Here is a 105,083-nt window from a genome sequence, read left to right as displayed (position 1 = left end):
TATCGCTATGACGATGTTGGGCGACAGGTTGCGCGTGAGGATGAGCATGGGGCGCTGACCCAGTATCAGTGGGACAGCGTCGGCCGGTTGATTCTTGTCGTACTTCCTGGCGGCGCAACGCGGGAATTCAGCCACAACCCCTACGGAAAAATCACCTCTGAACGTAATGAACTGGGCCACGTCACCCGCTACGAATACGCCGACGGCCTACACCTCATCAGCCGCCGCATTAATTCTGACGGCACCCAGGTCAACTACCGCTACGACAACACCCGGTTGCTGCTGACCGAGATCGAAAACGAAGTCGGTGAAACCTACCAACTCGACTACCACCCCAACGGATTGATCAAGCAGGAAACCGGTTTTGATGGTCAGCGTACGGCTTACGTCTACGACCTCAACGGCAACCTGCTGGAAAAGACCGAACACGGTGACGATGGTAGTCAGCTAGTCACCCGCTACGAGCGAGACCCTTCCGGCCGCCTCGTACGAAAAACCCTGCCCGACGGCGAAGTTGTTAATTACGCCTACGACCGCCAAGGCAACCTCCTCAGCGTCGACGACGGCCATTGGGCGTTAGCCTACGAATACGATGCCCAAAACCGCCTCACCGCCGACCACCAAGGCTGGGGCACCTTACGCTACGGCTACGACGCCTGTGGCCAACTGAAAAACCTGCGGCTGCCGGATAACAACCGCCTCACCTTCAACCACGACAAAAGCGGCCACCTCGCCACCGTCGAGCTGAACGGCAAAACCCTCACCTCTCACCTGTTCAAAACCGGAAAAGAACGCCAACGCCAACAAGGCCAGCTCCTCAGCCACTACGACTATGACGACCAAAACCGCCTGCACGCCCACGCAGTCACTCAACAGGAGCACAAGCTCTACCGCCGCCACTACGACTACGACAAATCCGGCAACCTCACCCGCCTGCTCGATACGCGCAAAGGTGAACACCACTACCACTACGATCCCCTCGCCCGCCTGACTCGAGCGGATCACTCGCAAGACGTGCAAGAGCGCTTCGGCCACGACCCGGCCGGCAACCTGCTGATGCAGGACCGACCCGGTCCGGACATCGTGGCGGGAAATCGGTTGGTGATTCAGGGCGATCATCATTATGACTATGACGCGTTCGGCAATCTGATCCGCCAACGGCGCGGTAAAGGCCATCAACTTGTCACCGAATATCGCTACGACTGTCAGCACCGCCTGATTGGTATCACCCAGCCAAACGGGCAAACGGCTAGCTATCGTTATGACCCGTTTGGTCGGCGTATCAGCAAAACCGTCGACGACCTAATCACGGAGTTTTTCTGGCAAGGCGACAAGCTGGTTGCGGAGCATCACGCGGACAGGCATCGCAGCTATATCTACGAGCCGGACAGCTTTCGGCCCTTAGCACTGCTGGAAGGTTTTGGCCCGAAAGACACCCAGCCCTTCCACTACCAGCTCGACCACCTCGGCACCCCGCAGGAACTCACCGCCCCCGACGGCGAAATCGTCTGGTCAGCGCATTACCGCGCCTACGGTGAAATAGCCCGTCTAGACGTCGGGAAAATAGACAACCCGCTGCGCTTCCAAGGCCAATACTTCGACCCAGAAAGCGGACTGCACTACAACCGACATCGCTATTACAATCCGGATATCGGTCGCTACCTGACACCCGACCCTGTGAAGCTGGCAGGTGGGATCAACGCGTACCGGTACGCGCCCAATCCTACAGGGTGGGTTGACCCACTAGGACTAAGTTGCAAGCTTGGAGACTGCCCCGATTCAACGGGCAATCAGAAAAAAATTGCGTCTGCTGGGATATTAACGACACACGAGAAGGCAGGGGGGCACCTAATTAGAAAGCATGTCGAAAGGACAGATGAACAGCTACTGGCAAGATTCGAGTCAGAACCTAATATTCCAGCGTCATCTACGTTCAAAACTCTCGAGGAGGCTGAAGCTATAGTTTCTAGAAGCTTGGCGAACCACCAACAAAAAATAATAAACTTTATAAACGGAAACAAGAGCAAACTCATAATTAAAGACAGCTCAAGCCAACCCGTAGGAGTTAGCATATTAAAAGACACTGAAAAATCCATACCCGTCTATAGTTTTTTATTGGTTTTAAAACGCGCTCCAAAGATGCCAGATGGCTATTTATTGCTAACCGGATACCCAGAAAAATGAATGATCAAATCACAGAGCTCCAACAGTTTCTTGGAGCCTATTTCAACCAGGACTGGGCGGAAGAACACTCATCCGCTGATGAGGTTATCGAGTCATTTCTACTGGACTCATCTTGGGATGTAATCATCACAGTAAAACAGGAAATCTTAGAGCTGATAAGCTCTTATAAAAATGAGTTAGGTCTTCAAGAAAAATTATTGTATGAATATAGCTGCTACTACTACTATCCGAACCAATGGGCATCCGGACCGCTATGGCTGAATCATATAGTCAACAAATTCGATGAACACTTACTTAAAACAGTCAAATAAAAAATGGTAGTTTTTGGGCTGCTCCGCAGCCCAGCGGAAGCAAGCTAGCTCACCACCAGAGAAAGATGCTTCTCTGAAGAACAGCCTAAAACCTGCGGCGAGCAACCTCTCTCACCACAGGATCACAAGGCCAAATCAAATCCCCGCCAACGCCAAATCCATCGCAAAGTAAGTAAAAATCAAATCCGCACCCGCACGCTTGATCGACCCCAACGTTTCGCGCACCACCCGCGCCTCATCAATCGCCCCTGCCTGGGCACCAAACTTGATCATCGCGTACTCACCACTCACCTGATACGCCGCCACCGGCAAACGCGAGGCTTCGCGGATGTCGCGGATGATGTCGAGGTAGGCACCGGCTGGCTTGACCATCAGCGCGTCTGCGCCTTCCTGCTCATCGAGCAGCGATTCGCGCACGGCTTCGCGACGGTTCATGGGGTTCATCTGGTAGCTTTTGCGGTCGCCTTTGAGCGCGCTGCCGCCGGCTTCGCGGAACGGGCCATAGAGGGCCGAAGCGAATTTGGTGGAGTAGGCCATGATCGGAATATGCGTGAAGCCCGCATCGTCCAGGGCGCGGCGGATCGCTTGGACTTGACCGTCCATGGCGGCGGACGGTGCGATCACATCAGCACCGGCGCGGGCGGCGGCCACGGCTTGCTTGCCGAGGTTGACCAAGGTCGCGTCGTTGTCGACGTGGGCGCCGTGCATCACGCCGCAATGGCCGTGGTCGGTGTATTCGCAGAAGCAGGTGTCGGACATCACGATCATTTCCGGCACGGCGTCCTTGATGATCGAGGACATGCGCGAGACCAGGCCGCGTTCTTTCCAGGTGTCACTGCCGTTGGCGTCCAGGTGGTGGGACACGCCGAACGTCATTACTGACTTGATCCCGGCGCGGGCATAGCGCTCGATCTCAGCGGCCAATTTCTTTTCAGGAATACGCTGCACACCCGGCATGCTGGTGATCGGCGCAAAGTCGTCGATTTCTTCTTCGACGAAAATCGGCAGTACCAAATCGTTGAGGGTGAATTCGGTTTCCTGGAACAAGCCACGCAGCTCCGCAGAGCGGCGCAGGCGGCGTGGACGGGCTTGGGGGAACTGGCTGGTCATGGCTGTCCTGAATAGCGGCAGAAATAGTTGGGGCGAAAGCTTATGCCCCTTGGCCCCGGCAGCACAAACGCCAAGGGGCCAACAGTGTATTGCGCAGCTCGTAACAATTCATTGATCTAGAGCTGTACTCGCCCTTCGATGCACACCGCAACCGCACCACCGACCCAGATTTCATCGCCATGGCGCTCCACCCGTATACGCCCGGCGCGCCCCATGGCCGTGCCTTGGCTGACCACGTAACAATCGGGCGCCAGCCCCTCGCTCAACAACCATTGGGCGATACCGGCATTCAGGCTGCCAGTGGCGGGGTCTTCCTGAGCGCCGTCGCCGGCGATAAAGCCGCGGACTTCGAAGTGCGTGTCCACGGCGTCGCGCGCCGGGTCACAAGCTGCAATGACGCCAATCGCCAGACCGTGCAGTTGCGAGTAGTCCGGGCGCAAAGCAAGCACTTGGTCACGATCGGCCAACATCACCGCCAGCCAGCCCGCGCCATTGTCGACCCATCGACTGCTCACGATGGCTTCGGGCGCCAGGCCCAAACCCAGGCGCACGCGCTCAAGCAGCGGTGCATCCACCGGGCCGGTGCGCAACAACGGCGGCGCAATGAACGCCAACTCGCCGCCTTCACGACGGACACGCACCAGGCCGATTTCGCACTCCTGGATAATCTCATCGCCCTTCGGCACGCCGCCCGCCTGCAACCAGGCATGGCAACTGCCCAGCGTCGGGTGCCCGGCGAACGGCAGCTCTGTGAGCGTGGTAAAAATTCTTACCCGATAGTCAGCCCGAGGATCACGCGGCGTCAGCAAAAACGTGGTCTCGCTCAGGTTGGTCCAGTTAGCAAAATCGGCCATCTGCTGGTCAGTGAGGCTGTCGGCGCCCAGCACCACTGCCAGTGGGTTGCCCTTGAGCGAAACGCTGCTGAATACATCCAGTTGCTTGAAATCAAAAGTCGGCATGCTTCAACGCTCTCGGGTCACGCAGGTATGTTCAAACCACGAATTACCGCCGGACGTGCGACAAAGCCGTCCAGCGCGCGCAGCACATTAGGAAAGTCGGCGATGCCAACCAGATCGCCGGACTCATAAAAGCCGATCAGGTTGCGAATCCACGGAAAGGTGGCGATGTCGGCGATGCTGTACTCGTCACCCATGATCCAGGTGCGGCCCAGCAGGCGTTTTTCCAGCACTTCCAGTAATCGCCGGGACTCGGCGACATAGCGATCACGCGGTCGTTTATCTTCGTACGCCTTGCCGGCAAATTTGTTGAAGAACCCGACCTGGCCGAACATCGGGCCGATACCGGCCATCTGGAACATCAGCCATTGAAGGGTTTCATAGCGGGTGGCCGGGTCTTCGGAAAGCAGCTGGCTGGTTTTTTCCGCCAGGTAAATCAGGATCGCACCGGATTCGAACAACGCCAGCGGCTGACCGCTCGGGCCGTTGGGGTCGATGATCGCGGGAATCTTGTTGTTGGGGTTCAGGGACAGAAACTCCGGGGACAACTGGTCCTGGGTCTCGAAATTGACCTTGTGCGCCTCGTAGGGCAGGCCCAGCTCTTCAAGCATGATCGACACTTTGACGCCGTTGGGCGTGGGCAGCGAATACAGCTGCAAACGCTCCGGATGCTGGGCGGGCCATTTGCTGTTTATCGGGAAAGCGGCGAGTGCATTCATCGGGAAATCCCCAGGCGGAAAGCCCCCATGATAGCCACCCCACCGCCGTCCTGCATGGGTCATCATTGCGCAACATAACCACGCTATCGTGCGCGCAGGCGAACCAAAATGCCGATATGCACTCTTAAGTGCGCCATTACGGTGAAAGGAGACACCCTGTTACAACGACACGGAATAACCGCAGGACGCCGGATGCGTCGCTGGGTCCCGGCTTGTCCGCCTTAATCCGATGCACTGAAGACTCGAACCTAATGACAATCAAGCCTCTGTGCCTTGCGCAACGCCTTAAACGTTATTCATACATCATGTTGCCGCTGCTTTTGGCAGGCGGCGCCATCGGCCTGAGCCTGGAGTCGCGCATCAGCAGCGCTGGCCCGGTGGATGGCGTGCAAACCCTGGTATTTCTGCGCCACGGCGAAAAACCCGTCGGCGGCCTCGGCCAGCTCAATTGCCAGGGCCTGAACCGCGCGATGAACCTGGCCACCGTGCTGCCGGAGAAATTCGGCAAAGCCAATTTCGTGTTTGCGCCCAACCCGACGCGGAATGTCGAGGAAGGCGAGCACGATAATTCCTACAGCTACATTCGACCACTGATGACCATCAGCCCCAGCGCGATCAAGCTGGGCCTGCCGGTGAACATCAAATTCTCGGCCAACGACACCAGCGCCCTCGCCGACGAACTGGTGGAAGACAAGTATCACAACGCGATCATCTACACCGCCTGGTCCCACGGCTACCTGCCGGAATTGATCAACAAAGTCGCCAGTGAGGCTTCGGGTGAAAAACACACCATCACCGACGATTGGTCGGGCAGTGACTTCGACACGCTGTATGTGCTGACGCTGACCTGGCACAACGGCAAGGCGTCGCTGCTGAGCCGCAACTACAAGCAAGGCCTGGATAACGGCCAGCAGACATGCCCGGATGCAACTCAGGTCAGCGCAGATATCTGAAGCCGGCGCGGCACAAGCGTATGATGCGTCGCTATTGAATCATCTGCGGATCAGCACCATGCCCAACCTCCTCTCCACCCAGCCCAACCGGGGCTGGTCGTTCTGGTGGAAACCAGCGCTGTTCCTGCTGGTGGCCTGCATCGGCCTCTACTACGTGAAATGGTCGCCCTACTACCTCAAGGCATTCGTCGCGGCGGATAACCACAGCATCGGTGCCTCGATTCTCAATGACCAGCAAACCGCGCCCCTGACCGCCGCGCTGGCCTACGCCCAGGTGTATTTCCTGGCGATCTGGAAAGCTGCCGTGCTGGCGGTGATTCTGGGTTCGCTGCTGCAAGTGTTGATTCCCCGCGACTGGCTGCTGCGCCTGTTTGGCCGTGCCGGGCTGGGTTCGACCCTGCGCGGTGGGCTGTTCGCCCTGCCGGGGATGATGTGCAGTTGCTGCGCGGCACCTGTGGCGGCGGGCATGCGCCGTCAAAACGTGTCGGTGGGTGCGGCGTTGGCGTTCTGGATCGCTAACCCGGTGTTGAATCCGGCGACGCTGGTGTTCATGGGCTTTGTATTGGGCTGGGGCTTTACCGCATTGCGGCTGGTGGCGGGGATTGTGCTGGTGGTCGGGGTGTCGTTGGTGGCACAGCGCATTGCCCGGCCCGATCAGGTGCCCGAAGCCGCATTGAACGCGGTCGCCGACGCCAGCCTCAGCGAATCGCAACCGTTCCTGAGCCGCTGGTTGCGCACCTTGTGGCAGCTGTTCTGGAGCACGATCCCGATCTACATCATTGCCGTGCTGGTACTGGGCGCCGCGCGGGTCTGGCTGTTTCCCCATGTCGATGGGGCCATGGCCAACAGCCTGATGTGGCTGGTGCCACTGGCAATCGTCGGCACGCTGTTCGTGATTCCTACAGCCGCCGAAATCCCTATCGTACAAACCATGATGACCCTGGGCATGGGCACCGGCCCGGCCGTGGCCTTACTGATGACCCTACCGAGCGTGAGCCTGCCGTCACTGTTGATGCTGCGCAAGGATTTCGATGCGCGAGTGCTGGTGACGGTGGCCGTGCTGACCATGGTAGTGGGCGTGGTGTGCGGGTTGATCGGGGCGGTCATCCTGTAGATTTCGGGTGAGGTTAAAGGCGCTTTCGCGAGCAAGCCCGCTCCCACATTTGACCGCGTTTATCCGATAGGAACGTGGTCGAAATGCCGGGGCGGGCTTGCTCGCAAAAGAGGCCCTTAACCACCGCTGATTATTCTGCCTTGCCACTGCGCTCGCGCAAGTACTCCACCACGGCGCCCTGCTCGCCCGCAAACTCGATCCGCGCACCTTTGCGTTCTCGCTGAAAGGCATACATCGGGTCGTAGTACTCACGCAGCAAACCTTCGATCCACACCCGGTGCAGGTCCACGGCACCACTGCGGGCCTGCTCCGCCAGGGCATCTTGCAAGATCGCCTGCAGCCGCTGGAAGCGCTCGCCACCCAGGCGTTTATGGATATTGGCCAGGCTCTGGGTCAAGCGCTCGGCGAACAGTGCCTGACCGTTTTCGCCAAACACCTGAATGAACTCGGCGCAGAGGTCGACCACATAATCCCGCAGGATTCGTTCTACGCGGCCTTCAACGCTGTCTTCCAACCACACCATCGAAAACATCTGCATGCTCTGGTGCAAGGGTAACGGCAGCGCACAGCTGCCGATCATGCGGCTTTCGTCCTCGACCACGAATTGCTCGATACCACCCGCGCGTTTTTTTAGCAGGTCCACAGCCAAACGGTTTTCGAAGTCGATGTTGGACGGCTGCGCGGTGGCGCGCTTGCCAAAGCTGGAGCCGCGATGGTTGGCGTGGCCTTCCAGGTCCAATGCGTTGCGCAATTGGCCGAGCACTTCGGTCTTGCCGGTGCCGGTCATGCCGCCAAGCAGCACAAAATCACACTGCGCAGTGGCCTGCTCCAGCGTTTCCAGCAGGAAAGTACGCATGGCCTTGTAGCCACCGCCGACTCGCGGGTACTCGATACCGGCTTCGGTCTTCAACCATTGCTGCACGATCTGCGAACGCAGCCCACCGCGGAAGCAGTACAAGTAGCCGTCAGGGTGGGCCTCGGCAAACTGCGCCCACTGTTCAATACGCTCGGCCTTGATCGCGCCGGACACCAGTTCATGCCCCAGCACGATAGCGGCTTGCTGGCCTTGCTGTTTGTAACAGGTACCGACCCGCTGGCGCTCGTCGTCGGTCATCAGCGGCAGGTTGACCACACCGGGGAATGCGCCTTTGGTGAACTCGATCGGCGCGCGGGTATCCATCATTGACCGGTCGTTGAGGAAGATGTCGCGGTAGTCGGTGATGTCAGTCGCCATCAAAACACCTCTACCGCGTGAGTCTGTCGCTCAACCAGTTCGCCGATGGGCTCAAGGCTCAGGCCCAGTTCGGCGGCCACGGTGTGGAATTCGGCGTCGCCTTCGGGGGTAACGGCGATCAGCAGGCCGCCGCTGGTTTGCGGGTCACAGAGCACGCGCTTGTGCAGTTCTTGCAGGCGCCCGAGCTTGCTCGAATAACTGTCGAAGTTGCGCAAGGTGCCACCGGGCATGCAGCCCTGATCGAGGTAGTCCTCGATCCCGGCCAGGCGTGGGACCTTTTGGTATTCGATGCGCGCCGTGAGACTACTGCCGTCAGCCATTTCCACCAGGTGACCCAACAGACCGAAACCAGTGACATCGGTCATGGCGGTTACGCCGGCCAACTTGCCGAAACGACTACCAGGTTTGTTGAGCGTGCACATCCAGTCACGGGCCAGGCCGATATCCGCTTCGCGCAGTTTGCCCTTCTTCTCGGCAGTGGTAAGGATACCGATGCCCAGAGGCTTGGTCAGGTACAGCTTGCAGCCGGCAGTGGCGGTGTCGTTACGCTTCATGTGGCGTTTTTGCACGATGCCGGTGACGGCCAGACCAAAGATCGGCTCTGGCGCATCAATGGAGTGCCCACCGGCCAACGGAATACCGGCGGCGTCGCACACCGAACGGCCGCCACGGATGACTTCGCGGGCAACTTCCGGCGCCAGTACATTCACCGGCCACCCCAGAATGGCGATGGCCATCAACGGGTCGCCGCCCATGGCGTAGATGTCGCTGATTGCGTTGGTGGCGGCAATACGGCCGAAGTCGAAGGGATCATCGACAATCGGCATGAAAAAATCGGTGGTGGAGACCACGCCGCGCTCGTCATCGATGGCGTACACCGCCGCGTCGTCGCGTGAGGCGTTGCCGACCCACAGGTTGGGGTCGAGGTTCTGTGCGCCGCTGCCGGCAAGAATCACTTCCAGCACTTGCGGTGAAATCTTGCAGCCGCAACCCGCGCCGTGGCTGTACTGGGTGAGGCGAATCGGCTCGTTCATGGTGGACCTCAAGGTAACAAGTGCGCAGATTCTATCAGACAGCAAAAAGCCGGCTGGGCGCTTGTGAGCTCAGCCGGCTTTTTGTGTTTCTGGCGTTACTGCCTCGCGGCGAGCAAACGCTGGTGGCGATTGCGTCGTGCAATGTTCAAGCACTCAATCGCTGCCGAGAACGCCATGGCCGCATACACGTAGCCTTTTGGCACATGGGCGCCGAAGCCTTCGGCGATCAGCGTCATGCCGATCATGATCAAAAAGCCCAGGGCCAGCATGACCACGGTCGGGTTGTCGTTGATGAACTTGGCCAGCGGTTCAGCCGCCACCAGCATCACGATCACCGAAACCACCACAGCAATGATCATGATCGGCAAGTGCTCGGTCATGCCCACGGCGGTGATGATGCTGTCGATGGAGAACACCAGGTCGAGCAGCAGGATCTGGCCGATGGCCGCGGCGAAGCCAATGGTCACGGCATTGCTGACGGTTTCTTTCGCCTCTGGCTCGGGGTCCATGCTGTGATGGATTTCGGTGGTCGCCTTCCACACCAGGAACAGGCCACCGGCGATCAGGATCATGTCCTTCCACGAAAACGCCTGGCCGAAGATTTCGAACACCGGCGCCGTCAACTGCACGATAAACGCGATGGTACTCAACAAGCCCAGGCGCAATACCAACGCCATGCTGATACCAATGCGGCGTGCCTTGGCCCGATGCTTCTCGGGTAATTTGTTGGTGAGAATCGAGATAAAGATCAGGTTGTCGATGCCCAGCACGATTTCCATCACGATCAAGGTGGCCAGTGCGATCCAGGCGGTGGGGCTGGCGGCCAGTTGTAAAAGGTAATCCATAGGTCAGTCCTGACGTTGTGCTGGGAAGTTAGGCTTCTTTGCTGTTCGATTCGGGTTCTTTTTCTTCCTGATCATCCTTTTTTTGCGGGCTGATCAAGCCTTGTGTCGCTTCACTCAATGCCTGCTCGGCGGCCTTATGGGTGTCATCGATGGCTTGCTTGGCGGAATCAGTGGCCTTGCCGAGCACTTGCTGGGCGCTTTTTTCCACCTGATCACAGCCGCTGACCATTACCAATGAAAGCGCAAGCAAGGACGCGGCGCCCAGGGAATTGAGTTTCATGATGTATTCCTCGTTAGAACCAGCGGGTCCAAATAGTGGCCCCTCGATAGCGAGGCATTCTATGCAGGCGAACAGTTCAGGAAAATTCGTATTTTTCTGACGTATACTTCGTTTTTTACGAAGTGTAGACCGTGATGCTCAATTACCGACAACTGCATTACTTTTGGGTGGTGGCCAAGACCGGCAGCATCGTGCGCGCCTGTGAGCAATTGAACCTCACGCCGCAGACCATCAGCGGTCAGATCAGTCTGCTTGAGCAAACCTTTGGCATCGCGCTGTTTCAACGCGTCGGGCGCCAGTTGGAACTGACTGAGGCCGGGCGCCGCGCCCTGCCCTACGCCGAGCAGATGTTCCAGACCGGTAATGAGCTGGAGGCGTTGCTGCGCGCAGAGCCAAACGAACAGCAGATCCTGTTCCGGGTCGGCGTCGCGGACGTGGTGCCTAAATCCATCGTGTACCGGCTGATCGCGCCGACCATGGAGCTGAGCGAACCGATCCGCATCACCTGCCGCGAAGATAAACTCGACCGCCTGCTGGCCGACCTGGCGATCCAGCGCCTGGACTTGGTGATTTCCGACAGCCCCATGCCCACACATCTGGACATCAAGGGCTACAGCCAGAAGCTGGGCGAATGCGGTATCAGTTTTTTCGCCACCCAGGCATTGGCTGACAGGTATGGCGGCGACTTCCCACAATGCTTGCAGGGCGCACCGCTGTTGATTCCGGGAGCCGAGACGGTGGTGCGCAGCCGCTTGCAGCGCTGGTTTGCCGAGCAGAAGATCCAACCGAAGATCATCGGCGAGTTCGACGACAGCGCCTTGATGCAGGCATTCGGGCAATCCGGCAGCGGCATTTTTATTGCCCCCAGCGTGATTGCCGATGAGGTGGTGCGCCAGTATGGCGTGGCACTGATGGGCCAGACCGATGCGGTCACCGAGTCGTTTTACGCGATCTCGGTGGAACGCAAAATCAAGCACCCCGGCATTGTGGCGATTACCGAAGGGGCAAGGCGCGAGCTGTTTACCGCCCTGCCCTGAGGGTTCAAGCGTGGGATACGACCGGTTGCTTGGCGGTCATCAGCCACAGCGCCAGCAAGATCGACACCAGGATAAAACCGGACGCCGCAAAACCCAGGCTGCCAAGGCCGAGGGTGTCGATCACATGCCCGCCGACCATTGCGCCCAAGCCGATCCCAAGGTTAGCGCCAGCAATATTCAACGACGCGGCAAACGCCGGGGCATGGGGCGCGGCCTTCATCAACCGCACATGGCTGACCAGGAACATCGCCGCCTGGGTCACGCCCCACACGGCCATCGCCGCCGCCAGGCCAATCGTTGAATGAATTGCCGGAACCAAGGCCACCATGCCTGCGATCATGAACCCGCAGAACACCATGGAGGCGATCAAGGGGTGGCGATCCACTGCGCGCCCGCCCAGGGAGTTGCCGAGCAGGCCGACCGCGCCAAAGCCCATCAGGCACCAGCCCACCAGGGTGCCGTCGAACCCGGCCAGGCGCTCGAGGATGTCGGCCAGGTAGGTGTAAGCGGTGAACATGCCGCTGAACACCAGGATCGACAGCAGAATATGGCCTTGCATCACCGGGTTGCGCAGGATCTTGAACTGCGAGCGCAGGGTGACTTGATCGTTCTTCGGCTTAGTCACCGGCAGGTAGATAAACAGCAGCAACGCCTTGGCCAACGCCACCACGGCGAGGATCGCGAACGCGGTGCGCCAGCCGAACATGTCCGAAATCAATGTGCCCACTGGAATGCCGAACACGGTAGCGCAGACGATGCCAAAGCCAATCTTTTCGATGGCGCGCCCGGCGTATTCAGGGCCAACGATATCCACTGCGGTTTCACTGGCCAAGGCCCAGAACACCGGCAGCCCCAACGCGGGGATCAACCGTGCCACTGCCATCACCCAAATATTCGGCGCCAGCGCGGCCACCGTATTGGCCACGCCAAACATGATCAGAATGCTGATGAACAAACGCTTGCGCCCGAAGCGCGCGAAGTACGCCGTGAGAAACGGGCCAAACGCCGCCACGGTAAAGGCAAACAAGGTCACCAGCAGCCCGGCCTGGGACACGGTGACATCCAAGTCCCGGGCAATGGACGGCAACAGGCCGACGATGATGAATTCTGTGGTCAGCACGGTGAAGCCGGCGGCCGACAGCAGCAGGATGGGAAACAGCATGAAAACTCCAGAAACGACGACATCAACGACAGCCCGAGGGGCTCGCTGACGGATAGGAAAGGTGAGAGGCGAGAATGTTAACAGAGTATGTCGGGATTTGGCCAAGGCCCGCAGGCGCGGGTGACCGAATGCCGCATCACACGGAACACTTTGTACAGCGTGCTAGACTCCGCGCCCCGCGTCCTACAGCCCGTTATGCCTGCGCCGCTGTGCCTTCAAAAAAATAGAGACATGTGTTTATGACTGCTGCCCCTTCCCTCCTGCAACGACTGGCTCGCGTCAGCCTGGTCACGCAAATCATCCTCGGCCTGGTCGCCGGCATCCTTCTCGCGTTGTTCGCGCCAGAGGCGGCCAAGGCCACCGGTTTTATCGGCAAGGTGTTTGTCGCCGCGCTCAAGGCCGTGGCGCCGATTCTGGTCTTCGTGTTGGTGATGGCATCGATTGCCAGTCATAAACACGGCCAGGAAACCCATATCAAGCCGATCCTGTTTCTGTACCTGCTGGGCACGTTCGCTGCCGCCGTGGTCGCAGTGATTGCCAGCACGTTGTTCCCCTCGATGCTGGTGCTCGCCACCCACGATGCCAGCGTCAGTGCGCCCGGCGGCATCGGCGAGGTGCTGCAAAGCCTGTTGCTCAGTGTGGTGGATAACCCGGTCAGCGCACTGATGAACGCCAACTTCATCGGCATTTTGGCCTGGGCCATCGGCATGGGCATCGCGATTCGTCATGCGGGTGAAACCACCCGCACCGTGCTGGAGGATTTGTCCAACGGCGTGACATTGATCGTGCGCATGGTGATTCGCTTCGCACCGCTTGGCATCTTTGGCCTGGTGGCCTCAACCCTGGCCACTTCCGGCTTCGGCGCCCTGCTCGGCTACGTTCACCTGCTGATGGTGCTGATCGGCTGCATGCTGTTCGTGGCGCTGGTGGTCAACCCGGCCATCGTGTTCTGGAAACTGCGCCGCAATCCGTACCCGCTGGTGCTGATGTGCCTGCGTGAGAGCGGCATCACCGCTTTCTTCACCCGCAGTTCGGCGGCGAATATTCCGGTGAACCTTGCGCTGAGCAAACGCCTGGGCCTGCATGAAGACACCTACTCGGTGTCGATTCCGCTGGGCGCCACCATCAATATGGCCGGTGCGGCAATCACCATCACCGTGCTGACACTCGCAGCGGTTCACACCCTCGGCATTGCCGTCGACCTGCCGACCGCCGTGCTGCTCAGCGTAGTCGCGGCGATCTGTGCGTGTGGGGCGTCGGGTGTGGCCGGTGGCTCGCTGCTGTTGATTCCACTGGCGTGCAGCCTGTTTGGTATTCCCAGCGAAGTCGCCATGCAGGTGGTGGCCGTCGGGTTCATCATCGGCGTGCTGCAGGATTCGGCAGAAACCGCGCTCAACTCGTCCACCGATGTGCTGTTTACTGCTGCGGCGTGCCTGGGCAAGGATGAGCAATTGGCTTAACCGTCAGGCATGAAAAAGCCCGGGGCGTTCGATCAAGAACAACCCCGGGCTTTTTTTATGGGCTTAGAAAGCGCCCATGTAATCACGCTTGCCCACTTCCACACCGTTGTGACGCAGCAGAGCGTAAGCGGTAGTGACGTGGAAGAAGAACTGCGGCAGGCCGTAGGTCAGCAGGTAGGACTGGCCGCTGAAGCGCTTTTCTTTCGGCGTGCCTGGGCGGGTGATGATCTCGATGCCTTCCTTGCCGTCGATTTGCTCAGGCTTGATGGTGTCGACAAATGCCAGCACCTTGGCGATCAGTGCTTGCAGGTCGGCGAAGGTCACTTCGCTGTCTTCGTACTTCGGCACTTCGATCTCGGCCAGACGCGCGGAAACGCCTTTGGCGAAGTCGACAGCGATCTGGACCTGGCGCACCAGCTGGAACATGTCCGGAAACAGACGCGCCTGCAGCAAGGCGTTTGGCTCGATGTTCTTGGCGGTGGCGTGGGCTTCGGCTTTGTTCAGCACATCGCTCAGGGCGTTGAGCATTTGCTTGAAGACCGGGATGGAGGCGGCGTACAGGGAAATAGTCATGAGAGTCTCACGGTAATGGCAGGGTTTGGAACCAGCGGCGATTATAGACATGCCAGCCGCGCGTGCCGCTTGTCTTTTATTTTTTCAGGATTAGGCTAGTGGGTTCACTGCATAGGGAAAGCGCGATGACCGCCGAGCACGACACCGAGACCCCTGAGCCGCGCCTGAACAGCACGGAAATCCGCATCCTGGGCTGCCTGATCGAGAAACAGGCGACCAACCCGGAAACCTACCCGCTGACCCTTAACGCCCTGGTGCTGGCGTGCAACCAGAAGACCAGCCGCGAACCGGTGACGAACCTCAGCCAGGGCCAGGTCGGCCAAAGCCTGCGCGCGCTGGAAGGCCAAGGTTTTACCCGCCTGGTGATGGGGAGCCGCGCCGACCGCTGGGAACATCGCGTGGACAAGGCGCTGGAGCTGGTGCCGGCCCAGGTGATCCTGATCGGGCTGCTGTTTCTGCGCGGGCCACAGACGGTCAATGAACTGCTGACTCGCAGCGGGCGCATGCATGATTTTGAAGACGCCGAGCAAGTTGTACACCAGCTGGAGCGTTTGATTGCGCGCGGGCTGGCGGTGCTGGTGCCGCGTCAGGCCGGGCAGCGCGAAGACCGTTATACCCATGCGCTGGGGGACCCGGCGGATATCGAGGTGATTCTGGCGGCACGGGGGAATCCGGTGGAGCGGTCAACGGGGGCGGTTTCTCTGGATCGTATCGAAGAGCTTGAATCCCGAATCGCAGCGCTTGAAGAACGCCTGGCACACCTGGAACAGGCATAACTCGATCAACAATGTGGGAGCGGGCTTGCTCGCGAATACGGTGTGTCAGTCGACGAATGTGCCCACTGAACCACCGCCTTCGCGAGCAAGCCCGCTCCCACATTTGGATCTGCGCAGGCGTTAATTTCGGGCGAAGGCCACTGCGGCCTGAAACTGTTCATCCGTTGGCCGCACGCCGGTGTACAGCACAAATTGCTCCAACGCCTGGATCGCGATCACTTCGAGCCCGGTAATCACTCGCTTGCCTTTGGCCCGCCCGCGCACGATCAGCGGCGTTTCGGCGGGAATCGCCACGACATCGAAGACGGTATCGGCGGCATCCACAGCTTCTGCTTCAAACGCCAGTTGATCCGCCTCTGCCCCACCGGTCATGCCGATCGGTGTCACGTTGACCAACATCTGCGGGCGCAAGTCCCCCAGCTCTGCCTGCCATTCGTAGCCCAGGCTGTGCGCCAAGGCCCGACCGGCCGCTTCGTTACGCGCCACAATCACGCCATGGGCGTAACCACCGTCGCGCAAGGCACTGGCCACGGCCTTGGCCATTCCGCCGCTGCCACGCAGGGCAAAGGTGGATTGCTTCGGTACCGCGTGCTTTTTCAGCAGTTGCTCGACGGCGATGTAGTCGGTGTTGTAGGCCTTGAGATGGCCGTTGGTGTTGACGATGGTGTTGAGGGAGGCAATGGCCTTGACCGAGTCGTCCAGCTCATCGACCAACGCAATGCTGGCTTCCTTGAACGGCATGGAAACGCCGCAACCGCGAACGCCCAGTGCGCGTATACCGCCGATCGCGCCGGGTAAATCCTGGCTGCTGAAGGCTTTATAGTAGAAGTTCAGACCCAACTGTTCATACAGATGGTTATGGAAACGCAAGCCAAAATTCCCGGGGCGCGCCGACAATGACATACACAGCTGGGTGTCCTTGTTGGGGTGCATCTGCATGGAAAACTCCTTTGAGTAAGCAATTGGGTACAGACCTTACACAACCTTTACCTATCGGCTGTGCTGTTTTTCAGAAATACGTTGTCTTAAAAGTATCCCCGCGACAATCCTTGAGTCTATTGATTGCAGACCACAAGCGCAGGGGCTAACCGAGGAATGACCATGATTCGTAAAATCCCCAAAATCGCCTTGCTTATCGGCGCACTCGCTATGGCAGGCCAAGCCTCCGCCCACGGTGGTGGTTGGGGTGGCCCGGCCGTGTTGGGTGCTTTAGTCGGTGCAGCCGTTGTCGGCTCCGTGGTTGCCAGCCAATCCCAGCCGGTCTACGTGCAGCAACCGGTCTACGTTCAGCCGCAACCGGTATATGCCGCGCCTCCTCCGGTCTACTACGCGCCGCCACCACCGGTGTATGTGCAACAGCAGGTTTATTATCGCCCGGCGCCGGTTTATTACGGCCCACCACGTGGTTACTACGGCCCTCCCCATGGCTATTACGGCCGCGGCTGGTAACACGCAATTGACATCACAGGATCAGGCCCCGCTTACCCGCGGGGCCTTTTTTTTTGCCTCAAAGGTCCGGATTTACCCTGCAAAGGTCGCTGTGAGGACAATGCTCGAGGCGTAATCGCACATGATTATGGCTAATGTCTACTTGCTCGAACGAGGCTTGCGCTGTCATGTTTGTGTCACGAAACCCTCTCACTATTGATTCTGTCCAGCCAATAACAACTAAGGACAACTGACCATGCCCACGCAAAACCCGCACCGCACCGCCGGCCTGTGCACGTCCAGTAAGGTCTACAGTGCACTCACAGAGCTCAAGCACCTTGAAGGCCATCGCAGCGCGAAGTTCCTGGCGTTATTGGCGCAAAACCTGGTGCACAAGGGGCTGCTCAGTGAGCAGGAAGTGGTGATCATGCTTGATCAAGTGGTGGATTGACGTCTTGTGTTGATGACGACTATCGAGCCGGTTGATTTTTCCTTCGGCCCGCAGCGCCGTAAGGTGGCCTCCATAGCAATTGGAGGCCTCTATGCCCACTGTTCAGATCATGTCCGTTATCGGCAGCGCCGTTCCCGCCCCTCTTCGCAAGCTGGGGCTGCTGGCTTGCTGGTACCTGGTGCGCGATGGCGAGCCCATCAGCGGCCCACTCACGTCGTTATCGGCGGCCGAAAAGCAGCTTCAACAAGCGTCGAGCTTCAGACTGCACGCCTGAAGCTCGCCTTCTGTAACCGCTAAGGCAGCGGCAGCTTGACCCGTGGTTTGCTTTCGACAAACAGCGCCCAGCTCGACATAAACAACGCCGCCACCAGCGGCCCGATCACAAACCCGTTCAGGCCAAACACCGACAGCCCGCCCAGGGTCGAGATCAGGATCAGGTAATCCGGCATCTTGGTGTCCTTGCCCACCAGGATCGGGCGCAGTACGTTGTCCACCAAGCCGATCACGAATACGCCGAACACCGCCAGCACCACGCCCTGCCAGATCGAACCGCTCAACAGGAAATAGATGGCCACCGGGCCCCACACAATCCCCGCGCCCACGGCAGGCAGCAGCGACAGAAACGCCATCAACACCGCCCAGAGCAACGCGCTCGGGATATCCAGAAACCAGAAAATCAAACCGCCCAGCGCGCCTTGAGTGACAGCCACCAGCACGTTGCCTTTGACCGTGGCCCGCACCACACGATTGAACTTGAGCTGCAAACGGCGCTTTTGCGGCTCGGCCAACGGCACCGCCGTGCGCACTTTGCGCACCAGTTCCGGACCGTCGCGCAGCAGAAAAAACAGCAGATACAGCATGATGAAAAAGCTCACCAGGAAATCAAACGTGCCCTGGCCAAAGCTGAACGCCTGGGTCGCAAAGAACTGGCTGCCCTGCATTGCACTCTTGACGATCTTTTCCCGCAGGCCTTCCAGGTTGCCCATGCCAAAGCGGTCCAGCAGGTGCTGGAAGTACGGCGGCAGGACATTCTTGAATTGCTCGATATACCCCGCCACATCCAACTTGCCGCTTTCAATATTTTTGTACAGGGTCGCGCCCTCTTGCACCAGCAGCACACTGGTAATGATCACCGGCAAAATCGCAATGATCAGGCACACCGTCAGCGTCGCCAGGGACGTGAGGTTGCGGTTCCAGCCGAACCGCTGTTGCAGGCGCCGCTGCATCGGGGCAAAGATAATGCCGAGGATCACCGCCCAGAACACCGCGCCGTAAAACGGCAGCAATATCCAGATAAAGGCGATGGTCACCAGGGCCAGCAGCAACAGCAGGGTTTTGAATTGCAGGTTGGTTTGATTCATGTCCGGTCCATGTCAGAAAAGCCAAGGCCCTGTGCAGGCCCTGTTGCTTAGTCCGCTGCGAATGCTGGGAGTGCCATCGTTTATCGCACAAGCATAGACCGCATCACTTATTGCCCGGAAGCCTGCGCCTTTGCCTCGCTCAACAGCGTCTGAATCATCTGCTCCTGAGCGTCATAGCGGCCTTCGCCGAAGTGGCTGTAACGCACCTGCCCCTTTGCGTCGATCAGGTAATGGGCGGGCCAGTACTGGTTATCGAAACTGCGCCAGATCGCGTAGTTGTTGTCGACGGCCACCGGGTAAGTGATACCGAGTTTGCGCACCTGGTCCCTGACATTGCCGGTGATGTGCTCGTAGGCGTATTCCGGGGTGTGCACGCCGATAACCACCAGCCCGTCTTGTTCGTACTGCCTGGCCCAGGCTTGCACATAGGGAAGTGCGCGGCGGCAATTGACGCAATCGTAGGTCCAGAAATCAACCAGCACCACTTTGCCTTTGAGCGCGTCGGTGCTCAGCGGTGGCGAGTTGAGCCACTCGACCGCGCCCGCCAGTGAGGGCATCGCACCCTGGGTGGTTTGGGTCTCTTGGCTGGCCACCTGGTTGGACACCAGGGCAAAGGCTGACAGCAGGCCGGCGAACAGCACCGAGATAAGTCGCATGGCAATTACCTTGTGGCGAGGGGGATGCCCCATTGGAAACCGCCGACGTATCGCGCCTATGTCGAAACCCGCCTGCCGATACACCACGATACAAAATCAACAAAGGGCGATCTGGATCAATAAATCCGAGATCAAGCTCCACTACCCTCGCGACCTTTTGCGATGCGAACCCATGCCATCTGCCATTGCCCCCGAACTGCTCGCCCCCGCCGGCACCCTGAAAAACATGCGCTACGCCTTCGCTTACGGCGCCGATGCGGTCTACGCCGGCCAGCCGCGTTACAGCCTGCGTGTACGCAACAATGAATTTGACCACGCCAACCTGGCGCTCGGCATCCAGGAAGCCCACGCGCAGGGCAAACGTTTCTACGTGGTGGTGAACATCGCGCCGCACAACGCCAAGCTGAAAACCTTCCTCAAGGACCTGGCGCCAGTGATCGACATGGGCCCGGATGCGCTGATCATGTCCGATCCGGGGCTGATCATGCTGGTGCGCCGCCATTTTCCGCAGATGCCCATCCATCTGTCGGTGCAGGCCAACACGGTGAACTGGGCCAGCGTCGAGTTCTGGCAGCAACAAGGCATCAACCGGGTGATTCTGTCGCGCGAGCTGTCACTGGAAGAGATCGACGAAATCCGCCAACACGTGCCGACCATGGAACTGGAAGTGTTCGTGCACGGCGCCCTGTGCATGGCCTATTCCGGACGCTGCCTGCTGTCGGGCTACCTGAACAAGCGCGATGCCAACCAAGGCACCTGCACCAACGCGTGTCGCTGGAAGTATCAGGCCACGCCGGCGGTGGAAAACGCCATGGGCGACATCGTCCAAACGTGTCAGCCAACCCTGGGCATCGGCGCGCCGACCGATCAAGTGTTCCTGCTGCAGGAAGCCAATCGCCCGGATGAGCAAATGCCCGCGTTCGAGGATGAACACGGCACGTACATCATGAACGCCAAAGACCTGCGCGCGGTGCAGCACGTGGAGCGCCTGACCCACATGGGCGTGCATTCGCTGAAGATTGAAGGCCGCACCAAATCGCACTTCTACTGCGCACGCACCACCCAGGTGTATCGCCAGGCCATCGACGATGCGGTGGCCGGGCGCGCTTTCGACCGCAGGCTGATGAGCGATTTGGAATCACTCGCCCAGCGCGGCTACACCGAAGGTTTCCTGCGCCGCCACGTGCATGACGAGTACCAGAATTACCAGCACGGCAGCTCGGTGTCGCAACGTCAGCAGTTTGTCGGGGAGTTGACCGGCGAGCGCCGTGGGGAGCTGGCCGAGGTCAAGGTGAAGAACCGCTTTGCCGTGGGCAATCATCTGGAATTGATGACGCCCGCCGGGAATTTTCACTTCGACCTGGCCGTGCTGCACAACGCCAAGGGTGAAGCCATTGAGGTCGCGCCGGGCGACGGGCACACCGTGTATGTGCCGCTCCCGGCCACAATGGACCTGCGCTTCGGCCTGCTGATGCGCGACCTCTAACGCGTCGCCGCGCAGAACTGGCGGATGGCCTCGCACGCCTGCAGCAACGCGGCATCGTCCAGGGCGTAAGCGATGCGCAGGTACGGCGCCAGGCCGAATGCGCTGCCGTGCACGACGGCCACGTTGGCTTCATCGAGCAAGGCATGCGCCACGTCTTCGTCGGTTTGCAGCCGCTTGCCGGCAGGCGTGGTGCGCCCCAGCAAACCGGCGCAGGAGGCAAACGCGTAAAACGCGCCGCACGGGCGCGCGCATTCCAGGCCCAGCGTGTTGTTTAGAAAGGACACAACCAGGTCCCGCCGACGCTCAAACACGGCCCGCGACTGCTGGATAAACGCCTGCGGCCCGTTCAAGGCAGCAATCGCCGCGTGCTGTGAAATCGCGCTCGCGCCTGAGGTCTGTTGGCCCTGAAGCTTTTCCATCGCCGCCAACAACCAACGCGGCCCAGTGGCGAAACCAATGCGCCAACCGGTCATGGCGTAAGCCTTGGACACGCCGTTCATGGTCAAAACCCGCGGCGCCAACTCGGGTTCAACCTCAGCCAGGGTGTGGAAGGTTTGCCCGTCGAACAGCAAGTGTTCGTAGATATCGTCCGCCAGCACCAGCACATGCGGATGCGCCAACAGCACGTCGGCCAGGGCGCGCAGCTCCTGCTGGCTGTACACCGCGCCGGTGGGGTTGGAGGGCGAGTTGAGGATCAGCCAGCGCGTCGCGGGGTTGATCGCCGCGTCCAGCGCCGCTGGCGTCAACTTGAACCCGTCCTCGCCGCTGCACGGCACAATCCTGGCAGTGCCGCCGCATAGCTCGACCATTTCCGGGTAGCTGACCCAGTAAGGCGCGGGCACGATCACTTCATCCCCGTCGTTCAACGTGGCGGCGAGTGCGTTGTAGATCACGTGCTTGCCACCACTGCTGACGATCGTGTCCTGCCAGGTGACAGCCAGGCCATTTTCACGGCGGAATTTTTGCGCGACCGCTTCACGCAAGGCACGCACACCGGCCACTTGGGTGTAGCGCGTGTGGCCATTGCGGATCGCGTCGATACCGGCCTGGCGGATGTGTTCCGGGGTATCGAAATCCGGCTCGCCGGCGCACAGCGAAATGATCTTCGCCCCTTCGGCGCGGCGGGCGGCGACGCGGTCGATGATGCGGTAGGTGGCAGACGGCTGGGCGTGAGCCAGGCGCGTGTTCAGACGTTCGAGGGTCACGAGTCTTTCCTCTGCAACTGGTGATAACCCAGGGCTTCGCGCGCTTGCTTGAGGGTCTTGCCGGCCTCGAGCTGCGCCCGAATCTGCGACTCCGCGTGTTCAATCTGCCGCGCGGTGCGCGCCACGGCTTCGGCACGGTCGCGGGGCACCACGAACACGCCATTCGCACCGGCCACCACGATGTCCCGGGCACACACACGGGCACCGCCGATGGCCACCGGCTGGTTTACCGACGCCACTTGCACGCGGTCCTTACCGGTACGCATGTAGCGGCCTCTGGTGAACATCGGATAACCATCGCCCAACGCTTTGCTGACGTCCCGGCACACGCCATCGATCACCGTGGCGGCAACCCCGCGACTGCCGGCGTATTGGGTCATGATGTCGCCCCAGCACGAAACGCCGTCGATGCCTCCGGCGATGACCAGCACGCGGTCATCGCCGGTAATGGCGTCGATCACCGGGGAAATCAGGTGCACGCCGGGAGCGGCGTCGGTCTTGGGCGCCAGCTTGACCGTGCTGGCGCGGCCGACCACCGTGGGGCAGTCCCACAACGTACGGATGCCCACCACGGCGCCGGGCAGTTGCAGGACATCCAGTGCGTCGGAAACCGTGTTGGTGTCGAGTTCAGCCAAGCGCTGAAGCGGGTCGGGATGCGGCATTGAGGTGAGCCCCTGTTGTGGTTGGGGCTCAAGTCTTGCCGAGGGGCGGTGAGCGGTATATTCGTATGTACGTTAGTTAAACATAGGTTAAACCTATGAAAGATCAGATCCTGAACTGACCCACCAACTGCCCCAGGCGCTGGCCCAAATCCGCCAGGCTGCGAGAGGTCTGGGCGCCCAGTTGGGTTTCATCGGCCACACTGTCCACCGCCACGGCGATCTGATGCACGCTGCGATTGATCTCTTCGGCCACGGCGGTTTGCTCTTCGGCGGCGCTGGCAATCTGCGCGTTCATCGAGTTGATGGTGCCGATCAGTTGCGCCATGGTGTCCAGTGAGGCGCCGGCCTGGTTGGCCTGGGCCGAGGTGCCGTCGCCGGCATCGCTGGAACGGCGCATCGCGTCCACGGCGGCTTCGGTGCCTTTTTGCAGGCGGTCGATCATGCCCTGGATTTCCTGGGTGCTGGTTTGAGTGCGGCTGGCCAACGCTCGCACTTCATCGGCCACCACCGCAAAACCACGGCCGGCCTCGCCTGCTCGCGCGGCTTCGATGGCGGCGTTGAGCGCCAGCAGGTTGGTCTGTTCGGCGATCGATCGGATCACCCCCAGCACGCTGACAATCGACGACACGTCCTGTTGCAGGCTGTCGAGGGACACGCCACTGCTGCGGATGTCATTCACCAGCGCATGAATCTGCGCGATGCTGCCGTCCACCACGCGCTTGGCGGCCTGGCCCTCGGCGTCGGTCTGTTGCGCGGCGACGGCGGCGCCCTGGGCGCTGCGCGCGACTTCATGGGCGGCGGAGGACATCTGATTAATGGCGGTGGCCACTTGGTCCGTTTCGTGACGTTGGCGCTCCATCGCGGTTTCCGAGCGCTGGGCTTGCTCGGACACCTGCCCGACCAACCCGGTGAGTTGCGAGGTCATCTCGGTGATCTGCCGCACCAGGCCGTGGATCTTGTCGACAAAGCGGTTGAACGCACCCGCCAGATCGCCGAGTTCATCCTGGCTGGTGATGGCCAGGCGGCGGGTCAAGTCGCCCTCGCCCGCCGCGATATCGTCGAGGTTGGCTTTCATCAAGTTCAACGGCCGCAGGATGGTATTGGCGGTCACCATGCCCACGGCGGCAATCACCAGCAACACCACCACGGCCACACCGAGGATGCTCAGCAGCACGCCTTCCATGCGTTTCTCGACCTTGGCCTCAACCACCGCCACCTGGGCTTCGATGCCGTCGAGGTTGACCGAGGTGCCAATCACCATGTCCCACTTGGGCAGGTATTCGGTGTAGCCAAGCTTGGGCACCAACTCGGTCTGCCCAGGTTGGGTCGAGCTGTATTGCAGGTAGTGGGTGCCGTCCTTGCCGACCTTGACCAGGTCGCGGTTGACGTAGACGCCGTTGGGGTCGCGGTTGTCCTTGAAGCTCTTGCCCACGCCGTCGGGGCTGTTGCCCTTGAACAGGCGGATGGTCTCGGAGTCGTAGCCGAAGAAGTAGCCGTCCTTGCCGTAGTTGGTGTTGGACAGCAACTTGACCACCTCGGCCCGCGCGGCGGTGTCCCCAGGGGCGGCAGCGTCGTAGAGCGGTTTGATGGTGGTCATGGCCACCTCGACGTAACTTTGCAGGGTGGCCTTGGCGTCGTTGAGCAGGCGCTGGCGGGTTTCATCCACCTCGTTGCGTGCCTGGCCCTGGAGGATCCACACGGTGGTCAGGCTGATGACCACGGCGAACAGCAATACCGGCACTACGGCGAGGGACAGGACTTTGGCCTTCAGACTCAGACGCATGGCTTTTCTCTCTTATTAGTGGCGACTTGGAGAGGCTATCGGCCAACTGCAACGGATCTGTAGGCCACTCGTTACCCGTGGCGCGGGAGGTGTTTCACATCATTAAAGGGTCATCGCAGCGAGCCAGCCGAATGCCAGCAACGGGATGTTGTAGTGCAGGAAAGTCGGCACCACGGTGTCCCAGATATGGTGGTGCTGGCCGTCGATGTTCAGGCCGGAGGTCGGGCCGAGGGTCGAGTCCGACGCCGGTGAGCCGGCATCGCCCAGGGCGCCTGCGGTGCCGACGATGCACACAATCGCCAACGGGCTGAAACCCAGTTGCACACACAGCGGCACAAAAATCGCGGCGAGGATCGGCACCGTGGAAAACGACGAGCCAATGCCCATGGTCACCAGCAGCCCCACCAGCAACATCAGCAGCGCGCCCACGCCACGGCTATGGCCGATGAATGCCGCCGAGGTTTCTACCAACGAACGCACGTCACCCGTGGCCTTGAGCACTTCGGCAAACCCCGAGGAAGCGATCATGATGAAGCCGATCATCGCCATCATCTTCATGCCTTCGGTGAACAGGTCGTCGGTTTCGCGCCAGCGCACGATGCCCGACACCGAAAAGATCAGGAACCCGGCCAGGGCGCCAATGATCATCGAGTCCAGCCACAGTTGAATGATGAACGCCGAGGCAATCGCCAGCCCGGCCACCAGCAGGGTCAGCGGGTTGTACTGCACGGCCACTTGCTCGACGCGCTCGATTTTTTCCAGGTCGTACACGCGCTTTTTGCGATAACTGACAAACACTGCCACCAGCAGGCCAACCACCATGCCCAGCGCCGGCAAGCCCATGGCGTGGGTGACGTTGACCTGGCTGATGTCGACGCCGCTCTTGGCCACGTTGGCCAGCAGGATCTGGTTGAGGAAGATGTTGCCGAAGCCCACCGGCAGGAACATGTACGGCGTGATCAGGCCGAAGGTCATCACACAGGCGATCAGGCGACGGTCCAATTGCAGCTTGGTCAGCACATACAACAGCGGCGGCACCAGCAGCGGAATAAACGCGATGTGGATCGGCAGGATGTTCTGCGAGGCAATTGCCACGACCCACAGCAGACCGATCAGCAACCATTTGACGTGGCTGCCGCCCGTGGCTTCCTGGCGATCGACCAGGATCAGCGCCTTGTCTGCCAGGGCATGGGCCAGACCGGACTTGGCAATCGCCACCGCGAAAGCGCCGAGCAAGGCGTAGGACAACGCCACGGTCGCCCCGCCGCCCAAGCCGCCGTTGAAGGCTTTGAGCGTGGCCTCGATGCCCAGGCCACCGGTCAAGCCACCCACCAGGGCGCCGACAATGATGGCGATGACCACATGCACGCGGGACAAGCTGAGCACCAGCATGGTGCCGACCGCGGCGATGACTGCGTTAATCATGGTTACCTCAAGACAAAAACATAAAAACAGGCATGCCCGCGCCCGGGCGGCCATGGGGTTGGCTGCCGGCGTGCAGGCTTTAGGAGGTCTTATTAGAGGGCGCGCACTTTGCAGCAGGCGGGCGCGCATGTCAAAAAACGGCGTCGTTTTCAGCGTTCAATTGAACGTTTAAATAATAAAGAACGGCAAAACGCGGCCGATAGCCTGACTCTCTGTGTTTTCAGGTTAAGGATGCTCCTCGATGTTCCTCAGACAGCTCTCCATTCAATGGAAAATCACCCTGCTCGCCGGCCTGTGCCTGCTGGGGATCGTGACCCTGCTGGTGGGTCTGTCGCTGTATCGCATGGAGCACAGCTCGCAGCAGGTCAAAGCCTCGAGCATGCAGATGCTCGACGAGTCCGCCCAGGCACGCATCGAGGCCCAGGGTGAGGTGCAGGCGCTGGGCATTCGCCAGCAGTTCATGGACGCCTACCAGTACGGCCATGGTTTTGCCCGTCAGGTACTGTTTTTGCGCGAACAGGCGGAAAAACGCTTCCTCGACGCCTTCGACACCCGCGAAGACCTGACCCGCCAGGTCAAGGCCGCGCTCCAGGCCAACCCGGACCTGCTCGGGTTGTCGCTGGTGTTTGAAGCCAATGCGCTGGACGGCAAGGATGAGCTTTTCGCCAATCAGGCGGAACTGGGCAGTAACGACAAAGGCCGTTTTGCCCTGTACTGGTCGCAACCGACGCCCGGCAAATTGACCTCCATGTCACTGCCCGAAAGCGACATGTCCGACACCCGCATTGGGCCCAGCGGCGAGAAAGCCAACGCCTGGTTCACCTGCCCGCGCACAACCTTGAAACCCTGCGTGATCGAGCCGTACTTTTATGTGATCGACGGGCAAAACGTGCTGATGACCAGCATCGTGTTTCCGCTGATGGTCAACGGCAAAGTCATCGCCTCGCTGTCGGTGGACATCAACCTCAACAGCTTGCAGGCCGTGAGCCAACAGGCCAGCCAGAAGCTGTATGACGGCCAGACGCAAGTCAGCATCCTCAGCCCCACCGGTTTGCTCGCCGGCTACAGCCCGGATGCGAGCAAACTCAGCCAGCGCCTGGATAAAGTCGACACGGCCAGCGGCGCGCAATTGATCAACGCACTGGCGGCCAGCACGCAGATCCGCAGCGTGCGCACCGACCATCAACTCAAGGTACTGGCGCCGTTCGCACCGATTCCCGGCGGCAAGCCGTGGGGTGTGTTGCTGGATGTGCCGGAAAAAGTCCTGGTGGGCCCCGCCGAGGCGCTCAAGGCGCAACTGGATGCCGATAACACGCGCGGCACCCTGCTGGAACTGAGCCTGGGCCTGCTCGCGGCCGTGGTCGGCCTGGTACTGGTGTGGCTGATGGCTCGCAGCGTGACCCGGCCCATCCTTGGCGTGGCTCGCATGCTGGAAGACATCGCCAGCGGCGAAGGCGACCTGACCCGTCGCCTGGCCTACGACAAGCAGGACGAACTGGGCCAACTGGCCGGTTGGTTCAACCGCTTCCTCGACAAACTGCAACCGATCATTGCCCAGGTCAAACGCTCAGTGCAGGACGCCCGCGGCACGGCCGACCAATCCGCCGCAATTGCCACAGAGACCAGTGCCGGCATGGAGCAGCAGTACCGCCAGGTGGATCAGGTGGCCACCGCCTCCCACGAAATGAGCGCCACCGCCCAGGACGTCGCCCGCAGCGCCGCCCAAGCCGCACAAGCCGCGCGCGACGCCGACCAGGCCACCCGCGAGGGCTTGACCGTGATCGACCGCACCACCACCAACATCGGGCACTTGGCGGCGGACATGAGCACCGCCATGGCTCAGGTCGAAGGCCTGGCGGCCAATAGCGAGAAAATCGGTTCGGTGCTGGAAGTGATTCGAGGCATTGCCGAGCAAACCAACCTGCTGGCACTCAACGCCGCCATCGAAGCCGCCCGTGCGGGTGAGGCCGGCCGAGGATTTGCCGTGGTCGCCGACGAAGTACGCAACCTGGCACGGCGCACCCAGGAATCGGTGGAAGAAACCCGCGTGGTGATCGAACTGCTGCAAAACGGCACCACCGATGTGGTCGGCTCCATGGGCAACAGCTATCGCCAGGCCCAGGGCAGTGTCGAGCAGGTCGGCAAGGCGGTCACCGCCCTGCGCCAGATTGGCGAGGCGGTCACGGTGATCAGCGACATGAACCTGCAAATCGCCAGCGCCGCCGAAGAGCAAAGCGCGGTGGCCGAAGAGATCAACAGCAACGTGGCGACGATCCGCGATGTGACCGAGTCGCTGTCGGAGCAGGCGAATGAATCGGCGCGGGTGAGCCAAGCGCTGAACAGCCTGGCGAATCAGCAGCAGGGGTTAATGGATCAGTTTCGCGTGTGAGTGAGTTGCACAGATTCTGACCCTTGAGCAGGTCCAATGTGGGGGCGGGCTTGCTCGCGAATGCAGTGTGTCAGTTGCCGAATTTGCTGGCTGACACTCCGTCTTCGCGAGCAAGCCCGCTCCCACATTTTTATATTTTGTGGTGTATCAGGCCTGGCGCTTGGGCAATTCGATTAGCACCCTCAAGCCACCCAACTCACTCTCCTGCAACTGCAACACCCCGCCCCACACCTCGACGATATCGCGCACAATCCCCAGCCCCAGGCCATGGCCGTCGATCTGTTCATCCAGGCGCGTACCCCGGCTGAACACCTGGTCGCGCTGACTCTGCGGAATGCCCGGCCCGTCATCTTCAACGGCCAGTAAATAGCTGTGCGGCGTTTCGCTGATGCTCAAGCGTATTTCCGCATCTGCCCATTTGCAGGCGTTGTCCAGCAGGTTGCCCAACAGCTCCAGCAAGTCTTCACGGTCCCAGGGCAATTGCAGGCCGGGCGTGAGGTGGTAACTCAAATCCAGGTGTTCACCGTGGATCATGTTCAGCGTGGCCAGCAGGCCGGGCAGCTCTTTTTCGCAATCAAACAAGGCACCTGGCAGGGTTTCGCCGGCAAGGCGCGCGCGGTTGAGTTCGCGATTCAGGCGTTGCTGCACTTGCTCCAGCTGGTCGCGCAAAAGCTTGCCCAGTTCGGGATGGGCCTTGAGCTGCTCACTGGAGGCCACGCTCAAGAGCACGGCCAACGGCGTTTTCAGCGCATGCCCCAAGTTGCCCAACGCGTTGCGCGAGCGCTTGAGGCTGTCTTCGGTGTGAGCCAGCAGGTGGTTGATCTGCGCCACCAGTGGTTCCAGTTCCAGCGGCACTTGAGTGTCGAGTTGTGAGCGCTGGCCTTGTTGCAGTTGAGCGATCTGTTCGCGGGCGGTTTCCAACGGGCGCAAGGCGCGGCGCACCGTGACCCGTTGCAGGATCAGCACCAGCAGCAATGCCGCAACGCCCATCACCAGGCCGATCTGACGCATCAGACGGAAACTTTCCCGCACCGGCGTGTAGTCCTGGGCCACGCTGATGGAAATCGACTGGCCAAAACGCTTGTAGTCCGAGCGCAACACCAGCAGTTGCTGGCCTTCCGGGCCCAGTTGCAGGTTGCCCTTGAGCCCGGCTTCCGGCAGCCGGGGCAATTCCTGGTCCCACAACGAACGGGAACGCCAATGAATGTCGGCAAAATCAATACGGAAATAATGCCCGGAAAACGGCCGCTGATAGGCCGGCGACAAACGTTGTTCATCCAGTTGCACACCGTTCGGGCCGCGCACCAGCGCCACCAGCAGGTTTTCACTGTCGTTGCGCAAGCCCGCTTCCAGGTAGCGCTGCAATCCGGCCTCGAACAACCACAGGCTGGTTTGCGCCAATACCACGCAGACGATCACCATGACGCTGATCAGCCCCAGGCTCAGGCGCCGCTGAATCGACCTCATGCAGGGCTGGCGCCAAAGCGGTAACCCTGGCCGCGCCGAGTCTCAATCACGCTACGGCCCAGCTTGCGACGCAGGTGGTTGACGTGAACTTCCAGCACGTTGGAGTCGCGCTCGGTCTCGCCGTCATAAAGATGTTCGGCCAGGTGGCTTTTCGACAGGATCTGTTCCGGGTGCAGCATGAAGTAGCGCAGCAGCCGGAATTCGGCGGCGGTCAGCTGGATCTCTTCGCCGTCGCGCAGTACACACTGGCGGCCTTCATCCAGGTGCAACCCGGCAGCTTGCAAGGTGGGCTGGTTGGCGTGGCCATGGGAGCGGCGCAACAACGCCTGGACACGCAAGTGCAGTTCTTCGGGGTGAAAGGGTTTGCTCAGGTAATCGTCGGCACCGGCCTTGAGCCCTTCGATGCGCTCGGCCCAGGAGTCGCGCGCGGTGAGAACCAGCACAGGCGTGGCCAGGGCGGCTGCGCGCCATTGCGCCAACACGTCCAACCCCGGCAGGCCGGGCAAGCCGAGGTCGAGAATGATCAGGTCATAGGGTTCGCTGCGGCCCTGATAGGCGGCATCGCGCCCATCGGCCAGCCAGTCGACGGCATAGCCCTGGCGCTGCAGGCCGGCCAGCAGTTCATCGGCCAAGGGAACGTTGTCTTCCACCAGAAGCAGGCGCATCAGTCGTCTTCCTTATCTTTGAGCAGCACGCCGGTGGTCGCATCCAGCTTGATCTCGCGCACCACGCCTTCGGTGGTCACCAGCTCCACCTCATAAGCATATTGGCCGTGTTTTTTTTCAAGCTCGGCTTCCAACAACCGAGAGCCGGGGTAGCGCGCCATGGCCTGTTGCAACAGTTGCTCGAGCGGCAGGATCACGCCCTGCTGGCGCAGTGCCAAAGCTTCATCCTGGTTGAGGTCGCGGGCCGCCAGGCTGGAACAAAAAGCCAGGAGCACCAGCACCATCAAACCACTGGCGCGTCGATATACCTTCATTACGTTTCCTGATGATTCTTGAGCACGTGCCCGCTGAGCGCGTCCAATTCGACTTCCCACTCGATGCCGTCGGCATCTTCCAGTTCGACTTGGTACACGTACTTGCCGTAGGCCTCGTCGAGGTCGGTGTCCAGCAGGGTCGAACCTGGGTGAAGTGCCAGGGCCGTGGCTTCCAGCTGATCAAAGGCGACGATTGTAACAGTGCCAGGCAATGTCAGTGGTTTGTCAGGGTCCACTGCCCAGGCCTGTGCCGAGGTGCAGGCGATGATACCGGCGGCGACCAGCGCTGTGAGGCGCTTCATGGCAAATCTCCGTTTCAGGATGTTTTTCCTACGCAGGCCAACGTACCCGCTGCAACTTAACTGAAACTGAATTGCCACCATGGCATTTTTCCATCGCCCTCTTTTACCCATCACCCGCGAGTTTTCCTATACTGCCCCGCTCGCTTGAACAGAGACTGGTATGACAGCCATCCACATCAAATTTCCCGCGTTGACGCTCAAGGCCGGTAAACGCGCCTTTGCGCGCATTCGCGAACAGGGCCTCAAACCTGCGGATGTCGGTATCCTGCCCGGCGCGGCCGGCGGCCCCAAGGCATTGGGCATCCAGGGCCTGGACCTGGCCTTGTTCGGCGATTGGTTGCCGCGCGCGCCCCGCGAGCGCGCGCTGATCGGCGCCTCCATCGGCTCCTGGCGGTTTGCCAGCGCCTGCCTGCCCGACCCGGTGCAAGGCCTGCTCGACCTCGGCCGCCTGTACAACGAACAACGCTTTGCCAAGGGCGTGACCATGGCCGAGGTCAGCCGCAGCTGCCAGCGCATGCTCGACGACTTGCTCGCAGGCCGTGATGCGCGGGTGCTGGACAACCCCGACTATCGCCTGAACATCATGGTGGTCAAAAGCCACGGCCTGCTCGCCGATGACCATCGCGGTCGGCTCGGTCTGGGCTTGTCGTCGGTCATTGCCGACAACCTGCGCGGCCGTGCGCGGCTGGCGCGGCACTTCGAACGGCTGATCATCCACGACCCGCGCCAGGCGCCGCCGGTGCATCCGCTGAAGGACTTCCCCTCGCGCTTCCTCGACCTGGACCTGCGCAACTTGCGCCAGGCACTGCTGGCGTCCGGCTCGATCCCCATGGTGATGCAAGGCGTACGCGACCTGCCCGGCGCGGGCGCCGGCACTTACCGCGACGGCGGCCTGCTCGACTATCACCTCGACCTGCCCTACCACGGCGATGACATCGTGCTGTACCCGCACTTCACCGACCGGGTCATCCCCGGCTGGTTCGACAAGGGCCTGCCGTGGCGGCGCAGTAATCAACAGGGCTTGCAGGACGTACTGTTGCTGGCCCCGTCCAGGGACTACTTGGCCCGCCTGCCCCACGGCAAGTTGCCGGACCGCAGCGACTTCAAGCGCTTCATGGGCGATGACCCGAGCCGCAATAAGTACTGGCAAACCGCAATGAGCGAGAGCCGACGGTTAGGCGATGAGTTCCTGGAACTGGCAGATAACGGCACATTGGGCGAGCACTTGCTGGCGCTATGACCAAGCGGTATGCGCGGCGAAGGATCAAGCTGTTAAACTCGCCGCCTGCCAGATACCTGACCGAGCTGAAAATACTGTGGAAATCTTCAAAGAATTTACCTTCGAGTCCGCCCACCGCCTGCCCCACGTGCCGGACGGCCATAAATGCGGACGCCTGCATGGGCATTCGTTCAAGGTGGCGATCCACCTGAGCGGCGACCTCGATCCGCATACCGGCTGGATTCGCGACTTCTCGGAGATCAAGGCGATTTTCAAGCCGCTCTACGAGCGCCTCGACCACAACTACCTCAATGACATCCCAGGCCTGGAAAACCCGACCAGCGAGGTGCTGGCCAAATGGATCTGGACTGAGCTCAAACCGCTGCTGCCGGAACTCAGTGCGATTCGCATCCACGAGACCTGCACCAGCGGCTGCATCTATCGCGGCGAGTAAGCGATGGCACGTTGAAGAACCACCTGCGGGTGGTTTTTTTATGCCTTGAAAACCTCAGTGTAAAGCAGCCTTGACATGGTAATTTATCATACCTAATGTAAAGCACACTTTACTTATGGAGAGAGTCATGTCGCCCAAACGCTTTCTGATGGAATTCGCAGTCGTCATGGTGGTGTACATTTTGTGCGTCGTGGTTTCCAGCTCGCTCGTTCGATCCATGCCTGACGGGGTCGCCAAAATCGCCCTGGCGTTACTGCCGGTGATTCCCATGATCGCGATGGCGGTTTCGATCGTCCGCCGCGTGAACGCCATGGATGAAATGGGCCGCAAGATCCAACTGGATGCTCTCGCTGTGGCGTTTGTCTGCACCGCACTCACGACGTTCAGCTACGGCTTTCTGGAAACCGCCGGTTTTCCACGCCTGTCGGCTTTCATGGTGTGGCCGATCATGGGCGGCGTCTGGTGCGTGGCCACGATCGTCGGCACAAGGCGCTACCAGTGAATAATCAGCTGCGCCAGTTGCGCGCCGAACGGGGTTGGTCCCAGGCCGACCTTGCACAGCGCCTGGAGGTTTCGCGCCAGACCGTCAATGCCATCGAAACCGGCCGCTATGATCCGAGCTTGCCGTTGGCGTTCAAGATCGCCAAGGTGTTCGAGCGCAGTATCGAGGCGATCTTCGAAGCACCAGCAGACTGAGTCATTTGTTACAGGAGCACACTGCAATGATGCGCCCCGCCACCCCTGATGACGTTGCTGCCATCGAGGCCATTGTCGAAGCCGCCTACTCGCCCTACATCGAGCGGATCGGCCGCAAGCCCGGGCCGATGCTTGAGGACTATCAGCTGTTGGTCGAGGCTGGCGGCGTTTACGTGCTGGACAACGCCGGAAAGGTTCAGGGGTTCATTATCCTGCTCAAGGGCGAAGGCGCTTTGCTGCTGGACAACCTCGCTGTAGCGCCTGACGCCCAGGGCTTGGGATTCGGACGACTGCTGATGGATTTTGCCGAACGACACGCCATCGACGCCGGCTACGCAGCGATTTACCTGTACACCCATGAAACCATGACCGAGAACTTCGCGTTGTACACACGCCGTGGCTACGTGCAAACCCATCGCGCCGTGGAACAGGGTCTGCGCCGTGTGTACATGACCAAGCGCCTTTAGCAGCAGCTGATCCAATTTGTATCACCGCTGCACCGCTTTCGTGCCCGACTGGGCACAAAGACCACTGTTCCCTGCGACTCTCCCCAATGTGGCTATAAATACTGTGCACGGTGCACAGCATCTTGCGTGCGCCTGTCACTTCTGCCGATTTGGCACGCGCGGTGCAACGGGCCTGCGTCACTCATTCAGGGAGCAGGGCCATGACTCAGCAAGAACCGGGCAACGATTACCCCCTCAGCGAAGTGCCGATGCATGCGCGCAAGGGCCTGGCATCCACCGCCATGGTGCTGCTGGGGTTCACGTTTTTCACCGCGACCATGTTTGCCGGCGGCAAGCTGGGCGTAGCGTTCAGTTTTACCGACATGCTCGGCGTTGTGGCCCTGGGTAACCTGTTGCTGGGCATTTACGCCGCGGGCCTGGGTTACATCGCGTTCAAGAGTGGCTTGAATTCAGTGTTGATGGGCCGCTTCTGCTTTGGCGAGGTCGGCAGCAAGCTCAGCGACTTGATCCTCGGCTTTACCCAGATCGGCTGGTACGCCTGGGGCACGGCCACCGCCGCCGTGGTGCTGGGCAAGTATTTCGAGCTGAGCCAGGGCAGCGTGTTGGGCCTGATGGTGCTGTTCGGCATGGTGTTCTGCGCCACGGCGTATGTGGGATATCGCGGGCTGGAGGTGCTGTCCTACATCGCGGTGCCGGCCATGGGTATCTTGCTGTTTCTGTCGATGTGGGTCGCCACGGTAAAAGTCGGCGGGCTGGACGGCCTGCTGGCAGTCGTGCCGACAGGCGAGCTGGATTTGTCCACCGCGATCACACTGGTGTTTGGCACTTTTGTCAGCGGTGCGACCCAGGCTACCAACTGGACGCGGTTTTCCCGTTCGGCCAAGGTCGCGGTGCTGGCCAGCCTGATCGGATTTTTTATCGGCAATGGTTTGATGGTACTGATCGGGGCCTATGGCGCCATCGTCTACCAGCAGCCAGACGTGGTGGAAGTGTTGTTGCTGCAAGGCTTCGCGATGGCGGCCATGGCCATGTTGTTGCTCAATATCTGGAGCACCCAGGACAACACCATTTATAACTTTGCCGTCGCCGGCTGCAACTTGCTGCGGACCCGCCGCCGCAAGACCGTGACCCTGGCCGGTGCGGTTATCGGCACCCTGCTCGCGCTGCTCGGCATGTACGACATGCTGGTGCCCTACCTGATTTTGCTGGGCACAGTGATCCCACCGATTGGCGGCGTGATAATGGCAGACTTCTTCTACCGCTATCGCGGCCAGTACCCGCGCCTGGCCGAGACGCGCCTGCCGGCATTCAATTGGCCTGGGCTGGTGGCGTACGCGGTGGGCACGGTGCTGGCGTTCCACTCGCCCTGGGTGGCGCCACTGGTGGGGATTGTTGCCGCGTCGCTGACCTACGTCGTGCTGACCGCCGTGCTGCGTGTGCGTGCGCCGCTGGCTGATGCCCCGGCATGAGCCTCACCGTCGCCGATGTACTGGCCCTGCCCGGCCTTGAATCGATGCGCCTGCGCGCAGGTGACAGCGGTCTGGATAACGCCGTGCGCTGGCCGTATGTCGCGGAAAACAGCGGGATTGCCGAGTGGGTACTGGGCGGCGAGTTGGTGTTCGTCACCGGCATCAATCACCCTCGCGATGAACCCAACCTCCTGCGTTTGCTGGAAGAAGCGTGCCAGCGTCAGGTTGCCGGTCTGGTGATCCTCACCGGGCCGGCCTATATCCAGACAATCCCCCAGCGCCTGTTGAGCGCCGCCGAAGCGGCCGGCATGCCGCTGATCGAGCAGCCTTACTCGCTGAAAATGGTGCTGGTGACACAGGCGATTGGTTCGGCGCTGATCCAGTCCGAGCAACTGGGCCGTTCGCGACACGACGTGCTGGAACGCTTGCTCGCCGGTGATTATCAGTCCCTTGAGGTGTTACTGAATCGGGCAGCGCAACTGGGCATGTCGCTGGCCGGGCATTGGCAGGTTGTCCAGTTGCAACTGGAGGGTGGCGAGGCATTATTTGCCCAGGGTGATACTGCGCGGACGGAGGCGCAATTGGCCCGGCAGCACGACAGTATCGCGCGTCGATTGCGCCAGTTTTCGGCGCGGCATCATGCAGCATTGCCGATTGTGGGCAGGGCTGGGCACTGGACATTGTTGCTGCCGGCCACCGATGCCGTGCAAGCGTTGGCCAATCGCCAACAATGGGTTGCCTGGCTTAACCCCTTGAACCTGCGGCTGGCCCCTTTGAAACTGTTTATCGGCCTGAGCGCCGCTGCCCACCCACCCGCGAGCCTGGCTCAGGCGCAGGATGAGGCACGCCAGGCCTTGGCGGCGGCGCGACGTTTCAGCGACCGCGCCGGGCTTTGCGTGTATGACGAACTCGGCGTATTGAAACTGCTCAGTGGCGTGCGTGATCGCGCCCTGCTCGACCAGTTTCTCAATGAGCGCCTGGGCCCATTGTTGCGCCACGACCGCCACCATGGCCCTTGCCTGATGCCGACCCTGGAAGCCTGGTTTCACGAGAATGGTAACCTTGTGGCCGCCGCGCAGCGCCTGGCCCTGCACCGCAACACGGTGACGCACCGCGTCCAGCGTATCGAAGCCCTGAGCGGGCTGACGCTGGGCAACTCATATGACCGCCTGGACATCGGAATAGCCCTGATGATCTGGCGGCTGACTGCCTGATTGTCTTTAGCCAAGAGGAACTTGCCCATGCATATCATCAACGCCCGCCTGCGCAACCGTGAAGGCCTGCATGATCTGCACCTGGAACACGGCCGGATCGCCAGCATCACTTCGCAAACCGAGGTACCTGCTTTAAGGGCCGGTGATTTGGACGCCGCTGGCAACCTGGTCATACCGCCTTTTGTTGAACCCCACATTCACCTCGACGCCACCCTTACGGCTGGCGAACCGCGCTGGAACATGAGCGGCACGCTGTTCGAAGGCATCGAGTGCTGGGGCGAGCGTAAAGCCACGATCACCCAGGAAGACACCAAGACTCGCGCCAAAAAAACCATCCAGACCCTGGCAGCCCACGGCATTCAGCATGTCCGCACCCACGTCGACGTCACTGACCCCGAGCTCACGGCACTCAAAGCCATGCTTGAGGTACGCGAAGACAGCTCGCACCTGATCGACTTGCAAATCGTCGCCTTCCCCCAGGAAGGCATCGAGTCCTACCGCAATGGCCGCGAGTTGATGGCCGAGGCCATTCGCCTGGGCGCCGACGTCGTCGGCGGCATTCCCCACTTTGAGTACACCCGTGACCAAGGCGTCAGCTCGGTGAAGTTCCTCATGGACCTGGCCGAACGCACGGGTTGCCTGGTGGACGTGCACTGCGACGAAACCGATGACCCTCACTCGCGCTTTCTCGAAGTGCTGGCCGAAGAAGCCCGCAGCCGCGACATGGGCGCACGCGTTACCGCCAGCCACACCACGGCCATGGGCTCCTACGACAATGCGTATTGCGCCAAACTGTTTCGCCTGCTGGGGCACTCAGGAATCAGCTTCGTCTCCTGCCCCACCGAAAGCATTCACCTGCAAGGCCGCTTCGACAGCTTCCCGAAACGCCGCGGCGTGACCCGCGTCAACGAACTGCTCGAAGCCGGCATGAACGTATGCTTTGGCCAGGATTCGATCGTCGACCCTTGGTACCCCTTGGGCAACGGCAACATCCTGCGGGTCCTGGAAGCCGGTTTGCATATTTGCCATATGCTCGGCTATCGCAATCTGCAAAGTGCTCTGGACCTGGTCACCGACAACAGCGCCAAGGCCATGGCCCTGGGCGAGCGTTATGGCCTGGAGCCGGGGCGCCCGGCCAACTTGCTGATCTTGTCGGCAAACAGCGACTACGAAGTTATTCGCAGCCAGGGCCTGCCGCTGTACTCAATCCGCAATGGCAAAGTGCTGATGAAACGGCAACCGGCGCAGGTGGAGTTTTTGTAACCGGCCTGCCTACACAATGGCGTCGAGGTCGAGCGGATGCACCTTGCCTGAACCGTCATGAATCGGCGCAGGAATACTGGCAACCTGCGCCAACTCACGGTTTTCACGGTGGCTGAACCAACGCTTCAGGCTGGGTTGCAGGTGCGCGCGATCGGCGTGACTGCCATACACGTCGCGGGCGTCCAGGCGCCGCCAGCGCAGGGACTCCAAGCGTTGGCGACTGGTGCGCAACCGGTCAATTTCTGCGTTCAACGCCTGGCTATGTTCGTGCCCATAGCCACGCTGGTTTGAGGGGCGGCGACGGTCAAGCTCACGGTTCTTGTCGCGCAACTGCGCAGTCATGCTCTCAAGGGCACGGTCCAGCAGCTCAAATTCTCTCTGCGTGACCAGGGGCCCTTGGCTATCAACGGTTTGTTGCCAGCGACGCAACGTGGCCCAGGCCGCCGGGATGTAACTGGCCGTCATGAAGTGCTGGCTGGCCTGAAACAGTTGTTTCAGCACGTTGGCGCGGTTGGGCATGTCACCTTGAAGTTGCAAGGCACGGTTACAACCGGCCTGCAGAATAGACTCACAACCGGGCGTCCATAACACCGAGGAATGCGTGCCATCGGCCAGTTTGATCGGCATGAAGTGCTGCTGTTCGCCGTGATGCTGGTAGGGACTGCTACCCACACGCACCAGGCCGGCGGCAAACAGAAGCCCACCCGGACCGGGTGCGCTGAACAACGCCACTACACCCGGAACCCAGAGTTTTGCGGTGGTGTTCATCCACGTGGCCGGAACGCTGGGCACCGGGTCGTTGTGGTTGACGATGCGATGGTGGACCAGGGCTGAGGCGCCTTCGGTAAACTCGGCGTCGGCGGCGCGAGGCGCGCCATAGGTGTAGAGGAGAATGTTGTACTGAGTGTCGGGGATTCGTCGCAATCCTTCTGCCAGGAGCAAGGCGATGGCGCCGCCGAGGCTGTGGCCGCAGATTACAATGCGCTGGCCGCTGTGAAACTGCTCGAGGTATCGCAGAATAAAATCGCGCATCGCTAGATACGCCTGATAGAAGCCCTTATGGGCTTTGCCCACGCCGTCAGAAAACGGCACTTGGTGGGCGTCGGCGTCTCGCAGTGCATCGGCGCCGCTGGCGGTGCCTCGCACAGCGATCAGGATGACTTCAGCGTGATGAGTGATGAACGCCTGAGTGTCCGTTCCGAACTGCTCATCGTTGAAAAAATGCACCAGAGCAGGATGCTCCTGTTTTGCGCCAAGCTCAGAGCGGTTCTGTGGGTACACGTCAGGGTCGAAGGGCACGATCTCAAAACGCTGGGAGTATGGGACTTCCTCATAGAGCGGATAAAAGCGCTGCACCTGCTCGCGATCAACATTCCAGGCTTCTTGATAGGCCGAAAGCTTTTCGACGAACAGATTCCCTATGCCGGGATCCAGAGGAAAGCTGACTTGATCCACCGGATTCGTTGGAGGCTGCTGGCCAAAATCGCAGTAACTCAAGGTAGCCATCAGCGCCAATTGGTAGAGGTTCAAGGCGCAGAAACGATCCTCTGTGGATAGCATCGGGCGCAGGGCTCGCAAAGGTCGTACTTCCAGCACGGTATGCAGGTTGGGGAACAACACCACACCAGACAAAGTCGGCTGAGGCGGACCGAAGCCCAACTCAGCCATCATTCTTAACGCATGGCGTTGAGGTGGGTAAGTGCGGGGCGCCAACGGCGGTAAGTGAGCAACATGCCGGACCAGGTCGCGCACTTCTACCTGATAAAACCGGTCCGCTTTGCGCTGTGCAGGATTTCCCTCGATACGCTGGCCGTCAGGAGTGCAAAAGCGGGTTTGTTCGGCCCGTGCCTGGAGTTCGGTGATGGGCAATTTGTAAGTCTTGCGCGTACTCAATTCAAAATACGGCTGCTCATTCCCAGCGTACAACCCCTCCAGAATAAGCACGACGGGACCGCAGTAAAACCCTTGTAGCTTGGCAAACCCCTCCCCAGTCAGCCTGCCATTATACGAGTGGCCTGTACTGTCATAGACAGTGTAAGCAAGCCCGCCGTAGGCCTTCCCACTGCCCGTTTCATCAACCAGACAAAAGCTTGCCCAATGCCCTTTCAATGCACATGCAGGCATGTTGCTGCTGAAAAAAGCTTGCTTGCGCGCTTCTTGATTCATGACTCGACTCCTTGTCAATTACAGGTGGGATAGACATCACAAGTGCGTCCATCCGGCATCTTTATAGGTTTGAAGTCCTTGTTATCGGGCTCGCAAGCTCCCTGCTGATCCTCAAAGCTTTTACCCCTGCAGCGTTTCCAACCTCCCGGTACAGCTATCCACCGCCGGTCAAAAGCCGGTTCTTCCTGATCTGTAAGCGCCAGTACCAGCCTGACTTTTTTTCCAGGTAACAGCTCTCGTTGCACGACACCGCCCGCTCGAACTTTCTGCCGCTGCCCTCCTGCGTCCAACGCTTTGCACTCCAGAATTTTTCTGATTGCATGCAAGGGCCCCACCGTGCGAAAAAACCACCTGCATTGACCGGCCAGCTCCTGCACACCTGAGCCGGGCATCCCTGCTACGCGCTCAGATTCGACAGGATCTGCGAAATAGATAGCGGCTGAATCTCCACCGACATCTGCGTCGCGCTCGCCCCATTTCGCATAAATGTCGAACTCCACGCTCTTCAACACCGATGGGCATCCCTCGATGGTTTCAGTCAGCGGCAGGTCATAGCTCACTCGTTCGACCACCGGTTTGTAATCAGCAATAAAGATCTTCCGCTCCGGCCTCTTGCCTCGACGTCGCGGCAAGGTACACAACTGGTCCCTTGCAGGACCGTAGTTAGCCGCCCCTGTAAACCGAAACTCCGCAGGCAAATCCACCTCCAACGTGAAGTGATTGACCGGCCCCACCGCACATCCCGAAAGCCATCCCGCACCCAGCGCGACCAATGCACCACGCAGCCGCTTATCCATGCTTGCCTCCCAGCCTGCGCCACTGCGCCGATACTCGTTCGAAGTGGTCCCCAGGCGTTTCTCCTTGCATTGGCTGCCACTGAATGACGCTGGTACGCGTTGCCTCTTCCAACCTGCGCACCACCAGGAACTCAAGCTGTTGCGGCGCACGCCATTGCCACGCACGAGCCTGTTCCAATACCTGAGATAACCAGATTCGAGGGTCCTGGAATTCAACCAGCGCGGCGAGGTCTTCGCTGTGCTCGGTCAGCAGGTAACGCAGGACATTGGCGTGCAGGATGGCCGCCGTATGGGGGTTGGGGGTGTTGAGCCAGGGTGCCGGAACTGGCACCGGATACTCACCGGGGGCCGGATTATCGCCGTGGTGCCAATGGCCCTCGTGCCAGTAGCACACGCTGATCAACGGGCCGAGGAACACCGGCCAGTGCTCACTCGGCAGATGAGCCAACACGCGAGCCAGGGTTCGATTGTCATGAAAGCGATACAACGCCTGGCTGCCCTCGAGCCCTACCAGCATGCGCTCGCGCCAATGTCGGGCCGCACCGGCCAGGTCGTCGTCGGGCAGGCTTGCCAACCAACCCCAGTCAGACTGCGGGTGCTGCAGCAGGTCGAACAGCGCAGGCTCACTTGCCTGCTCCAATAGCAGGATCACCGGACCAACCGCTGCCAGTTCGGCCACAGCGCTCTCACCGTAGAGACTGCAATATTGCGATAGATTACGGGCTGCCAGCAGCGGCTGGCGTGCCTCATGGTTGCCGTCAAGGATCAGACACAGTCGGCGGCCCGCTTGTTGCTGTTGGGCCATCCAGCGGCCAGGCGTGCTCTGCATCAAGCAGCCCTCCGCTTGATAGCGCACTGGCCTTCGCGGCATTGCTCGCACACAGGACAAAAATCAGCCCCCAATTGCCGGGCCAACGCCATGACGAGGCCTTGTGCAACCGCCATTTTCGGACCGATTGCTGCTGAAAAGGGGCTCGTTGATGAATTCGGGGGTGGCAGGCCGCCGACGGTAATGGGTTTGCTGGTGAAAATACCGCCGGCCTGAACCAGCACATACTCACCCCCAGCCCTGAGGCTCAGTTGCGCGCCCGCATCGATGACCAGGCTGGCACCTGCCTTGAGATGGATTTGTTGCCCGGCTTCTATGACCAGCAAACGCCCTACCCGTGTCTGACTGTCGCCCTGCACGTCCAGGTGATCATGCGCTTTGAGTTCGACATTGCGATCACCCCCGATATGACGACGCTCACCGCTTTGCAGGTGAGCCGTGCTCAGTCCGCGGATGATTTCGTGGCGCTCTCCGACGACCTCCAAGCGACTGTCGTGCCCCACTTTCTGCTCCAGATCACGCTGAGCGCGCAGGTAGATGAGTTCCTCGCCACGGCGATCTTCAAGGTGCAGTTCGTTGGCTCCCCCGCCGCCCGGCGAACTGCGGCTGCGCAAGACACTGCGGGTAGCGTGCTGCGGCAAAGGATAGGTCGGCATGTGCAGCGCATTGGGCAGGCAGCCGTTGATCAATGGCCGGTCGGGATCGCCCTCCAGGAAGGTCACCAGCACCTCCATGCCCACGCGCGGAATCATCATTGCGCCAAAGCCATCCCCCGCCCAACCAGACGCTACCCGTACCCAGCAGCTGCTTTTGTCATCGGCGTTTTCCAGGCGATCCCAATGAAACCGTACCTTCACCCGGCCATAGGCATCGCAATACACCTCCTCGCCCGCAGGCCCTGTCACCGTGGCGGTTTGACTGCCATTGATGGTCGGTTTCGGGTGCTTCAGACGAGGCCGATAAGGCGCGCGCCAGGGTGTGGCGATGAACTGGTTGCGGTAGCCCTGGAATACGTCCGTCTCAACCACCGCTTCCTCAAGTACCTGCGGTTGATAACCCTCATGACGCACTGATGTGATCAACCAGAGGTCGTTGCAGGCCGGATCGGGGTGATCGCGCAGTTCGAGGAAATGGCCGCAGCTCAACGCAGCTTGATCACTGCTGCCCAGCGCGTGATGACGGTCGCTCTGATGGCGCTCCAGGCTTCGGCGCGCCAATTGTTTGCCCCGTGCAGGGTCAAAGAAGCCACCAGGGTAGCGATAATCCTCCAAAGGTTGCGCCCAGGCAGTGCCTGCCGTGTCGTGCAAGCGCAACAACGGGTGCTCGAAATCATGATCGCGGCGAGCCGTATGCCGAGTGCGGGTTTCCAGGCGCACCTCGAAACCCTGGATCACCCCCGATTCGTCGACATAGTCATGCACCGGACAGTAGCGCTGCGCAGGCAAGCGCCGAAACACCGTCTGGTCGTCACCAAACACCAGCACGTGATTGTGCGTGCTGTGGCGGAAATGGTAGTGAATGCCCTCCTCTTCACACAGGCGCTGGATGAAGTGCAGGTCGGTTTCAGCGTACTGCACGCAGAACGTGCGTGGCGGATAGACCACCGGGCCGAGTTCGAAGCAATAGGCGTCGGCAAGGATACCGTGATGCTCAAGCACCGCAGCGATGATCTGCGGCACACTGCGCTGCTGGAAAATCCGCTGGTCGCGCCGGTGGGCCAAGCACGCCAGCCGGGGGGCCAGGGTGAGGTGATAACGGGTCAGCCGCGCGCCCGGATCATCACGGCCGATGGCGTGGATTTGCCCATGCAGCCCTGCGTCCGCCGCGCCGAAGTCAAGATAGGCAGGCTGATGGAGCAGTGCCTCAAGGTCCAGCGAGGCGTTTTCACTGACTACCTGCAGTTGAATGAAATAAGGCTGATCAATGACTTCATTGCCTTCAAAAGCGAGCACTTGAAAGTCGCTGGCAACTTCTGGAAGTATCAATTTGAAACGTGTTGACATTAACGCACTCACCATCCGTAGTTACCCATCATCAAATAGTTGACTGAAAGGCTTTCTCCCGTCGGATGTTGATCGAACAGCTGGGAAAAAGCGCCTTAACGCAGTGAAGCTTAGCGATTTCAGGCGCAATTCGGCTCTTCAAAAACAAAAAAGAAGTTTCGTACATTGGGGTCGGAAGTGTCTTTTACGAAAGATTACAGCGCATTAATAAAGCAACTAAGAACAACAAGAAATTTCCTACACTAACTTCACAAACCTAACTAACCAATAAAGAAACAGCTGACACTAACCCACGCCATCAGCTGCTCTGTCACGATCAGGCTTGAGCCCTGGCAGTCCCGAACAGGCTGACGTTCAGCAGTGTTTCACCCTGGCTCTGCAACCGTACGGGCGCCGTGCCACCTGGCATGACCACGGTTACCACGCCGTCCGTGACCCAACCTGCTCGCCATGCCGCGCACGCCACTGCACTGGCGCTGGTCCCCGAGGACGCGGTGGGACCCTCTCCCCGCTCAAACACCCGCGCGATCAGGTGATTGTCCGAAGATCGGGCAGCCCATTGCAGATTGATTCCGGCACTGCAAGGTTGACCACGCCCGAGCGGCGGTGCGAAGGCAATCGCCTGCAACAACCCGAACAGTTCAGGCTGTTGCATCGACCAATTGTCGGGTAACGCGCTGGCGTGCTCGACGAGCGTCACGCAATGAGGGTTGCCCACGCGTACAAACTCACTGCAAGCCCAGTGCGGGTTGACTGCCGCCAACGCGGCCACGTGACTGAACTCACGCTCCCTGACCGCAACCGCATTGACACCCGCAGCGGCCACTGCGCCGGGGCCGAACATCGGTAGCCCCAATGCCAGCCAGAAACCTGCCACCTGTTCGTACAACGCCGGCTCCACGCGGGTGGCAACAGGCGACGCCGTGGCCGGCTTGTCATGGTGCACGCGCAATTCACACGTCTGAACCATCAAGCCCTGATCGGTCAACGCCTGCGCAAAGATAGTCAGACCGTTGCCGCTGCGTTCGGCGAGTGAGCCATCCGTATTGACGATCAGCAGGTCGAACGGCGGCGCGGATTGAAATGGCCCGACCAGCAAACCATCGCAACGGTGCGCCTTCGCATTGGCGGGTCGAGGCAACGCGCCCCAGCCGCACTCGGAGGAGATTGCCGATGCCGCCCAGTCCTTGCGAGTGTGCGCCGCCAAGTCAGCGCGCTCGGGCACATCGACACCACGGCTGCGCAGATAGGCCGGGCTGACCACCGCGTAGATATTGCCCCGCGCGTCATAGAACTGGGTCATATTGCTACCCGCTTGAAAATCTTCATCGGCTTGTCCGTCCATTTGCCTGCACACTGGACGGCAGCGTATTACAGAACTGTCGATCGGGTCATCCAAAGGGAACCCGGCTCGCTCGAGAGCGCCTGATATGCAAGGATGTCGCGCCGGACATCGTTCGCTGAACGCAAAACCAAGGATTTTTCATGACTGCCATTCCCACTCCAGCGCCCGTGGTTCCCGGGCGACTGGAACAAATGTCGACCCGTATCGCTTTTTTCATCGCCGGCTTCGGCATCGCCGCCTGGGCGCCGCTGGTGCCGTATGCCAAGGCACGCGCGCAACTCAACGAGGGCACGCTGGGTCTGCTGCTGTTGTGCCTGGGAGTGGGTTCGATCATCGCCATGCCGGTGGCCGGTGCGCTGGCCTCACGTTTCGGCTGCCGACGCGTGCTGACGGGCGGCACGATCATGATCTGCCTGGCCCTGCCGATGCTCGCGACGGTCAGCTCGATCCCACTGCTGATGGCCGGGCTGTTTCTGTTCGGCGCAGGCCTGGGCACCGTGGATTCGACGGTCAACCTGCAAGCCGTCATCGTTGAGCGTGCCAGCGGTAAAACCATGATGTCGGGCTTTCACGGCCTGTTCAGCCTCGGCGGCATTGTTGGTGCGGCGGGAGTCTCCGGGTTGCTCGGCCTGGGCCTGTCGCCATTGCAGGCGACCTTGGTGGTGATCGTGATCGTGGCGGTCGCGCTGCTCAAGGCCGGGCCACATCTGTTGCCCTACGGCAGTGAAAGCTCGGGCCCTGCGTTTGCAGTGCCTCACGGTGTGGTGCTGTTTATTGGCTGCCTGTGTTTCATCGTATTTTTGGCTGAGGGCGCGGTGCTGGATTGGAGTGCCGTATTCCTCAGCGCCGAGCGTGGCCTGGATGAGGCTTACGCCGGCCTCGGCTATGCGGCATTTGCCTTGACCATGACTGCGGGACGCCTGACCGGCGATGCCATTGTGCGACGGCTGGGCGCCACCCGTGTGATTGTCATCGGCGGCTCGCTGGCCACCGCCGGCATGCTGCTGGCCACGCTGTTCCCGGCCTGGGAAACCGCGCTGCTGGGGTATGCATTGGTGGGCGCTGGTTGCTCGAACATCGTGCCGGTGCTGTACACCGCCGTCGGCAAGCAAAAAGTCATGCCGGAGCACATTGCGGTACCGGCCATTACGACCCTGGGCTATGCCGGCATTCTTGCCGGCCCGGCCATGATCGGCTTTATCGCCCACGGCAGCAGCTTGAGCATTGCCTTTGTGCTGGTCGCGACGTTGCTGGCCGGCGTTGCCATCAGCGGCAAGATCCTCAAGGTGTAAATTGCCTGCCGCACACGGCCCGGACGCTACCGGGCCTTGTGCATCTGGTGCTGTTCCAGCCAGCGCTCCAGGCTTTTGTTGCACAGCCAGCCCTCGTGCCTGGAGCGGCCAAACAAGCGCTGGGTATTGGCGCGCTCCAGCGAGCGCAATAATCCTGGGCGCTCGATGATGTTTTTTGCCGTGTACACACAGTGTTCACTGTATTTCTTCCTGGGCAATCCGGTGGTGGGTTCAAGAATCGGCCTGCCCAGTGAGTCGCTGTCATCGGGGTCGTTCATCACCACTTTGAGCAGCGAAATATCCACGTACTCAAAGGTTTCAAAGAACACGGTGCGGTCCTTGAGCGTGTCCCTCAGCTGTTTGAAGTGACCTTGCAACGCCTGCACGACGCTGGCATTGCCCTGGCCATGGAAAGGGTCCTGGCTGAAGGCGTTGGGTGAACTGTTGCCGCGCAATTCGCAAGCGGCTTCCAGGCTGTCGCGGGTGATATAGCCGTCGCAATCGATGATTGCGTCGCTCAGCAGCGGGCGCTTGAGAATTTCCCTGACCACCAGGATCATGCGGTCGCGCACGTTATTCACCCTCACGCTTTTCGGCTGCAAATTGGCGCAGCGAGGACGGCGTCACACAGCCCCCCTCGCTGTAGTTTTCAAACACGTCAAAGTTCTTTCGCAACTCGAGCGCCAGTTGCCTATCGGTGAAGCTCGGGCCCGGAAGCGTGGTGTCTGCGCGAGCCGCTGGTGCGTTCTGCAGCGCCTGGTGCCGCAACGACGGCACGGTAGCGCGCAAGCCGTGCCGCCGCGGCGGCGGCAGGTCTTGCGCAACAGATTGATCCTCGCAAAACGGCTGTGCCACAGGCGGCGGCGAAGGCCAGCGAACCTGCGGGCCGCCCATGGCCGTTGGCAGCATGCGCGGTAATGCACCCTCAATTGTCATACGTCATCTCCCGACCTTTTGCTGATCTGTGCTTGCCTGAAATTCAACACCGAGGTGCTCCGGATCAGTGGGTTGATTGCGTAGGAGCAAGCAACCGATGTGTGGCGAGTTGGGCACGATAGTTCCGGGCAGCGGCGGAATACCAATAACAGCATGTAAAAACCATGAGGCCCTGGGTCAATCCGACTTCCCCCCACGCCAGACAGTTTTCAGGCCATGGATCAACACAGCCCAGGCGCCCGACCCTTTGCTTTCGTTGCGGCTCGCCTCCCCAGGCGCAAGCATGCCGCGGGCGAAATCATCGGCGACCGGTGCCCGGAACTTGCACTGCCCCGCGAGCGCTTTCATGCGCTGCACTTCTGCCGCGTAGCCATTCGGCGGGGCCGCAGGCAGAAGGTCATTCGGCAGCTCTTGCCCTGTCACCGCTGTTGAGCGCTCAACGTCGACGCCATGGGCGAAGGTGTCGAGGCCTCCCCTTGGGCAGGGTTGAAACGAAGTTGAAGTCATATCCAGGCCCTGATTCACGTTCTGAAAAGACTACCGAGTGCGCTAAGCCGTTGGGCCCATCCAGCGCAGCAAGCGCCACGAAGCGTTCGCCGCGCCGATTGCATCGCGCGTACTCAATCAGCGGGTCAGTGCGACCAGGATTTCAAACACGTTGATCCGGCCATCCGCGTCTGCGTCCATTTTCTTCAGCGAATCGCCGCGGCCGGTAAACGCTTTACTCAGCTGGATTAAATGGTCGATCGACGGAATGCCCGTCATGGGTGTTTTGCCCAGCGCCTGAAGGTCTCTGACGTTGATTTCGTGCCCAACGTAATCTTTCAATTGATTGAAATGGTTGAGCATTTCCTGGGCTATTTGTTTGTCATCCTTGTATTTGAAGGGGTTGTCGTCACGGATGAGTTTAGCCAGGGCGTGCAGGTCGGTTCGACTGCCAAGGGCGTCCATCATGCCGGTACGCCGCAATACCTCTCGGGCGGTGCGAATGTTTTCATTCACGTTGGGATCACTGCCCAGCTGTTTTGCCGCCATGTCTCTAAGGGTGCGAGCACTCAGGGTCTTGGAGTGACTTGATCCGGTGAACGCAGCGAAGTTGTTCAACAGCAACTGCGCCAGTTGGTCATTACTTTTGTGGGAGTAGACGAGGTCTGGTTTACCCGACCCAACCGGCACCGGCGTTGGCGGTACACCGTTGTGATGAGCATGCGCGTGGGGTCGCTGACTACCAAACCAATGGCCCATTGCGTGTTGAAACTGCTGCATGAAACCCTGTTGCGAGGCCGAGTGATTCATCGCCGGCGCCCAATGATGATGATCACTGTGACCCTGGGCTGTTTGCTGATGAGCGCCAAACACCGGCCCGGAGACGTTGACCGACAGGTTATAACTCACGTTCCCGGCGCTGTGGCTGTCGTAGGACGGCGCGACAGAAAACGCACGGCTGGCCTTGGCTTCGGGCTTTGAATCAGCCAGCGCCGTGTCAGCGGTTGATGAAACAGAAACAGACGTATCGAGAGCCGATACCGACATAAGTGCCTCCAGTGCAAGGGGATCGATTACCAACCTGCCACGCCAGCGTGACGTCGAAGTCGTTCAGGTTTCCCCTGTGTGGCGCATCTGTCGGAATAGGTTCCTGACCCGGCAGCAGGTCGCTTAAAAACCTGTAGGAAAGGCGCAAAAAAAATCGCAGCCCCAGGGCTGCGATTTTTCGTGTCAACGGCAGGTCAGAACCCGACGCTTGCCTGTACGAAGAAGGTACGTGGCTCGCCAAGGTACAAACCCGCGTTGTTGTCGCTCGAGCGCGTGTAATGTTGTTGGTCGAAGACGTTTTTCACACCCACGCCCAGTTTCAGGTTCGACAGTTGCGCACCAAAGTCATAGCCGCTGCGCACGTTGACCGAGACATAACCAGGAATATCGCCGTACTGGCCATCGGCAGTGCCCTGGGTGATGTAAGTGGTGCCAGTGCCCGGCGCGCGTTGCCCGGACTGGGCATAGACGTCCAGGTTATGGGTCCAGTGATTGATGTCGTAACGCAGGCCCGCCGTTGCCACTTCACGCGAATACAGCGGCAAGTCGCGGCCCTTGAACGGTACATCGCCTTCTGAGGTGGCCTTGGTGTACGTGAAACCGGCGCTGGCGGTCAGGCCGTCCAGGCGCGGGTCGAGGTTCGACAGGTCGTAGTGGGCCGAGGCTTCGACGCCCTGGTGCTTGGTGGCGCCCAGGTTGGTCCAGCCCACGTCGTTGCTGACGTATTGCAACTCGTCCGAAAAGTCGATGTAGAACAATGTCACTTCGCCGCCCCACACGCTGTCGTTGTAGCGCGTGCCGACCTCGTAGGTCTTGGCCTTTTCCGGGTTCAGGCCATCGGCCGTCTGGTTGACCCGGCCACCCTGCCCGATCTGCGCATACTGCAGGCTGCCGAACGAAGTTTCGTAGTTGGCGAACAGCTTCCAGGCATCAGAGATGTGGTACATCACGCTCAACGCCGGCAAGGGCTCGTTGCTCTCGATCCTGCGATTTTTTTCCACGGTGCGCACGCCGTTCAGGGCGACCACCGGGCGATCATGCCAGCGGGTTTCGATGTTTTCGAAGCGGATACCCGGGGTGACGGTCCATTTGCCGATATCGATTTTGTTATCCAGATAGAACGCATTGGCGACGGTGCCGCCGGTGCGGTCCTGGTAAACATGTCCATCGTTTTGGCCACCCGGCGTCGGTACATTGTCGACCAGGTTCAGGCTGCTGGCTTGCTCATGCATGCCTTCTTTCAGGTAGCGGTAACCAAGACTGACTTCCTGAGTGCTGGGGCCCACGTCGAACACGTGCGACACACGTGGCTCGATGCCAAAGGTGTAGTAGGTGCGCGGGTAGGAACCGATGGTCTTCAGGTCACGGTTGGCAATGTTGCTGCCCCGGAAACTGTCGGTGTAGTAGGTCAGCACTTCGGCCTGGGTACGGTCATCGATCTGCCGGATGTACTTGAACGACACGTCCTTGCGGCGACCGCTGAAGTTGTCGTAGTCGCGCACCGACTGGTACGGATTGGCGTCAAATTGCTTCTGGGTCAAGCCACCGGGCATGTCGGCGCTGGCGTCGTAGTAGTGGAAATTAAGCGAGAAATCGTCTTGATCGGTCGGCGCCCAGTGAGTCTTGAGGATCACGTCGTCGATGTCATTGGAGTTGTTGCTGTCGCGGTAACCATTGCCGTTGACGCCGGTATAGAGCAACGCAACGCCAATACCGTTGTCGGCGGTGCCACCCACAAAGGCGTTGTCGACGTGTTTCCAGCCACCGTGTTCAGCCGTCTGCAAGGTGGTGCCGACTTCACCGGAGAATGTCTCGGGAATGGCGCGGGTCACGAAGTTGATCACACCGCCGACGTTCTGTGGCCCATACCGCACGGAACCGGCGCCGCGCACCACGTCGATGCTGTCCAGGTTGCCAGCGGAAATCGGCGCCATCGACAGTTGAGGCTGGCCATACGGGGCGAACGCCGCCGGCACGCCGTCGATCAACACGGTGGAGCGTGGCGACAGGCGCGATGTGAGGCCACGAACGCCGACGTTCAGGGAAATATCACTGCCACCGGTGCCGTTGGATTCCTGCACCTGCACGCCAGGGATACGGCGCAGCACGTCACCGACGTTCATTGCGCCCTGCTCAACCATGGCTTCACGGCGCACCACCGTGCGCGCGCCAGGGTGGTTCTGCACGACGGCAGCGTTCGCATCACCCAACCAGTCGCCGACCACCTTGATGTCGGTGACGCCCAGCTCCAGCGGCGAGCCGGCTTCACCGGTGCCGGTGCTTTGCGGGCGCAGGGTCACAGAACCGGCGTCGATCTGGTAATCCAGGCCGCTGCCTTGCAGCAGCTGGCGCAGGGCTTGTTCGGGCGAGAGGTTACCGTCCACCGCAGGCGCTTGCTTGCCGGCGACCATGTCCGGGTTGAAAAACACTTGCAGGGAAGTCTGCTGGCCCAACTGGCTCAACGCTGCGCCCAAAGGCTGAGCGCGGATGTGGATGCCGTCGCCAGCATAGGCCGCAGGCAGCGCGGCACTGACGGCGAGCGCCAGCGCCAGAGGCGCCCAGCGGGAAATTTTATTGTTGTAGACGGTAAGTTTTTTCACGTCGAACCTAGTCCTGTGATCGCAAAAGTGTGCGGCTGTTAATGCAAACCAGTTGCAGTTGCAGGAGAAGACGAAGAACTCGGAAAAAACCTGAATTTCAGCGAGAAATAATTTCCTGGCTGCCATCGGGCAAGCTGCGCAGGGCGACCGGCAGTATGTGCGGCAAGGCTTTGAGCAAGGCGTCGGTGTCGCGGGCGTTGAACACACTGGTCAAGCGTAGGTTGCTCACCGCCGCCGTGCTGACCCGCAAGGGCTGCTCACGATAGCGCGATACTTCACGGGCCACTTCGCCGAGGGTGGCGTTGTTGAACACCAGTTTCCCGCTGCGCCAGGCGGTCAGTTCATCGGCATTCACCGCATAAGCCGCTGCGACCTGTCCCTGGGAATCGACATGCGTGCCGCGGCCTGCCGTGAGCGTGACCCTCTGATCCGTCGAGCGCCCCTGTACCTTGACGGTGCCGGCCTCGACCACCACGCGGGTCTGGTCGTCGTCACGGCGCACATCGAACCGTGTGCCGGTGACCGTCACCTGCCCTGCTCCGGCGACCACGATGAACGGGCGACTGGTGTCATGCTCGACGCTGAACATCGCTTCGCCTTGCTTGATCTCGACTCCGCGCCGGCCCTTTTCGTAGTGCACCGCGACCACGCTGCGGCTGTTCAGGTCCATGACCGAGCCGTCCGGCAAGGCCACTTGGCGATGCTCACCCACGCGCGTACTGAATTGCGCACTGTAAGGCTTGGGTTGATCCAGCCCGCTGAACAGCCCAAGGCCCAGGGCAATCGCCACCACACTGGCGGCGACGGCGTAACGCACAACGGCACGGCGTCGAGGGCGCTCGACCGGCGCCTCACACAACGCCTGCAAACGCGCCTTGGGCAGCAGGTCTGCGGCGCTCCACATTCCTTGCAGCACATCGAATTCGTATTGGTGCTCGGGACGCTCATTGCGCCAGGCGTCGAAGCGCTGGCGTTCTGCGCTGCTCAAGTCGGCCTCTTGCAGGCGTACAAACCATTGCGCGGCTTCGTCGCGAGCGCGGCTATCCATCATGGAAGGTCCTGTTTCAAAGCGGGTCATGGGGCCATCGCATCCAGGCGGTCACGCAGATGCCGCAAGGTGCGGATCATATACTTTTCCACCATGTTTTTAGACAGGCCCAGGCGCACGGCGATTTCCTGCTGGGTCAGGCCCTCGATTTTCTGCCAGATAAATACCTTGCGACAGTTGAGCGGCAACTCGGCCAGGGCCCGCTCGATGGAGTCCGCCAACTGGATGGCGTGCATGAAATGCTCCGGGTCGCCGCCGTGGAACGAGCGCTGATCAAAAGCTTCCAGCGCCAGCGCCTCACGCCGGTCTTCGCGGCGATAGGCGTCAACGGCGATGTTGCGCGCGGTTTGATGCAAATAGGCGCGCGGTTGCTCAACCTCACTGGCGCGCGACTCAAGCACCCGCACGAAGGTGTCGTGGGCCAGGTCCTCGGCCTGCTGACGGTTTCTCAGGCGGCGTGTCCAGGTTCCGATCAACTCTTCGTAGTGCTCGAAAAAGCCTGTTCTGCGGGGCGGCTGAGGAGTCATCGAGTGAGCACTGGGGAGGCGGGGCGTGAATAGTAATGCTTCCTATTAAGTGGAGCAATTGCTTCCCGTCGTCCCGCGCCGTTCTCGGCACGTCACCCGCGCCGCAGCATCAGCGCCGCAAGCGCACACAACGCCAATGCCACACAGGCCAGATAAAACGCATCGCTGTAGGCCATCAGAAACGCCTGGTGATGGATGCTCTGGTCGAGCAGTTGCAACGTCGCTTGATGGTCCGGCAACTGCGCCTGCAACACGCCCGCGTCCGGCAGGCGTTGTTGCAGGGCCGAGTCGAACAGCGTCACCGACTCATTGATCCGCGCTGAATGCACACGCTCGCGCACCACCACCAGTTGCGCCAACAACGCCGTGCCGACGGCGCCGCCCAGGTTGCGCAGCATCGAAAACACCGCCGAGGCCGAACCCGCCTCGGCCTTCGCCAGCCCCTGCACGGCCAGCACCGACAAAGCCACCATGATCAGCGGCTGACCGACCCCGCGCACCACAATCGACGGCACGATCACATTGCTCGCGCTGTCGGCGGACAAGTGCGCGCCCATCCAGCACCCCAGCGCCATGATCGCGAAGCCCGACGCTACCAGCAGCTTGGCGCTCAACCCCCTCATCAATCGCGGCAAAAACGGCGCCATCACCAGTTGCACCAGCCCGTAGAGGATCAGGCTCAGCCCAATCTCCCGTGCGTTGTAGCCCTGCAATTGCGACAGGTAATTGGGCACCAGAAACACCAGGCCGAATGTGCTCGCGCCGAACACACACATCGCCACACTGGCCACGCCAAAGTTGTAATGCCCCAACAGGCGCAGGTTGATAAAGGCATGCGCGCCCCACAGTTGGCGCGCGATAAACCCGAGCAGCCCGACCACGGCCAATACACTCATCCACACAATAAACGGCGAACCGAACCAGTCCTTGCGCCCGCCCTCCTCCAGCACGATTTGCAGCGCACCCAGACCCATCACCATGCAGGCGATGCCCCACCAGTCGCCCTGGCGCAACAGCTTGAGGTGCATGGGCTGGCGATCAATCGACCAGGCCACCGCGGCGAGCAACGCAATGCCGGGGAACAATTGCAGGTAGAAGATCCAGCGCCACGAGTACACGTCCGTCAGCCAACCGCCCATCGACGGGCCCGCAGCCTGGGCCACGCTATTGGCCAGGCTGAACAGGGCCATGCCCAGTGGCACTTTGCTGGGCGGCAGCTCGGTAATGATCAGTTGGAAAGACAATGGGATCAGCACCGCGCCAGCCGCGCCCTGTATCACCCGAATGATGATCATGGCTTGCAGGTTCGGCGCCAGCGAGCACGCCACCGAGGCCAGCAAAAACACGCCCGAGCCTAAAAGCATCACGCGGCGCAATGAAAACACCTGCACCAGCCACGCGGTGAGCGGGATCATGATGATTTCCGCCACCAGGTACGCGGTGGAGATCCAGGAACCCTCCTCGAACGTGGCGCCCAAAGCGCCTTCGATTTCCGGCAGCGCGGCGCTGGTGACGTGCACGTTCATCCCGGCCATGAAGCAGCCGAAGAGCCCGCCGATCACCGCCACCCATGCGCGCAACGACACCTGGGGTGAGCGCGCATCAACCGCCATGAGCAGGCGCCCCACGCGTGTCGACCGTGGCAATCACCGACATGCCCGGCAGGATGCGTGGGCCGTCACCTTCCCGCGCCAGCAGGCGGATCCGTACGGGAAAACGCTGGACGATCTTGGTGAAGTTGCCCGTGGCATTGTCGGGCGGCAATAACGCAAACACTGCGCCGGAGCCTGGGGCGATGCTTTCCACCTCGCCCCGCCAGTGCCGGCCGGCGAAGCTGTCCACCGCAATGTCCACCGACTGCCCAGGCGCCATGCGCTGCAACTGGGTTTCCTTGAAGTTGGCGCTCACATACGCCTGCGCGACCGGCACCACGGCCAGCAGCGGCAAACCAGGCAGTGCGTATTGCTGGCGGCGCGCTTTGCGCTGGCCCACCACGCCGTCAAACGGCGCACGAATCGCCGTGTCCTCCAGCGCGTTACGCGCCAAGCCCACGGCGGCCCGAACTTCGCCGACATGGGCCTGACGTTCTTGCAGTTGGGCCTGGGCCTGTTGGCGGCGCGCCTTCAGCACCTGCAACTGCGCCTGCTGACGCAGCACCTGCGCACGTGCCTGGGCCACCGTCGCCTGCGCCTGGGCCTGGCTGGCACTCACCGTTTCCAGGTGTTGGGCACTGGCGACCTGCTGCGCCACCAGGTCGCGATAGCGCTGGTAATCAAGGCGCGCGCGTTGTGCTTCAGCCTCACCGCTGGCCAGCGCGGCCTGGGCCTGAACAATACGTTGTTGTTGCTCGCCGGATTGCGCGTCGAGGGTCTGCAGGTTGGCCTGTTGCGCGGTGACCGCCGCTTCAGCTTGCTGCAGCTGCGCCTGGGCACTGTTGAGACGCTCGATAAAATCGCGCTCATCGATACGCACCAACACGTCTCCGGCCTTGACCCACTGGTTGTCGTCCACCAGCACCTGGCTTATATAGCCGGCAACCCGGGGGCTGACGGCGACCCAATCGGCACGCACATAGGCATCGTCGGTCTCTTCCAGGAACTGCCCCGTTGTCCACCAATAGCTGCCAAACAGGGCGATGCCCAGTAACGCAGCCACCGACGCCGTCACCACCAACGTGCGGCGGTGACGTTGCATCAACGTGGGTGAAATGACTTCAACGGCCTGATTCATCGGCGGGCTCCAAGGGTGGCTACGGGTAAGGAAGGTGATGGATCAGGGCGCTGCCAACCGCCGCCCAGCGCCTGGAACAGGTCGATCTGGCGGTTGATCAGGTGCAGGTCGGCCTGAGCCAGGCGTGTTTCGAGGCTGACGCGGTTGCGCTCGCTGTCCAGCAGCGCCAGCGCATCCAGGCCACCGGCCAGGAAGCTGCGGTTGGCCAGCTCGAACGCTCGGCGGCTATGCGCCAGGGCGGCGACCAGGGCTTGGCGGCGCTGCTGTTCGCCTTGGTAAAGCACCAACGCTTGCTCCACCTGCTTGAGCGCGTCGAGCACGGTGGCGTCGAATTGCGCCAGCGCCTGATGCGCTTCGGCCCGCCGCTGGGTGACCTGCGCAAGGGCGATCTGCCGGTTGGGAAACTGCCAGGACAGCAAGGGGCCGATGCCATACACCACGGCGTTGGCGTCCCCCAGTTTGCCCAGGCTGGCGGCCGACGAGCCGAGCATCGCGCCGAAGGTAATCTGTGGATACACCTGCGCGCGGGCCAAGCCGATGGCCGCGGTCGCCGCACGCACCTGTGCCTGGGCGCGGCGGATATCGGGACGGCGTTGCACCAGCGCCCAGCCTTCGCCGACCGGCAACGGCGCCTGCAATCGCGGGCCTTGCTGACAGCTGTGAGCGCTCACTTGTTCCGGCGGCTGACCACTGAGCACCGCCAGTTCATACAGCGCGCTCTGGCGGCGCGCAGCGAACAGTGCCAACGGCGCGCGGGTTTCCTCCAGCAGGCCTTGCAGGCGTGCCACCTCCAGTTCATTGGCGGCGCCGGCCTTTTGCAAACGCTGAGTGACGTCAAGGCTGCGCGCCAACAGGCGCACCGAATCACGCTGCACCTGGGCCTGATGCGCGTAGACGCAGGCCTGCGCATAGGCCCGTGCGGTCTGCGCCGCCACGGTCACTCGCAATTCATCCTCCACGGCGCGTGCGGCTTGCGCATCGGCATGGGCCGCAGCAATGCGGTAGCGCACGGCGCCCCACAGGTCCAGCGTATAGCTCAAGGCAAACTCAGGGGTGTGGCTCCACTGCCCGCCCGCCGACTGGCCCGTCGCCTGGGCCAAGGTCTGGTCATCGCGGCTGCGGCCATACCCCAGGCCATAAGACAACTCAGTGGACGGGCGGCGCTGACCTTCGACCTGCTGCAACAGCGCCAGCATCGCATCGACATGCGCGCCAGCAGCCTCAAGGTGTTTGTTCTCGCGCAGTGCCCGTTCCACCAAGGCATCCAGTTGCGGGTCACGGTACAACTGCCACCAACGCGCCGGCAGCGGTTCGGCGGTTTCCAGGGATAAGATCGCTGCAGGCTGCGCCGTCACTCGCGTCGTAGGCGCGTTGCTGCACCCGGCCAGCGCGCTGATCACACCCACAATGGCCAAGCGGTGGAAGCGGTCAAAAACAGAGCTGGGCATCACAAGGCTCGTTCAGGAAAGGGCCTTGCAGCGTAAAGGTCTCACCTTGGGGATTCGCGCGCGCCCAGGCCATCTATCGTCGCTGAACGGACAACTGCGCAGCGTGGCTCAAGGCCCTGGCCGAAAATGGCTCGGCGGGTAACCCATGGCACGGCGAAACATCGCGCTGAACGCGCTCGGGCTCTGGTAACCGTGCTCCAGCGCCACCTCCAGAATGGGCACGCCCTGGGCCAACAGTTTGAGGCTCAGGGCGAGCCGCGCACGCTGGCGCCACTCGCCAAAGCTCATGCCCAGTTCACGCTGGAAAATCCGACTCAGGGTACGCGCGCTCATGTTCAGCAGGTCGGCCCACGACTCCAGGCTGCTGTCATCGGCTGGGTGGCGGATAAAATGCGTGCACAGCTTGGCCAGGCGCGCCTCCGCCGGCACCGGCACATGCATGGCCACCACGGGCGCGCTGAGCAACTCCATGCGAATCAGCTCGATCAACGCGAGCATGCGCGGGGTGTTCTGCCCTGCAATCAAGGCCGCCGCGACGATCAACTCGCGCAGCAGCGCAGACACTTCAATCACCTGGCACACCCGGCCCAATCCGGGCTCCGCATCCGGCGCCAGGAACAGCGTGCGCATGTGCACGTCACCGGCCATGCGGATTTCATGCGACGTACCGGCCGGCACCCACAGCGCATGCCCGGACGGCACCAGCCAACTGCCCTGCGCGGTATTGACCACCATCACCCCCGCCACGCCATGAATCAGTTGCGCCTGGGCATGGCAATGCGGGAGCACCACCTCATCATTACGGTAATTGTCGGCATAGGCTTCAAGCCACGGCCTGGGCGGCGATTGGGCAGTCATAGGCGGTGCTCGCATCAACGGGCCTTGAGTCTAGCGAAAAGCGCACTGGCAAAAACGAGCGAAACAGACAGCCATCGTCGCATTTGAGACAACCGGTGAACTTCCGCCCCGCGCTGCCAGTCAGCTGCAAAGACTCTCTTAAAACGGTGGGTGGGCTATGCAGATCTCGTTGCAGCAACAAGTGGCCCTGGTCACCGGCGCCAGTTCCGGCATTGGTGCAGGCGCCGCCAAGGCATTGGCCGAGGCCGGTGCGGCCGTGGTGCTCAATTACAACTCGCAGGCGGCGCCGGCCGAAGCCCTTGCCGCGCAGATCAACGCCAACGGCGGCCAGGCGATTGCCATCGGTGGCGATGTGTCCAAAGAAGCCGACGTTGAACGTTTATTCGCCCAGACCCTCGATGCCTTCGGCCACCTGGACATTCTGGTGGCCAATTCCGGCCTGCAAAAAGACGCCAACCTGGTCGACATGACCCTCGAGGACTGGAACACCGTGATCGGCGTCAACCTTACCGGGCAGTTCCTGTGTGCCCGCGCCGCCGTGCGGATTTTCAATCGACAGGGCGTGCGCGAGGGCGTGTCGCGTGCCGCCGGCAAAATCATCCACATGAGTTCGGTGCACCAGATCATTCCCTGGGCCGGGCATGTGAATTACGCCGCCTCCAAGGGCGGCGTGGAGATGCTGATGCGCACCCTCGCCCAGGAAGTCAGCGAACAACGCATCCGCATCAATGGCATTGCGCCGGGCGCCATTCGTACGGCGATCAACCGCGCCGCCACAGAAGGCGCGGCGGAAAAAGAGCTGTTGAAGTTGATTCCCTATGGCCGCGTCGGCGACGTCGAAGACGTGGCCAACGCGGTGGTGTGGCTGGCCAGCGACGCGTCCGACTACGTGGTCGGCAGCACCCTGTTCATTGACGGTGGCATGAGCCTTTATCCGGAGTTTCGTGGCAATGGTTGATTTCAAGAACGAACCCCAAAGCGCCATCGATGCCCACGGCATTATTGGCGATATGCGCAGCGCGGCCTTGGTGAATGACCGCGGCAGCATCGACTTTTTCTGCTGGCCGGAATTCGACAGCCCGTCGATTTTCTGTTCGCTGCTCGACACGCCTGAGGCGGGTGTTTTTCAACTCTCTCCCGAACTGACAAACGCACGGCGTGAGCAAATCTACCTGCCCGATACCAACGTGCTGCAAACCCGCTGGCTGAGCGATGAAGCCGTGGTGGAAATCACCGACCTGCTGGTCATCAGTGAAGAAATCGACGACCTGCCGCTGCTGATTCGCCGCGTGCGCGTGGTCAGCGGCAGCGCAAAAATCCAGCTGCGCTGCGCCGTGCGCCACGACTATGCGCGCACACCGACCCACGCCAGCCTCGCCGACGGTATCGTGTCGTTCACCGCCGACGGCCTGCCTGGCCTGCGGCTGGCGGGCAGCCACGCGATGCAGATCGAAGACGATGCCGCCGTGGCCAGCTTCACCCTGGGCCAGGAAGAAGGCGCTGAGTTCGTGCTCGGCGGCCAGGAAGACCCCCGCGTCAACAACGGCTGCACCGACCTGGCGCTGGCGCACACCTTGAAATTCTGGCGCAGCTGGATCGCGCAGTCGAATTACCGCGGGCGCTGGCGCGAAATGGTCAACCGCTCGGCACTCGCCTTGAAGCTGCTGACCTCGCGCAAGCACGGTGCAATCATCGCCGCCGCGACATTTGGCCTGCCGGAAACCCCCGGCGGCGAACGCAACTGGGACTACCGCTACACGTGGATCCGCGACGCCTCGTTTACCGTCTACGCCTTCATGCGTCTGGGGTTCATCGAAGAGGCCAACGCTTACATGCGCTGGCTTAAAGGCCGCGTCAGCGACTGCTGCGGTCAGGCAACCAAAATCAATATTCTTTACGGTATCGATGGGCGCCAGGAACTACCGGAAGCCACGCTTGATCACCTCAGCGGCCACGGCGGCGCCAAACCGGTGCGCATCGGCAATGAAGCGTTTGACCAGGTCCAGCTGGATATCTACGGCGAGCTGATGGACGCGGTGTACCTGGTCAACAAATACGGCGAAGCAATTTCCCATGAAGGCTGGAAACACACCGTGGAAGTGGCAGATCAGGTGTGCGAAATCTGGAACCAGCAAGACGTGGGCATCTGGGAAATGCGCGGTGAGGAGCATCACTTCCTGCATTCGCGCCTGATGTGCTGGGTGGCGCTGGACCGCGCAATCCGGTTGGCCTCCAAACGCTCGCTGCCCGCGCCGTTTGCGCGCTGGGACCAGACACGCCAGGCGATCTACGCGGATATCTGGAGCAACTTTTGGAATGAAGAGCGCGGGCACTTCGTGCAGCACATCGGCAGTACTGCGCTGGATGGTTCGATGCTGCTGATGCCGCTGGTGCGCTTTGTCGCGGCGACCGACCCACGCTGGCTGTCGACGCTCGAAGCAATCCAGAAAAGCCTGGTGCGTGACGGCATGGTCTACCGCTACCGCAACGACGACAGCCAGATCGACGGGCTGCAAGGCACCGAAGGCGCATTCGCCGCGTGTTCGTTCTGGTACGTCGAATGCCTGGCGCGCGCCGGGCAAGTGGAGAAGGCCCACCTGGAATTCGAACAACTGCTGCGCTACGCCAACCCGTTGGGCTTGTACGCCGAAGAGTTCGACAGCCAGGCACATCACTTGGGCAATACGCCGCAGGCGTTGAGCCATTTGGCGCTGATCAGCGCGGCGACCTTTCTGGACCGTAAGCTCAGCGGCGAAAAGACCACCTGGCAACCTTGAGCAGGCCCGACGCACAGCCGCGGCCTATCAACCTGACACTGAGGGCTACCTGTGCGAGCGGGTTTGTCGGGAAGCGGGAGTGTCAGTGACGGCATGCAGAGGCTGACACATCGCATTCGCGAGCAAGCCCGCTCCCACAGGTGATCGGGTTCAGCTTCCTGCTGTTGATTTTGACCTGAGGCGCCCCGCTGAACCCCGCAGCGTGCACAATGGGCAGCCCCCCAGCTGCCATCAGGAACCTCATGCGCCAGGTATTGTTGATCATCGACGTGCAACCTTCTTTCAACCCACCTGCGTGGCTGGTCGATGGCATCAACGCCCTGCTCGGGCGCCTGCCATCGGTGGCCACCGTGGAGCGCCATGACGAAAGCATCACCCCCTTCACCCGCCAACTGGGCTGGCAACCCGCGCCGGATGACGACAGCCTGATCGCAGCCGAGCGCGTCTTCATCAAACACGGCTATGCGCCGACACCCGAAACCCTGGACTACCTGAAAAGCCTGGCGCCGGATCGCGTGCTGGTGTGTGGCATTCAAACCGATACGTGCGTGCTGGCGGCCGGGTTCGCGTTATTTGACGCCGGCTTGCAGCCGACGCTGATCAGCGATTTGACCGTGGGCTCGTCGCTGGACCGGTCGGGAACACTGGGCGTGGATTTGTGGCGGCACCATTTTGGATGCGTGATTGATCGGGCTCAGGTGATGGCGACGACCGCCTCATGAACCCATTCCCGACGCTTGCCACCCAGCGCCTGCGCCTGCGCGAATTGCGCGCGACGGACGCCCCCGCCCTGTTCGCCATCCACCGCGACGCTGCCAACATGCGCTGGTTTGGCGCCGACCCGATGACCGACCTCGCCCAGGCCCACGCGCTGGTCGACACCTTCGCCCAATCGCGCACCCAGCCCAACCCCGGCACACGCTGGGGGATTGAACGGGACGGCGAACTGATCGGCGGCTGCGGCCTGTTCAAATGGAATCGCGCCTGGCACAGCTGCGCCCTGTCCTGTGAACTGGCGCCCGCCTCCCGTGGCCAAGGCTTGATGAGCGAAGCGTTGCGGGCGATGCTCGATTGGGGCATCGCGCACATGCACTTGCATCGGGTTGAAGCCATGGTGCATCCGCAAAACACCGCGTCACTGGCATTGTTGGAACGCCTGGGCTTCATCGCCGAAGGAACGTTGCGAGAAGCCGGATTCTGGAATGGCCAACGGCATGATCTGATGGTGTTGGGGTTATTGACGCAGAAGTGGCTAGAGAAGAAATAAAAGATATATAAAGGTACCGCCGCCATCCATCACGCCTGATATTCAAGGAAGGAATATGACACCACGTATACGCCGAGACGCCGGTACATCGCTGCGACCAACCCTGAGCTGGAGTGAGATATGGGAAAGCGACGATAAGGGTTTGATCAAATGCTGGGAGACGGGTCGAGAGCTGGCAACAAAGCGATCTGATCTTACGCAAGCTGCCCTCAACAATGAGTTGCCCCCACTCGGCTGGAAAGGCGGTGTCAGTCGAAGCCTGAAAAAGCTAGAAAAGTTTGGCTCGCTCAACTACCTGGCGCAATGGCAGGGCCTGCGAGGTGAAAACTTGGATATTGACCCGGAGCATGAGGTCCTTAAAACCTGTTCGCGCACTAACATGACGGTTACGTTCACGCCCGACAAAACGAAGTACATCAACCAGACAACGGAAGCTGAAGAATAGGGAGCAAGGACGCATGGTCGATCTTCATCAGGAATTCGAGCGAAGCCTCTACTTTCACCAAGCTCGTATTGATAGACGCTCTGCTGACGCATTGGTTGGCGTCACTGCCGGCTTGACAGCAGATGGAAAAATCAACCAACTGGAGGCCGAGTTTCTCAAGTCGTGGATCGAAACCCACTTGATACATCTGGAAGACCCGGTCGTTAATATCCTGTATCAACGCCTCTCCCACATGCTGAGTGATGGCGTACTGGATGAGGACGAGTCGATTGAGCTGTTGGAGATCCTGCATCAGTTCTCCGGCGTTCCCGTTGGTGCACCTCAGCATGCTAAAGGCGTTAGTACTCTTCCTTTAAACGACCCAGTTCCTGAACTCGATTGGCTAGACAGGGTTTTCTTATTCACTGGGATCATGGCTCACGGCCCTCGGAAAGACTGCGAGTCGCTCGTAATCGAACGCGGAGGTGTGATCGGTAACTCCGTGAGTAAAAAGATACATTTTTTGGTGGTGGGCAGCATTGGCAACGAACAGTGGCTCCACAGCGCCTACGGGGCGAAGATCAAGAAAGCCGTGGAATTGCGAAATAGCGGTGTCCCCATTGCGATAATCAGCGAAGCTCACTGGCAACAGGTGCTATTCGGTTGAACCCCATCGTCTCTATCCTCATTCATGTCCCCGACTGGCGCACCGCAACCCCGTGGTACGCCGCGGCTTTTCCCTCTGCCACGCGGATTCACCATCAGCCGGATGATTTCGGTCATCTGGCGCTGGAAGGTGTGGCTATTGAGATCGTCAACGCCGACGACAAAGTTGCCTGTGGCGCCGCAGGCTCGGTGGTGTATTGGCGCGTGGACGATCTGCACTCGACGGTGCGTCGGCTGGAGGCATTGGGCGCAAGACTGTATCGCGGGCCTTTGGCGATTGAGGGCGGGCAGTGGATGGCTCAGGTGCGCGATCCGTGGGGCAATTGCATCGGGTTGCGTCAGGTCGGGCTAGACAAGTCAAACGACTGACTTGATTTACGCCCCGTGCCGTCACGGGTTTGAGCTAGAGTTGCAGCTACTTTGGCCAGTCGATAAGCGCCCCTCATGACTACGCTCGCCCCGCTGCTATACGTCCGTACGCCGATGCTGGAAATCGCCTACGAAGCCCACGGTCCCGAAGACGGCGAACCGGTGATCCTGCTGCATGGTTTCCCCTACGACCCGCGTGGCTACGATGAGATCGCGCCGGCCCTGGCCGATCGCGGTTGCCGGGTGTTGGTGCCCTACCTGCGTGGCTATGGCCCAACACGGTTTATCAACGCGCAAGTGATGCGCTCCGGCCAACAGGCGGCGTTGGCCAAGGACCTGCTGGATTTCATGGATGCCCTCGGCATCACGCAGGCCACGCTCGCCGGTTACGACTGGGGCGGACGCGCCGCGTGTATCGTCGCCGCTCTATGGCCGCAACGGGTACGCGGGTTGGTGACCGGCGATGGCTACAACATCCAGGACATTGCCAGGTCGCTTGAACCGCGCGCGCCGGAAAAGGAGCATCGGTTGTGGTATCAGTTTTACTTTCACACCCAGCGTGGCGTCGACGGTCTGAGCGCCAATCGCCGTGAGTTCTGCCAGTTGTTGTGGCGGCTATGGTCGCCGACCTGGGCTGAGGGACCGGGGCTGTATGGCCGCACGGCGCCGTCATTTGATAACCCGGACTTTGTCGATGTGGTGATTCACTCCTATCGCCACCGGTTCATGTACGCGCCGGGCGACCCGGCGCTGGAGGCGATCGAGCAGGCACTGGCCGCGCAGCCGCCGATTCCGGTGCCGACAATTTCGCTGTGCGGCGCTGATGACGGCGTAGGCCCGGCCCCGGCGGTGGATGACGACGAGGAACATTTCAGCGGTTTTTACCGACGCGAAGTCTTGCCCGGTGTGGGTCACAACATTCCTCAGGAAGCGCCACAGTCCACGCTCAGGGCGATCTGCGAATTGCTGGATCGGGCCTGAACGTTACCGGGCAGCTTTGATCCTGAAACTGAATACGCTGCCCTGCCCCTCCACGCTTTCTGCCCAGATCGTGCCGCCGTGGGCTTCGATGATGCCGTGGGAAATGTACAGGCCCAGCCCGCTGCCTGTGGGGTTGCCCTCGCGCGACGTCCAGTAGCGCTCAAAGATGAAGGGCAATTGCGCCGCGCCGATCCCTGCGCCGTTGTCGCACACGCGAAACAGCACTTCATCGCCGGCCGCCTGGGCAATCACCTCAATCGTCCCGCCGACGTCGGTGAACTTCAAGGCATTGCCAAGCAGGTTGGAAAACACCTGGAACAGACGCTCCGAGTCGGCCTGGATCAACAACCCAGGCTGAGCATGCCACGTCAGGTTGACGCCTTTGGCCGCCGCCAGCGGATGCCACATCAACCCCAGCTGTTCCAGGCTCGCACTCACCTCCAGCGGTTGCAGGGTTACCCGGTAACGCCCGGCTTCTATGCGTGAAATGTCGATCAAGTCTTCCAGCAAGGTGTTCATGCGCGCCGTCGCGGTTTGCATGGTTTGAATGGCCGTGTTCAGCCGCAGGGTTGCGCGAGTATCGTCGACCGGCACCATTTTGCGCATCATGCCGCATTGCATCAGCAGGATGGTCAGCGGGCTGCGCAAGTCGTGGGAGACCACTGCGACCAGTTCGTCCCGCGCACGCACGGCGGCATGCTCGCGCTGCACCTGCCGGCCCAGGTCATGCTCAAGAGCGTGACGGCGCAAGGCCTCTACGGCTTGCAGCTCCGAGACAGACCACTGCAGCGCCTTGCCCTCGACCTGCTGTTTCCAGCGCTCGAATGACAGCCTCGGGCTCAACCCGGCCGTTTGCGCTTCGCGGTGTTTGACCGGTTCGCCGCTCCAGTGCACCGACGTCTGGACCTCGGGACGAAACCATATCACCGCGTTGTCCACCGGCTTGGGCAGGCGAAAGGCCAACAGGCCGCTGGCATAGGTTTGATAGGCAGCCGCTGGCGCAAACTGCGCAGACACCTGGTGAGTGGCCACCACGCCTTTGCCCTGCTGCTCGATCCAGGGGTACAACGCGCGTATCTGGGTTTCATTGGGGCAAACGCCAAAGCGATGCAGGCGCTTCTCCACCAGAATCGCCAAGCCGTCGGCGGCAGTCAGGTTCAACAGGGTTTGCGCATAGGGCAACAGGCTCTCCATAACGTCGCCCGTGTCCGCCGCCATGGCGGTGACCAGCGCGTCGATCATGCTGGCTTTTTCCTGTTGTTGGCGGCGCGCGTCCTGGTCTTGCAATGCGTTGATCTGCATCGACAATAACTGACCGATGCTGGTACACGCGGTGCGCAACTCATGGGGCACGCGCAGGGGTTCACGATGGCCGCAGGTGATCAGCCCCCAGAGCTGATCATCCTTGAGCAAAGAGATGCTCATCGACGAGCGCACGCCCATGTTTTTCAGATAATGACAGTGCACCGGCGAGACGCTGCGCAACACCGCAAAACTCAGGTCCAGCGCTTGACCCGTGTCGGGACGCAGGGCCGGCAGGATCGGCACCGGCGTGTACGTCGCGTCGGGGATCACCCGGATCCAGTTCAGGCGGTAGAGTTCGCGGGCTTGCGGCGGGATATCCGAAGCCGGAAAGCACAGCCCCAGATAAGGTTGCATGCCGTCGCTGAGGGATTCGCCGATGACTTTGCCGTGGCCTTCCTGCTCGAAGCGGTACAGGGTGACGCGGTCGTAGCCGGTCAAGGCACGAATCTCGGTGACGCAGGTTTGGTACAGCCCCTCGAGGGTCTTTGCCGACTGCAGGCGCCGCAGGGTGCGAGCCACGTGCAGCGTGGCGCAATGCCCGGGCATTACGGAGCGCTCCAGCTCCAGAAACAACAAGCCCTGGTGGCGGTGCAGCAACGCGTCAAACAGGCTGCCATTGAGCGTGACCTGATGCAGCTCGTCCTCATCTGCGTCCAGGTCGGCGAGCGCATGATGAACCCTGGCCAGCGCGTCATCGCCGATCAGGCTGCCCAACGCCTGCCCGGACAACGGGCCCGGCCCCAGGCCCAGCTCGGCATTCAGGTTGGCGCTGGCTTGCAGCACCACCAGCGCCGGCTCGCTCAAGGTCAACAGCAAGCCGTGGGGCTGGATTGTCCCGGGAATATGAATCGGCTCGCTCGCGCAATCATCCGGCGAGGGACTGGCGCTGATCGCAGACACTGGTTTCATGAGAGACGTCACGCCGGGGGGCGGAGGGAGTAACGGCGCAGAGGCAGGCGCCCACTGCGGAAGGTAATCGCGTCAACATAGCACCTTGATACAAATGTGTACGTTTTCGTTCAAGTCGGTGCGCAGAAGCGCTCGCGGTAAGCCTGGGGCGTGACCTCCAGCGCCCGCAGGAAACTGCGCCGCAGGGTTTCCTCGCAGCCAAAACCGCACTGCACGGCGATACGTTTGATCGACGCCGTGCTGTCGGCCAATTGCCGACGCGCGGTTTCAACGCGGATCAGCTCGACTGCGCGCGCCGGGGTCTGGCCGGTTTCGGCGCGGTAGTGCCGCACGAAGCTGCGTTCGCTCATGCCGGCCTGGGCGGCCAAGGTGGGAATATTCAGATCGAGGGTGAGGTTTTCGGCCATCCAGGCATGCAAATCGGCAAAGCGCCCGTCGCCCTTTTGCAGGGACAACGCCACGCTGTATTGCGCTTGCCCACCGGGCCGTTTAAGAAACACTACCAAGTGCCGCGCCGCTTCCAGGGCCACGGCGCGGCCCAGGTCTTCTTCCACCAGCGCCAGGCACAGATCGATGCCCGCCGTTACGCCAGCGGACGTCCATACCGAGCCTTGCTGGATGAAAATTGGATTGGCCTCAACCGTCAGCGACGGAAATTTGCGCGCCAGTTCCTCGCAGCGTGTCCAGTGGGTGGCCACGCGGCAACCATCGAGCAAACCGCTGGCGGCGAGCAGAAACGCGCCGGTGCACACCGAGGTCATGCGTCGAGTGTGCCGGGCTTTTTGCGTGACCCAATCGACCAGCGCGGCATCTTCGGCGGCGCCATACACGCCCCAGCCGCCAGCGATCACCAGCGTGTCGCACGGCGCATCGGCCGCAGGCAACGGCGCGGCCACCAAGGCCAGCCCCGCGGAGGTCATCACCGGTTCCGCCTGGGCGGCAATCACCGACACCGCGTAAGGCAACGGCTGGCCGCGCTGGCGCGCCAGGTCATTGGTGGTGGCGAACACCTGTAACGGCCCGGTCACGTCGAGCACTTGGGCGTTATTGAAGGCGAGTACGTGAATGGTCCGGGTCATGTTTGGCGTAATGTGTGGGCTCAATGGCGTATGCGCCAAAGCCTAGGCCTCTAGAGTGAGGCCGTCTACCCCTTTATCGGAGCTTCATCGATGACCTTGCAGATTGGCTTTGTGTTGTTCCCCGGTATCCAGCAATTGGACCTCACCGGCCCCTACGACGTGCTGGGTTCACTGCCGGATGTGCAACTGCATCTGGTGTGGAAAGACCTGGCACCGGTCACCTCCAGCACCGGCATGGTGTTTACGCCAACCATGACGTACGCCGACTGCCCGCGCCTGGACGTGATTTGCGTGCCCGGCGGTGCCGGCGTGGGTGCCTTGATGGAAGACCCGCACACCCTGGAGTTTCTCAAGGCCCAGGCACAGACCGCACGCTACGTGACCTCGGTGTGCACCGGTTCGCTGGTTCTAGGCGCGGCGGGTTTACTGCGCGGCCGCAGGGCCACCACGCACTGGGCCTATCACGACCTGCTCGCCCCACTCGGCGCCATTGCGGTGCAAGCGCGCGTGGTGCGTGACGGCAACCTGCTGACCGGCGGCGGAATTACGGCAGGAATCGACTTTGCCCTGACCCTGGCCGCCGAGCTCTACAGCGAGGCCGCGGCGCAACTGGTGCAGTTGCAGATCGAATACGCGCCCGCCCCGCCGTTCGATTCGGGCAGCCCGCAGACCGCGCCCGCGCACGTACTGGAAGAAGCCAGAAAGCGTACGGCCGAATCGCGTCGCGTGCGCGGCGAGATCGTGGCGCGGGCTGCAGCCCGGTTGGGTTGAGCTGCCCCGTCACGCTGGCCGAGACATCAGCGCCAGCCGCGCGGCCAGCAGCATGAGCACCGTCGCCAGGCCCCATTTCTGGAGCCTGGCGCTTTGTGCGCGGCCGGCAAAAAAACGGCTGAGCGCGCCGCCAAACATTCCCAGCAACGCGTGAAATACACCGGCAATCAGGGTCAGAACGCCGCCCAGCATCAGCAATTGCAGCGTGATGGAGCCGGTCTGCGGATTGACGAACTGAGGCAAAAACACCATGAAAAACAACAGTGCCTTAGGGTTGAGCAGGCTATTGAGCATCGCCTGCGCAAACACACGGCCCAGGCGCACGCGCTTCACCTGGGCAGCCTCCAGGCGCGGGCTTTTCTGCAAGGTCTTGAACACCAGCCACAGCAGGTAAATGACGCCGGCATAACGAATCACATCAAACGACGGCGGCCAACTGGCGACCAGCGCCGTGACACCGGTAGCGGTCAACGCGGTCAACAGCAGGTCCGCGACGCAGATCCCCAGGCTGGAGGCCACGCCACCGCGCCAGCCATAACTCACGCCATGGCTGATAACAAAGGCCATGTTCGGCCCTGGCGATAGCAGCAGCAACACCACCGCCCCTGAAAAAACCAACAAGGTTGAAAGATCGATCATGCTCAAGCCCTGCGCCGTAAAAGCCTGCAGGCTAATCGGCCGGCCGTGTGCGCACAAAGAATTGTGCTGGATACATTCTTTGCGCATGACGGCACCGGGCGATTGCTCGTGACCACAACCAGCGTCTAGAATGCGAAACATTATCAATTAAGACCGCTGCGCAGGATGCCCATGTCGAGCGACCCACCTCTGGACCCTGCCACCCTCGGCCAGCTCTACCAGGCTCATCACTCGTGGCTGCGCGGCTGGTTAAGCCGGCGCACCGGCTGCCGTGAACACGCTGCCGACCTGGCGCAGGAAACTTTCATGCGCCTGCTCATCGCGCGCAAACAGCAAACCTTGCAGCAGCCGCGCGCTTACCTGAGCAGCATCGCGCGCAGTCTGATGATCGACCAGTATCGGCGCCGCGAACTGGAACGCGCCTACCTTGAAAGCCTCGCGCACTTCCCGCAACTGCAAGTGCCGTCGGAGGAGACCCGGCTGCTGATCCTCGACAGCCTGGAGCGCATTGATCGCTTGCTCGACCAGCTCAAACCACGCGTACGCGAAGCCTTTTTACTCGCGCAACTGGATGGCCTGACATGTGCGCACATCGCCTTGCGCCTGGGCGTGTCCAAAGCCACTGTCGAGCGAGACCTGTCCAAGGCGCTGCACGCGTGCTACCGGTTGCGGTATGCCGAACGTTGACCCGCGCCTGCTCGACCAGGCTATCCAGTGGATGATACAGCTGCGTTTCAACGTCGCCGATGACGCCAGCACCGCCGCGTTCGAGCAGTGGTTGCAGACCAGCGCCGAGCATCAGCGGGTGTGGCAACGCGTAGCGAGCATGCATGATGAGTTTGCCCAGGTTCCCGCTCGCATCGGCCACCACGCCCTGGATGGCGCGCGCCGGCGCATCAGCCGGCGTGAAGGATTGAAAGTGTTGGGGCTGCTGGCCGGCGCCGCCGGGCTGACCTGGCTCGGTCGCGACTACACGCCCCTGCCCGCCTTGCTGGCCGACTACCGCACGGCCACTGGCGAACGGCGCTGGGTAACGTTGAGCGACGGCAGCCAGGTGCAGCTCAACAGCGCCAGCGCGATCGACACCGCCTTCACTACCGAGCGGCGCCAGGTGCAGTTGCTTCAGGGCGAGATCCGGGTCAATAGCAGTGCCGACAGCCGACCGTTGTGGGTGCAGACTCGCGATGGTTTTTTGCGCGCCCTCGACACGCGGTTTCTGCTGCGCGAAGCCTCTCAAGGTACTTTGCTCGATGTGCAGCAAGGCGCCGTGGCGGTGTATGTCGACAAGCATTCATCCAACGCCCGACACATCGTCAAGGCAGGTGAACACATACTGTTCGACCGCCACGGCATTCGCCCATCGATTGCCAACGGCCTGGATCCCTGGGCCTGGAGCGAAGGTGTGATCAGCGCCCACAACATGCGCCTGGACGACTTCCTCGCCGAACTGAACCGCTACCGCAAAGGGCTGGTGCGTTGCAGCGAAGCGGTGGCCAGCCTGCGCGTGTCGGGCACGTACCAACTGGACGACACCGATCAGGTGTTGAGCCTGGTGGCGCAATCATTGCCGGTGAGCATTCATTACCGCAGCCGCTACTGGGTCACCGTTACCCCTCGCGTGTAAGTGCTGAAAAATAAATGAGGTGAATGCTCATTGCCGCTCGACCTGTAAGGAAAGGCCGATCAACAGGCCGGTTCTGTCCACTTCCTTCAGGAGCATTCCGCGGTCATGCAAGCGTTTCCTTCCCAACGTTCTTCCCTCAAGCGCGCGGTGCAGGCCGCCGCGCTCGGCGCCTGCCTCAGCGGCGGCGGCCTGCCCTCGGCCGTGCTGGCCGACACAGCTGCCGTCGATAATCAGGTGCGCGATTGGCACATCGCGCCAGGCGCCCTGGCCAACGCGTTAGACCAGTTCGCCCGACAGGCCGGCATCAGCCTGTCGTACGACGCCACCAGCGTCGCCGGCAAGTCCAGCCAGGGCCTGACCGGCAACCTTGACCGCGAGCAAGCGTTGAACCAGCTGTTGCGCGGGCAACACCTGCAAGCCCAGCGTCAGGGTGCAAGCACCTGGCTGTTGCTGCCGCAAATGGCCGAATCCGGCGCGCTCAATTTGAGCGCCACCACCGTCACCGGCGCCCGTGCAGGGGCCACCACCGACGGCACCGGCGCCTACACCACCGGCGCGGTGACGATCGGCAAAGGTGAACACAGCTTGCGGGAAACCCCGCAATCGGTCAGCGTGATGACCCGACAATTGATGGACGATCAGAACGTCACCACCATCGATGACGTCATGGAGCGCACACCGGGCATCACCACCTATGAGTCACCCATGGGCGGCAAGTATTTCTACTCCCGGGGTTTCAAGATGCTCGGCCAGTACCAGTACGACGGCGTGCCTCTGGACATGGGCAAGGACTACGTACAGGCCGACAGTTTTACCGCCAACATGGCGATTTACGATCGGGTGGAAGTGCTCAAGGGTGCAGCCGGCATGCTCAAGGGCGCCGGCACCGCCAGCGGCGCAGTGAATTTTGTACGCAAGCGGCCCCAAGCCAAACCCACCACCAGCCTGTCGCTGTCTGCCGGCACCTGGGACAACTACCGCGCCGACCTCGACACCGGCGGCGCGCTGAACGACAGCGGCACCGTGCGCGGCCGCGCGGCCGTCAGCCAGCAAACGCGCGGGTCGTATATGGATATCGCCAAGCGCCAGGACCAGGCGGCCTACGCGGCACTGGATTTCGACCTCGACGCCGACACCACCCTGGGCGTCGGCGCCAGCTATGAAGACGTTGATGCATCGCCCTGCTGGGGCGGCTTGCCGCGCTACAGCGACGGCAAAAGCGCCAAGCTCAGCCGCTCCACCTGCCTGGGCCAATCCTGGAACGACTGGCAAAGCCAGCGCGCCACGTTCTTCGCCGACCTCACCCACCACTTCAGCGATGACTGGAAACTCAACGTGGCGGCCGTGCACAGCCGCAACCTGCAAGACATCAAATACGCCGCCAGCGAAGGCACCATCGCCTATGGCAACCCGGCACCGACGGCCAACTCCTACGCGGCCTTGATGGATTACGACCACCGGGACTTCGGCGTCGACGCCTACCTGGACGGCAAGTTCGAAGCCTTCGGCCTCGAACACGAACTGATCATCGGCGCCAACGGCAGCCGGGGCACCCAGGATGATGTGTATGCAATCCAGAACCTGCCGACGCGCGTGAACATCTACCAGCCTGATCACCACCTGCCGGAACCCGCCAACGATACCTTCTGGCCCAACATGTACCGCGGCGGCACGGTCAAGGAAACCGCCACCCAATACGGCACCTACGCCACGTTGCGCCTGCGCCTGGCCGAACCGTTGCTGTTTATCGTCGGCAGCCGTGTGAGCTGGTATGAGAACCGCCGCCAGTCCAACAACCTGGCCTGGGGCGAATGGGCCGTGCAGGATGCGCGCACCCGGGAAACCGGCGAAGTCACACCGTTTGCCGCACTGATTTATGACCTCGACGAAAACCTCTCGGTGTACGCCAGCTACGCCGATATCTTCCAGCCACAAAGCTCCTACGCCACGGTCGACGGCGCCGCACTCAAGCCGCAGATCGGTGACAACTACGAGCTGGGGATCAAGGGCGAATGGTTCGAGGGGCGCCTCAACAGCTCCCTTGCGCTGTTTCGCGCGGTGCAGAAAAACACGGCTGAAACCGATTACCTCAGCGTCTGCCCGACGTCCTCCGACGGCTATTGCTACAGCGACACCGGCAAGACCCGCGCCCAGGGTGTAGAAGCCGAAGTCAGCGGTGAATTGCTCGAGCGCTTGCAGGTGTTTGGCGGCTACACCTATACCCAGACCAAGACCCTGAAGAACATCGACAGCGCCGTGGAAGGTGGCGTGTCCAACAGCTACGTGCCGCGGCATATGCTGCGCATGTGGGGTGACTACCAACTGGATGGCGCGCTGTCGAAATGGAGCGTGGGCACCGGCGTCAACGCCCAGAGCAGCAACTATCGCGTGCAGGGCATCAAGCTCGAACAGGCCGGTTACGCGGTGTGGAATGCGCGACTGGCGTATCGCTTGGACGACACCTGGACCGTGGCGCTCAACGGCAACAATGTTTTCGACAAACACTATTATCAAACCGTGGGCACCGCCGCCTGGGGCAACTTTTATGGCGAACCGCGCAATTTTACCGTGAGTGTGAAAGGCAACTTCTAATCCCGCGATGTCCCCGGTGGCAGGGCATTTAGTGCGCCCTGCCACCGCCTCCTTGTCCCCTTTTCCTACCTCTATTCGAAAAAGGTTTGCCCATCTGGCAGGAAAATTCTCACATTTGTTCCTACACTCAAAATCACATCCCTTCACCGCGTGTTCGAACAAGGAAAGTCAATAAAATGCCACGAAAAATCCAACTTAAAGCGTCTAGCACGCAACCTCCGCACCACAGTCAACAAATTGACTAAGCAACTGAAAAGGAACACTCCTTAAGCCACTACCCCGCAAGTTTCCTTCATTTGGATGGCTTCACTTGGATGAAGAAATAGTTGCGTTTTACCCAGAGTAGCCGTCGTTCGACTTGCCTCCTTCGCGCAGCCTGCTGCGGACGGACCAACAGGCGAACAGTAAGTCTGGAGTGCAATGAGGGATGTTTTTATGCGAGAAAAGTCGTCAGTCGATAGCCTGTTTCTGACCCGCGCTGGTTTTGTTGAATTCTTTGTTGTTTTCGTCAAGTTGATCCATGGCCTGACTGCCATCTTGCCGCCATTGGTGTTGGTGTTGTTCCTCGACCCACTGGCTCCCGAGCTGCGTTCCCACTTCCTCGGTCTGCTGCTGTTTTTTGCGATCATGACCATCATTCTGTTCCAGGCTTTGGGTATCTATTCCGAAGAGCTGTTCAGCAATCGACTGCGCCTGAGAGCCAAGATAGTCGCCTGGTCGGCGGCGTTCTGCATCTTGCTGTTCATGTACCAGATCCTGCAGTTCTTCCCGCAATTGACGCCACGCAACCTGGTGGCGTGGTACTTCGCCAGCCTGGGGCTGTTCTGCATTGAACGCCTGGTGATGCTGCGCCTTTACCGCAACCTGATGCGCAAGGGCAAATACCTGCAGCGCACAGTGATCTTGGGCTTCACCGACACCGCCGTGCACGTCGCCGATCACCTGCAACGCAATGGCGATATCCGTTCCGGCCTGATCGGTTTTATCGACGACCGCACCGAGCGCATCCCCAAGGAATTGAGCAGCCTGCCCTTGCTGGGCAACACCCGCGACCTGGAAAAACTGATCCGCGCCGAGCAGGTCAACCAAGTGATGATCTGCCTGCCCTGGGCTGCCGAGCAGCGTATCCACGGGCTGGTCAATCGCCTGCGCCAGATGTCGGTGAACGTCATGCTGGTGCCGGACATGGCCGCGCTGCGCTACGGCCACAGCCGCATCACGGACGTGGGCGGCATCCTGATGTTCAACACCTCGCAGTTGCCATTGCGCGGTTGGTCGCCGGTGATCAAGCGCTGTGAAGATTTGCTGCTGGCGAGCATGGCCCTGGTGGCGCTGTCACCGGTGATGCTGGCGACGGCGATTGCGATCAAGCTCGACTCCAAAGGGCCGGTGCTGTTTCGCCAGAACCGTTATGGCTACAACGACAACGAGATTCGCGTGTTCAAGTTCCGCTCGATGTTCACCGACCAGAGCGACTTCACCGCCGAACAACAGACCACTCGCAAGGACCCGCGCATCACGCGCGTGGGCCGCATCATTCGCAAGACCAGCATCGACGAACTGCCGCAGTTGTTCAACGTGCTGCTGGGCAACATGTCGATGGTGGGCCCGCGCCCACACGCCACCGCGACCAAGGCTGCCGGCATTCCGTTTGAGGTGGCGGTGAGCGAGTACAGTTCGCGGCATCGGGTCAAGCCGGGCATCACCGGGTGGGCGCAGATCAACGGCTACCGGGGTGAAACCGACACCCTGTACAAGATCCAGAAACGTGTCGAGTACGACCTGGAGTACATCTCCAAGTGGTCGGTGTGGTTTGACTTGTACATCGTCTTCATGACGGTCCCAGCCGTCCTCTCCACCAAGGAAGTCTATTGATGAATACCCTCAACGGATTAATCCCCTGCATTATTTCCGGTGGTTCGGGCACGCGGCTGTGGCCGGTGTCGCGCCAGAACATGCCCAAACCTTTCATGCGCATGCGTGACGGTCAGAGCCTGCTGCAAAAAACCTTTCAGCGCGCCGCCAAACTGCCCGGCGTGGAAAGCGTGCTGACGGTGACCAACCGCGACCTGCTGTTTCGCACCCTGGATGACTACCGCGTGGTCAACAAGGCCCATTTGCCTCTGGACCTTCTGCTGGAGCCGTTCGGGCGCAATACAGCGGCGGCCATTGCGGTGGCGGCGCTGCATGTGCAGGAACATTTCGGTGATGAGGCGCAACTGTTGGTGATGCCCGCCGACCATCTGATCCTCAATGAAGTCGCGTTTGCCGAGGCCGTCACCCAGGCCCGCGACCTGGCCGAAGCCGGTTATCTGGTGACCTTCGGCATCCAGCCCGACCATCCGGAAACCGGCTTTGGCTACATCGAAAAAGGCGACGCGCTGGGCACCGGCAACCGGGTCAAACGCTTTGTCGAAAAGCCCGACCTGGCCACCGCCCAAGCCTACCTCGACGGCGGCAAACACCTGTGGAACGCCGGCATGTTCTGCTTCAAGGCCAGCACCCTGGTGGAGGAGCTCGCCGCCCATGCCCCCGACGTGCTGACGGCGGCCAAAGCCGCACTGGACCACAGCCAGAGCCTGCAAAACAAAACCTCGCGCCAGCGCGAACTGGACTCGGACGCCTTCGGCAGCGCCCCGGACATTTCCATCGACGTGGCCCTGATGGAAAAGTCCCAAAAGGTCGCCGTGGTGCCCTGCGACATCGGCTGGAGCGACATCGGTTCCTGGGAAGCGCTGCGCCAGCTCACGCCCAGCGACGCCCACGGCAACCAGGTCAATGGCGAAGCGATTTTGCATGACGTGCACAACTGCTACATCGACTCGCCCAAGCGCGTGCTCGGCGCCGTTGGCGTACACGACCTGATCATCGTCGACACCCCGGATGCGCTGCTGATCGCTGACGCCAACCGCAGCCAGGATGTGCGTTACATCGTCGCCGAACTCAAGCGCCAGAATCATCCGGCGTACAGCCTGCACCGCACCGTCACCCGGCCGTGGGGCACCTACACGGTGCTGGAGGAAAGCAGCCGCTTCAAGATCAAGCGCATCGTGGTCAAACCCCAGGCGTCACTGTCGTTGCAGATGCACCACCACCGCAGCGAACACTGGGTGGTGGTCAGCGGCGCGGCGCAGATCACCAATGGCGAGCGCGAATTCCTGATCAACGCCAACGAGTCCACATACATTCCGGCCGGGCACAAACACCGTCTGAACAACCCCGGCATCATCGACCTGGTGATGATCGAGGTGCAGAGCGGCGAGTACCTGGGCGAAGACGACATCGTGCGCTTTGACGACATCTACGGGCGTGCCCCCGCAGAAGTGAAAAAGTGACATGCGCACCTCGTTGATCATCCCGACCCGCAACGCGTCCAGTCACCTGGCGCGGCTGCTGCCTGCGCTGAAAATGCAGACGCTGCAACCGGACGAAATGCTGGTGGTCGACAGTGCCTCCAGCGATGACACCGTGGCGCGCTTTCGCGAGTTCGGTGCCCGGGTCGAGGTGATCGACGCCCGCGACTTCAACCACGGCGGCACGCGGCGCTGGGCCAGTGAACAGGTGAGCGGCGAGGCGCTGATCGTGATGACCCAGGACGCGATTCCCGCAGACCCGGAGACCTTCGCCAACTTGCTCGATGAGCTGCAGCAAGACCCGCTCAACGGCGTGGCCTACGGCCGCCAATTGCCGCACCCCGGCGCCGGCGTGCTGGGCGCGCAGTCGCGGCACTTCAACTACCCGCAACACAGCCGCAGCAAGCGCCTGGCCGATGCACCGCAGCTGGGGATCAAGACCTGCTTCAGCTCCGACTCGTTTTGCGTGTACCGGCGCAGCGCCCTGCAGGCGGTCGGCGGTTTTCCCGCCGATGTGATCGGCAGCGAAGACGCCTACGTCGCTGCGCGCATGCTGCTTGAAGGCTACACGGTGCGCTACGCCGCCACGGCGCGGGTGTACCACTCCCACGATTACCGACTCATGGATGAGTTTCACCGCTACTTCGACATTGGCGTGTTCTACGGTCGCGAGCCATGGATTCGCCAGGCGTTTGGCGATGCCGGCGGTGAAGGTAAACGCTATGTACTGGCTGAGCTCGCGGCATTGCGCGCAGCCGGTGCATTGCACCGCGTACCCGAAGTACTGGTGCGCAGCGCGTTCAAGTTGCTCGGCTATCGGCTGGGCCAACAGGAACGCCGGCTCCCCCTCGCCCTCAAGCGGCGCATCAGCATGTTCCCCGGTTATTGGAGGTGAGCAGCATGACTAACAGGAAGTCCGCCCTTATGAAAAAAACCGTGCTCCTCCTGGCCATGATGGCCTTGGCCGCCTGCAATACGCCGGCACGCATTGTCCCGCCGGATGACAAGACCGTTGAGGACGGCAAGCGCGCCCTCGACCAGCTGGCGCAGCTGCCGCCGGCCGTGGAACGCATCCGCATCGGCGATCAGTTGCGGATCGTGCGCGATGCCGGCGAGATGCCGACGCTGTCGGCGTTCAACGTCAGCACCATCTATGAGCTGACGCTGTACACGGTGCAGACCGACGGCAAGATCAACTACCCGTTCCTGGGGCCGATTCAGGTCGCCGGGCGTCAGCCATCGGAACTGGCTGCGGAGCTGAGCAACAAGCTCGCACCGGTGTACCGCGAGCCGCGGGTGACAGTGAACATCAACCAGGCGCCGGGCAATTCGGTGATCGTCGGCGGCGCGGTGAATAACCCGACCGCGGTGCAACTCGGCACCGCCAACACCCTGGAGCAAGCGATTGTCGGCGCCGGCGGGGTCAACCCTTCGGGCAATGCCAGCATGGTCGCGCTGCTGCGCGAAGATGCCCAGGGCGCCTACCACGCCTACTTCCTGGACTTCAGCCAATACCTCAAGCCCGGCCCGAACGGGCGTAAACCGGTGCACCTGCAACGCGGGGATGTGGTGTTCGTGCCCAAATCCAACGTCGGCGAGCGCATCCAAGGGGTGGATACCTACTTGAACCAACTGATCCCGTTCACCAAGTCCATTGGGGTTGGCTACAACTACACCAAAACCAGCGGCGGCAATAACTGAAGGAGCGACATCCCATGATCGAGATCCGTTCTTTTCGTGATCTTCTGCGCCTGTTTTTCATCTTCCGGCATGAGTTCAAACTGGCAGCCATCGCGGCGCTGGTGATCATCTTGCTGGGGGCCTTTTTGCTGCCGGCCAAGTACGAATCCACCGCGCGCCTGTTGGTCAAGCCGGGGCGCGATTCGACCTTGCCCATCGAGATCAGCAACCGTCAGGCGCTGGTCATGCCCAGCACCCAGCGTGACCCGATTGTCGATGAAGAGCGCTTGCTGACCGGTCGCCCGATCGTGCGCACGGTGGCCGAGCACTACCTGGAAGTCATCGCCAACGCGCCGCCGCCGGAAGGCTTCTGGAAGCGCAGCAAGTATTACGTCAAGGAAGGCGTGGGCGCGGTGTTCGACGGTATTCGCGTGGTGCTGGAAACTGTCGGCATCCTCGAAAAAACCACGCCGGTGGAACGCCTGGCAGCGAGCCTGGAGAAAAACTTCGAGGTCAGCCACGCCGTGGGCTCCACGGTGATGGACATCAGCTTTACCTGGGGCGACCCGCAAATCGCCCAGCAAGTGGTGAAAGATTGGGTCGACACGTACATCACCGAACGCACCCAGGCCCTGGGGCGCAAGAGCCTCTACGCCTTCTATGAAGGTCAGGTGAACACCAGCGCCACCGAGATCAAGAGCTATAAGGAGCAAATCCTCAAGCATTTGAACGAAATCGGCGCGGCAAGCATCACCGATCGCCTGGAAGACTTGTCTGAGCGCATCAACGTGTTGCGCGGCGAGACCTTCAACACCACGCGCCTGATTGCGTCTTCCGACAGCGCCATCCAGAGCACCCGCGACCAGCTCAAGGGGCAGCCCAAGGAAGTCACCACGGTGCGCCAGATCGCACTGAACCCGCAGCAGCAGGATTTGCGTCGCCTGCTTAACCAGAAGCTGCTGGAAAAGGCCGACATGATGCGCACCTACACCGACAACGCGCCGCCCGTCAAAGCCCTGGACGCGTCGATTCGGGCGATGCAGGCCCAGGTTGCGAATGAAAGCAACACGGTGCAGGCCTCGGAAAACCGCGCACCGAACACCTTGGAAATTCACTTGCAGCGGGTGCTGCTGGACGAGTCGAGCAACAACCTGGCCCTGCGCACTCAGCTTGTGCAACAGCAGAAACAACTGGTGAACCTCGAAGCCCAGCGCAAGCAGGCCCTGGAGATTGAACCGGAGCTGGCGCGTCTTTCGCGCGAGCTGAGCGCCACCGAGCGCAATTACGCGCTGTATGTGGACAACCTGGAAAAATCGCGCATTGACCGTGAGCTGGACAACAGCCAGATCAGCAACATTGCGGTGATCGAAGAAGCCACCCTCAACCCCGGCCGCATCTTCCCGAAAACCCTGCTGATGCTGCTGTTGGCGATCCCGTTTGCCATCGTCGTCGGTTTGCTGGTGATCTACCTGTGCTACCTGCTGGACCAGCGCATTCACGATGGCGGGCTGGTGGAACGCAAGTTTGGCCTGCCCCTGTGGACGACCTTGCCGGAACTGGACACCAGCACCGCGCAGAGCACCAACGCGTTCAATGCGAGCATTTACCGCCTGTACGGCTTGCTGCAATTGGACCGCGTGGCCGAGCAAGGCCTGACACTGGGATTGACCTCGGCGCGCCACGGCGAAGGGGTGACCTTTGTGGTGGAGCAACTGCGCCACTTGCTGCAGGAGAACGGCATTTCGGTGCGGGTGGGCGGCGTCGAACCGGCCGCTCCGGGCGAAGTGGTGCTGCTGGATGCGTCTGCGCTGCTGGACAACCGCGATGCCTTTATCAACCTGCGCCGCGCCGACCTGATTGCCCTGGTGGTGGAAGCGCAGAAAAGCACAGTGCCGGTGGTGGAGCACGCGCTGTCGATCCTCAACACCGCGTTTGGCAAGGTGGACGGCATCATCATCAACCGGCGCAAATTCGAAGTGCCGGCCAGGGTGCTTAAAACCATCGCCAAATACCGGGGGGCGTTCTGATGCACATCGCCCTGCTCGCCCCTTTGCCGCCGGAGAAAAACGGGATCGCCGACTACGCGAACCACTTCAAGACGGCCCTGGAGCAGCTGGGCGTGACGGTGGCGACACCGTTGAGCGGCGTGGAAGGCAACAGCGAAGCCATCCGGCAGGCCATCGCCGCCTTCGACTGGCGCAGTGTGGACCTGGTCCACGCCGAACTGGGCGGCGGCCGGCTGGGGGAGTTCCTGGCCCTGCGCGAGCTGCGCAAGGCTTACCCCGAATTGCCGCTGACGGCGACGGTGCATGACCCTGAACGTATCGTCTGGCGACGCGAGCAGTTGCCTTTTCCGCTGAACCTGCTGGAACGTTTGCCCAGCCCATTGCCGCAAGCGGCGGTGGTGCTGGCCGACCCGCTGACCTTGCGTGAAGAACGCCATGTCGCCCAAGGCCTGACGCGGCTGATTACCCTCACGCGCCTGGGCGCCGATTGCCTGAGCCAGCGCATGCAACTGCCGGCCGGCAAAGTGGCGGTGATCAACCACGCCAACCTGGCTATCGCTCCCGCGCCGTTACCGGCGCTGGACACCCTGCACCTGCTGTACTTCGGTTTTATCTACCGTGGCAAAGGCATTGAAGACCTGCTGCAAGCGCTGGCGGACGTCTTCAAGCAAGCCCCCGAATTGCGTGACCGTGTGCGCCTGACCCTGGCCGGTGGCACTGCCGCCGAAATGGCGTTTGGCGCGGGCGGCAACTACCTTGAGCAGCTCAACAGCCAGATCGCCGAACTCGGCCTGGCGGGCGCCATCGACTGGCGGCTGAACTTGCCGGCCAGCGAGATTGCACAGACGATCCAGGCGCACCACGTGATGGTGCTGCCGTATCGCGAATCAAAAAAACTCGGCCTGCTGGGGCGCCAGCGCGGCACCAGCGGCGCGCTGTCCTGGGCCGCTGCGTGCGGCCGCGGGGCGATCACCTCGGATGCGCGCGCGTTTGCCGAAGAAGTCGCCAGCGGCAACGGCGCGATCTATCCCCAGGGCGATGTGGCGGCGTTGAGCCAACAATTGCTGCGCCTGGCGCGCACGCCGTCGCTGGCCCGCGACTGGGCCGAACGTGCCGGTGAAATTGGCCGCGAACGCCTGTGGCCGTTGACCGCGCAGAAGTTCAAGCACCTTTTTGAGCAGGCGATTGCGGGAGCCCCTTATGCCGCGTAAACGGACCTACCTTGCGACCCTTGCGGTCATTGCCGCACTGGGTCTGACGGCCTTCCTGTGGGGCCGCCAGGCCGACGCCGAAAACCATGTGCTCAAGGGCAACAAGGTAGTGGTGTGGAAGGATTTTCTGGGCGTGAACGCGCAGTTCCTGTGGTTCAGCCCGACGCTGTATCAACAGCAGATCGACCGCCTCAAAGCACTGGGCCTGGAATGGGTACGCCTGGATTTGCACTGGGACCAGCTGGAGCCGGTCGAGGGCCAGTATCAGGTCGCAACCCTGGATCAACTGGTCGGCAATCTGCAGGCCAATCAGCTCAAGTCGGTGTTCTACCTCGTCGGTTCGGCGCCCTTCGCGACCACCGCGCCAGCCGGTGCGCCCTATCAGGACCAGTACCCGCCCAAAGATCCGAACGTGTTCGCCAACCGCATGGCGCTGTTGTCGCAACGCTACCCCAGTGTCAACGCGTGGCAGGTGTGGAACGAGCCTAATTTGCTCGGTTTCTGGCGCCCGGTGGCCGACCCCGCGGGCTACGCCGCCTTGCTGACAGCCACCGCATCCGCTTTGCGTGCGGTGGACGCGAACAAACCGGTGGTAGCTGCCGGCATGGCGTTTTTCAGCGAAATGCCCAACGGCCAGACCATGCTTGACGCCCTCGGCGCCCTGGGGGTGGCCAGCCTGAACACAGTGATTTCCTACCATCCCTATACGCAATTGCCCGAGGGCAACGATCCGTCCAACCTGGACTTCATCGCCAAAACCACCGCGCTCAACCAGGCGCTGCGCAATAGCGGCGTGCAAACGCTGTGGAGCACCGAGTGGGGCTGGTCAACCTACCCCGGGCCAAAAGACGCCCAGGACCTGATCACCTTGCAGGGCCAGGCTGATTATGTGGTACGCCGGGTAGCACTGATGAGCGCGATGGATTACGACCGGATCTTTCTGTTCACCTTGAGCGACCTCGACCAGCGTGCCAGTGTGCGTGACCAGTTCTACGGCCTGCTCGACATCGACGCCAACCCCAAGCCGGTCTATACCGCCTTGAAAAACTTCCTCGATGTGAGCGGGCCGCAGCTCACGCCCGGCGATCCGCCCGCCGCCGATCAATTGCCCGACGGCTTGTTCAGCATTGGCTGGACCCGCGCCGACGGCCACAAACTGTGGTTCTTCTGGTCGGCCGAAGGCGGCAACGCACACTTGCCTGGCCTCACCAGCGCCACCCTGTACGACCCGCTGCGCGGGACGCAAACCCCGGTAAGCGGCACCAATGGGCTGACCGTCCCGGTCAAGTCGAACCTGCAAATTCTGTTATGGGATTGAAGCCCACCATGCGCATTTTATGGATCCTGCCCTACTCGCCCTGGCCCGCCACCAGCGGCGGCAAGACGCGCCAGTTCCATCTGCTGCGCAGCCTGGCCGCGCGTGGGCATCGAATCACCTTGCTGCTGCACGATAAAAACCCGGTGTCGCTGACCGATCGCCAAGTGCTGGAGGCCTTCCTCGAGCAGGTGATCGTGCTGCCGCGCCGCCCACTGCGCAGCGTCAAAACCCTGGTGGCCGGCCTGTTTGCACCGTACCCGCTGCTGGCCAGCGTCAACGGTCTGTCGGGCGCGCTGCAGGACACATTCAATCAGTTGCTCAAAGAGCATTGGGATGTGGTGCAGATCGAGCACACCTACACGTTCCAACCTTATGAAGATGCCCTGGCGCGCCAATCACAGCCGTTCGTGCTGACCGAACATAACGTTGAATCGGCGCTGGGCGCGGCCACTTACGACCGCCTGCCGCGCTGGGCGCTGCCATTTATTCGCTACGACCAATGGCGCTACAGCCGGTGGGAACACCGCGTGATGCGCCAGGCCGCGCAGGTGGTGGCGGTGACCGACAGCGACGCGCAGGTGCTGGCCAGGATCGCCGGCAAACCGGTGCCGGTGGTGGTCAACGGTGTGGACTGCGATCACTTCGCCGCCGCCCGGCCCGACCCCTCGACGCGCCGCGTGCTGTTTCTGGGCAACTATGAATACGCGCCCAACGTGGACGCCATCGAGTGGGCCCTGGATGAAATCCTGCCCAAGGTCTGGGCGCGCTGCCCGGATGCGCGCATGAGCGTGTGCGGGTTTGGCATGCCCGGCAGTTGGCGTGAGCGTTGGAAGGACCCGCGTATCGAGTGGCAAGGGTTTGTACCGAACCTGTTGAACCTGCAATCAAGTTGTTCGGTGTTTCTGGCGCCGTTGCGCCACGGCGGCGGTTCCAAGCTCAAGGTGCTCGAAGCCCTGGCTGCCGGGTTGCCCTTGGCGAGTACCGAACAAGGCGTGTCGGGCCTGGACCTGATTGAAGGCCTGGATTACCTCGGTGGGCAAACCGCCGACAGCCTGGCGGACGCTGTGGTACGCCTGCTGCAGTTTCCCGACGCCGCCGCGCCCATGGGCGAAGCGGGCCGCGCCTATGTACGCCGCGCGCATGACTGGAGCGTGGCCGCCAGCCAGCTGGAACAGGTGTACGCGACCCTCGCGCCGCTCAATCAAAAGGAGCCCGCATGCGTATAGGCCTGGATTACCGCACCGTCGGCACCTCGCCGCAATCGGGGATCAGCCGCCAGGTGTACGCCCTGGAAAATGCCCTGCGCACGCTGCCGGGTGTGGAACTGGCGCGGTTTACCGTGGCACCGCTGGGCGATGAAACCCGCTTGCAGGCGCACTGCCCGGCCTGGGGCTGCGCGAAAACCGCGATGCACCAGCCACACAATCGTCTGCGCTTTGAGGCCGGTTTTTTGCCGGCAGCCTTGCGCGAGCAGCAGATCGACCTGTACATCAGCACGTTCAATATGGGCCTGCCGTTGCCGCCCAAGCCCAAAGGTTTGCGCACCGTCGTGCTGCTGCATGACCTGTTCCAGATCACGTTGAACAACTATCACGCCAACCGCCTCAAAGCGCTGATCTACAAGACCAGCGATCGGCTTTCGATTGCGTACGCGGTGCACAGCGCCGACCGCGTGTGGACGCCGTCACAGTACAGCGCCGATGAAACCGCGCGGCTGTTTCCCAAGGCGGCGGGCAAGATTCGGGTGCTGCCCAATCAAGTCGACAGTTTTGTCGAGCTGGCGGCAGACCTGACGGCGCGTAACCTGCCCGAGCATTACTGGCTGCTGGTGGGCACGCGTGAGTTGCGCAAGAACGTGCCGTTTCTGGTCGACGCCTGGCAGCAGGCCCGCAGCCTGTCACCCGCCGTGCCGGCGTTGGTGCTGGTGGGCAGCCTTGAGCATTTGCCCGAAACCCAGCGCAACCTGCCGGGCATTCGCGCCCTGAGCGGCGTCTCGGATGCCGAGCTGCACGCGCTGTACCGCCAGGCCTCGCGCCTGTGGCAGCCGTCGTATGCGGAAGGTTTTGGTCTACCCGTCATCGAAGCCCTGAGCGTCGGCACCCCAGTGGCCGTGGCCAGCGGCACCTCGCTGGATGAAATCACCCCGCCGTCTGCACCTCGCTTCTCGCCCACCGACGGCCCGGCGCTGGTGCAATTGATGCTGGCGCTGGCGGCTCGCGCGGCTGAAGAATCACCCGAACAACGCCGGCAATGGGCGCAACGCTTCAACCATCAGGCCTATCGCCGGCGCCTGGCTGAACTGATCGAGGAATTGAAATGAGACTCTCCCTGGCAAGCCTCGTCGCGATCCTGTTCGGCCTGTTGTTCGGCGCGCTGGCCCTGATGCTCTCACCGGCCAAGGCGTTTCTCGCCGTGATCGGCCTGGCCGCGGCGGTGACCATCCTGCGCTTCCCGTTCTGGGGCTTGCTGCTGTTCGCCGGCGTCGCGACCTTCATGCCGTACTCGACCGTCAACCTGGGCATTCGCAGCACGGTGAGCGAGGCGATCCTGGCGCTGACCTGGGGCGCGGTGCTGTGGCACAGCTTTCTGTCGCGCGTGCCCGACACGCCGAGCCTGTCACGTCGCCCCACCGACCAGATGCTGCTGTGGCTGATGCTGTTCAGTGTGTTCCCGTTTATCGTCGGGCAGGTCACGATCCACGCCGACACCAGCGGCGTGGCCAACTGGTTGCGCTGGTTGCTGAGCCTGTCGGCGGTGTACCTCTGCGCCAAGTTGCTGACCGACTACAAACACCGCGAATCACTGGTGATCGCCTTGCTGCTGGGCACGCTGGCGATGCTGGTGTTGTCGATTGCGGTGTTTGTGCGCACCCGGTCGGGGGCGGGGATTGCGCCGATCCTGGCGCTGTTCAACTACGGCAACTTCGACATGTTGAAATTCGGCCTGGAGGCGATGTCATCGCGCATGGGCTCGCCGTGGATGCACCCGAATGCCATCGGCGGGATCATGGCGTTGCTGCTGCCGTTGGCGTTCTGCTACGGCATGACCGAACAAGGCTGGAAGCGTGGACTGGGCCTGGGCGTGGCGTGCCTGGGCGCCGCCGCATTGCTGTTGGCCAGTAGCCGTGGCGCGATGGTCAGCCTGGCGCTGGTGCTGATCTGGATGGCGACGCGGCGTGTGCCCTACACCGGCAGGCTGTTGATGATCGGTGCGGCGCTGACGGTCGCGCTGGTGATGGCCTATCCGCCGTTGCAGGACCGCCTGGCGACGATTTTTTCGTCGGACAACGCCAGTACCGAAATACGTTTCGACGAATACCGCATGTTCCCGCAGGCGGTGGCTTCGTACCCGTTCGGCATCGGCTTCAAGGTCGACCCGCCAGTGCCAGGCACGCATTTGCTGGGCATCTCCAACCTGTGGCTGAATTTCATCTACAAGACCGGCATTGTCGGCATGCTGTTGTTTGTCGCCGTGACCGTGCGCTGGTGGCGTGAAGCACGCCCGCAGAAAGGCCCGATTCGTCTGACCAAAGACAACGCGCTGTGGCTGGGCAGCACTGCCGGGATTCTGTCGGCGCTGGTCAGCGGGTTGTTTGACCACTACTTCAGCTTTGCCGTGGTGATGGTGGCGCTGTTCTGGCTGATGGTTGGCCTCAATGTACTGGAGGCACGCCGGCTGTTCCCGGCGCGTCTGCCGCAGGTCAAGACAGTGACTTACCGCAAGCCGGCCCTTGACGGCGCGCGGCTTTAATCATGCTCGGGTCCGCCGTCTGGCTGACGCTTGCGACCCTGCTGGGCCTGTGCCTGGGGTTCGCCCGCGAGTGGCTGCTGGTGGCCGCCTGGGGCGCGGGCGAGCGCAGTGATGCGTTCCTGATCGCGCTGTTTTTGCCGGAGGCGTTGCGCATGTCGTTGGCCGGTGGCGTATTGAGCGCCGCCGCGCTGCCGCTGTACCTGCAACGCAAGGACGACGAGCGCCTGGATTGGCTGACGGTGCTGTTTCCGGCCCTGATGCTGATTGCGTTGGTCACCAGCCTGCTGCTGACGCTGCTGGCGCCGTGGCTGGTGCAGTTGCTCGGCCCGGGGCTGGCGGCCAGCGCCACGGCACTGGCGGCCAGCAACCTGCAGATCGTTGCCTGGTGCGTGCCGGGTTTGATGTTGCATGCGCTGTTCAGTATTCCGTTACAGGCCAGCGAACGTTTTGTGCTGGCGGGGCTGGGTTCGCTGCTGTTCAACCTGCCGCCGGTGACCTACCTCGCCGTGGCGGGCACGGCCACCCAACCCCATTCTCTGGCGCTCGCCTGCCTGGCCGGCAGCCTGTTGATGCCGTTGGCGTTGCTGCCCTCGATCTGGCGCCAGGGCTGGCGGCCGTGGCGCTGGCAACTGAGCTTTACGCCGCTGCGCGAACTGGGCCAGCGCATCGGTCCACTGCTGTTGAGCAATGGCGCCAGCCAGGGGTTGGCGCTGATCGAGCGACTGGTGGCGTCGCTGCTCGGCGAAGGGGCGGTGACCTGGGTCAACCTCGCCCGCAAGCTGATGAACCTGCCGTTGATTGCGCTGATGAGCCTCAACCAGGTGCTGCTGGGCATGATGAGCCGGCGCCAGGGCGATGAGCGCCTGGCGCTGCTCAAGCGCGGCCTGGAGACGGCCAGCGTGCTGACACTGCCGGCAGGCGTCGGCCTGGTGGCCGCAGCCCCCAGCCTGGTGGCGTTGCTGCTGCCCAAGCAATCGGCGGATTCGCCACTGCCGTTGCTGCTGGCGTGGTTTGCCGTGCCGCTGGTGTTCGGTGCCTGGAACGCACTGCTCGCACGCTATGCCTACGCGGCCGGCGACACGCGCCAGCCGTTGCGTTGTGAATTGCTCGGCAGCCTGGTCAATGTGCTGCTGCTGGGCGCCCTGCCCTTTGTGTTTGGCCTGGCGGGTATACCGCTGGCCGCGCTGGCCGGAGTGATCTGCACGGCCTTGCTGTTGATGCAGCGCCAGGGTTTGCTCGACGCCCTGGCGTGGGCGCGGCATTGGCTGCTCAGTGCGGTGGCGATGGGCGTGGCGGCGTGGGTGTTGTTTCCAATTCAAGGCGTATGGCTGCAGTTGGGGCTCAGTACCCTGGCGGGCATGGTGATGTTGCTGGGCATGGGGCTGTGGCTGAAGCCGTGGCGCAAGGCGTGAATGACCGATCGGGAATAGTCAGATGAAGCATCGTTGGATTCAGATGGATATCGCCAAGGGCATCGGCATCCTGGTGATCGTGTTTGCCCACAGTTGGTTCGTCGCCACCTCGCCGGACCTGCTGTATCCGATCCTCGCTTCGTTCATCCTGCCGTTGTTCTTTTTCCTGTCCGGCGTGTTCTTCAAACCCGAGCAACCGTTCGTGGAGATGGCGGTGCGCAAGGCTGACGGGCTGCTCAAGCCGTTTTTCTTCACCATGCTGGTGTACGTCATCGTGCGCGCCCTGCTGCGCGGCCAGCCGCTGCTGCCGGATATTGGCGGCGTGCTGTATGCCTCGGTGGACACCATTCCGTGGCAGGCCATGTGGTTTCTGCCGCACTTTTGGGTGGCGATTCTGTTCAGTTGGGTGATGCTGCGGTTGATCCAGCGCCTGAAGCTGTCGTTGTGGGTGACCTGCGTGCTGATCACGGCGCAGCTGCTTCTCGGAATTTGGCTGCTGCCAGTGTTCTGGCAATTGCCGGTGACGCTCGGCGGCCACAACTGGGTGCTGCCGGGGCTGCCGTTCAGCCTGGATATCACCTTGATCAGCAGCACCTACTTCATCGCCGGCTACCTGGCACGCGATTGGTTGCGTACACATTCGGGATCGTGGCTGACATGCCTGGTCTCAATCCTGTTATTTGCCGCGGTGTTCATTGCTACCTGGGACACTATGGACCTGGCGCAACGTCGCTACGACAGCTGGCTGTGGACCAGCGTGCTGGCGGTGATCGGCGTGTACGCATGCTGGGCACTGGCGCGGGTAATGATGGTGTCGGCACCGCTGACCCGGGCGATGACCTATATCGGTCAGTCGACCCTGATCCTGTTGATCTTCCACGGCGAAATCCAGCACAAGACTGTCGACCTGCTCGAACGCCTGGGCCTGCATTCGTTTCTGGCGGCGTGTGTGGGCCTGGTGGTGGCGGTGGTGGTGCCGTTGATGATCGGGGAAGTGATCAAGCGGGTGGCGTTCCTGCGGTTTTTCTACTTTCCGTTTCCGGTGCGCAAAGCCGTCAAACCTTCAGAAAACCATTAAACCCCTGTGGCAGGGGGGTTGCTCGCGATAGCGGTGGGTCATTCAAAGGTGTTTTGACTGACATTCCGTCATCGCGGGCAAGCCCGCTCCCACAGGGGTTATGTAGGTTCAATCATCAAGCTGTGGCGCGGCGGCCTTGCTGCCGGCTTTTGCGGGCTTGGCCGCTTTTGCGCCTTTGGCGGGCGCGGCGGGTTCTGGCTCGGCAGGCGCGGCGAGTTCTTTTTCAGCCATGGGCATCTGGTCGATGGCGCTGAAGAATTCCTTCAGGTCGAGGGTATCCGGTGGCACGGTTTTTTCGAGTTTCTTCTCGCCGTCCTTGCCGACCAAAATCACTTTGGTGCCACTGCCGGCGCCTAGCTTGAGGGCACGGATCAGCGCGTTGGTTTCAGGCGGCGTGAGTTTTTTGTTGTCCTTGGCGTCCTTGGCAAACTTCTCGCCTTCGGCACCGATGCTGCCGAACTTCACGGTGTAGAACACCATGCTGCGCTCTTCAAAGGACTGCTTGTTGGCAGGCTCATCCAGCTGTTTTTTCAGGTTCGCCAATGCTTCGTTACCGGAGTCAAGTTCCACCACCACCAGCGGACGCGACTTGCCCAAGTCCTGCTTGAGCGGGTTGATATCATCCGCGGCCAACAGCGGCCCCGTAAAAGCCATCAAGGTAGCCAGGGTCAGCGACCGGATGAGCATGCGCACCTCCTTTGAATTCCATGCAGGGTTCTTGAGTTTCATGTCTGCGACAGTCAATTTCAAGGATGATTCCTACACCTCGTTAAGAAGCGTAGGTCAGGAAGCCTGCTACGCAAGGGGTTGGGCGCGCGCCACGGTGATTGTTTCTTCTGATTGCGGAAACATCAAGAGACGCCCCATTCCGGCCAATGCCGCGCAAACACGGGCGCCACGACAGGGTCGGCATCCACCTGCGCCAACGCCTGGGCAAAGCTGGGCGCCAGGTTGCTCAACACCTCGCGCGCCGCGTCCCAACGCGACACGGCTGCAGCCATGATGCCCAGTGCATTCGGCACCTGATTGGGGGCGAACAGCTGGTCGGCGAACTGCTGGGCGAACACCACCCACGCATGGTGCAGATAGCGCCGCGTGCCGGTGGTCAATTGCGTCTGCGCCGCTTCATCCGCGTTGCCCAGCCAGCGTTGCGGGTAGTCAATGATGCCGATGGCCGAGTAGCAATTGGCAGCGATGTACACCAGGCCGCGCAGGATCTGTGCGCGGTTGCCGGCAAGCAGGTCCGAGGCGGGAAATTCCAGGCCCAGGTGGATCAGGATGGCGGCGCTTTCGGTCAGCACCTGCCCATCGGGCGTGACCAGCGTGGGGATTTGTTTGAGCGGGTTGATGCGCGCGAGGGCTTCACTGCCCTCGCCATCTGCCCAGGAACTGGCGTCGATGCGACGCCACGGCACCGCGCAACGTTGCAGGGCAATTTCGATCATGCAGGAGCCGGATTCATCAATGCCGTAAAGCGTGTACATGGGCGTTTCCTCCTTAGCGCAGCAATTTGGCCTGCAAGTTGGCCTTCACCTGCGGCCATTCCGAATCGATGATGCTAAAGCGCACCGAGTTGCGCTTGCGCCCGTCGGGCATGATGCGTTCGTGGCGCACGATACCTTCTTGTACGGCGCCGAGGCGCAGGATCGCGGCACGGGATTTTTCGTTGAGTTCGTCGGTGGTGAATTGCACACGCACGCAGTCGAGGACTTCGAAGGCGTAGGTCAGCAGCAACAGTTTGGCTTCGGTGTTGATCGCAGATTTTTGCGTCGATTGCGCCAACCAGGTGTGGCCGATTTCCAGTTTGCGATTGGCCCGGTCGACCTTCCAGAATCGTGTGCTGCCGACCACTTCACCCGTGCTTTTGCGCACGATGGTGAAAGGAATCACACTGCCCGCATTGCGCCCGGCCAAGGCGGTGTCGATGTACGTCTCGACGGTGTCCGGGCCGGGCACGTTAGTGACTTTCAGGTTCCACAGCTCGCCGTCGGCGGCGGCGTCGAGCAAGGCACTCGCGTGCTCTCGCTGCAAGGGTTGGAGTTCGACGTGAGTGCCGGTCAAGGTGATCTGGGTCATGAAAAGCTTCGCCGTCTGCGGGTGGTCGTCAGAGGCCAAGAGTGCAGGCTCTGATCCCATCCAGGCAAGCGTTTTAGAACAGGCCCATCTGCCCGCCGACCAGGGTGCCAAAATCATCGTTCACGAACGGCAGAATCGCGTCGGCCACCGGCTGCAATTGCCGCGTGACGTAGTGGTCGTAGTCGATTGGCGCCTGCCGCACTTCGAGCGGTTCCGGGCCGTTGACGCTGATCACGTAGCTGATCCAACCGCCGCGCTGGTACTGGCGCGGGCGGCCCAGGCGGTCGTTGTATTCATCTGCCAGGCGGGCGGCGCGCACATGCGGGGGGACGTTGCGCTCGTAGTCGTCCAACTGGCGGCGCAGCCGTTTGCGGTAGATCAGCAGGTCGTCGAGTTCGCCGCTCAGGGTACGGCGCACGTACTCACGCACGTAGTCCTGATGGGGCTGGCGGTGGAAGATGCGCTGGTAAAGCTCCTGCTGAAATTGCCGGGCCAGCGGTGACCAGTCGCTGCGCACGGTTTCGAGGCCTTTGTAGACCATGTCTTCGCGGCCATCGGCGTGCACGACCAGGCCGGCGTAACGCTTTTTACTGCCCTCCTCCGCGCCGCGGATGGTCGGCATGAGGAAGCGGCTGAAGTGGGTTTCGTATTGCAGTTCCAAGACGCTTTGCAGGCCGTATTCGCTGTGCAAATGCGCACGCCACCAGTCGTTGACGTGCTGCACCAATTGCCGACCGATGCGGCTGGCGTCGTCCGCAGAATGCGCGCTGCCGAGCCAGACGAAGGTGGAGTCGGTGTCGCCGTAGATCACTTCATAGCCCTTGGCCTCAACCAGTTCGCGGGTCTGGCGCATGATCTGGTGCCCGCGCATCGTGATCGAGGACGCCAGGCGCGTGTCGAAGAAGCGGCACCCGCTGGAGCCGAGCACACCGTAGAAGGCGTTCATGATGATTTTCAGCGCCTGGGACAGCGGCGCGTTGTGCTCGCGTTTGGCCGCTTCACGGCCTTCGGAGACACGCGTGACGATGGCGGGCAGGCAGTGCCGGGTACGCGAGAACCGCGCGCCGCGAAAGCCTTCCACCGACTCGCTCGCTTCGGGGTGCTTGAGGCCTTCGATCAGGCCCACCGGGTCAATGAGAAAGCTGCGGATGATCGACGGGTAAAGGCTTTTGTAGTCGAGCACCAACACCGACTCATACAGGCCGGGACGCGAGTCCATGACAAAACCGCCGGGGCTGGCCTGTGGTGGCTTGTCGCCCAGGTTCGGCGCGACGAAGCCCTGGCGGTGCATCAGCGGCATGTACAGGTGGGTAAACGCGGCGACCGAACCGCCGTTGCGGTCGGCCGGCAGTCCGGTGACGCTGGCCCGCTCCAGCAGGAACTTGAGCAACTCGGTCTTCTCGAAAATGCGCGTGACCAGCTCGCAGTCCTTGAGGTTGTAGCGCGCAAGCGCTGGCTTGTCCTCGGCGAACATGCGGTTGATTTCGTCCATGCGCTGGTACGGCGTGGAGATGTCCTTGCCTTCGCCGAGCAGGGTTTGCGCGACGTTTTCCAGGCTGAAGGATTCAAAGCTCCAGGTAGCCGAACGCAGGGCTTCAATGCCGTCGATAATCAACCGCCCCGCTGCCGCCGCGAAGTAGTGATTGCGGCTGCCGTGTTCGCGCCAGGCCATGGCTTCGCCGCCACGACCAAGCAGCAGCGGCACGTTGAGGCGCTGGGCATGTTCGTGGAGCACGCGCAGGTCGAACTGCACCACGTTCCAGCCGATGATCGCATCGGGGTCGTGGGTGGCGAGCCATTGGTTGAGGCGCTCGAGCAGTTGCGCGCGGGTGTCGCAATAGTCGAGCTTGAAGTCCACCGCGTCGGTTTTATTCGGCGGGCCGAGCATGTACACCTGGCGCTCGCCGCAGCCTTCGAGGGCGATGGAATAAAGATCGCCCTGGGCAGTGGTCTCGATGTCCAGGGACACCAGTTTCAGCGGCGGGCGGTAGTCGGGGTCGGGTTTCATCTGCGCGTCGATCAGCACGTCGTTGGCGTCTGGTGTGCCGCCGAACCACACGGGAGCGGTGATGAAGCGCTCCATCATGTAGCGCTCGGGCGGGCGAACGTCGCCTTCGTAGACATCGACACCGGCGGCGCGCAGGCGTTTTTCCAGGTCCATCAGCTGGCGGTGTTGGCGCGTGTAGAGGCCCAACACCGGGCGGTGATGGAAATCACACAGCTGCAGCGGGCGCAGTTCGATATCGCGCTCGCCCTTGAGCAACCAATCGAGCTGTTTGCGATAGGCCTCGGGGATAAACATCACCGAGGTTTGCATGGGTAGGCGCACGCACCGCGGGCCTTGGTCGGTGGCCAGCCAGAAACTGACCTCCGTACCCGCCGCCGTGTCGCGCCAATGCCGGGTCAGGACAAAACCCTGCTGTAAATCCACCGTGCCGCACCTCAGGAATCGCTTTCAGGGCGTGATTCTACTCGGCATCCGCGTAAACGCGGCACGTTAACGCGCACGCAGACCGTAATCTCATAAATTTGTTGCAGAACATTAATAACAATCACTATCATTCGCACCGGAGTCGTATCCGCGCAGCGAGGACGCGCAACGTTGTTGCCCTTTTCCTCACATTGACGGTTCGCCGTCAGGATCGACCATGCCCTCCCGTACCCGACTTCGTGTGCCGTTTCGCCCTACCCTGCTCGCCCTTTGCTGCTCCGCGAGCCTTGCTGCTCATGCTGCAACCCCAGTCACCCCGCAAGATGCGAATAACCATCAGGACGGCAACACACTGGAACTGGGTGCCACCAACATCAACGCCGACGCGCCCGCGCCAAACGCGTTACCGCCGGTTTACACCGGTGGCCAGGTTGCACGCGGCGGGCAACTGGGTGTGCTGGGTAACCAGGACATCATGGACGTGCCATTCAGCATGTCCTCCTACACCGAGAAATTGATTCGCGACCAGCAGGCGCAAACCGTTGGCGATGTGCTGCTCAACGACTCGTCGGTGCGTCAGGCATCGGGCTACGCGAACCAAGCCCAGGCCTTTGTGATTCGCGGCCTGCCGCTCAATGGCGACGACATTTCCTTCAACGGTTTGTACGGCATCCTGCCGCGCCAGATCATGTCCACCGACGCCCTGGAACGGGTTGAAGTGTTCAAGGGGCCCAACGCGTTCATCAACGGTGTAACGCCCGGCGGCTCCGGCATTGGCGGTGGCGTGAACCTGCAGCCCAAGCGTGCCGAAGATGTACCGTTGCGCCGTTTCAGCACCGACATCAGCAGTGATGGCCGAGTGGGTGAACACCTCGATATCGGCCAGCGCTTTGGCGAGGACAACCGCTTTGGTGCGCGGGTAAACCTGTCCCAGCGTGAAGGCGATACGGCCGTTGACGACGAAAACCAGCGCTCGAAGCTGTTCTCGGTCGGCCTGGATTACCGCGGTGATGCGTTGCGCCTGTCGGGTGACTTTGTTTATCAGAAGCAGCAAGTGAACGGCGGGCGCAATACGGTGTTGCTCGGCAGTGGCCTGACCCACATCCCCAACGCCCCGTCTGCCGACACCAACTACGCGCCGAACTGGGGCACCACCAGCCTCGAAGACACGTTCGGCATGTTGCGGGGCGAGTACGACCTCAACGACAACTGGACCGCCTACATTGCCGGCGGTGCCAAGCACACCAACGAACTGGGGCGCTACTCGTCGGTCACCCTGAACGACGCGTTGGGGAATGCCACGGTCAGCGGCTCGAACATCGCGCACCAGGAAGACAACACCAGCCTGATGGCCGGCCTGAACGGCAAGTTCCAGACCGGCGCTGTCAGCCACAAGTTGAACCTGGGCCTGACCGGCATCTGGACCCAGACCCGCAACGCCTTCGACTTTGCCGCCGGCAGCCAGCCAACCAATATCTACAATCCGGCCGACGTGTCTGCACCGGCCAAAGGCGGTTTCACCTCCGGCAGCGACCTGAACGACCCAGGCATCACCGCCAAGACCTTCGCCCGCAGCGCAGCGGTGTCGGACACCTTCGGCTTTATGGATGACCGCCTGCTGTTCACGGCAGGTCTGCGCCGCCAGGAACTGGTGGTTCAAGGCTATGCGTACGGCACCGGCACGCGCACTGCCAATTACGCCAAGGGCATCACCACGCCGGTGTATGGCTTGGTGTTCAAGCCCTGGGACCATGTGTCGCTGTATGCCAACCACATTGAAGGCCTGGCGTCGGGGCCGACCGCTCCGAGCACGTTCGGCAGCGCTACCAGCGTGACCAACGCCAACCAGACCTTCGCACCGGCCCGCTCGAAACAGACCGAAGCGGGCGTCAAGGTTGATATGGGCACCTACGGAGCGACACTGGGCGTGTACCGCATTGAACAGCCGACTCAAGGTTACTCCCAGCTGAATGCGGACGGCACCGCCACCTATGTCTTCCAGGGCGAGCAAGTCAACAAGGGCGTTGAGCTGAACGTCTTCGGTGAACCGGTCAGCGGCCTGCGCCTGCTGGGCGGCGCGACGATTATTCACACCGAGGTCAACGGCACGGCAAACGGCGCCAACGACGGCAACCGCGCCATTGGTGTGCCGTCGTTCCAGCTCAACGCCGGGGTGGAGTGGGATGTGCCGGGCCTGCAAGGCGTAAGCGTCAACGGCCGGATGCTGCGCACTGGCGGCCAGTACGCCGATGCAGCGAACAACCTGAGCCTGCCGGCCTGGAATCGCTTCGATGTGGGTGCGCGCTACAACTTCAAGGTGGCTCAGCGCGATGTGACGTTGGGCGCGACCGTGGAGAACGTGGCCAATACCAAGTATTGGGAATCTGCGCTGGGTGGCTATTTGACCCAGGGCGATCCGCGGGTGGCGAAGCTGTCGGCGACGGTGGATTTCTAATTTCATAAACCTACCGCCTGATTGCCAGCGCATTTGATGATTAAAATGTGCTGGCCATATCAAATGGCTATATAAGAAAATAGCGCGATTCAAGAAAAGGAATTCGCGCATGTCGTTCGTACCCCGCCGTCTCGCCCTGCATATTTCGCTGATTGTTTCCGGTGCCTGGCTCTCCGACACCAGCCACGCACAAGTCCTGATTGATAAGCCCACCACAGCAGCCCAAACCATCGGCAGTGGCTACTTTTTTGATACCAGCCTGGCAGTGACCAAAACGGGCACTATCAACAGTGCCGCAACCGCCGTCCACATACGGCAAAACCTTCCTGTCGGGCAGCGAAACGTATTCATCAGTAATGATGGCGCGATCACGGGCGGTGATAAATTCGATGCGATCAACCTTGGCTCCGGGAACACTGTACACATCGAAAATAGAGGCGTGATCTCGGGAGGTCGCCATGGTATTTCGGGCGATCAGTTCTATGCGCTGAATAACTCGGGCACCCTCATCGGACGTAACGGCGCGGGCGTCTCCATTGCCGGCGATGGCAACGTTTACAATTACGGCACAATCACCGGTGGCCAAGATGGCCAGCAGAAGAACGTCGACGGTGATGGCGTGCGGATTGGTGGCATCGCCAGCATCTACAATCCCGGTGATATTCGAGCCAACGGTGCCAGCGGCGTAGACAACAACGGTCGGGCCAATACCAGCGACGGCGTGTCGATTGGCGGTGGGTATATGTTCAACGGGGGGACCTACGACTTCGTTACCCCGCGCACCGGTTCGATAACCGGCGCCGACAACGGCCTGCTGGTCAGCGACGGTCATGACGGGCCGGCATCGGGCCCAACGGAACTGAGAAACTTCGTCGACCTGCGCGGGTTGAACGGATATGGCGCGCGATTCATCGGTGACTTCGACGATCACGTGTACAACGGCGCCCTGATCAGTGGCGGCAATGGTGTGGCCCTTGACCTGGGCGGTGGTAACGATACCTTGACGGTTCTCCGTGACGCCCGCTTTGAGGGTTTGGTTGACGGCGGGGCAGGCCATAACACAATGATTCTGGAAGGCTATAGATACTGGGGCTCGGAGCAAGAGCCCGACGGTACGATTGATGGGACGCGCAATTTCGATTCGCTGCAAGTCAATAGCGGCTACTGGGTGATCAAGGGCAACGGCGACTTCAAAGTAGGCGCGCTTGTAGCTTCTGGCGCACTTCTGAACAACCAGGGAAGTATTGCCGGCGATGTCATCGTCGATTTCGGCGCGAAATACCAAGGCCGAGGTTCGTTGAACAACCTTACCGTCAGTGGCGGGTTAATAACTGACACCGTCGTGGGTGCCCCACAGGTGAACGGCAACCTGGTCATGAACCCAGGTTCTACATTCGAGTTTGCTACCAACTCCGACGGCAGCGCTGCAACGACCCATGTCACCGGTAATGCGCGTCTCAATGGTGCCAGTTTGTGGCTTCGACCTGGCTCCTCGGGGATGAATTATCCATGGCGCAGCACTTACACGATCATTCAAGCGGGCAGTATTACGGGCACCTTCGATGAGTCCTACATGATGGGGTACGCTTTCCTGACGCCTATAATCAGCTACGATAGCAATAAGGTGAACCTTAGCTATACCCGCAACGACATTGAGTTCATCGATTATGCCCGTACCGCCAACGGTGCCCGTGCGGCGTACACCATCGAGGGAATCACCTGGAGCCACTGGAACAATTGGGACGGCTCATTTCCCTTACCCTCTTGGGAACCGAACCCGAACCCGCTGTACGACGCATTGCTGGGCACCTCCGAGGCCACCGCCAGCGCCGCCATCGAAGCGTTGGCCGGCAGCAGCAATGCCAACCTGGCCAGTGCCACACTGGCGGCCAGCGCCCAGGTCGGTACATCGATGCTGTCGGCCATGCGCCAGATGAGCAGCAGCTCAAGTTTGCTGGTCGGCCTTGATCCGTCACAAACCCCGGGGTTTGCAGCCACTGGCGTGCCCAACAACGCGCGCAACCTGAATGACCCGAACGCGCGCGGCCGCGTCTGGCTGCAAGGTATCGGCAGCTACGGCAAGCTTGACGGTCAGCACGGCACCGAGTCCTCACAGCAGCGTACGCAAGGCAGCCTGCTGGGCGTGGATTGGTCGTTGTCGCAGCTCTGGCGCCTGGGCGTATTGGGCGGTTACTCCAAGACCGACGTGGACAGCCACAACGTCGATAACGCCTTGCGCAGTTGGCACGTCGGTGCGTATGCCGTACGCCAGGATGGCCCACTCGCCCTGCGATTGGGCGCCGCGTATAGCCATCACTCAGGCAATAACAAGCGCACAATTGAGTTCGAAGGTTTCAGCGATCGCCCAAAGGGTGACTACGATGCCGACAGCCAACAAGCGTTTGCCGAAATAGGCTATGCCTTGGGCAGCGGCCGTTTCAGTGTCGAGCCATTCGTCAACCTGGGTTATCAACGCTATCACCGCGACAGTTTTGCCGAAAAAGGCGGAATAGCGTCGCTCCAAGTCGACGCACAAACGCTGGATAATTTCAGCAGCACAACGGGTATGCGCCTGGCTTATCTTAACCAGTTGGAGAATGGCGTCAGCCTGACTCCGCGAGCCAGCCTCGGCTGGCGTCACCTGTACGGCAATGTTGACAGCGATGTGCGCCAAGCCTTTCAGGTCGGAGGCGACGCGTTCAATGTTGAAGGCAGCGCGCTGGATCGCAATAGCTTGATGGTTGAAGTGGGGCTGGATGTGGGCGTGTCTGCACGGCAGAGCTTGAGCCTCGGCTACAACGGCGAACTGGGCAGCAGCAGCCGCAACCATGCACTGGTCGGGCAATGGCAGATGAGTTTCTAAAAGCCGTAAACACCCAGGTGGCCTTCAGTGAATTTGCGCATCGCTGACTCGCAACCAGACTGATGGCTTCAATGACATGGAAGTCCTATTAATGGATGTATCCTGCTCGCTGCGCCAAGAAGTGACCTTTACCGATACGCCGGCAATCACCACAACTCACGAAGGCTGACAGCGATGAACACGGGCATCATCAAGATGCCCGGTTGAGTCAGGCGCGACGCGCCTGGGCCAGATAGGTTTCGATGTTGTTCATTTGCTCATCCCAGCCCCGGGAATTCATCTTGAAGGCCTTCTGGCGTCGTGCCTCGGGCACCGCGTCAAACCCGGATTCAACCACCCGCAGTAAAATGCCTGGCGCACGGTCTTCGATGGTGAACTCCACCAAAGTAGGCGTTTCACTGTCGTAGTCGACACCCTCCTCGACCGCGTAGGGATGCCACCAGAAGGAAAACAGGGTTTGTGGCAAGACCCGTTCGATTTTGGCCTTCCATACCACATGCTCATAGCCTGGGTAGGTAATGGGGGCTTCGAGGTTTTCCCCGGCAGCAAAGGTTTTGCCCTTCAGGGCAATACCGAACCAGTTGCCGAATTGCTCGGCATCTGTGAGGGCTTCCCACACCTGTTTACGTGGAGCGTTGAGCAGGACTTTTCGTTCGATGCGATCTAATACGTGCATAAGTCACCTCCTCCATTGACAGTAGGCGACATCGACCAATGCGCAACCTTGGCGTGTGCGCGCGATGACGATGACCCCATCCTTGATCAGGTAATACGTTATGACTGACCCGTTGAATGGAAGTTGCTTCTGCAAAGCCGTGTGCTACCAATTGGACAGCCTGGACATGCCCATCAGCCACTGCCACTGCGACAGCTGCCGCAAGGTGCATGCAGCAGCGTTCGTGGCCACGGCCGGGGTGATGCGCGAACATTTCCGTTGGACGCAAGGCGAAGCGCTGCTGTCATCGCTTGAATCGTCGCCGGGCAAATTCAGGCATTTCTGCTCGCGATGTGGCTCACATCTGATGGCGGAGCGTAAGCATCAGCCCCACGTGATTGTGCGAGTGGCGACGCTGGATGATGATCCGGGCGTGCGGCCCACCTCGCACATCTGGACGGCCCATGATGTGCCCTGGCTCGCCTATCAAGGTGTAGAGCACTGGGACGAGTGGAAGGTCTGAGTCAAACGTGCGGGTCACCCGGGGCTTTGGCCGGCGTCGCGTATTGCGGCTTGAGGTGGCCTTCCTGGTCGAGCAGCCAGGCATCCATGATTTGACGCACCACAGGGCCCGCCACACGGCCGCCGGCTTCACCGTTTTCGATCATTACCGAGATCACGATTTTCGGGTGTTCGGCCGGCGCGAAGCCGACAAACAAAGCGTTATCGCGATGGCGTTCCAGGGTCTTGTTGCGGTTGTAACGCTCGCCCTGTTTAATCGCGACCACCTGCGCGGTACCACTCTTGCCGGCGATGCGATACTGGGCGCCGACTGCCGCAGCCCGGGCGATACCGCGCGGGTCGTGCATCACCAGTTGCATGCCATGGTTGACCTGTTCCCAATCACGCGGGTCCTTGAGGACCACGTTGGGCATCGGGTTCTCATCCACCGGCGGCACGCCATTGATGGTCTTGGCCAGATGCGGCCGGTTCCATACGCCTTTGTTGGCAATCAATGCAGTGGCCTGGGCCAGCTGCAATGGCGTGACTTGCATATAGCCCTGGCCGATGCCGAGAATCACCGTTTCACCCGGGAACCACGGCTGGCGTCGTGTCGCACGTTTCCAGGCCTGGGAAGGCATCAGGCCGGCTGACTCTTCGAACATGTCGAGAGAGACTTTCTGGCCCAGCCCGAATTCGGCCAAATAATCGTGCAGACGGTCGATGCCCAGCTTGTGGGCAAGGTCGTAAAAGTAGGTGTCGTTAGAGCGCATGATCGCCGCGTCCATGTCCACCCAGCCGTCGCCGCTGTGGTTCCAGTTGCGGTATTTGTGGTCAAAGTCGGGCAACTGGTAGTAACCAGGGTCGAACACGCGGGTTTGTGCGGTAACCACACCACTGTCGAGACCGGCGATGGCCACTTCCGGTTTGATGGTCGAACCGGGCGCATAAAGCCCGCGCAGCACACGGTTGAACAGCGGCCGGTCGATGGAATCGTGCAGCGCCGCGTATTCCTTGAAGCTGATACCGGTCACGAACAGATTAGGGTCAAAGCTCGGCTTGCTGACCATCGCCAGTACTTCGCCCGTTTGCGGATCGAGGGCGACAACCGAACCACGGCGATCGCCCAAGGCTTCTTCTGCCGCTTCCTGAAGTTTGACGTCGAGGCTCAGAACGATGTTTTTGCCGGGGATCGGGTCGGTGTGCTTGAGCACGCGCAGTACGCGGCCCTGCGCATTGGTCTCGACCTCTTCATAGCCGACATGGCCGTGCAATTCGGACTCGTAGAACCGCTCGATACCGGTCTTGCCGATGGACTGCGTACCTCGGTACTCCACCGAATCAAGGGCCTTGGATTCTTTTTCATTGATTCGGCCAACGTAACCAATCGAGTGAGCAAAATGCGCGCCCAGCGGGTAATGACGGACAAATTGCGGCTCGACGTCCACGCCAGGCAAACGGAATTCGTTAACGGCCAGTACGGCGATCTGTTCTTCAGTCAATTCGTAAAACAGCGTCACGGGCACAAAAGGATGACGAGCCTGCTTCAGCGCCTTGTCGAACACCGCACGGTCTTCGGCGGGCAGGTGCAGCAGGTTGACGATGGCATCCAGCTCACCCTTGAGGTCGGTTGTGCGTTCACGGGTAATCGTCAGGTTGTAGCTGGGACGGTTGTCGGCCAAAACCACGCCGTTGCGGTCATAGATCAACCCGCGCGTGGGCGTAATCGGCAGTACATGGACCCGGTTGTTTTCGGAAATCGTGGAGTGGTAGTCGTACTGCACCACTTGCAGGAAATACATGCGGCCCACCAGGGCGCAGGTGATGCCGATGACCAATAACGCACAGGCAAGCAGGCGCTTGTTGACCAGACGGTTTTCTTTTTCGTGATCCTTGATCGGTATCGGTTCAGGCATTTCTACAGCATCTCGTTGAAGAAGGTCGACGCCGCGTCCTGCGGATGAAAAATCAATCCTTGTGAAAATGTGCTGCACCATACCAAAAATGCAGAAACACTTTGCATCGATTTCCCCAACGGCATGCTGTTTTGTCAGGAGAGCACGGATTTAGGCTCCAGAAAGGCCTCCAATCCGAAGGTGCCGTACTCGCGACCTATACCTGATTGTTTGAAGCCGCCAAAGGGTGCACGCGGCTCGTGGGCCAGGGTATTGATCAACACGCGACCGGCGTCGATACGGGAGGCCAGTGCGTGCGCCCTTTGCAGGTCTGAGGACAGAATGTAAGCCTGGAGGCCGTAGGGCGTATCGTTGGCGATTATCAGCGCTTGCTCCTCGTCATCGTAGGGGATGATCGACAGAACAGGCCCGAAGATCTCCTCACGAGCGATGGTCATCTGGTTGGTAACGCGACTGAAGACGGTGGGCCTGATGAACCAGCCGGCGTCGATGCCATCAGGCAAGCCGGGGCCACCCGCCAATAGGTAAGCGCCCTCCTCGATGCCGATCTGAATATATCGCTGCACCCGCTGCCACTGCTTGAAGCTGACCATAGGACCGATGCTGGTGGCAGGATCATTAGGGTCGCCGGCCCGGATACCGGCGACTTGCTCGGCTACCAGCGCTTCTACTTCAGCCAAGCGTTGGGCGGGGACAAGCATGCGGGTGCCGGCAATGCACGCCTGGCCGCTGTTCATGAACCCGGCCTGAAGCGCCATCGGTAGAGCCGTTTTCAAGTCCGCATCTTCGAGGATCAATACCGGCGACTTCCCGCCTAATTCCAGCGTGATGCGCTTGAGCGTTTCAGCGCCTGCGCGCAGGATCTGTTTGCCTACAGCGGTAGAGCCGGTGAATGAGACTTTGGCAATATCCGGATGTGTACTCAATACAGCACCGACGGTTTCACCACGGCCGGTGACAATGTTGAACACTCCAGGCGGCAGGCCCACCTCATGAAGGGCGCGTGTAACGATTGAGGTCTGGCTGGCGCTCATTTCACTCGGCTTGATCACGGCAGTGCAGCCAGCAGCCAATGCAGCAGCGAGTTTGCCGCAGATGAAGCCGGCGTTGCTGTTCCAGGGCGTTATCAGTGCGGCCACACCGATGGGCTGCATCGTCACCTCTGCGATACCCAAATGCTGGGTGAAATCGTAGTCCTCCAGCACGGTCGCGGCGTCAAGCAAGACGCTGGCGGCATGCTTGGCCATCCACGATGCACGGGATACCGGGGCGCCATATTCTTCGATGATTGCCTCGGTCAGCTCTGCTTCTACGCAAACAATGGCGGCGTGCATGCGCTTGAGATAGTCGACACGCACGGCTTTTGTGGTGCGCGAAAACTCGGAGAACGCCTGCTTTGCCGCGCTGACAGCATTCATAGCGTCGTGTTCGTCTGCCAGGCGAACCTGACCAATACGTTGGGCATTGGCGGGGTTGAACAGGTCAAAAAGCTCTTCACCGTGAGGCGTTACAAATTGGCCATTAATATAGATCTGGTGGATCTGATGCATGGGACCTCCGAAGTCACCGAATTGGTATGCCTCACGGTAAGCCACTATCATTGACCTGATAATCCGTATAAATCGGCATGACTTGATGAGCAACTCAGGACAATGAACACCTCAGGATTGAACGAATTGGAGGCGGTGCTGGCAGTCGCCCGGCATCGCAGCTTTCGCGCAGCGGCGACGGAACTGAATGTTTCGACATCGGCGCTGAGCCATTCAATCGCTGCACTTGAGGCACGGATGGGCGTTCGCTTGTTCAACCGTACGACACGCAGCGTGTCACTGTCGGAAATCGGTGCGGAGTTTGTCAGCACCATTACGCCAGCCCTTTCGACTATTCGCGTGGCGCTTGAACAAGCGGGAAATAGCCAGTCGGCACCGAGTGGCACCTTGCGGCTTAATACCTCAGCAGGCGCCGCCAAGCAGGTGATGCCGTTATTGCTGGAGTACATGCGGCGCTATCCGCAGATGAAGCTGGATATCGTCACTGAAGGTCGACTGGTCGACATTGTGGCTCAAGGGTTCGATGCAGGTATCCGTCTTGGCGACAGCGTTCCACAAGACATGATCGCCGTCGATATCAGCCCACCTCAGCGATTTGCCGTACTGGGCAGCCCAGCCTATTTTGCCAGCCACCCTACCCCTTTAAGTCCGCTGGACCTGAGCGCCCATGAATGCATTCGCAGCCGCATGCCGAGCGGCTCGATCTATCGCTGGGAGTTTGAGCGTCACGGCGAGTCCATTGCCGTAGATGTAAACGGTGCGTTGACGCTGGACAATCCGACATTAATGCTTCAAGCAGCCAGAGCGGGGATGGGATTGACCTATTTGACAGAGTGGAATGCTGCTGCAGACCTGGCTGCGGGGGCGCTGATACGCGTGCTTGAAGAGTGGACACCAACGTTCGACTCGTTGCATCTCTACTACCCTGGAAGGCGGCATGTACCGGCCGGGTTGAGGGCGCTGATTGAGCTGATCAAGGAGCGAGGGTTCTGATACACAAGTTCTGTATCAGCTAGCACGCGTTATGGTCGACGCCCATTGGCAGCACGCTTGCACTTGTTCTTTTCGACCGCCCAAAACAAAGCCCCTGTTTGCGTTAGCAAACAGGGGCTTTGGAATTTAATCTTGACGATGACCTACTCTCACATGGGGAAACCCCACACTACCATCGGCGATGCATCGTTTCACT

At 61.1% G+C, this 105,083-nt stretch carries 94 protein-coding genes and 3 pseudogenes; 50 read left to right on the top strand and 47 right to left on the bottom strand.

Going from position 1 to position 105,083, the window contains the following annotated elements:
- A partial coding sequence (locus AACU78_RS04950) for an RHS repeat-associated core domain-containing protein (protein WP_146151469.1) occupies positions 1-2,184 on the top strand: 2,184 nt, incomplete at its 5' end.
- On the top strand, positions 2,181-2,495 hold the full coding sequence (locus tag AACU78_RS04945; protein ID WP_106580108.1) for a contact-dependent growth inhibition system immunity protein: 315 nt from the start codon (positions 2,181-2,183) through the stop codon (positions 2,493-2,495). The genes AACU78_RS04950 and AACU78_RS04945, both read left to right, overlap by 4 nt.
- Positions 2,496-2,630: 135 nt before the next feature.
- On the opposite strand, the gene hemB is transcribed toward AACU78_RS04945, so the two are convergent.
- From hemB to AACU78_RS04930, 3 genes are all read right to left on the bottom strand, one after another.
- On the bottom strand, positions 2,631-3,605 hold the full coding sequence (hemB, locus tag AACU78_RS04940) for a porphobilinogen synthase (protein WP_106580107.1): 975 nt from the start codon (positions 3,603-3,605) through the stop codon (positions 2,631-2,633).
- 116 nt (positions 3,606-3,721) lie between these two features.
- On the bottom strand, positions 3,722-4,564 hold the full coding sequence (locus AACU78_RS04935) for a PhzF family phenazine biosynthesis protein (protein WP_106580106.1): 843 nt from the start codon (positions 4,562-4,564) through the stop codon (positions 3,722-3,724).
- Positions 4,565-4,581: 17 nt separating this feature from the next.
- Positions 4,582-5,280: a glutathione S-transferase N-terminal domain-containing protein gene (locus AACU78_RS04930; protein WP_106580105.1), complete on the bottom strand. Its 699-nt coding sequence runs from the start codon at positions 5,278-5,280 to the stop codon at positions 4,582-4,584.
- A 251-nt stretch (positions 5,281-5,531) separates the two neighbouring features.
- Here AACU78_RS04930 and AACU78_RS04925 point away from each other — a divergent pair, with 251 nt between their 5' ends.
- Positions 5,532-6,233: a histidine phosphatase family protein gene (locus tag AACU78_RS04925; RefSeq protein ID WP_106580104.1), complete on the top strand. Its 702-nt coding sequence runs from the start codon at positions 5,532-5,534 to the stop codon at positions 6,231-6,233.
- Between the two features lie 58 nt (positions 6,234-6,291).
- A complete protein-coding gene (locus tag AACU78_RS04920; protein WP_106580111.1) occupies positions 6,292-7,347 on the top strand; it encodes a permease in 1,056 nt (351 codons plus the stop codon).
- A gap of 130 nt (positions 7,348-7,477) precedes the next feature.
- Here AACU78_RS04920 and mnmH read toward each other — a convergent pair whose 3' ends face one another.
- From mnmH to AACU78_RS04900, 4 genes are all read right to left on the bottom strand, one after another.
- A complete protein-coding gene (mnmH, locus tag AACU78_RS04915; protein WP_106580103.1) occupies positions 7,478-8,581 on the bottom strand; it encodes a tRNA 2-selenouridine(34) synthase MnmH in 1,104 nt (367 codons plus the stop codon).
- Positions 8,581-9,615, bottom strand: a complete 1,035-nt coding sequence (selD, locus tag AACU78_RS04910; RefSeq protein ID WP_106580102.1) for a selenide, water dikinase SelD — start codon at positions 9,613-9,615, stop codon at positions 8,581-8,583. The genes mnmH and selD overlap by 1 nt, the downstream gene beginning before the upstream one ends.
- 95 nt (positions 9,616-9,710) lie before the next feature.
- Positions 9,711-10,460, bottom strand: coding sequence for a TerC family protein (locus AACU78_RS04905; RefSeq protein WP_106580101.1), 750 nt, complete (start codon positions 10,458-10,460; stop codon positions 9,711-9,713).
- 28 nt (positions 10,461-10,488) lie between these two features.
- Positions 10,489-10,740 (bottom strand): hypothetical protein, encoded by a 252-nt coding sequence (locus tag AACU78_RS04900; protein WP_106580100.1) that lies wholly within the window; start codon positions 10,738-10,740, stop codon positions 10,489-10,491.
- Between the two features lie 134 nt (positions 10,741-10,874).
- On the opposite strand from AACU78_RS04900, the gene nhaR reads away from it, so the two are divergent.
- Complete coding sequence (gene nhaR, locus AACU78_RS04895) at positions 10,875-11,777, top strand: transcriptional activator NhaR (RefSeq protein WP_106580099.1); 903 nt, start codon at positions 10,875-10,877, stop codon at positions 11,775-11,777.
- A gap of 4 nt (positions 11,778-11,781) precedes the next feature.
- Here the strand turns inward: nhaR and AACU78_RS04890 are convergent, their stop codons facing one another.
- The gene (locus tag AACU78_RS04890; protein WP_106580098.1) at positions 11,782-12,939 is read right to left on the bottom strand and encodes an MFS transporter; all 1,158 of its coding nucleotides are present in this window, start codon (positions 12,937-12,939) and stop codon (positions 11,782-11,784) included.
- 239 nt (positions 12,940-13,178) lie between these two features.
- Here AACU78_RS04890 and sstT point away from each other — a divergent pair, with 239 nt between their 5' ends.
- Entirely contained in the window at positions 13,179-14,399 is a 1,221-nt protein-coding gene (gene sstT / locus AACU78_RS04885) for a serine/threonine transporter SstT (protein ID WP_106580097.1), read from the top strand.
- A 63-nt stretch (positions 14,400-14,462) separates the two neighbouring features.
- Here sstT and AACU78_RS04880 read toward each other — a convergent pair whose 3' ends face one another.
- Entirely contained in the window at positions 14,463-14,972 is a 510-nt protein-coding gene (locus AACU78_RS04880; protein WP_053255427.1) for a DUF1993 domain-containing protein, read from the bottom strand.
- Positions 14,973-15,097: 125 nt separating this feature from the next.
- Between AACU78_RS04880 and AACU78_RS04875 the strand changes: the two genes are divergently transcribed.
- Positions 15,098-15,748 carry a YceH family protein gene (locus AACU78_RS04875; protein ID WP_106580096.1) on the top strand — a complete coding sequence of 217 codons (651 nt, stop codon included), beginning with the start codon at positions 15,098-15,100 and terminating at the stop codon, positions 15,746-15,748.
- A 120-nt stretch (positions 15,749-15,868) separates the two neighbouring features.
- Here the strand turns inward: AACU78_RS04875 and AACU78_RS04870 are convergent, their stop codons facing one another.
- Positions 15,869-16,687: a shikimate 5-dehydrogenase gene (locus AACU78_RS04870; protein ID WP_106580095.1), complete on the bottom strand. Its 819-nt coding sequence runs from the start codon at positions 16,685-16,687 to the stop codon at positions 15,869-15,871.
- 156 nt (positions 16,688-16,843) lie between these two features.
- Here AACU78_RS04870 and AACU78_RS04865 point away from each other — a divergent pair, with 156 nt between their 5' ends.
- The 3 genes from AACU78_RS04865 (at position 16,844) to AACU78_RS04855 (ending at position 17,901) form a co-directional block, all read left to right on the top strand.
- Positions 16,844-17,197, top strand: a complete 354-nt coding sequence (locus AACU78_RS04865) for a hypothetical protein (protein ID WP_053255424.1) — start codon at positions 16,844-16,846, stop codon at positions 17,195-17,197.
- A 235-nt stretch (positions 17,198-17,432) separates the two neighbouring features.
- Positions 17,433-17,627 (top strand): hypothetical protein, encoded by a 195-nt coding sequence (locus AACU78_RS04860; protein ID WP_106580094.1) that lies wholly within the window; start codon positions 17,433-17,435, stop codon positions 17,625-17,627.
- A gap of 91 nt (positions 17,628-17,718) precedes the next feature.
- Positions 17,719-17,901, top strand: a complete 183-nt coding sequence (locus tag AACU78_RS04855; RefSeq protein ID WP_106580093.1) for a hypothetical protein — start codon at positions 17,719-17,721, stop codon at positions 17,899-17,901.
- A gap of 19 nt (positions 17,902-17,920) precedes the next feature.
- Here AACU78_RS04855 and AACU78_RS04850 read toward each other — a convergent pair whose 3' ends face one another.
- Positions 17,921-18,988, bottom strand: a complete 1,068-nt coding sequence (locus AACU78_RS04850; protein ID WP_106580092.1) for an AI-2E family transporter — start codon at positions 18,986-18,988, stop codon at positions 17,921-17,923.
- Positions 18,989-19,095: 107 nt separating this feature from the next.
- Positions 19,096-19,554: pseudogene (locus AACU78_RS04845) on the bottom strand (thioredoxin family protein); the annotation flags it as partial.
- Between the two features lie 262 nt (positions 19,555-19,816).
- Between AACU78_RS04845 and trhP the strand changes: the two are divergent.
- The gene (gene trhP, locus AACU78_RS04840; protein WP_106580090.1) at positions 19,817-21,130 is read left to right on the top strand and encodes a prephenate-dependent tRNA uridine(34) hydroxylase TrhP; all 1,314 of its coding nucleotides are present in this window, start codon (positions 19,817-19,819) and stop codon (positions 21,128-21,130) included.
- On the opposite strand, the gene AACU78_RS04835 is transcribed toward trhP, so the two are convergent.
- From AACU78_RS04835 to AACU78_RS04820, 5 genes and pseudogenes are all read right to left on the bottom strand, one after another.
- Positions 21,127-22,335, bottom strand: a complete 1,209-nt coding sequence (locus tag AACU78_RS04835; protein ID WP_106580089.1) for a pyridoxal phosphate-dependent aminotransferase — start codon at positions 22,333-22,335, stop codon at positions 21,127-21,129. The two genes, trhP and AACU78_RS04835, sit on opposite strands and share 4 nt — an antisense overlap.
- On the bottom strand, positions 22,332-22,997 hold the full coding sequence (locus AACU78_RS04830) for an RraA family protein (RefSeq protein WP_106580088.1): 666 nt from the start codon (positions 22,995-22,997) through the stop codon (positions 22,332-22,334). The genes AACU78_RS04835 and AACU78_RS04830 overlap by 4 nt, the downstream gene beginning before the upstream one ends.
- 103 nt (positions 22,998-23,100) lie before the next feature.
- A complete protein-coding gene (locus tag AACU78_RS30025) occupies positions 23,101-23,856 on the bottom strand; it encodes a methyl-accepting chemotaxis protein (protein WP_370004746.1) in 756 nt (251 codons plus the stop codon).
- A gap of 102 nt (positions 23,857-23,958) precedes the next feature.
- A pseudogene (locus AACU78_RS30020) lies at positions 23,959-24,780 on the bottom strand (cache domain-containing protein); the annotation flags it as partial.
- 102 nt (positions 24,781-24,882) lie between these two features.
- The gene (locus AACU78_RS04820; protein WP_177410136.1) at positions 24,883-26,202 is read right to left on the bottom strand and encodes a Na+/H+ antiporter family protein; all 1,320 of its coding nucleotides are present in this window, start codon (positions 26,200-26,202) and stop codon (positions 24,883-24,885) included.
- 244 nt (positions 26,203-26,446) lie between these two features.
- Between AACU78_RS04820 and AACU78_RS30015 the strand changes: the two are divergent.
- Both AACU78_RS30015 and AACU78_RS30010 read left to right on the top strand, forming a co-directional pair.
- A pseudogene (locus tag AACU78_RS30015) lies at positions 26,447-27,736 on the top strand (HAMP domain-containing protein); the annotation flags it as partial.
- Positions 27,737-27,838: 102 nt separating this feature from the next.
- On the top strand, positions 27,839-28,594 hold the full coding sequence (locus AACU78_RS30010) for a methyl-accepting chemotaxis protein (RefSeq protein WP_371924198.1): 756 nt from the start codon (positions 27,839-27,841) through the stop codon (positions 28,592-28,594).
- Positions 28,595-28,741: 147 nt separating this feature from the next.
- Here the strand turns inward: AACU78_RS30010 and AACU78_RS04810 are convergent, their stop codons facing one another.
- From AACU78_RS04810 to AACU78_RS04795, 4 genes are read right to left on the bottom strand one after another with little or no spacing between them, the layout of a single operon-like run.
- The gene (locus AACU78_RS04810; protein WP_106580084.1) at positions 28,742-30,061 is read right to left on the bottom strand and encodes a sensor histidine kinase; all 1,320 of its coding nucleotides are present in this window, start codon (positions 30,059-30,061) and stop codon (positions 28,742-28,744) included.
- Positions 30,058-30,726 carry a response regulator transcription factor gene (locus tag AACU78_RS04805; protein ID WP_106580083.1) on the bottom strand — a complete coding sequence of 223 codons (669 nt, stop codon included), beginning with the start codon at positions 30,724-30,726 and terminating at the stop codon, positions 30,058-30,060. The genes AACU78_RS04810 and AACU78_RS04805 overlap by 4 nt, the downstream gene beginning before the upstream one ends.
- Positions 30,726-31,040: a PepSY domain-containing protein gene (locus tag AACU78_RS04800; protein WP_106580082.1), complete on the bottom strand. Its 315-nt coding sequence runs from the start codon at positions 31,038-31,040 to the stop codon at positions 30,726-30,728. The genes AACU78_RS04805 and AACU78_RS04800 overlap by 1 nt, the downstream gene beginning before the upstream one ends.
- The gene (locus tag AACU78_RS04795; protein ID WP_106580081.1) at positions 31,040-31,342 is read right to left on the bottom strand and encodes a PepSY domain-containing protein; all 303 of its coding nucleotides are present in this window, start codon (positions 31,340-31,342) and stop codon (positions 31,040-31,042) included. Before AACU78_RS04795 ends, AACU78_RS04800 begins: the two co-directional genes overlap by 1 nt.
- Positions 31,343-31,502: 160 nt before the next feature.
- Between AACU78_RS04795 and AACU78_RS04790 the strand changes: the two genes are divergently transcribed.
- From AACU78_RS04790 to codA, 8 genes are all read left to right on the top strand, one after another.
- Positions 31,503-32,582 (top strand): hypothetical protein, encoded by a 1,080-nt coding sequence (locus tag AACU78_RS04790; protein WP_106580080.1) that lies wholly within the window; start codon positions 31,503-31,505, stop codon positions 32,580-32,582.
- A 76-nt stretch (positions 32,583-32,658) separates the two neighbouring features.
- Positions 32,659-33,015, top strand: a complete 357-nt coding sequence (gene queD, locus AACU78_RS04785; RefSeq protein WP_017736453.1) for a 6-carboxytetrahydropterin synthase QueD — start codon at positions 32,659-32,661, stop codon at positions 33,013-33,015.
- A gap of 127 nt (positions 33,016-33,142) precedes the next feature.
- Positions 33,143-33,517: a hypothetical protein gene (locus AACU78_RS04780; protein ID WP_106580079.1), complete on the top strand. Its 375-nt coding sequence runs from the start codon at positions 33,143-33,145 to the stop codon at positions 33,515-33,517.
- Complete coding sequence (locus AACU78_RS04775) at positions 33,514-33,711, top strand: helix-turn-helix transcriptional regulator (RefSeq protein WP_106580078.1); 198 nt, start codon at positions 33,514-33,516, stop codon at positions 33,709-33,711. Before AACU78_RS04780 ends, AACU78_RS04775 begins: the two co-directional genes overlap by 4 nt.
- Positions 33,712-33,737: 26 nt before the next feature.
- Entirely contained in the window at positions 33,738-34,178 is a 441-nt protein-coding gene (locus AACU78_RS04770) for a GNAT family N-acetyltransferase (protein WP_106580077.1), read from the top strand.
- A 200-nt stretch (positions 34,179-34,378) separates the two neighbouring features.
- Positions 34,379-35,647, top strand: coding sequence for a cytosine permease (gene codB, locus AACU78_RS04765; RefSeq protein ID WP_106580076.1), 1,269 nt, complete (start codon positions 34,379-34,381; stop codon positions 35,645-35,647).
- A complete protein-coding gene (locus tag AACU78_RS04760) occupies positions 35,644-36,861 on the top strand; it encodes a PucR family transcriptional regulator (RefSeq protein WP_106580075.1) in 1,218 nt (405 codons plus the stop codon). Before codB ends, AACU78_RS04760 begins: the two co-directional genes overlap by 4 nt.
- Before the next feature lie 27 nt (positions 36,862-36,888).
- On the top strand, positions 36,889-38,124 hold the full coding sequence (gene codA, locus AACU78_RS04755) for a cytosine deaminase (protein ID WP_106580074.1): 1,236 nt from the start codon (positions 36,889-36,891) through the stop codon (positions 38,122-38,124).
- Positions 38,125-38,133: 9 nt separating this feature from the next.
- Here the strand turns inward: codA and AACU78_RS04750 are convergent, their stop codons facing one another.
- The 5 genes from AACU78_RS04750 to AACU78_RS04730 form a co-directional block, all read right to left on the bottom strand.
- Complete coding sequence (locus AACU78_RS04750) at positions 38,134-40,290, bottom strand: lipase family protein (RefSeq protein ID WP_106580073.1); 2,157 nt, start codon at positions 40,288-40,290, stop codon at positions 38,134-38,136.
- A gap of 14 nt (positions 40,291-40,304) precedes the next feature.
- Positions 40,305-41,087, bottom strand: coding sequence for a hypothetical protein (locus AACU78_RS04745; RefSeq protein WP_106580072.1), 783 nt, complete (start codon positions 41,085-41,087; stop codon positions 40,305-40,307).
- Complete coding sequence (locus AACU78_RS04740; RefSeq protein ID WP_106580071.1) at positions 41,080-41,916, bottom strand: DUF4123 domain-containing protein; 837 nt, start codon at positions 41,914-41,916, stop codon at positions 41,080-41,082. Before AACU78_RS04740 ends, AACU78_RS04745 begins: the two co-directional genes overlap by 8 nt.
- Positions 41,916-43,934: a type VI secretion system Vgr family protein gene (locus AACU78_RS04735; protein WP_106580070.1), complete on the bottom strand. Its 2,019-nt coding sequence runs from the start codon at positions 43,932-43,934 to the stop codon at positions 41,916-41,918. The genes AACU78_RS04740 and AACU78_RS04735 overlap by 1 nt, the downstream gene beginning before the upstream one ends.
- 301 nt (positions 43,935-44,235) lie before the next feature.
- Complete coding sequence (locus tag AACU78_RS04730) at positions 44,236-45,222, bottom strand: diaminopimelate epimerase (RefSeq protein ID WP_106580110.1); 987 nt, start codon at positions 45,220-45,222, stop codon at positions 44,236-44,238.
- 182 nt (positions 45,223-45,404) lie between these two features.
- Here AACU78_RS04730 and AACU78_RS04725 point away from each other — a divergent pair, with 182 nt between their 5' ends.
- A complete protein-coding gene (locus AACU78_RS04725; protein ID WP_106580069.1) occupies positions 45,405-46,556 on the top strand; it encodes an MFS transporter in 1,152 nt (383 codons plus the stop codon).
- 26 nt (positions 46,557-46,582) lie between these two features.
- Here AACU78_RS04725 and AACU78_RS04720 read toward each other — a convergent pair whose 3' ends face one another.
- From AACU78_RS04720 to AACU78_RS04670, 11 genes are all read right to left on the bottom strand, one after another.
- Complete coding sequence (locus tag AACU78_RS04720; RefSeq protein WP_106580068.1) at positions 46,583-47,128, bottom strand: type III secretion effector protein; 546 nt, start codon at positions 47,126-47,128, stop codon at positions 46,583-46,585.
- Position 47,129: 1 nt separating this feature from the next.
- The gene (locus tag AACU78_RS04715) at positions 47,130-47,465 is read right to left on the bottom strand and encodes a hypothetical protein (protein WP_106580067.1); all 336 of its coding nucleotides are present in this window, start codon (positions 47,463-47,465) and stop codon (positions 47,130-47,132) included.
- A 204-nt stretch (positions 47,466-47,669) separates the two neighbouring features.
- Complete coding sequence (locus AACU78_RS04710) at positions 47,670-47,999, bottom strand: type III secretion protein (protein ID WP_106580066.1); 330 nt, start codon at positions 47,997-47,999, stop codon at positions 47,670-47,672.
- 117 nt (positions 48,000-48,116) lie between these two features.
- Entirely contained in the window at positions 48,117-49,058 is a 942-nt protein-coding gene (locus tag AACU78_RS04705; RefSeq protein WP_146151468.1) for a hypothetical protein, read from the bottom strand.
- Between the two features lie 161 nt (positions 49,059-49,219).
- Positions 49,220-51,625 carry a TonB-dependent siderophore receptor gene (locus AACU78_RS04700; protein ID WP_106580064.1) on the bottom strand — a complete coding sequence of 802 codons (2,406 nt, stop codon included), beginning with the start codon at positions 51,623-51,625 and terminating at the stop codon, positions 49,220-49,222.
- Between the two features lie 97 nt (positions 51,626-51,722).
- A complete protein-coding gene (locus AACU78_RS04695; RefSeq protein ID WP_106580063.1) occupies positions 51,723-52,676 on the bottom strand; it encodes a FecR family protein in 954 nt (317 codons plus the stop codon).
- Positions 52,677-52,699: 23 nt separating this feature from the next.
- Positions 52,700-53,200, bottom strand: a complete 501-nt coding sequence (locus AACU78_RS04690) for a sigma-70 family RNA polymerase sigma factor (protein WP_106580062.1) — start codon at positions 53,198-53,200, stop codon at positions 52,700-52,702.
- Positions 53,201-53,292: 92 nt separating this feature from the next.
- A complete protein-coding gene (locus tag AACU78_RS04685; protein WP_106580061.1) occupies positions 53,293-54,813 on the bottom strand; it encodes a DHA2 family efflux MFS transporter permease subunit in 1,521 nt (506 codons plus the stop codon).
- Positions 54,803-55,930, bottom strand: coding sequence for an HlyD family secretion protein (locus AACU78_RS04680; RefSeq protein WP_106580060.1), 1,128 nt, complete (start codon positions 55,928-55,930; stop codon positions 54,803-54,805). The genes AACU78_RS04685 and AACU78_RS04680 overlap by 11 nt, the downstream gene beginning before the upstream one ends.
- Positions 55,927-57,378, bottom strand: a complete 1,452-nt coding sequence (locus tag AACU78_RS04675) for an efflux transporter outer membrane subunit (protein ID WP_106580059.1) — start codon at positions 57,376-57,378, stop codon at positions 55,927-55,929. Before AACU78_RS04675 ends, AACU78_RS04680 begins: the two co-directional genes overlap by 4 nt.
- A 108-nt stretch (positions 57,379-57,486) precedes the next feature.
- Positions 57,487-58,236, bottom strand: coding sequence for an AraC family transcriptional regulator (locus tag AACU78_RS04670; RefSeq protein WP_106580058.1), 750 nt, complete (start codon positions 58,234-58,236; stop codon positions 57,487-57,489).
- 157 nt (positions 58,237-58,393) lie between these two features.
- Here AACU78_RS04670 and AACU78_RS04665 point away from each other — a divergent pair, with 157 nt between their 5' ends.
- The 8 genes from AACU78_RS04665 (at position 58,394) to AACU78_RS04630 (ending at position 64,720) form a co-directional block, all read left to right on the top strand.
- Complete coding sequence (locus AACU78_RS04665; RefSeq protein ID WP_106580057.1) at positions 58,394-59,194, top strand: glucose 1-dehydrogenase; 801 nt, start codon at positions 58,394-58,396, stop codon at positions 59,192-59,194.
- Positions 59,187-61,013: a glycoside hydrolase family 15 protein gene (locus AACU78_RS04660; protein WP_106580056.1), complete on the top strand. Its 1,827-nt coding sequence runs from the start codon at positions 59,187-59,189 to the stop codon at positions 61,011-61,013. Before AACU78_RS04665 ends, AACU78_RS04660 begins: the two co-directional genes overlap by 8 nt.
- Positions 61,014-61,255: 242 nt before the next feature.
- Entirely contained in the window at positions 61,256-61,735 is a 480-nt protein-coding gene (locus AACU78_RS04655) for a cysteine hydrolase family protein (RefSeq protein ID WP_106580055.1), read from the top strand.
- Positions 61,732-62,280, top strand: a complete 549-nt coding sequence (locus AACU78_RS04650) for a GNAT family N-acetyltransferase (protein ID WP_106580054.1) — start codon at positions 61,732-61,734, stop codon at positions 62,278-62,280. Before AACU78_RS04655 ends, AACU78_RS04650 begins: the two co-directional genes overlap by 4 nt.
- 55 nt (positions 62,281-62,335) lie before the next feature.
- Complete coding sequence (locus AACU78_RS04645; protein WP_106580053.1) at positions 62,336-62,725, top strand: hypothetical protein; 390 nt, start codon at positions 62,336-62,338, stop codon at positions 62,723-62,725.
- 13 nt (positions 62,726-62,738) lie between these two features.
- The gene (locus AACU78_RS04640) at positions 62,739-63,371 is read left to right on the top strand and encodes a BRCT domain-containing protein (protein WP_106580052.1); all 633 of its coding nucleotides are present in this window, start codon (positions 62,739-62,741) and stop codon (positions 63,369-63,371) included.
- Positions 63,368-63,739 carry a VOC family protein gene (locus AACU78_RS04635; RefSeq protein WP_106580051.1) on the top strand — a complete coding sequence of 124 codons (372 nt, stop codon included), beginning with the start codon at positions 63,368-63,370 and terminating at the stop codon, positions 63,737-63,739. Before AACU78_RS04640 ends, AACU78_RS04635 begins: the two co-directional genes overlap by 4 nt.
- A gap of 75 nt (positions 63,740-63,814) precedes the next feature.
- Positions 63,815-64,720 (top strand): alpha/beta fold hydrolase, encoded by a 906-nt coding sequence (locus AACU78_RS04630; RefSeq protein ID WP_106580050.1) that lies wholly within the window; start codon positions 63,815-63,817, stop codon positions 64,718-64,720.
- 3 nt (positions 64,721-64,723) lie between these two features.
- On the opposite strand, the gene AACU78_RS04625 is transcribed toward AACU78_RS04630, so the two are convergent.
- A complete protein-coding gene (locus tag AACU78_RS04625) occupies positions 64,724-66,934 on the bottom strand; it encodes an ATP-binding protein (protein WP_106580049.1) in 2,211 nt (736 codons plus the stop codon).
- A 110-nt stretch (positions 66,935-67,044) separates the two neighbouring features.
- Positions 67,045-68,013 (bottom strand): GlxA family transcriptional regulator, encoded by a 969-nt coding sequence (locus AACU78_RS04620; protein ID WP_106580048.1) that lies wholly within the window; start codon positions 68,011-68,013, stop codon positions 67,045-67,047.
- 90 nt (positions 68,014-68,103) lie between these two features.
- Here AACU78_RS04620 and inhA point away from each other — a divergent pair, with 90 nt between their 5' ends.
- Complete coding sequence (gene inhA / locus AACU78_RS04615) at positions 68,104-68,784, top strand: isonitrile hydratase (RefSeq protein WP_106580047.1); 681 nt, start codon at positions 68,104-68,106, stop codon at positions 68,782-68,784.
- 9 nt (positions 68,785-68,793) lie between these two features.
- On the opposite strand, the gene AACU78_RS04610 is transcribed toward inhA, so the two are convergent.
- Positions 68,794-69,423 (bottom strand): LysE family translocator, encoded by a 630-nt coding sequence (locus AACU78_RS04610; protein WP_106580109.1) that lies wholly within the window; start codon positions 69,421-69,423, stop codon positions 68,794-68,796.
- Positions 69,424-69,594: 171 nt separating this feature from the next.
- Between AACU78_RS04610 and AACU78_RS04605 the strand changes: the two genes are divergently transcribed.
- The 15 genes from AACU78_RS04605 (at position 69,595) to AACU78_RS04535 (ending at position 89,447) form a co-directional block, all read left to right on the top strand.
- Positions 69,595-70,110, top strand: a complete 516-nt coding sequence (locus tag AACU78_RS04605; RefSeq protein ID WP_106580046.1) for a sigma-70 family RNA polymerase sigma factor — start codon at positions 69,595-69,597, stop codon at positions 70,108-70,110.
- Positions 70,097-71,047, top strand: coding sequence for a FecR domain-containing protein (locus AACU78_RS04600; protein WP_106580045.1), 951 nt, complete (start codon positions 70,097-70,099; stop codon positions 71,045-71,047). Before AACU78_RS04605 ends, AACU78_RS04600 begins: the two co-directional genes overlap by 14 nt.
- A gap of 105 nt (positions 71,048-71,152) precedes the next feature.
- Positions 71,153-73,639 carry a TonB-dependent siderophore receptor gene (locus AACU78_RS04595; RefSeq protein WP_106580044.1) on the top strand — a complete coding sequence of 829 codons (2,487 nt, stop codon included), beginning with the start codon at positions 71,153-71,155 and terminating at the stop codon, positions 73,637-73,639.
- A gap of 435 nt (positions 73,640-74,074) precedes the next feature.
- On the top strand, positions 74,075-75,514 hold the full coding sequence (locus tag AACU78_RS04590; RefSeq protein ID WP_106580043.1) for an undecaprenyl-phosphate glucose phosphotransferase: 1,440 nt from the start codon (positions 74,075-74,077) through the stop codon (positions 75,512-75,514).
- Positions 75,514-76,974, top strand: coding sequence for a mannose-1-phosphate guanylyltransferase/mannose-6-phosphate isomerase (locus AACU78_RS04585; protein WP_106580042.1), 1,461 nt, complete (start codon positions 75,514-75,516; stop codon positions 76,972-76,974). The genes AACU78_RS04590 and AACU78_RS04585 overlap by 1 nt, the downstream gene beginning before the upstream one ends.
- 1 nt (position 76,975) lies before the next feature.
- Positions 76,976-77,887 (top strand): glycosyltransferase family 2 protein, encoded by a 912-nt coding sequence (locus AACU78_RS04580; protein WP_106580041.1) that lies wholly within the window; start codon positions 76,976-76,978, stop codon positions 77,885-77,887.
- 29 nt (positions 77,888-77,916) lie between these two features.
- Entirely contained in the window at positions 77,917-78,693 is a 777-nt protein-coding gene (locus tag AACU78_RS04575; protein WP_106580040.1) for a polysaccharide biosynthesis/export family protein, read from the top strand.
- A gap of 14 nt (positions 78,694-78,707) precedes the next feature.
- The gene (locus AACU78_RS04570; RefSeq protein ID WP_106580039.1) at positions 78,708-80,699 is read left to right on the top strand and encodes a GumC family protein; all 1,992 of its coding nucleotides are present in this window, start codon (positions 78,708-78,710) and stop codon (positions 80,697-80,699) included.
- Positions 80,699-81,889, top strand: coding sequence for a glycosyltransferase (locus AACU78_RS04565; protein ID WP_106580038.1), 1,191 nt, complete (start codon positions 80,699-80,701; stop codon positions 81,887-81,889). The genes AACU78_RS04570 and AACU78_RS04565 overlap by 1 nt, the downstream gene beginning before the upstream one ends.
- Positions 81,879-83,207 (top strand): cellulase family glycosylhydrolase, encoded by a 1,329-nt coding sequence (locus AACU78_RS04560; RefSeq protein WP_106580037.1) that lies wholly within the window; start codon positions 81,879-81,881, stop codon positions 83,205-83,207. Before AACU78_RS04565 ends, AACU78_RS04560 begins: the two co-directional genes overlap by 11 nt.
- Before the next feature lie 8 nt (positions 83,208-83,215).
- Complete coding sequence (locus AACU78_RS04555) at positions 83,216-84,433, top strand: glycosyltransferase family 4 protein (protein ID WP_106580036.1); 1,218 nt, start codon at positions 83,216-83,218, stop codon at positions 84,431-84,433.
- Positions 84,424-85,527 (top strand): glycosyltransferase family 4 protein, encoded by a 1,104-nt coding sequence (locus tag AACU78_RS04550; protein WP_106580035.1) that lies wholly within the window; start codon positions 84,424-84,426, stop codon positions 85,525-85,527. The genes AACU78_RS04555 and AACU78_RS04550 overlap by 10 nt, the downstream gene beginning before the upstream one ends.
- Positions 85,524-86,957, top strand: coding sequence for an O-antigen ligase family protein (locus tag AACU78_RS04545; protein WP_106580034.1), 1,434 nt, complete (start codon positions 85,524-85,526; stop codon positions 86,955-86,957). The genes AACU78_RS04550 and AACU78_RS04545 overlap by 4 nt, the downstream gene beginning before the upstream one ends.
- A 2-nt stretch (positions 86,958-86,959) precedes the next feature.
- Positions 86,960-88,369 carry a murein biosynthesis integral membrane protein MurJ gene (murJ, locus tag AACU78_RS04540; RefSeq protein WP_106580033.1) on the top strand — a complete coding sequence of 470 codons (1,410 nt, stop codon included), beginning with the start codon at positions 86,960-86,962 and terminating at the stop codon, positions 88,367-88,369.
- A 22-nt stretch (positions 88,370-88,391) separates the two neighbouring features.
- On the top strand, positions 88,392-89,447 hold the full coding sequence (locus AACU78_RS04535; RefSeq protein ID WP_106580032.1) for an acyltransferase family protein: 1,056 nt from the start codon (positions 88,392-88,394) through the stop codon (positions 89,445-89,447).
- A gap of 108 nt (positions 89,448-89,555) precedes the next feature.
- Here the strand turns inward: AACU78_RS04535 and AACU78_RS04530 are convergent, their stop codons facing one another.
- The 4 genes from AACU78_RS04530 to AACU78_RS04515 all read right to left on the bottom strand — a co-directional run bounded on the left by AACU78_RS04530 (position 89,556) and on the right by AACU78_RS04515 (position 93,954).
- Positions 89,556-90,134, bottom strand: coding sequence for a DUF4174 domain-containing protein (locus AACU78_RS04530; RefSeq protein WP_106580031.1), 579 nt, complete (start codon positions 90,132-90,134; stop codon positions 89,556-89,558).
- 164 nt (positions 90,135-90,298) lie between these two features.
- Positions 90,299-90,931: a glutathione S-transferase N-terminal domain-containing protein gene (locus tag AACU78_RS04525; RefSeq protein ID WP_106580030.1), complete on the bottom strand. Its 633-nt coding sequence runs from the start codon at positions 90,929-90,931 to the stop codon at positions 90,299-90,301.
- A 13-nt stretch (positions 90,932-90,944) separates the two neighbouring features.
- Complete coding sequence (locus AACU78_RS04520; protein WP_106580029.1) at positions 90,945-91,523, bottom strand: GNAT family N-acetyltransferase; 579 nt, start codon at positions 91,521-91,523, stop codon at positions 90,945-90,947.
- A 73-nt stretch (positions 91,524-91,596) separates the two neighbouring features.
- Entirely contained in the window at positions 91,597-93,954 is a 2,358-nt protein-coding gene (locus AACU78_RS04515) for a DNA polymerase II (protein WP_106580028.1), read from the bottom strand.
- A gap of 217 nt (positions 93,955-94,171) precedes the next feature.
- Between AACU78_RS04515 and AACU78_RS04510 the strand changes: the two genes are divergently transcribed.
- Together AACU78_RS04510 and AACU78_RS04505 are read left to right on the top strand one after the other, a co-directional pair.
- Entirely contained in the window at positions 94,172-96,409 is a 2,238-nt protein-coding gene (locus AACU78_RS04510) for a TonB-dependent receptor (protein WP_106580027.1), read from the top strand.
- Between the two features lie 109 nt (positions 96,410-96,518).
- Positions 96,519-99,272, top strand: coding sequence for an autotransporter family protein (locus tag AACU78_RS04505; RefSeq protein ID WP_106580026.1), 2,754 nt, complete (start codon positions 96,519-96,521; stop codon positions 99,270-99,272).
- Positions 99,273-99,480: 208 nt separating this feature from the next.
- On the opposite strand, the gene AACU78_RS04500 is transcribed toward AACU78_RS04505, so the two are convergent.
- Positions 99,481-99,948 carry an SRPBCC family protein gene (locus AACU78_RS04500; RefSeq protein ID WP_106580025.1) on the bottom strand — a complete coding sequence of 156 codons (468 nt, stop codon included), beginning with the start codon at positions 99,946-99,948 and terminating at the stop codon, positions 99,481-99,483.
- 100 nt (positions 99,949-100,048) lie between these two features.
- Here AACU78_RS04500 and AACU78_RS04495 point away from each other — a divergent pair, with 100 nt between their 5' ends.
- On the top strand, positions 100,049-100,450 hold the full coding sequence (locus AACU78_RS04495) for a GFA family protein (RefSeq protein WP_106580024.1): 402 nt from the start codon (positions 100,049-100,051) through the stop codon (positions 100,448-100,450).
- 1 nt (position 100,451) lies between these two features.
- On the opposite strand, the gene mrdA is transcribed toward AACU78_RS04495, so the two are convergent.
- Both mrdA and AACU78_RS04485 read right to left on the bottom strand, forming a co-directional pair.
- A complete protein-coding gene (gene mrdA / locus AACU78_RS04490; protein ID WP_106580023.1) occupies positions 100,452-102,344 on the bottom strand; it encodes a penicillin-binding protein 2 in 1,893 nt (630 codons plus the stop codon).
- A gap of 134 nt (positions 102,345-102,478) precedes the next feature.
- On the bottom strand, positions 102,479-103,894 hold the full coding sequence (locus tag AACU78_RS04485; protein WP_106580022.1) for an aldehyde dehydrogenase family protein: 1,416 nt from the start codon (positions 103,892-103,894) through the stop codon (positions 102,479-102,481).
- 102 nt (positions 103,895-103,996) lie between these two features.
- Between AACU78_RS04485 and AACU78_RS04480 the strand changes: the two genes are divergently transcribed.
- The gene (locus AACU78_RS04480; protein ID WP_106580021.1) at positions 103,997-104,887 is read left to right on the top strand and encodes a LysR family transcriptional regulator; all 891 of its coding nucleotides are present in this window, start codon (positions 103,997-103,999) and stop codon (positions 104,885-104,887) included.
- The last annotated feature ends 196 nt before the right edge of the window (positions 104,888-105,083 follow it).

The organism is Pseudomonas sp. R9.37 (assembly GCF_963878885.1).
In the GTDB taxonomy this organism is placed as follows: domain Bacteria; phylum Pseudomonadota; class Gammaproteobacteria; order Pseudomonadales; family Pseudomonadaceae; genus Aquipseudomonas.
This window is presented reverse-complemented; position numbering and strand designations above follow the sequence as displayed.

Bases quoted from the DNA above. Each gene is read 5' to 3' on its own strand.
- AACU78_RS04645 (WP_106580053.1), top strand. From the start codon at position 62,336: ATGACACCACGTATACGCCGAGACGCCGGTACATCGCTGCGACCAACC.
- AACU78_RS04500 (WP_106580025.1), bottom strand. From the start codon at position 99,948: ATGCACGTATTAGATCGCATCGAACGAAAAGTCCTGCTCAACGCTCCA.
- trhP (WP_106580090.1), top strand. From the start codon at position 19,817: ATGCCATCTGCCATTGCCCCCGAACTGCTCGCCCCCGCCGGCACCCTG.
- AACU78_RS04850 (WP_106580092.1), bottom strand. From the start codon at position 18,988: ATGAATCAAACCAACCTGCAATTCAAAACCCTGCTGTTGCTGCTGGCC.
- AACU78_RS04570 (WP_106580039.1), top strand. From the start codon at position 78,708: ATGATCGAGATCCGTTCTTTTCGTGATCTTCTGCGCCTGTTTTTCATC.
- AACU78_RS04660 (WP_106580056.1), top strand. From the start codon at position 59,187: ATGGTTGATTTCAAGAACGAACCCCAAAGCGCCATCGATGCCCACGGC.
- AACU78_RS04560 (WP_106580037.1), top strand. From the start codon at position 81,879: ATGCCGCGTAAACGGACCTACCTTGCGACCCTTGCGGTCATTGCCGCA.
- AACU78_RS04730 (WP_106580110.1), bottom strand. From the start codon at position 45,222: ATGACCCAGTTCTATGACGCGCGGGGCAATATCTACGCGGTGGTCAGC.
- AACU78_RS04870 (WP_106580095.1), bottom strand. From the start codon at position 16,687: ATGCAGATGCACCCCAACAAGGACACCCAGCTGTGTATGTCATTGTCG.
- selD (WP_106580102.1), bottom strand. From the start codon at position 9,615: ATGAACGAGCCGATTCGCCTCACCCAGTACAGCCACGGCGCGGGTTGC.
- AACU78_RS04585 (WP_106580042.1), top strand. From the start codon at position 75,514: ATGAATACCCTCAACGGATTAATCCCCTGCATTATTTCCGGTGGTTCG.
- AACU78_RS04605 (WP_106580046.1), top strand. From the start codon at position 69,595: ATGTCGAGCGACCCACCTCTGGACCCTGCCACCCTCGGCCAGCTCTAC.
- AACU78_RS04690 (WP_106580062.1), bottom strand. From the start codon at position 53,200: ATGACTCCTCAGCCGCCCCGCAGAACAGGCTTTTTCGAGCACTACGAA.
- AACU78_RS04725 (WP_106580069.1), top strand. From the start codon at position 45,405: ATGACTGCCATTCCCACTCCAGCGCCCGTGGTTCCCGGGCGACTGGAA.
- AACU78_RS04855 (WP_106580093.1), top strand. From the start codon at position 17,719: ATGCCCACTGTTCAGATCATGTCCGTTATCGGCAGCGCCGTTCCCGCC.
- AACU78_RS04595 (WP_106580044.1), top strand. From the start codon at position 71,153: ATGCAAGCGTTTCCTTCCCAACGTTCTTCCCTCAAGCGCGCGGTGCAG.
- AACU78_RS04935 (WP_106580106.1), bottom strand. From the start codon at position 4,564: ATGCCGACTTTTGATTTCAAGCAACTGGATGTATTCAGCAGCGTTTCG.
- AACU78_RS04620 (WP_106580048.1), bottom strand. From the start codon at position 68,013: ATGACCCGGACCATTCACGTACTCGCCTTCAATAACGCCCAAGTGCTC.
- AACU78_RS04945 (WP_106580108.1), top strand. From the start codon at position 2,181: ATGAATGATCAAATCACAGAGCTCCAACAGTTTCTTGGAGCCTATTTC.
- nhaR (WP_106580099.1), top strand. From the start codon at position 10,875: ATGCTCAATTACCGACAACTGCATTACTTTTGGGTGGTGGCCAAGACC.
- AACU78_RS04505 (WP_106580026.1), top strand. From the start codon at position 96,519: ATGTCGTTCGTACCCCGCCGTCTCGCCCTGCATATTTCGCTGATTGTT.
- AACU78_RS04675 (WP_106580059.1), bottom strand. From the start codon at position 57,378: ATGCCCAGCTCTGTTTTTGACCGCTTCCACCGCTTGGCCATTGTGGGT.
- mnmH (WP_106580103.1), bottom strand. From the start codon at position 8,581: ATGGCGACTGACATCACCGACTACCGCGACATCTTCCTCAACGACCGG.
- AACU78_RS04805 (WP_106580083.1), bottom strand. From the start codon at position 30,726: ATGCGCCTGCTTCTGGTGGAAGACAACGTTCCCTTGGCCGATGAACTG.
- AACU78_RS04860 (WP_106580094.1), top strand. From the start codon at position 17,433: ATGCCCACGCAAAACCCGCACCGCACCGCCGGCCTGTGCACGTCCAGT.
- AACU78_RS04875 (WP_106580096.1), top strand. From the start codon at position 15,098: ATGACCGCCGAGCACGACACCGAGACCCCTGAGCCGCGCCTGAACAGC.
- AACU78_RS30010 (WP_371924198.1), top strand. From the start codon at position 27,839: ATGGAGCAGCAGTACCGCCAGGTGGATCAGGTGGCCACCGCCTCCCAC.
- AACU78_RS04650 (WP_106580054.1), top strand. From the start codon at position 61,732: ATGAACCCATTCCCGACGCTTGCCACCCAGCGCCTGCGCCTGCGCGAA.
- AACU78_RS04510 (WP_106580027.1), top strand. From the start codon at position 94,172: ATGCCCTCCCGTACCCGACTTCGTGTGCCGTTTCGCCCTACCCTGCTC.
- AACU78_RS04480 (WP_106580021.1), top strand. From the start codon at position 103,997: ATGAACACCTCAGGATTGAACGAATTGGAGGCGGTGCTGGCAGTCGCC.
- AACU78_RS04740 (WP_106580071.1), bottom strand. From the start codon at position 41,916: ATGCAGAGCACGCCTGGCCGCTGGATGGCCCAACAGCAACAAGCGGGC.
- AACU78_RS04880 (WP_053255427.1), bottom strand. From the start codon at position 14,972: ATGACTATTTCCCTGTACGCCGCCTCCATCCCGGTCTTCAAGCAAATG.
- AACU78_RS04640 (WP_106580052.1), top strand. From the start codon at position 62,739: ATGGTCGATCTTCATCAGGAATTCGAGCGAAGCCTCTACTTTCACCAA.
- AACU78_RS04930 (WP_106580105.1), bottom strand. From the start codon at position 5,280: ATGAATGCACTCGCCGCTTTCCCGATAAACAGCAAATGGCCCGCCCAG.
- AACU78_RS04665 (WP_106580057.1), top strand. From the start codon at position 58,394: ATGCAGATCTCGTTGCAGCAACAAGTGGCCCTGGTCACCGGCGCCAGT.
- AACU78_RS04600 (WP_106580045.1), top strand. From the start codon at position 70,097: ATGCCGAACGTTGACCCGCGCCTGCTCGACCAGGCTATCCAGTGGATG.
- AACU78_RS04865 (WP_053255424.1), top strand. From the start codon at position 16,844: ATGACCATGATTCGTAAAATCCCCAAAATCGCCTTGCTTATCGGCGCA.
- AACU78_RS04735 (WP_106580070.1), bottom strand. From the start codon at position 43,934: ATGGTGAGTGCGTTAATGTCAACACGTTTCAAATTGATACTTCCAGAA.
- AACU78_RS04905 (WP_106580101.1), bottom strand. From the start codon at position 10,460: ATGGATTACCTTTTACAACTGGCCGCCAGCCCCACCGCCTGGATCGCA.
- AACU78_RS04555 (WP_106580036.1), top strand. From the start codon at position 83,216: ATGCGCATTTTATGGATCCTGCCCTACTCGCCCTGGCCCGCCACCAGC.
- AACU78_RS04770 (WP_106580077.1), top strand. From the start codon at position 33,738: ATGATGCGCCCCGCCACCCCTGATGACGTTGCTGCCATCGAGGCCATT.
- AACU78_RS04790 (WP_106580080.1), top strand. From the start codon at position 31,503: ATGACAGCCATCCACATCAAATTTCCCGCGTTGACGCTCAAGGCCGGT.
- hemB (WP_106580107.1), bottom strand. From the start codon at position 3,605: ATGACCAGCCAGTTCCCCCAAGCCCGTCCACGCCGCCTGCGCCGCTCT.
- AACU78_RS04760 (WP_106580075.1), top strand. From the start codon at position 35,644: ATGAGCCTCACCGTCGCCGATGTACTGGCCCTGCCCGGCCTTGAATCG.
- AACU78_RS04925 (WP_106580104.1), top strand. From the start codon at position 5,532: ATGACAATCAAGCCTCTGTGCCTTGCGCAACGCCTTAAACGTTATTCA.
- AACU78_RS04890 (WP_106580098.1), bottom strand. From the start codon at position 12,939: ATGCTGTTTCCCATCCTGCTGCTGTCGGCCGCCGGCTTCACCGTGCTG.
- AACU78_RS30025 (WP_370004746.1), bottom strand. From the start codon at position 23,856: ATGGAGCGCCAACGTCACGAAACGGACCAAGTGGCCACCGCCATTAAT.
- AACU78_RS04530 (WP_106580031.1), bottom strand. From the start codon at position 90,134: ATGCTCATCCGGTCGCTGACCCTGGCTACCTTGATGGCTTTTACGGGG.
- codB (WP_106580076.1), top strand. From the start codon at position 34,379: ATGACTCAGCAAGAACCGGGCAACGATTACCCCCTCAGCGAAGTGCCG.
- AACU78_RS04800 (WP_106580082.1), bottom strand. From the start codon at position 31,040: ATGAAGGTATATCGACGCGCCAGTGGTTTGATGGTGCTGGTGCTCCTG.
- AACU78_RS04745 (WP_106580072.1), bottom strand. From the start codon at position 41,087: ATGGATAAGCGGCTGCGTGGTGCATTGGTCGCGCTGGGTGCGGGATGG.
- AACU78_RS04580 (WP_106580041.1), top strand. From the start codon at position 76,976: ATGCGCACCTCGTTGATCATCCCGACCCGCAACGCGTCCAGTCACCTG.
- AACU78_RS04525 (WP_106580030.1), bottom strand. From the start codon at position 90,931: ATGTACACGCTTTACGGCATTGATGAATCCGGCTCCTGCATGATCGAA.
- AACU78_RS04545 (WP_106580034.1), top strand. From the start codon at position 85,524: ATGAGACTCTCCCTGGCAAGCCTCGTCGCGATCCTGTTCGGCCTGTTG.
- AACU78_RS04685 (WP_106580061.1), bottom strand. From the start codon at position 54,813: ATGGCGGTTGATGCGCGCTCACCCCAGGTGTCGTTGCGCGCATGGGTG.
- AACU78_RS04780 (WP_106580079.1), top strand. From the start codon at position 33,143: ATGTCGCCCAAACGCTTTCTGATGGAATTCGCAGTCGTCATGGTGGTG.
- AACU78_RS04485 (WP_106580022.1), bottom strand. From the start codon at position 103,894: ATGCATCAGATCCACCAGATCTATATTAATGGCCAATTTGTAACGCCT.
- AACU78_RS04680 (WP_106580060.1), bottom strand. From the start codon at position 55,930: ATGAATCAGGCCGTTGAAGTCATTTCACCCACGTTGATGCAACGTCAC.
- AACU78_RS04625 (WP_106580049.1), bottom strand. From the start codon at position 66,934: ATGAAACCAGTGTCTGCGATCAGCGCCAGTCCCTCGCCGGATGATTGC.
- AACU78_RS04900 (WP_106580100.1), bottom strand. From the start codon at position 10,740: ATGAAACTCAATTCCCTGGGCGCCGCGTCCTTGCTTGCGCTTTCATTG.
- AACU78_RS04610 (WP_106580109.1), bottom strand. From the start codon at position 69,423: ATGATCGATCTTTCAACCTTGTTGGTTTTTTCAGGGGCGGTGGTGTTG.
- mrdA (WP_106580023.1), bottom strand. From the start codon at position 102,344: ATGCCTGAACCGATACCGATCAAGGATCACGAAAAAGAAAACCGTCTG.
- AACU78_RS04715 (WP_106580067.1), bottom strand. From the start codon at position 47,465: ATGCTGCCAACGGCCATGGGCGGCCCGCAGGTTCGCTGGCCTTCGCCG.
- AACU78_RS04655 (WP_106580055.1), top strand. From the start codon at position 61,256: ATGCGCCAGGTATTGTTGATCATCGACGTGCAACCTTCTTTCAACCCA.
- AACU78_RS04750 (WP_106580073.1), bottom strand. From the start codon at position 40,290: ATGAATCAAGAAGCGCGCAAGCAAGCTTTTTTCAGCAGCAACATGCCT.
- AACU78_RS04535 (WP_106580032.1), top strand. From the start codon at position 88,392: ATGAAGCATCGTTGGATTCAGATGGATATCGCCAAGGGCATCGGCATC.
- AACU78_RS04565 (WP_106580038.1), top strand. From the start codon at position 80,699: ATGCACATCGCCCTGCTCGCCCCTTTGCCGCCGGAGAAAAACGGGATC.
- AACU78_RS04710 (WP_106580066.1), bottom strand. From the start codon at position 47,999: ATGACTTCAACTTCGTTTCAACCCTGCCCAAGGGGAGGCCTCGACACC.
- AACU78_RS04670 (WP_106580058.1), bottom strand. From the start codon at position 58,236: ATGACTGCCCAATCGCCGCCCAGGCCGTGGCTTGAAGCCTATGCCGAC.
- AACU78_RS04920 (WP_106580111.1), top strand. From the start codon at position 6,292: ATGCCCAACCTCCTCTCCACCCAGCCCAACCGGGGCTGGTCGTTCTGG.
- AACU78_RS04810 (WP_106580084.1), bottom strand. From the start codon at position 30,061: ATGAGGTCGATTCAGCGGCGCCTGAGCCTGGGGCTGATCAGCGTCATG.
- AACU78_RS04795 (WP_106580081.1), bottom strand. From the start codon at position 31,342: ATGAAGCGCCTCACAGCGCTGGTCGCCGCCGGTATCATCGCCTGCACC.
- AACU78_RS04575 (WP_106580040.1), top strand. From the start codon at position 77,917: ATGAAAAAAACCGTGCTCCTCCTGGCCATGATGGCCTTGGCCGCCTGC.
- murJ (WP_106580033.1), top strand. From the start codon at position 86,960: ATGCTCGGGTCCGCCGTCTGGCTGACGCTTGCGACCCTGCTGGGCCTG.
- AACU78_RS04550 (WP_106580035.1), top strand. From the start codon at position 84,424: ATGCGTATAGGCCTGGATTACCGCACCGTCGGCACCTCGCCGCAATCG.
- AACU78_RS04830 (WP_106580088.1), bottom strand. From the start codon at position 22,997: ATGCCGCATCCCGACCCGCTTCAGCGCTTGGCTGAACTCGACACCAAC.
- AACU78_RS04630 (WP_106580050.1), top strand. From the start codon at position 63,815: ATGACTACGCTCGCCCCGCTGCTATACGTCCGTACGCCGATGCTGGAA.
- AACU78_RS04590 (WP_106580043.1), top strand. From the start codon at position 74,075: ATGCGAGAAAAGTCGTCAGTCGATAGCCTGTTTCTGACCCGCGCTGGT.
- AACU78_RS04695 (WP_106580063.1), bottom strand. From the start codon at position 52,676: ATGATGGATAGCCGCGCTCGCGACGAAGCCGCGCAATGGTTTGTACGC.
- codA (WP_106580074.1), top strand. From the start codon at position 36,889: ATGCATATCATCAACGCCCGCCTGCGCAACCGTGAAGGCCTGCATGAT.
- AACU78_RS04495 (WP_106580024.1), top strand. From the start codon at position 100,049: ATGACTGACCCGTTGAATGGAAGTTGCTTCTGCAAAGCCGTGTGCTAC.
- inhA (WP_106580047.1), top strand. From the start codon at position 68,104: ATGACCTTGCAGATTGGCTTTGTGTTGTTCCCCGGTATCCAGCAATTG.
- sstT (WP_106580097.1), top strand. From the start codon at position 13,179: ATGACTGCTGCCCCTTCCCTCCTGCAACGACTGGCTCGCGTCAGCCTG.
- AACU78_RS04520 (WP_106580029.1), bottom strand. From the start codon at position 91,523: ATGACCCAGATCACCTTGACCGGCACTCACGTCGAACTCCAACCCTTG.